76 protein-coding genes and 2 tRNA genes are annotated in these 81,311 nt (G+C 63.0%); 37 read left to right on the top strand and 41 right to left on the bottom strand.

The window, feature by feature from the left end; genetic code table 11:
* Positions 1–106: 106 nt before the first annotated feature.
* Positions 107–2,197 (bottom strand): 4Fe-4S binding protein, encoded by a 2,091-nt coding sequence (locus OEZ49_RS18405; protein WP_263389671.1) that lies wholly within the window; start codon positions 2,195–2,197, stop codon positions 107–109.
* 125 nt (positions 2,198–2,322) lie between these two features.
* Here OEZ49_RS18405 and OEZ49_RS18400 point away from each other — a divergent pair, with 125 nt between their 5' ends.
* Positions 2,323–2,910 carry a PQQ-dependent catabolism-associated CXXCW motif protein gene (locus tag OEZ49_RS18400; RefSeq protein WP_263389670.1) on the top strand — a complete coding sequence of 196 codons (588 nt, stop codon included), beginning with the start codon at positions 2,323–2,325 and terminating at the stop codon, positions 2,908–2,910.
* 6 nt (positions 2,911–2,916) lie between these two features.
* Here OEZ49_RS18400 and OEZ49_RS18395 read toward each other — a convergent pair whose 3' ends face one another.
* The 5 genes from OEZ49_RS18395 to OEZ49_RS18375 all read right to left on the bottom strand — a co-directional run bounded on the left by OEZ49_RS18395 (position 2,917) and on the right by OEZ49_RS18375 (position 10,281).
* Positions 2,917–3,870: a quinoprotein relay system zinc metallohydrolase 1 gene (locus OEZ49_RS18395; RefSeq protein ID WP_263389669.1), complete on the bottom strand. Its 954-nt coding sequence runs from the start codon at positions 3,868–3,870 to the stop codon at positions 2,917–2,919.
* Positions 3,870–4,652 (bottom strand): quinoprotein dehydrogenase-associated SoxYZ-like carrier, encoded by a 783-nt coding sequence (locus OEZ49_RS18390; RefSeq protein WP_263389668.1) that lies wholly within the window; start codon positions 4,650–4,652, stop codon positions 3,870–3,872. The genes OEZ49_RS18395 and OEZ49_RS18390 overlap by 1 nt, the downstream gene beginning before the upstream one ends.
* A 75-nt stretch (positions 4,653–4,727) precedes the next feature.
* Positions 4,728–7,940, bottom strand: a complete 3,213-nt coding sequence (locus OEZ49_RS18385; protein ID WP_263389667.1) for an efflux RND transporter permease subunit — start codon at positions 7,938–7,940, stop codon at positions 4,728–4,730.
* Positions 7,933–8,916: an efflux RND transporter periplasmic adaptor subunit gene (locus tag OEZ49_RS18380; protein WP_263389666.1), complete on the bottom strand. Its 984-nt coding sequence runs from the start codon at positions 8,914–8,916 to the stop codon at positions 7,933–7,935. Before OEZ49_RS18380 ends, OEZ49_RS18385 begins: the two co-directional genes overlap by 8 nt.
* A 348-nt stretch (positions 8,917–9,264) precedes the next feature.
* A complete protein-coding gene (locus tag OEZ49_RS18375) occupies positions 9,265–10,281 on the bottom strand; it encodes a hypothetical protein (RefSeq protein ID WP_263389665.1) in 1,017 nt (338 codons plus the stop codon).
* Between the two features lie 118 nt (positions 10,282–10,399).
* Here OEZ49_RS18375 and OEZ49_RS18370 point away from each other — a divergent pair, with 118 nt between their 5' ends.
* Entirely contained in the window at positions 10,400–10,960 is a 561-nt protein-coding gene (locus OEZ49_RS18370; RefSeq protein ID WP_263389664.1) for a hypothetical protein, read from the top strand.
* Between the two features lie 25 nt (positions 10,961–10,985).
* Here the strand turns inward: OEZ49_RS18370 and OEZ49_RS18365 are convergent, their stop codons facing one another.
* The 4 genes from OEZ49_RS18365 to nbaC form a co-directional block, all read right to left on the bottom strand.
* Entirely contained in the window at positions 10,986–12,245 is a 1,260-nt protein-coding gene (locus OEZ49_RS18365; RefSeq protein WP_263389663.1) for a TRAP transporter large permease, read from the bottom strand.
* Positions 12,242–12,784, bottom strand: a complete 543-nt coding sequence (locus OEZ49_RS18360; protein WP_263389662.1) for a TRAP transporter small permease — start codon at positions 12,782–12,784, stop codon at positions 12,242–12,244. Before OEZ49_RS18360 ends, OEZ49_RS18365 begins: the two co-directional genes overlap by 4 nt.
* 67 nt (positions 12,785–12,851) lie before the next feature.
* A complete protein-coding gene (locus OEZ49_RS18355) occupies positions 12,852–13,835 on the bottom strand; it encodes a TRAP transporter substrate-binding protein (protein ID WP_263389661.1) in 984 nt (327 codons plus the stop codon).
* 48 nt (positions 13,836–13,883) lie between these two features.
* On the bottom strand, positions 13,884–14,426 hold the full coding sequence (gene nbaC / locus OEZ49_RS18350) for a 3-hydroxyanthranilate 3,4-dioxygenase (protein WP_263389660.1): 543 nt from the start codon (positions 14,424–14,426) through the stop codon (positions 13,884–13,886).
* Between the two features lie 316 nt (positions 14,427–14,742).
* Between nbaC and OEZ49_RS18345 the strand changes: the two genes are divergently transcribed.
* The 4 genes from OEZ49_RS18345 (at position 14,743) to OEZ49_RS18330 (ending at position 19,610) form a co-directional block, all read left to right on the top strand.
* Positions 14,743–15,375 carry a cupin domain-containing protein gene (locus OEZ49_RS18345; protein ID WP_263389659.1) on the top strand — a complete coding sequence of 211 codons (633 nt, stop codon included), beginning with the start codon at positions 14,743–14,745 and terminating at the stop codon, positions 15,373–15,375.
* A gap of 177 nt (positions 15,376–15,552) precedes the next feature.
* Positions 15,553–16,887, top strand: a complete 1,335-nt coding sequence (locus OEZ49_RS18340) for an NAD(P)-dependent oxidoreductase (protein WP_263389658.1) — start codon at positions 15,553–15,555, stop codon at positions 16,885–16,887.
* Between the two features lie 42 nt (positions 16,888–16,929).
* Entirely contained in the window at positions 16,930–18,234 is a 1,305-nt protein-coding gene (gene preA / locus OEZ49_RS18335) for an NAD-dependent dihydropyrimidine dehydrogenase subunit PreA (RefSeq protein ID WP_263389657.1), read from the top strand.
* A 98-nt stretch (positions 18,235–18,332) separates the two neighbouring features.
* Positions 18,333–19,610: an MFS transporter gene (locus OEZ49_RS18330; RefSeq protein WP_263389656.1), complete on the top strand. Its 1,278-nt coding sequence runs from the start codon at positions 18,333–18,335 to the stop codon at positions 19,608–19,610.
* Here OEZ49_RS18330 and OEZ49_RS18325 read toward each other — a convergent pair.
* Entirely contained in the window at positions 19,591–20,208 is a 618-nt protein-coding gene (locus tag OEZ49_RS18325; protein ID WP_263389655.1) for a TetR/AcrR family transcriptional regulator, read from the bottom strand. The genes OEZ49_RS18330 and OEZ49_RS18325 overlap by 20 nt on opposite strands.
* Positions 20,209–20,370: 162 nt before the next feature.
* Here OEZ49_RS18325 and OEZ49_RS18320 point away from each other — a divergent pair, with 162 nt between their 5' ends.
* The 3 genes from OEZ49_RS18320 (at position 20,371) to hydA (ending at position 23,473) form a co-directional block, all read left to right on the top strand.
* Positions 20,371–21,621: a Zn-dependent hydrolase gene (locus OEZ49_RS18320; RefSeq protein ID WP_263389654.1), complete on the top strand. Its 1,251-nt coding sequence runs from the start codon at positions 20,371–20,373 to the stop codon at positions 21,619–21,621.
* 76 nt (positions 21,622–21,697) lie between these two features.
* On the top strand, positions 21,698–21,994 hold the full coding sequence (locus OEZ49_RS18315; protein ID WP_164127000.1) for a hypothetical protein: 297 nt from the start codon (positions 21,698–21,700) through the stop codon (positions 21,992–21,994).
* Between the two features lie 24 nt (positions 21,995–22,018).
* A complete protein-coding gene (hydA, locus tag OEZ49_RS18310) occupies positions 22,019–23,473 on the top strand; it encodes a dihydropyrimidinase (protein ID WP_263389653.1) in 1,455 nt (484 codons plus the stop codon).
* 5 nt (positions 23,474–23,478) lie between these two features.
* On the opposite strand, the gene OEZ49_RS18305 is transcribed toward hydA, so the two are convergent.
* Positions 23,479–23,892 (bottom strand): cupin domain-containing protein, encoded by a 414-nt coding sequence (locus OEZ49_RS18305; protein WP_263389652.1) that lies wholly within the window; start codon positions 23,890–23,892, stop codon positions 23,479–23,481.
* 32 nt (positions 23,893–23,924) lie between these two features.
* Here OEZ49_RS18305 and OEZ49_RS18300 point away from each other — a divergent pair, with 32 nt between their 5' ends.
* The 7 genes from OEZ49_RS18300 to OEZ49_RS18270 all read left to right on the top strand — a co-directional run bounded on the left by OEZ49_RS18300 (position 23,925) and on the right by OEZ49_RS18270 (position 30,082).
* The gene (locus tag OEZ49_RS18300; protein ID WP_263389651.1) at positions 23,925–24,728 is read left to right on the top strand and encodes an ABC transporter ATP-binding protein; all 804 of its coding nucleotides are present in this window, start codon (positions 23,925–23,927) and stop codon (positions 24,726–24,728) included.
* A gap of 84 nt (positions 24,729–24,812) precedes the next feature.
* On the top strand, positions 24,813–25,727 hold the full coding sequence (locus tag OEZ49_RS18295) for an ABC transporter permease (protein ID WP_164127004.1): 915 nt from the start codon (positions 24,813–24,815) through the stop codon (positions 25,725–25,727).
* Complete coding sequence (locus OEZ49_RS18290) at positions 25,727–26,572, top strand: ABC transporter permease (protein WP_263389650.1); 846 nt, start codon at positions 25,727–25,729, stop codon at positions 26,570–26,572. The genes OEZ49_RS18295 and OEZ49_RS18290 overlap by 1 nt, the downstream gene beginning before the upstream one ends.
* 72 nt (positions 26,573–26,644) lie before the next feature.
* Entirely contained in the window at positions 26,645–27,631 is a 987-nt protein-coding gene (locus tag OEZ49_RS18285; protein ID WP_263389649.1) for an ABC transporter substrate-binding protein, read from the top strand.
* Positions 27,632–27,800: 169 nt separating this feature from the next.
* The gene (locus OEZ49_RS18280; RefSeq protein WP_263389648.1) at positions 27,801–28,517 is read left to right on the top strand and encodes an ABC transporter permease; all 717 of its coding nucleotides are present in this window, start codon (positions 27,801–27,803) and stop codon (positions 28,515–28,517) included.
* Positions 28,510–29,244: an ATP-binding cassette domain-containing protein gene (locus OEZ49_RS18275; RefSeq protein WP_263389647.1), complete on the top strand. Its 735-nt coding sequence runs from the start codon at positions 28,510–28,512 to the stop codon at positions 29,242–29,244. Before OEZ49_RS18280 ends, OEZ49_RS18275 begins: the two co-directional genes overlap by 8 nt.
* Before the next feature lie 19 nt (positions 29,245–29,263).
* Complete coding sequence (locus OEZ49_RS18270) at positions 29,264–30,082, top strand: substrate-binding domain-containing protein (protein ID WP_263389646.1); 819 nt, start codon at positions 29,264–29,266, stop codon at positions 30,080–30,082.
* An 89-nt stretch (positions 30,083–30,171) separates the two neighbouring features.
* Here the strand turns inward: OEZ49_RS18270 and OEZ49_RS18265 are convergent, their stop codons facing one another.
* From OEZ49_RS18265 to OEZ49_RS18220, 10 genes are all read right to left on the bottom strand, one after another.
* A complete protein-coding gene (locus OEZ49_RS18265) occupies positions 30,172–31,044 on the bottom strand; it encodes a helix-turn-helix transcriptional regulator (RefSeq protein WP_263389645.1) in 873 nt (290 codons plus the stop codon).
* Complete coding sequence (locus OEZ49_RS18260) at positions 31,045–31,170, bottom strand: hypothetical protein (protein ID WP_255455741.1); 126 nt, start codon at positions 31,168–31,170, stop codon at positions 31,045–31,047.
* On the bottom strand, positions 31,167–32,435 hold the full coding sequence (locus OEZ49_RS18255; RefSeq protein ID WP_263389673.1) for a c-type cytochrome: 1,269 nt from the start codon (positions 32,433–32,435) through the stop codon (positions 31,167–31,169). Before OEZ49_RS18255 ends, OEZ49_RS18260 begins: the two co-directional genes overlap by 4 nt.
* Positions 32,435–33,619 (bottom strand): formate dehydrogenase subunit gamma, encoded by a 1,185-nt coding sequence (locus OEZ49_RS18250; RefSeq protein ID WP_263389644.1) that lies wholly within the window; start codon positions 33,617–33,619, stop codon positions 32,435–32,437. The genes OEZ49_RS18255 and OEZ49_RS18250 overlap by 1 nt, the downstream gene beginning before the upstream one ends.
* Before the next feature lie 123 nt (positions 33,620–33,742).
* Positions 33,743–34,336, bottom strand: coding sequence for a formate dehydrogenase FDH3 subunit beta (fdh3B, locus tag OEZ49_RS18245; RefSeq protein WP_164127012.1), 594 nt, complete (start codon positions 34,334–34,336; stop codon positions 33,743–33,745).
* 12 nt (positions 34,337–34,348) lie between these two features.
* Positions 34,349–37,243, bottom strand: coding sequence for a formate dehydrogenase subunit alpha (locus OEZ49_RS18240; protein WP_263389643.1), 2,895 nt, complete (start codon positions 37,241–37,243; stop codon positions 34,349–34,351).
* A gap of 108 nt (positions 37,244–37,351) precedes the next feature.
* A complete protein-coding gene (locus tag OEZ49_RS18235) occupies positions 37,352–37,540 on the bottom strand; it encodes a ubiquinol-cytochrome c reductase iron-sulfur subunit N-terminal domain-containing protein (protein ID WP_164127014.1) in 189 nt (62 codons plus the stop codon).
* Positions 37,541–37,602: 62 nt separating this feature from the next.
* Entirely contained in the window at positions 37,603–38,214 is a 612-nt protein-coding gene (locus OEZ49_RS18230) for a TorD/DmsD family molecular chaperone (RefSeq protein WP_263389642.1), read from the bottom strand.
* A 3-nt stretch (positions 38,215–38,217) separates the two neighbouring features.
* The gene (locus OEZ49_RS18225) at positions 38,218–38,832 is read right to left on the bottom strand and encodes a DUF3306 domain-containing protein (protein WP_263389641.1); all 615 of its coding nucleotides are present in this window, start codon (positions 38,830–38,832) and stop codon (positions 38,218–38,220) included.
* Positions 38,829–39,389: a DUF3305 domain-containing protein gene (locus OEZ49_RS18220; protein ID WP_263389640.1), complete on the bottom strand. Its 561-nt coding sequence runs from the start codon at positions 39,387–39,389 to the stop codon at positions 38,829–38,831. Before OEZ49_RS18220 ends, OEZ49_RS18225 begins: the two co-directional genes overlap by 4 nt.
* Before the next feature lie 294 nt (positions 39,390–39,683).
* On the opposite strand from OEZ49_RS18220, the gene OEZ49_RS18215 reads away from it, so the two are divergent.
* Complete coding sequence (locus OEZ49_RS18215) at positions 39,684–41,633, top strand: 4Fe-4S binding protein (RefSeq protein WP_263389639.1); 1,950 nt, start codon at positions 39,684–39,686, stop codon at positions 41,631–41,633.
* 53 nt (positions 41,634–41,686) lie between these two features.
* On the opposite strand, the gene OEZ49_RS18210 is transcribed toward OEZ49_RS18215, so the two are convergent.
* Positions 41,687–42,415 carry a cytochrome c gene (locus OEZ49_RS18210; protein ID WP_263389638.1) on the bottom strand — a complete coding sequence of 243 codons (729 nt, stop codon included), beginning with the start codon at positions 42,413–42,415 and terminating at the stop codon, positions 41,687–41,689.
* Positions 42,416–42,483: 68 nt separating this feature from the next.
* Here OEZ49_RS18210 and OEZ49_RS18205 point away from each other — a divergent pair, with 68 nt between their 5' ends.
* From OEZ49_RS18205 to OEZ49_RS18190, 4 genes are read left to right on the top strand one after another with little or no spacing between them, the layout of a single operon-like run.
* The gene (locus OEZ49_RS18205; protein WP_164127020.1) at positions 42,484–42,681 is read left to right on the top strand and encodes a DUF6494 family protein; all 198 of its coding nucleotides are present in this window, start codon (positions 42,484–42,486) and stop codon (positions 42,679–42,681) included.
* Positions 42,678–43,739, top strand: coding sequence for an Mrp/NBP35 family ATP-binding protein (locus OEZ49_RS18200; protein ID WP_263389637.1), 1,062 nt, complete (start codon positions 42,678–42,680; stop codon positions 43,737–43,739). The genes OEZ49_RS18205 and OEZ49_RS18200 overlap by 4 nt, the downstream gene beginning before the upstream one ends.
* Positions 43,736–44,443, top strand: a complete 708-nt coding sequence (locus OEZ49_RS18195; RefSeq protein WP_263389636.1) for a biotin/lipoate--protein ligase family protein — start codon at positions 43,736–43,738, stop codon at positions 44,441–44,443. The genes OEZ49_RS18200 and OEZ49_RS18195 overlap by 4 nt, the downstream gene beginning before the upstream one ends.
* Positions 44,440–44,919 carry a DUF6505 family protein gene (locus OEZ49_RS18190; protein ID WP_263389635.1) on the top strand — a complete coding sequence of 160 codons (480 nt, stop codon included), beginning with the start codon at positions 44,440–44,442 and terminating at the stop codon, positions 44,917–44,919. The genes OEZ49_RS18195 and OEZ49_RS18190 overlap by 4 nt, the downstream gene beginning before the upstream one ends.
* Positions 44,920–45,234: 315 nt before the next feature.
* Here the strand turns inward: OEZ49_RS18190 and OEZ49_RS18185 are convergent, their stop codons facing one another.
* The 8 genes from OEZ49_RS18185 to acs all read right to left on the bottom strand — a co-directional run bounded on the left by OEZ49_RS18185 (position 45,235) and on the right by acs (position 54,726).
* On the bottom strand, positions 45,235–45,735 hold the full coding sequence (locus OEZ49_RS18185) for a flavin reductase family protein (protein WP_263389634.1): 501 nt from the start codon (positions 45,733–45,735) through the stop codon (positions 45,235–45,237).
* Positions 45,736–45,919: 184 nt separating this feature from the next.
* Entirely contained in the window at positions 45,920–47,332 is a 1,413-nt protein-coding gene (locus OEZ49_RS18180; RefSeq protein WP_263389633.1) for a 3'-5' exonuclease, read from the bottom strand.
* 1 nt (position 47,333) lies between these two features.
* The gene (locus tag OEZ49_RS18175; protein WP_164127027.1) at positions 47,334–47,852 is read right to left on the bottom strand and encodes a hypothetical protein; all 519 of its coding nucleotides are present in this window, start codon (positions 47,850–47,852) and stop codon (positions 47,334–47,336) included.
* 34 nt (positions 47,853–47,886) lie between these two features.
* A complete protein-coding gene (locus tag OEZ49_RS18170) occupies positions 47,887–49,710 on the bottom strand; it encodes a DUF294 nucleotidyltransferase-like domain-containing protein (RefSeq protein WP_263389632.1) in 1,824 nt (607 codons plus the stop codon).
* Between the two features lie 109 nt (positions 49,711–49,819).
* Positions 49,820–51,604, bottom strand: a complete 1,785-nt coding sequence (locus tag OEZ49_RS18165; protein ID WP_263389631.1) for a sodium:solute symporter family protein — start codon at positions 51,602–51,604, stop codon at positions 49,820–49,822.
* 6 nt (positions 51,605–51,610) lie between these two features.
* On the bottom strand, positions 51,611–51,895 hold the full coding sequence (locus OEZ49_RS18160) for a DUF4212 domain-containing protein (RefSeq protein ID WP_164127030.1): 285 nt from the start codon (positions 51,893–51,895) through the stop codon (positions 51,611–51,613).
* 172 nt (positions 51,896–52,067) lie between these two features.
* Positions 52,068–52,751: an adenylate kinase gene (locus OEZ49_RS18155; RefSeq protein WP_263389630.1), complete on the bottom strand. Its 684-nt coding sequence runs from the start codon at positions 52,749–52,751 to the stop codon at positions 52,068–52,070.
* Positions 52,752–52,761: 10 nt separating this feature from the next.
* Entirely contained in the window at positions 52,762–54,726 is a 1,965-nt protein-coding gene (gene acs / locus OEZ49_RS18150) for an acetate--CoA ligase (RefSeq protein WP_263389629.1), read from the bottom strand.
* Positions 54,727–55,189: 463 nt separating this feature from the next.
* On the opposite strand from acs, the gene dctP reads away from it, so the two are divergent.
* From dctP to OEZ49_RS18120, 6 genes are all read left to right on the top strand, one after another.
* A complete protein-coding gene (dctP, locus tag OEZ49_RS18145; RefSeq protein ID WP_263389628.1) occupies positions 55,190–56,203 on the top strand; it encodes a TRAP transporter substrate-binding protein DctP in 1,014 nt (337 codons plus the stop codon).
* A gap of 72 nt (positions 56,204–56,275) precedes the next feature.
* A complete protein-coding gene (locus OEZ49_RS18140; protein WP_263389627.1) occupies positions 56,276–56,911 on the top strand; it encodes a TRAP transporter small permease subunit in 636 nt (211 codons plus the stop codon).
* Positions 56,904–58,307, top strand: a complete 1,404-nt coding sequence (locus tag OEZ49_RS18135; RefSeq protein WP_263389626.1) for a TRAP transporter large permease — start codon at positions 56,904–56,906, stop codon at positions 58,305–58,307. The genes OEZ49_RS18140 and OEZ49_RS18135 overlap by 8 nt, the downstream gene beginning before the upstream one ends.
* Positions 58,308–58,434: 127 nt before the next feature.
* A complete protein-coding gene (gene comD, locus OEZ49_RS18130; RefSeq protein WP_263389625.1) occupies positions 58,435–58,941 on the top strand; it encodes a sulfopyruvate decarboxylase subunit alpha in 507 nt (168 codons plus the stop codon).
* The gene (gene comE / locus OEZ49_RS18125; RefSeq protein WP_263389624.1) at positions 58,938–59,492 is read left to right on the top strand and encodes a sulfopyruvate decarboxylase subunit beta; all 555 of its coding nucleotides are present in this window, start codon (positions 58,938–58,940) and stop codon (positions 59,490–59,492) included. Before comD ends, comE begins: the two co-directional genes overlap by 4 nt.
* Before the next feature lie 148 nt (positions 59,493–59,640).
* Positions 59,641–61,485, top strand: coding sequence for an adenylate/guanylate cyclase domain-containing protein (locus OEZ49_RS18120; RefSeq protein ID WP_263389623.1), 1,845 nt, complete (start codon positions 59,641–59,643; stop codon positions 61,483–61,485).
* Between the two features lie 41 nt (positions 61,486–61,526).
* Here OEZ49_RS18120 and OEZ49_RS18115 read toward each other — a convergent pair whose 3' ends face one another.
* Together OEZ49_RS18115 and OEZ49_RS18110 are read right to left on the bottom strand one after the other, a co-directional pair.
* Positions 61,527–61,799 (bottom strand): NfeD family protein, encoded by a 273-nt coding sequence (locus OEZ49_RS18115; protein WP_263389622.1) that lies wholly within the window; start codon positions 61,797–61,799, stop codon positions 61,527–61,529.
* Complete coding sequence (locus OEZ49_RS18110; protein WP_164127047.1) at positions 61,799–62,689, bottom strand: SPFH domain-containing protein; 891 nt, start codon at positions 62,687–62,689, stop codon at positions 61,799–61,801. The genes OEZ49_RS18115 and OEZ49_RS18110 overlap by 1 nt, the downstream gene beginning before the upstream one ends.
* Before the next feature lie 176 nt (positions 62,690–62,865).
* Between OEZ49_RS18110 and tgt the strand changes: the two genes are divergently transcribed.
* The 5 genes from tgt to OEZ49_RS18085 all read left to right on the top strand — a co-directional run bounded on the left by tgt (position 62,866) and on the right by OEZ49_RS18085 (position 68,813).
* Positions 62,866–63,996, top strand: a complete 1,131-nt coding sequence (gene tgt, locus OEZ49_RS18105) for a tRNA guanosine(34) transglycosylase Tgt (protein ID WP_263389621.1) — start codon at positions 62,866–62,868, stop codon at positions 63,994–63,996.
* Positions 63,997–64,259: 263 nt separating this feature from the next.
* Positions 64,260–65,336: an alkene reductase gene (locus OEZ49_RS18100; protein WP_317853187.1), complete on the top strand. Its 1,077-nt coding sequence runs from the start codon at positions 64,260–64,262 to the stop codon at positions 65,334–65,336.
* A 308-nt stretch (positions 65,337–65,644) separates the two neighbouring features.
* The gene (gene lon, locus OEZ49_RS18095; protein ID WP_263389620.1) at positions 65,645–68,056 is read left to right on the top strand and encodes an endopeptidase La; all 2,412 of its coding nucleotides are present in this window, start codon (positions 65,645–65,647) and stop codon (positions 68,054–68,056) included.
* 147 nt (positions 68,057–68,203) lie between these two features.
* On the top strand, positions 68,204–68,719 hold the full coding sequence (locus tag OEZ49_RS18090; protein ID WP_263389619.1) for an HU family DNA-binding protein: 516 nt from the start codon (positions 68,204–68,206) through the stop codon (positions 68,717–68,719).
* A gap of 19 nt (positions 68,720–68,738) precedes the next feature.
* Positions 68,739–68,813, top strand: a tRNA-Val gene (locus OEZ49_RS18085).
* Positions 68,814–68,953: 140 nt separating this feature from the next.
* On the opposite strand, the gene OEZ49_RS18080 is transcribed toward OEZ49_RS18085, so the two are convergent.
* Positions 68,954–69,667: a porin gene (locus OEZ49_RS18080; RefSeq protein ID WP_263389618.1), complete on the bottom strand. Its 714-nt coding sequence runs from the start codon at positions 69,665–69,667 to the stop codon at positions 68,954–68,956.
* 271 nt (positions 69,668–69,938) lie between these two features.
* On the opposite strand from OEZ49_RS18080, the gene OEZ49_RS18075 reads away from it, so the two are divergent.
* Complete coding sequence (locus OEZ49_RS18075) at positions 69,939–70,676, top strand: gamma-glutamylcyclotransferase (protein WP_263389617.1); 738 nt, start codon at positions 69,939–69,941, stop codon at positions 70,674–70,676.
* A gap of 108 nt (positions 70,677–70,784) precedes the next feature.
* Here OEZ49_RS18075 and OEZ49_RS18070 read toward each other — a convergent pair whose 3' ends face one another.
* The 7 genes from OEZ49_RS18070 to OEZ49_RS18040 form a co-directional block, all read right to left on the bottom strand.
* Positions 70,785–71,930, bottom strand: a complete 1,146-nt coding sequence (locus OEZ49_RS18070; RefSeq protein WP_263389616.1) for an iron-containing alcohol dehydrogenase — start codon at positions 71,928–71,930, stop codon at positions 70,785–70,787.
* A 5-nt stretch (positions 71,931–71,935) separates the two neighbouring features.
* Positions 71,936–73,312, bottom strand: a complete 1,377-nt coding sequence (locus OEZ49_RS18065) for an aldehyde dehydrogenase family protein (RefSeq protein WP_263389615.1) — start codon at positions 73,310–73,312, stop codon at positions 71,936–71,938.
* Between the two features lie 103 nt (positions 73,313–73,415).
* Entirely contained in the window at positions 73,416–74,771 is a 1,356-nt protein-coding gene (locus tag OEZ49_RS18060) for a glutamine synthetase family protein (RefSeq protein ID WP_263389614.1), read from the bottom strand.
* A 91-nt stretch (positions 74,772–74,862) separates the two neighbouring features.
* A complete protein-coding gene (locus tag OEZ49_RS18055) occupies positions 74,863–75,897 on the bottom strand; it encodes a TRAP transporter substrate-binding protein (RefSeq protein WP_164127104.1) in 1,035 nt (344 codons plus the stop codon).
* A 54-nt stretch (positions 75,898–75,951) separates the two neighbouring features.
* A complete protein-coding gene (locus OEZ49_RS18050) occupies positions 75,952–77,277 on the bottom strand; it encodes a TRAP transporter large permease (protein WP_263389613.1) in 1,326 nt (441 codons plus the stop codon).
* A 1-nt stretch (position 77,278) separates the two neighbouring features.
* Entirely contained in the window at positions 77,279–77,815 is a 537-nt protein-coding gene (locus tag OEZ49_RS18045; RefSeq protein ID WP_263389612.1) for a TRAP transporter small permease subunit, read from the bottom strand.
* A 16-nt stretch (positions 77,816–77,831) separates the two neighbouring features.
* Positions 77,832–78,617: an N-formylglutamate amidohydrolase gene (locus OEZ49_RS18040; protein ID WP_397545685.1), complete on the bottom strand. Its 786-nt coding sequence runs from the start codon at positions 78,615–78,617 to the stop codon at positions 77,832–77,834.
* 104 nt (positions 78,618–78,721) lie between these two features.
* Between OEZ49_RS18040 and OEZ49_RS18035 the strand changes: the two genes are divergently transcribed.
* The 4 genes from OEZ49_RS18035 (at position 78,722) to OEZ49_RS18020 (ending at position 81,310) form a co-directional block, all read left to right on the top strand.
* Positions 78,722–79,594: a MurR/RpiR family transcriptional regulator gene (locus tag OEZ49_RS18035; protein WP_164127111.1), complete on the top strand. Its 873-nt coding sequence runs from the start codon at positions 78,722–78,724 to the stop codon at positions 79,592–79,594.
* 99 nt (positions 79,595–79,693) lie between these two features.
* Positions 79,694–80,632 (top strand): pirin family protein, encoded by a 939-nt coding sequence (locus OEZ49_RS18030; RefSeq protein ID WP_164127113.1) that lies wholly within the window; start codon positions 79,694–79,696, stop codon positions 80,630–80,632.
* Positions 80,633–80,653: 21 nt separating this feature from the next.
* Positions 80,654–81,172, top strand: a complete 519-nt coding sequence (locus OEZ49_RS18025; RefSeq protein ID WP_164127115.1) for a GNAT family N-acetyltransferase — start codon at positions 80,654–80,656, stop codon at positions 81,170–81,172.
* A gap of 64 nt (positions 81,173–81,236) precedes the next feature.
* Positions 81,237–81,310 (top strand) — tRNA-Asp (locus OEZ49_RS18020).
* Position 81,311: the final 1 nt, after the last annotated feature.

Raw genomic sequence — 81,311 nt, 5'->3', positions numbered from 1 at the left:
CACGGCTCAAAACCATACCGCGCACACCTCGTCAACGTCATGACAAAACGCGCCGTAATAGCGGCGGCGTAAAGCGCGTGCACTTTGCAAGCAGCCCTGCCACGGATCATCCCTGGCGGGGCTGACTTGTCTCCAAGGCGGACCTGATGCGGGTGTTTCCGCGCGCCTTGAGGACAAGAGGAACACAGAGTTTAGTCGTGTCATGGATGGTGACGCAATCGAGGCATTGGAAGCATTCGTCAAAGTCGATTTTTCCCGAGGGGCGGATTGCCCCATACTGGCATCGGACGCGGCACAACTGGCAGGGGCTGCCGCATTCCGGGCGTCGTGGTATCCAGTTGCGCAGTCGCAACAGCCCAGCGATAGCCATCAGAGCGCCCAGCGGGCAAAGGTATCGGCAAAAGCTCTTGAAGCTGATCATCCCGATCAGCACCAGCGATACAGCATAAGCCGTGTAGGTCCACTCCCGCAGGAAATAAGAGGTGATCGCGGTCTTGAACGGTTCGATCTCTACTGCGGTGTCGATCTGATCGGGGGCCAGAACCGCAACCAGGACAAGCCCGAGCAGCATGGCATGTTTCAGCCATTTCATCCGTTTGTCCCATTGGTCGGGCAGGTTCCACTGGCGCAGGCCAAGGCGGCGGCCCAGATGGTGTGCAAACTCTTGGAATGCACCGAACGGACACAACCAGCCGCAGAACAAGCCACGTCCCCAGAGAAAGAAACCTAACAGGGCTGCCAACCAGATCACCAGTGAAAATGGATCGTATGCCAGAAAGGTAAGGCTGCCGCCTGTGGTTATCGTGTGCAAGGTCGCAAGGGGGGTTACGATCGACAGCTGCCCTTGTCCCCACCAGCCGATGAAGCCAAGCACAAAGGCGAGGACGCCCAGTCGGATCGGTGTGAACAGACGCAACCCGGCGAGCCAGCTTTGCCGGAACAGGAGGATGGGTAACAGGACTGCCAGAAACAGGAGCAGAACCAGGACATCAGGCAGTCTGTGTTCCAGGGCCGCGCGCCACGCCGGTTTGTTACCGGGGCTTTGCGGTGTGATAAAGAAGCGTCCAGGCGTGCTGTGCTGTGCCGTGAATTCGGCGGACCCGATGACCGGGCGGAAGCTGCCATGCTCACGCAGGACCTTGAGCGACAAGATCCATTCCGAAGCAGGATCAAACCCCAGGCGGCGGTCCGCCCGAAGGATCATGGCGGCCCCCTGCGGCAACTCTGGAGCCAGCTCGACAAAAAGATCCGCATCCCGCAGGGCAACGGGTAGACCGCCCTGTTGGGCGGTCAACAGATCCGGTGCGGTGTTGCGAACAAAATCCTCATCCACCAGACCGTGGCGCGCGGTCTCGATCAAAAGGAGGGGTTCGTCATGTGGTGATAGTGTCAGAAAGTCACCGAGCTCTTGCAACGTCTGAGGAGACAACACGGCGGCGGCGATGGATCGAGGACCTATGTCAATGATCCAGAGGTCGATATAGTGGGCATCCGGTTCTGCCTTTGCCAGCGGATCGTCATCTGCCCAGAGGGTCTCTGAGAAGGCCGCTTGGACCTGTTCATTTGTCACCACGTGATGCGAAGCGATGCCCAGATTGACCAGCGCCACCCAGTCGAGGTCCTCCTGGTGTTCGGGATCGGGCCGCGATGGCTGCCCGATCTTCAGCCCCTGCATCTTGTCCCGCGCAACCGCAAGGGTGGCCGCCAAGATGCTTTCGTGCGCGATCCGGACCGAAGCGGTCGCCTTGGTCACGCCGTCCAGGTAGACGAGTGAAGAGCTTTCGGACCCGCTGTTGCCATAGGGTGTTCCGACGACCATGGGGCTGGCGATGTTCAATCCCTTGTACTGCTCGAGAAAGGCTTTGAACGGCGCAACACCCAGGCCGGAAACGAAAATCGGTTCATTCTGTTCGATCAGGTCGACGTCGATGAAGTTCCCCGCGCGGTCCAGTTGCACCAACAGGTTGATAGGTGCACCCGAGAACCCGGGCAGGGGCGCCAATGGCTCGGTTTCGAAAACATAGCCCGCCTCGGCGCCATAGACATCGACCAGGCGATAGACCTCGGAACTGTCAAACTTTTCGCCCAGCAGCAGCGGAGGTTTGACAAAAGGTTCGATCTGCGCCGGGGACAGCAGATCCGCTCTGGCCGCCACCGAGAGGCAAATCGTGATCAGCCAGAAAAGCAACGCGCGCATGCCTGAAAGCTAGGCAAACCCGCGAACCGGCGACATTGGACAAAGGTCTAATCCGGCGCCTTGCATCTTGACAGGTCGTCCCGTCGGAACGCCAATCTGGGTCGGAAACCCCGGAGGAACTGGCAATGCGCAGGATCGCTGCGGCAACCGGTCTTTTGCTAGCCTGGCTGGCCGAAACCGCCGTGGCGGAGAGTTACGGCAGTATTCGCGAACGGCGGCCCGATCTGTTCCATCCCGAGTCCGGATACAGGATCGCCCGTCACCGGGCGCCTGTGCCGGATGACATTCCACTGCCTGTGCGCCGTGTTTCGGCCCTTTGGGCGAGGACGCTGCTGGACCGTGGGGCGCTGGCGCTGGATGTGTTCGGAGCTTCCCAATCCCGTTTCGACGAACTGGATGGCACCTGGCTGGTGTCCGAGCCGCGCATGAGCCTGCCTGGGGCGGTCTGGCTGCCCGAGGTGGGGCGGGGGGTGCTTGAACCAATGATCGAACGCTACTTGCAACGGGAACTTGAGCGGGCGACCGGCGGCAAGAAGGCCCATGCCGTTGTTGTGTTCTGTGTGGCCGATTGCTGGATGAGCTGGAACGCGGCTCAGAGGATCGCGGCCCTGGGGTACTTGCAGGTTCATTGGTATCCGCACGGAACCGACGGTTGGGCGGACCTCGGCTGGCGGTTAGAGCCGGTTGAGCCGGTTCCTGTCGGGCTGGACTGACGCCGCTCAGTTCGCGCGTGGCAGGATCAATCGTTCAATCTCGGGATACAGATGGCTGACCGAACGGTGAAATTCTTGCGGCTGCGCCCCCATGGAGGCGAACTCGTCGGGGAGGGGCGTTTCCATGATTTCGATCATGTCTAGGCCCATGCCAGCCGCCGCGACCAGCCTGTCATTCAGCCAGGTCAGGTAGGCGCTGGTCTGCCGGATCGCGATGCCGGCGCGGTCGAGCGGACCATGGCCGGGCAAGACCGCCGGTGCCTGTACCGCCGCAAGCGTTGTCAGAGCCTCTTGCCAGCGTGCCAGATCCGCATGTGGTGTTGTGGGCGCGCGGTCGAGAAACACCAGATCGCCCGTGATCAGCAGGCCGGTTTCGGCGTCGATCAAGGCAAGATCGCTGGCGGTATGGCCGCCAAGGGGCAGGGCGGTCAGGCGACGGCCGTCCACGACGATGTCGCCTGTTCCAATCTCGATGCTCGGGGGCACCGGTTCGGTTCCGCGCATCCAGTCGCCCAGCAGCCGATACATGTTGTCCGAAAACCCGTCGCCCTCGGCGCGGGCGGCGGCAATGGTGCCGCCAAGCGCCAGGATCGGTTTATCGGCAAAGACCTGGTTGCCAAAGTAATGGTCCGGATGGTGATGGGTGTTGATCACTGTCGACACGCCGCGCAGGTCCAGTTTGCGAAGCGCCAGGTTCAATGCTTCGCCGTATCGGCGGGATGAACCGCTGTCGATCAGGATCAACCCGCTCTTGCCTTGCAGGATGGCGCAATTGACGATGGCGCCGCCATTGTCGCGGGAAAAATACTCGGTCGCGCCCTCGATCATCCAGACCCCGGAGAGGATGGGAACTGGGCGCAGGTCGTAGCTGTGTCGCGCCTCAGCCCAGAGCGGCGAGGTCTGGGCGACATGCGCCACACCGCCCGCCAACAGTCCAAGCGCCGCCCGGCGGGTGGTCATCAGTTCACTTCCTCGTCGGTCAGGATGCCTTCGATCTCGTTGCCATTGTTGTCGCGGCCGCGCACATGCAGCAGGGACGGCATGGTTTCGGGATCGAAATAGAGGGTAAAGGCAGGATCCTCGTTCACCGGTTCGCTCAACGCGATGCGGGCAACTTCATGGCCATCGTCGGTGCTGAACGTGAGATCGCGGATGATGAAGACTGGAATGCCATCGGCCAGCCCGGTGTCCATCGGGTGATCGACAATCACCCTGGCGCGCCCCGAGGATCTCCACAACCTGCCATGCATCTCGCCCAGCTTCTCCTCCCAATCGTCGGAGGCATAGGCCAGCGCCGGTGCGGTGCACCCGCCGCCTGCCGCATCGATCAACGTGCCGCCGACGTGCCAGCCGTCCGTACGGGTGCGGACCGAGGCCCGGATCGCGGTCGCCTGATCGATCTTGAACCGCAACGCCAGTTTTGGTTCGGCATCGCCGGGGAAAAAGCTGAGGATCTTGGGGATGGGGCCATAGTCGACCGAAATTACGATCTCTTCCACATCGCTCAGCGCGGTAGCATCGACCAGAAGCGGCACGTTGAACGCGTCCTCGGCCGTGTCTGGAGCAATGACCCGAACCCGGTCATCGAACCGGATCTGTGCCGGGTCACCCAAAAGCGCTTCCTGATGATAGTCCCACATACCCGATGAATAAGGGTCGTCCAATTGAACCTGTGGTGCGCTTGCGGCCGATCCGGCCATCAGGCCAATGGCGACGGCAAGTGCACTGCTGCGTGTGAACATCGGCTCCTCCTCCGTGCCGCATTGGGCCATGCGGGGCGGAGGAGGGCAATTGCACTTTGGTCTATGCCCGCGTGCTCAGGTCTTGAATACGCGGTAGATCGCCGGGATCACCAGCACCGTCAGCAAGGTCGAGCTGAGCAGGCCAAAGAGCAGCGACAGCGCCAGACCCTGAAAGATTGGGTCGGTCAGGATGACCGCGGCGCCGATCATCGCGGCAACTGCTGTCAGCAGGATTGGCTTGAACCGGATTGCACCCGCCTCGATCAGAGTCTCGATCTTGTCGAGCGCCGGGTCGGCGTGGCGGATGAAATCCACCAGCAGTATCGAGTTTCGCACGATGATGCCTGCAAGCGCGATGAACCCGATCATCGACGGCGCCGAGAAGGGCGCATTGAACAGCCAGTGCCCGGCGATGATGCCCAGAAAGGTCAGCGGTACCGGGGTCAGTACCACCAGCGGCAAGCGGAACGACCCGAACTGCGCCACCACCAGGATGTAGATGCCCAAAAGCGCCACGGCAAAGGCCGCACCCATGTCGCGGAAGGTGATCCAGGTCACCTCCCATTCGCCGTCCCAAAGAAGGGTGATCTTGCTTTCATCCTCGGGCTGACCGTTCAGGCGGATCTCGGGTTTCTCGCCTTCGGGCCACTCCATCTGCTCCAAGGCGTCGGCCACCGCCAGCATGCCGTAAAGCGGTGCTTCGAACTCGCCCGCAAGCTCGGCCATCACCATTTCGGCTGCGCGGCCGTTGTGACGGAAGACCGGGAAGGAGGCATGTTCTTCACGCATCTCGATCACGTTGCCTAGTTCGACAACACCGCGCGCACCCGGAAGCACATTGGCGGGCACCGGGGTGGAGAGGAAGCGCTCGTCGACGACGCGATCAGCCTGGTCGCGTTCGACGGTGATCGGGATCGGATATCGGCCGTCACCGCGGTGCGAGTATCCCACCGTCTGACCGGCATTCAGGATCGCCAGGGTCGTGAAAACATCCTGTTCCTCGACTCCGAAGAAATCGAGTTGGTCAGTCGACACAGTGGCGCGCAGCCGGCGCGGTTGGGTGCCGAAACTGTCGTCGACATCCACGATATAGGGCACGGATTCGAACGCCTCGCGGATTCTGGTTGCCGCAGCACGGCGGCTGTCGCCATCGGGACCATAGACCTCGGCCAGAAGGGTTGCGATGACCGGCGGACCCGGCGGCGGTTCGACCGTCTTCAGGCTAGTGCCCGAAGGCACGTCCAGCTCTGCGATCCGTTGCCGGATCTCCAGGGCGATGTCGTGGCTGGTGCGGTCGCGCTCTCCCTTTGGTGTCAGGTTGATCTGAACGTCGCCCATTTCCGGCCGCGCGCGCAGATAATAGTGGCGCACAAGGCCGTTGAAATTGAACGGGGCCGCATCGCCCGCGTGGGTCTGGGCCGAGATCACTTCGGGCAGATCCAGAACTGCGACCGCCACAGCCTGCGCCACCGCATCCGTTGCCTCGACCGAGGATCCCTCGGGCAGGTCGATGACCACCGAAAGCTCGGATTTGTTGTCGAACGGCAAGAGCTTGACCGTCACGTCGCGGGTGTAGAGCGCGCCGAGCGAACCAAAGGAGAGCCCCGCCGCCAGGAGCAGGAACAGCCCACTGCCGCCCTTGGTCCTCAACAGCGGACGCGCCACGGCGCGATAGAGCCGCCCCAGCGCCCCGCCGTGTTCGGCATCGTGTCCGCCGCCATGGCCATGGGCCGGAGCGCGACCGGCGATCTTGACCATCAGCCAAGGGGTGATGATCACTGCGACAAAGAAGGAAAAGATCATCGCGGCAGAGGCATTGGCCGGGATCGGGCTCATATAAGGTCCCATCAGCCCCGAGACAAAAAGCATCGGCAATAGCGCTGCCACCACGGTGAGCGTGGCAACGATGGTGGGGTTGCCCACCTCGGCCACGGCGCGGATCGCCTTTTGTGACCGGCTGGCCTCGTCCGGCATTGCCCAGTGGCGGGCGATGTTCTCGATCACAACGATAGCGTCATCGACCAGAATGCCGATGGAGAAGATCAGAGCAAAAAGCGACACCCGGTTCAGCGTATATCCCATGATCCAGGCGGCGAAGAGCGTCAACAGAATGGTGACCGGGATGACAACGGCGACGACGATGCTTTCCCGCCAGCCAATGGAAAACAGGACCAGAACCACGATGGACACCGTGGCAAGGCCGAGGTGAAACAGCAACTCATTGGCCTTTTCATTTGCGGTCTCGCCATAGTCGCGGGTGACCGTAACCTCGACGCTATCGGGGATCAGGCTGTCTTCGAGCGCATGGACCTTGTGCAGGATTTCCTCGGCTACGATCACGGCGTTCGCGCCCGCCCGCTTGGCGATGGCCAGAGTGACCGCAGGGATCCGTTCGATGGTGCCATCTGGTCCACGGGTCACATTGGCGACGATCCGGTCCGAGGTATCGGGCACAAAGCTGACATCCGCGACATCGCGGACATAGACGGGCCGGTTGTCTCGGGTGGTCAGCAAAAGGTTGGCGATCTCAGCGGGCGCTTGCAGGGTTTCGCCAGCGACCAGCGCGATTTGTTCACCGTTGTTGCGGATATAGCCAGTTGTCAGCGCCCGGTTTGCGCCCTGCACCTTGCCTGCCAGTTGTTGCAGGGTCACACCGTAGAGCGCCAGTCGTTCTGGATCGGGCGCTATGCGGATCGCCTCGGGCGCTTCGCCGACCAGATAGGTCAATCCGACATCGGCGATCTTGGCCACCTGCACCTGCAATTCCCGTGCGATCCGTGTAAGGTCGTTGGCGGAAATCCCGCTTGCCGGGTCCTTTGGGCTGAGCGTCAGCGAGACGATCGCCACGTCGTCGATCCCACGTCCGACGATCAGTGGTTCGGGTATGCCGACAGGAATCCGGTCGATATTGGCGCGAACCTTGTCATGCACCCGCAGGATTGCATTGTCGGCGGGGGTGCCAACAAGGAAACGGGCCGTGACCATCGCGTAGTCGTCGCTGGTCTGGGAATAAACATGTTCGACCCCATTGATGCCCTTGACGATGGTTTCCATCGGTTCGGTCACCAGCTTAACCGCGTCCTCAGCCTTGAGCCCCGGGGCCTGAATGTGAATGTCGACCAACGGCACCGAGATCTGCGGTTCTTCCTCGCGTGGCAGGCTAATTAGTGCGACCAACCCCATGGCGAGGGCGGCCAGAATCATCAGCGGTGTCAGGGCCGAGCCTATGAAGGCCCGGGTCAGCCCCCCGGCAATGCCGAGTCCGGTTGGCGTCTTGGGATCACTCATGACCGGTCACCAGCGTTTCGCCGACACGCAAGCCAGACAGGACTTCCACCATTTGGGTCCCTGCGACATTGAACAGTTCACCTATCATCACGACCCTTTCCGATGCTTCTCCACCGGCAGAGGCCACACGGACGAAATCGAGCCCCATTCGAAATTCAACCGCATCCACCGGGACAGCCATTGTTTCGGTTTGACCGACCGGGAGCCGCACCAATACTCGGCGTCCGATGAAATCTGCCGAGAGGTTCGCCACCTCAACATCGGCAATCACCCGTCCGTTTTCGATTTGCGGATAAAGCTTGGCCAGAGTTCCGGTTTCGGCGCCATCAGCGCCACCAATCTGGATTTCGTCTCCTTCGTTGAGGAAATCAGCATGCCTTTCAGGAACCGCCAGACGCAGAAAGAAACCGCCGCCACCAATGGTCGCGATCATCTCGCCAGGAAGTACCACCGAACCGGCGGTTACAGGCACCGATATCACGGTACCGGAGATTGGGGCAAGGATCCGGCCTTCGTCGGTGCGTTGCAACAGGACATCCTTTTGCGCCTCGGTCGCCCCGATCCGGCCTTGGATCACTTCCACCTTGGTGCGCAGACCGTCAACGTTCTGTTCTGTCGTCACCCCACGTTCCAGCAGGTTCAGACCGCGCGCGAGTTCCGCCTGTGCATTGGTCAGTTCCGAGTTCAGAGACATCAGTTGCGCGTCAATGGCGCGCAGCTCTAGCTCAAGTTTTTCGTCAACTGTGGTGCCTATGTGCTGACCTTGTGTGACTTGCGAACCCTCAACGACCGATATCGCTTCAAGCGTCCCACCCAGACGAGAGCGTGCAGGGATGTTGTTCCGTGACTCCACCTTGGCGAACACAGCCTTCCATTCTGTTTTTGTCACCCGCTCCACAGTCGCCTCGGCTGCTGCTGAGAAACCGGCAGTTAACGCGAAGACAAAGGTCGCGGTGGCGAAGACAATACGTTTCATGGGGCACCTTTCGGGTCGCTGTCAAATAGGACCGCGTCTTTTGCGCAGTCTGACAAGATATATATTCAATATTTTGATTGTGTATGCAACGGTCAATCCGCAACTCGGCCCCTTGGCATGCCAATTTGCCACGATATCTCCATCAAACGGATCTTGCGACGCAATGATCAAGTTCACCTTAGGTGGTGCGACCGAGGTTGTGCGTGGGGATACTGCTGATCGGATGCGAACTCTTGCCCGGGGCCCGGCATCAGTTGGCGCATTCGATCAGTCTTTCTTTTTTCCCTGCTGGAGGGGCTCTTTGTCCCTTGGCTGTGCCTGTGAATGGCGGTCTTGGGAAATAAGTTTCTACCTGAGCCAAAGCCCTTTTGATTTTATCCGGTTGCGGATGGCCTGCTCCTTATGCGGCAGATCCGTGCGGTCGAACATCGCGCGGATTTTCTCGCCTTTTCCCTGATAGACGATCTTTCTCAGTGGTTCGTAATTCTTCAGTACCTTCTTGATCGGGTTTGGCGCACAGACCTTTTCCAGAACATTGACCACGTGATCGGCCTCGCGGGCGTAAAGCAGAGGGAAGAGGCGGTAATGGCAGGTGACCGAACCGTCGAGCAGCCCTTCGGGCAGAGCATCTCGACCACCGCCGAAGGAATGGATCACCAGCGGCAGCGCCACCTGGTCAAGCCAGGGATCTAGACTTTGACACGCCAGTTCCCGCAACGGTGTGTCGCGGATCGAGCGGGCGTAGGTCAAGAATCGGTGACCGAATTTGTGTGGGCAGTCATAATAGAAGAAGCCCGCGTTAAAATAGAGATAGCGCTTCCAGTACTCGTCGGGCTGGTTGAAATCCAGCGAGCTTTCGAAATCCAGTCCGAACCGGCTATAGAGCGCCCGCCAGATATCGCTGTAGCCCGGCCCGTAAAGCGTGGGTTGCGGCCAGGTTCCTTCGCGCTTTAGCGAGGCCGTGGGGCGGCTGAAATCGAAGGGCACCGACATCAGGTCGCCGGTGACCAGCGTGTCCGTGTCGAAAAAGACAAAAGGTTCGCCCTCGGGCAGGGCCAGCAGCGCCTCGATCTTGTTACCATGCGGATAGGTCTGGCCGAACACCTTGTTCTCAAACGGCAAAAGCTCGGCCCCCAGCATGTCGAGCGTGGCGCGCACCTCGTCGCTCTGGATGCTCGGGTCCTCGTCCCATTTCCGGCCGGGCTGCGGGTGGGCGATGAACAGGCGGCCATCGAAATCGGGGGTCGAATGGCGCAGCGAGGCGGCGAAGAGCACCGCCTCGTATTGCAGGCGGTTGTTCTGGCCCACCACCACGATGTTAAAGGGCCTGCGCCCCGTCGTTTTCGCGACCTGTCGTTTTGCCATCTCTGCCCGCCGCCGGATTTGCTGATGCGGCGCCCCTGTTTTGACGTAGTATAGGGGCAGGGGTCGGGCGCCAAAAGCCCGGATTTCCCGCCAACTGATTTTGAAAGGCCCGTTCCAGATGCTCGATATTCTGTTGTTCCTCATCGCCGGCGCGGCGCAGTCGTCCCAGGGCGAGGACAAGACGCCCGCGCCAACCGAAAGCGCCGCGGCGGAGGCGCCTGCCGCGCCCGCTTTCCTGACTCAGGCGCCCTCGGCCGAGGCGCCCGCCGCGCCAGTCTTTCTATCGCCCGCGCCGCAACTCGTGGCCGAACCGCAGGTGCCCAGCGGCAAGTTCACCACTGCGACCGAGGTGAAGCCGATCCTGAATGCTACGCGTGGCAACTGGGTGGCGCTGCGCGACTATGACGGGCAGGACCTGCTCTATGTCACGCATTTGTGGTCCTGGCGCTGTGGGCTGGCCCAGATGACTGTCGCGATCAACGGGGCCGCGCCAGAGGTCTGGCCCTTGCCACCTTGCCATGCCGAGACCGCCGCGCCCAATGCGATCATCGAAAGCGACGGGTTGCCTTTCCGCAGCTTCCCTTCGGGCTCTGTCGCGCAGATCGAGGTTGAGCTGATCTATGACGATCTGAGCGCCGACAGTGCCAGTTTCGCGCGTGCGCAGGTGCTGATGCCCTGACGCGTCTGGCCCCTTCTCGGGGCGGTCAGATCAATGCGGTGCTGAGGATCGGGAAGTAACTCAGCAAGATCAGCACCGCCGTGACCGCCAGCAGAAAAGGCCAGAGTGCGGCGAAGATGGTGAAAGGCCGCACGCCTGACATGGCGGACGCGATATAGAGACCGACGCCCACCGGCGGCGTCAGCAGCCCGAGAACAAGGTTCAGGCTGATCACCACGCCGAACTGATAGGGGCTGATGCCATAACTGTTCATCGCGATTGGCAGCAGGATCGGTGTGATCAGGATCAGCGCCGCGATCCCGTCTATCAACATGCCCACGAACAGCAGGCACAGGTTGACGATCAGAAGAAAGGTGAACGGGTCCGAAGTCACGGTGGTCAGGAACGCCGCCAGCTTTTGTGGCAGTTCCTCGTAGATCACCACCCAGCCAAACACATTCGCCGCCGCGATCATGAAAATCACCAGCGAGGAATTGGTGGCGGTGCGGGCGAACATGGCGCCCAGGTCGCGGATATGGATCTCGCGATAGATCAGCCAGCCGACGGCAAAGGCGATGAGCGAGGCCACCGCAGCGCTTTCGGTGGGCGTGGCGATGCCAAAGAGGATACCGCCGACGATGGCCAGCGGGATCAGAAAGGCGGGCAGAGCGTCGCGCAGGGCGCGCACCGCCTGCGGCATTGTCATCCAGTCGCCCTTGGGAAACTCCTGCCACAATCCGATCAGGGCGACGACGACAAAGAACGATCCAGCCATGATCAGGCCGGGGATGATCCCGGCGATGAACAGATCACCAATCGGCAATTGCGCCAGAACGCCATAGATCACAAACAGCATCGACGGCGGAATGACCGGCGCCAGCAACCCGCCAGCAGCGGTGGTGGCGGCGGCGAAACCGGGGTCATAGCCCTCTTCCTTCATTGCGGGCACCATGGCCCGGCTCATCACCGCGATCTGGCTGGCCGCCGATCCGATGATCGCGGCCATGAACATATTGGCCAGCAGGTTGATATAGGCCATCCCGCCCCGAAACCCGCCGACAAAGACGCGCGCGGCGCGCACCAGCCGCTGGGTCATGCCGCCTTCGTTCATCAGTTCTCCGGTCAGGATGAACAGCGGAATGGCAAGCAGCCCGTAATTCTCTACGCCTGCGAACATCTGCTGGGCGAAACTGTCATAAAGCACCAGATTGCCGCTGTCATAGATGTACCACAGTGCAGTCAGCGCCAGCACCAGCGCAATCGGGACCGAACCGAACAGGAGCAGGGCGAAAAGAACGGGGGTCATCTCTGGTTCTCCGGCTGGGTGTCCGGGTCGGGGTGGAACAGGTTCGCAAAGGAATGCAGAAGCAATCCAAAGGTGAAGAGCGGGATCACCAGCCAGACCCAGACCTTCTTCAGGCCGATCGTATTGGTGGGTTCGGCATAGATGAAGTTGAAGGTCTGCCCCTGAAACAGTTTTACATCCCATCCTGCCCGCATGAGTTCCAGCGGCATGAACCAGCGCAGGCAGATCCAGACCATCAGGCAGGCAAAGAGGAACAACACCATGTCGACGGCACGCCCAAGCAGCCGTCGCAGCGGGGCTGTCAGAACCTCGTTCACAATCGTGACGGAAATGGCACTGCGAAAATGCACGGCGGCAGAGGCTGCCAGAAAGGTCATCCAGACCATGGCATAGATCGCCGCCTCGTCGACCCAATAGATCGCGTTACCGGCGGCGCGGGTCGTTACGTTCAGCAGGATCAGCCCGGTCACGGACGCGGCCAGCGTCGCGGCGCAAAAGATCTCGACCCTGGCCCAGAAACGGGATGCTCGATACAGCATGTGCCTGCCTGTTTGTTTGCGCGAAACGGGCCAGTCAGGGACCGGCCCGTTTGCTGTGTCGCTTGGGTTATTGGGTGTCCGCAGCGGTCTTGCGCAGATCAGCCAGGGACGGGGCCTTGGCGGTCCAGGTTGCCTCCCATTGCGCGATTGCCTCGCCAAAGAATTCGGAATCCACGGTCTTGAACATCTTGCCGACCTTGGTCAGGGCGTCGGTCCATTCCGGTTCCTTGGCGATATAGACGTCCAGCGTGCTGTCCACATGCTTGGCCATCAGTTCCGAGATCATCGCCTTGTCGTCATCGCTGAGACCGGCATAGACCCGGGCCGAAATCAGCCCAACCATCGGGAACATCATGTGGTTCGAGATCAGGATTGTGTCGGCATGTTCGTGGTATTTCAGAACGTTGATCAGCTCGACATCCATGTCGATGGCATCGACCTGGCCATTGGCCAGCGCATCATAGACCGCTGGCAGCGGCATCGGCGTGGGCGCGGCGCCCAGTGCGTTGTAGAAATCGAGGATCGGGTCAAAAGGGGTGATACGCAGCTTCAGCCCCTTTAGGTCGGCGGCCGAATTGACCGGGCCGCGGCTCAGGATCTGGCGCATGCCCGCGCTGCCATAGCCTACGCCAACGACGCCGGCCTCTTGCGGTAGGACGTCCAGCATTCCCTTGGCAGTGTCCGACCGCAGGATGGCGGCAGCATGACCGATGTCATTGGCAAGGTAGGGTGCATAGAACGCGCCCATGTTCGGAACCCGGTTCGAGACCTCGGCGATCGTCATGAAGGCCATGTCCAGTGCGCCGGTCTGCAACTGTTGCAGCATCTGCGCCTCGTTGCCCAGCTGCTGCGCCGGGAACACCGAAACGCTGTGTGCACCGCCGGATTTCTCGGCCAGTTCGGCGCCGAACGCCTCGGCCGCCTTGGTCCAGGTATGGGGCGGCGGGGTGATCAGGCCAAGGCGAAACTCCTTGGCGGCGGCGGGTAATGCGCCCAGAACCAGCGCAGCACATGCGATACCCTGGGCCAGACCCTTGAAGCTGATTGTCATTGTTGTCTCCCTGTTAGAATCGTTGTTTTTGGGCAGTCTAATCCGGGTTTATAGTTTCACCCAACCCTCGGGTGGCTCTTTGCCCGGATGGAGTTCTCCGCAATTGGGGCAGGTGCGCGCGGCCGTGTCGGCGTAGAATGTCTGGTAGACCGGCGGCAGGTCTCGCACGATGCTTTCCAGCACAAGCTCAGCCCGGTGGACCAGGCTGCCGCAACCGAAACAATACCACTCAATGGCGTCATGGGCGCCTTCGGGGCGCTTGGGTTCGATCACCAGCCCGACAGAGCCTTCTTGCGGGCGCTGCGGCGAGTGGCGCACATGCGGCGGCAACAGGAAAATGTCGCCCTCGCGGATAGGCACGTCATAGAACTCGCCGCCTTCGTAGAGTTTCAGCACCATGTCGCCCTTGAGCTGGTAGAAGAATTCCTCGACCGGGTCGTCATGGTAATCGGTGCGCTTGTTGGGGCCGCCGACCACGGTCACCATCAGATCCGCGTCTTCCCAGACCTGCTGATTGCCAACGGGCGGTTTCAGCAGATGTTTGTGTTCGTCGATCCATTTCTGGAAATTGAAGGCGCTCAGCCGTGCCATCGGGTGTTCCTCTTCACCGATACTGCCCTTTGCGGGCCTGTTTCGGCGTCGGGTCGGACAAGGCCGCAAGACAAGGAAATTGTCCGAATGCCGCTATCGAAAATCGCGAGAGCAGCGCGGGAACCGGCCTTACGAACCGTGGGGTGTCGTCGAACTTCCTTCATGCATGAAATTTTAAGGTTAAAGGAATGGCTCCTGTCAAGTGTCTTGGCCGCGGTCGAGGGTCGGGGCGGTTGATCACCTATGCGTGAACGTGCTTTCTTGGCCCCCGCAGCGCTCCAGATCGACGGGCGACAGAGCAAGCAGGAAACAACCCATGCGGATCAATGCGGATTTCAGCCAGCGTGCGGCGGTGCATTTCGACCAGACGGACTGGGTGCCGTCGCCCGCGCCCGGGGTCGAACGCAAGATGCTGGACCGGATCGGGGCCGAGGTGGCACGCGCCACCACCATCGTTCGCTTTTCGCCGGGCAGCGCCTTTGCCGCCCATACCCATGAAGGAGGCGAGGAATACCTGGTTCTGGACGGTGTGTTTCAGGATGAGCTGGGCGATTTTCCGACCGGCTCTTATGTGCGCAACCCGCCGACCTCGTCCCATACACCCGCAACCGAGCCGGGGGCGACCATCCTCGTTAAACTCCACCAGTTCGACCCTGCGGACCGTACCGAGGTGCGCCGGTCGATCACCGGAAAGAGCGACGAGACACTCTTTGCCGATGCACATGAAGAGGTGCGGCTGGAAAGCTGGGTGGCAGGCGCGCGGGTGATGCGCGATCTGCCCGGCGGCATCGAGGTCTTCGTGCTGGAGGGCGGGTTTCAGGAAGGTGGCGAGACGTTCTCCCGCTGGGACTGGCTACGCCTGCCGCCGGGTGGCAGGCTGGATCTGACTACGGGGCCTGAAGGCGCGCGCGTCTGGGTGAAATCCGGACATCTGATCGCGATGGTCTGACTTCCACGCGGAGCAAGTAAAGTTTTTTCCGAAAATTCTTGCGCTTTTCCTCTCTGTCCCGGGCGATTTCGCCCGGGTTTTTCATTTTTGACCGAAAGATAAATTTTACCAGTTGATAAAATTTCTGGATGTGGCAATCTCATCCCAATAACAAACATATCTTCAGGGAGAAGAGCGATGGCACAGGGCCAGATGGCTCCCGGCATTGTCGCCGGGCGGCTTTCCAGCGACGAACTTGCCGCGAATTTCGACGATCTGCATCCGGCCTATGCGCCGCATGAGGCGGCGGTGGCAGCGGATCGCTGCTATTTCTGTTACGATGCGCCGTGCCAGACGGCCTGTCCGACCGAGATCGACATTCCTCTGTTCATCCGGCAGATTCAGACCGGCCATCCCGAGGCCGCGGCGCGCACCATTCTGGATCAGAACATCCTAGGCGGCATGTGCGCCCGCGTTTGTCCCACTGAAACGCTCTGCGAAGAGGCCTGCGTGCGTGAGGCGGCCGAGGGCAAGCCGGTCGAGATCGGGCGGCTGCAACGCTATGCCACCGACACGCTGATGGCGCGCGGCGTGCATCCCTTTACTCGCGCGGCGCCCTCGGGCAAGCGGGTGGCGGTTGTCGGGGCTGGGCCTGCGGGTCTTGCCTGCGCGCATCGTCTGGCGATGCTGGGTCATGATGTGGTTATCCACGAGGCGCGGCCCAAGGCCGGCGGGCTGAACGAATTCGGCATTGCCGCCTACAAGGCGACCGGCGGATTTGCCGGGGCCGAGGTGGACTGGCTGCTGCAGATCGGCGGCATCACGGTTGAGCAGGGCTCGGCGCTGGGGCAAGGCCTTACGCTCGATGCGCTGCGCGCCGACTATGACGCGGTTTTCCTGTCGATCGGCCTGGCCGGGGTGAATGCCCTGCGCGCCGCGGGCGAGGACAAGGACGGCGTCCGCGATGCGGTTGATTTCATCGCCGAACTGCGCCAGGCGGGCGATCTGTCGGCACTGCCGGTGGGACGCAACGTGGTGGTGATCGGCGGCGGCATGACCGCGATCGACGCCGCTGTGCAATCAAAACTGCTGGGCGCCGAGAACGTGACCGTTGCCTATCGCCGCTCGCGTGCCGAAATGGGGGCGAGCCACTTCGAACAGGACCTGGCCGCCTCCAAGGGCGTCAGGCTGATGTTCAACGTGATGCCGGTGGCGGTGCATGGTAACGGGTCTGCGGTCGAGATCGAGCTGGAATACACCACCAGCGCGGGCGGCTCGGTGACCGGCACCGGAGAGACCGTGCGCCTGGCCGCCGATCAGGTGTTCAAGGCCATCGGCCAGACGCTGGAAGGCGCACCCGAGGGGCTGGAACTGGACGGGCGTAAGATCAAGGTCGACGGGTCGGGTCGCACCTCGGTTCCCGGGGTCTGGGCCGGCGGCGACTGTGCCAGCGGTGGCGAGGATCTGACGGTGACCGCCGTGGCCGAAGGCCGCGACGCCGCCATGGACATCCACGCCCAGCTGAGCGCGTGACACCGAACAAGGATGCGAAAGCACATCAGGGAGGCCGTACAAATGGCTGATTTGAAGACAAACTTTCTGGGCATCGAAAGCCCGAACCCGTTCTGGCTGGCCTCGGCGCCGCCGACCGACAAGGAATACAACGTTCGCCGCGCCTTCGAGGCCGGTTGGGGCGGTGTCGTCTGGAAGACGCTCGGCTCCGAAGGGCCGCCGGTGGTGAATGTGAATGGCCCGCGCTATGGCGCCATCTATGGTGCCGACCGGCGTCTGTTGGGCCTCAACAATATCGAACTGATCACCGACCGCCCGCTGGAAACAAACTTGGAAGAGATCGCGCGGGTCAAGTCGGATTACCCCGACCGGGCGGTGATCGTGTCGATCATGGTGCCCTGTGAGGAAGCGGAATGGAAAGCGATCCTCCCGCGGGTGGCCGAAACCGGGGCCGATGGCATCGAGCTCAATTTCGGCTGCCCGCATGGGATGAGCGAGCGTGGCATGGGTGCTGCGGTGGGCCAGGTGCCCGAATATATCGAAATGGTCACGCGCTGGTGCAAGACCCATTACGACAAGCCGGTAATCGTGAAACTGACACCCAACATCACCGATATCCGCTATCCGGCCCGGGCTGCGAAAAACGGCGGTGCGGATGCGGTTTCTCTCATTAATACAATCAGTTCCATCACGTCGGTGAACCTGGACAATTTCAGCCCCGAACCCTCGATCGACGGCAAGGGCAGCCATGGCGGCTATTGCGGCCCGGCGGTGAAACCGATCGCGATGAACATGGTGGCCGAGATCGCGCGCGACCAGGAAACGCAGGGACTGCCGATCAGCGGCATCGGCGGGGTGACCACTTGGCGTGACGCGGCCGAGTTCATGAGCCTCGGCTGCGGAACGGTGCAGGTTTGCACCGCGGCGATGACCTATGGTTTCCGCGTGGTCGAGGAGATGAAATCGGGCCTCAGCCAGTGGATGGACGAGAAGGGGTATTCCCGCGTCGAAGATTTCATTGGACGCGCGGTGCCCAATGTGACCGACTGGCAGTATCTGAACCTGAACTATGTGGCCAAGGCCAAGATCGACCAGGATCAGTGCATCAAATGCGGGCGTTGCTATGCGGCCTGCGAGGATACCTCGCACCAGGCGATTTCCATGTCCGAGGACCGGGTGTTCGAGGTGATGGACGACGAATGCGTCGCCTGCAATCTCTGCGTCGATGTCTGTCCGATTGACGGCTGTATCTCGATGGTGCCAATGAAGCCGGGCGAAACCGACCCGCGCACCGGCAAGGTGGTGCAGGCCGATTATGCCAACTGGACCACACATCCGAACAACCCGATGGCGCGCGCAGCGGAGTAATCCGAGAGAAGAGGCGGCTTGTCTCTTCCGGCGCCACTTGATTAAATTGATCTCAGGGGCGGCCCAATCGGCCGCCCTTGGCTTTTGGAGACTTGTTCATGGTGCGTCAGTTGCTGCCAGTCAGCACCCTGTTGCTGGGTTCGGCCCTGCTGCTGTTTGCCGGTGGCATGAACGGTCTGATTCTGCCGATCCGAGGCACACAGGAAGGCTTCAGCGCGGCGTCGCTGGGTCTGCTTGGTACCGGCTGGGCATTGGGCTATGTCGCAGGCTGTTTCTATACACCCAGGTTGGTGGGCAAGGTCGGGCATGTGCGGGCCTTCAGCGTGATGTCTGGATTTGCCGCTGTCGCCGTACTGCTCTCACTGTTGCTCCTTACCCCGTGGACGTGGATTCCCCTGCGCGCGATGTCGGGTTTCTGCTTCGCCGGGGCGGCGATGATTGTCGAAAGTTGGCTGAGCGAGCGGGCCGAGCCGAGCACGCGCGGCCGCATCTTCGGTCTGTACACGATGGTCAACCTCGGCGCCTCGACCGCCGGTCAGTTGGTGCTGACGATGGGCGATACGTCGGGATTTCTATTCTTTGTACTGCCCGCGATTTTCTACTGCCTGGCGCTGATGCCCACGGCGATGTCGTCCAAGGCAGTGCCCAAACCGCTGGTCAGTGTGCGGCTCGATCTGATGGCGCTGTGGCGCAACTCGCCCGTGGCGGTGATCGGTGTGCTCTGTGTGGGCGTGTCGAACAGCGCTTTTGGAACGCTGTCGGCGGTCTATGCAAATGGCATCGGCCTGGCGCTCGCGACCGTGGCGCTGTTCGCCAGCCTGCCGGTGTTGGCGGGTGCAGTGTCGCAGATCCCGATCGGCTGGCTGTCCGACCGGCTGGACCGGCGCGCGGTTCTGATCGGTGTGGCGGCCCTGGCACTGGCGGTCGATATGGTCTTCATCGCGCTGTCGCCCGAGTCGCGGATGCTGAACCTGGTGCTGGCCTCGCTTTTCGGCGCGGCGATCTATGCCATGTATCCTATCATCATAGCCCATGCCAACGACCATGCCGCAACGGATCAGGCGATCCAGGTCAGTGGCGGTTTGTTGATGCTCTACGGGGTCGGCGCGATTCTGGGGCCGTTGTTTGCAGGGTTCGGCATGGAAACACTTGGCAGCGCCGGATTGTTCATGACCTCTGCCGGGGCGCATGTGCTGCTGATCCTGTTCGCGGGCCTGCGCATCCTGCTGCGCGCGCCTGTGGCCGAGGCCGACAAGTCGAGCTTTGTGCCTAGTCCTTCTGCCCGTGCGACTACGCCGGAAACCGCGGCGCTCGCCAGCAGTGAGTCGGATCTGACGGAGACGGACGAAGCAGAGACTACGCCGGGCGCGGACTGAGCAGTTGCCGATAGAGAGTTTCGAGGAACACATCGGCACCATCGAACGGGTCTTCGTCTCCCAAAACGGCGCGCACCTGCACATCGAAATCCGCGTAATGCTGCGTCAGCGACCAGATCGAGAACAGCAGGTGGTAAGGGTGCACACGGGCGATCCGGCCCGCGTTCATCCAGCTTTCGAGAAGTGCCACCTTGTCATCGACCAGCGCCTTTAGATCCTCGCTCAGTGCCTGATAAATGCGTGGCGCACCCTGAACGATTTCATTGGCGAAGAGGCGGCTTTCACGGGGATAGTCGCGGCTCATTTCCAGCTTGCGATGGACATAGGCAAGTAGTTCGGCCAAAGGATCGCCGCTGTCATCAAGTGCGCGCAGCGGATCGAGCCAGGTGTCGAGCAGTTCAGCCAGCAACGCCTCGTGCATCGCTTCTTTCGACGAAAAGTAATAGAGCAGGTTGGGTTTGCTCAACCCGGCCTCTGTCGCGATCTGGTCCACCGTCGCCCCACGGAACCCATGCGCCGAAAAGACGTTCAGCGCGGCCTCCAGAATAGCTGCGCGGTTTTTCTTCTGGATACGGGTCGGCGCGCGGTCTTGCGTCATGATCTGCTGATTTTTCCTTCGCTTGCCCGTCGAAGCGACGGAATCTTGCAGTGGAACTCGGCTATTTCTTGACTGGTGTCAAACCCGTGATAGCGTGAGTTTGACCAGTTGGTCAAATAGCTAGGCCAGCAGTAACGCAAAGCAAGCAACAGGGGAACAGGTATGGCGGCTCCGGCACAGAATCTCAGAATCAACGGTGACCGGTTGTGGGACAGTCTGATGGAGATGGCCAAGATCGGCCCGGGCGTGGCGGGCGGCAACAACCGTCAGACCCTGACCGACGAAGATGGCGAGGGACGCGCACTGTTTCAGCAATGGTGCGAGGAGGCGGGCTGTTCCATGGGGCTGGATCAGATGGGCAACATGTTTGCCATGCGTGCGGGCACCGACCCGGATGCGCTGCCGGTCTATGTGGGCTCGCATCTGGATACCCAGCCCACGGGCGGCAAATATGACGGGGTGCTGGGGGTGCTGGCCGGGCTCGAGGTGATCCGCACCTTGAACGATCTAGGTATCCGCACCAAACATCCCATCGTCGCCACCAACTGGACCAACGAAGAGGGTACGCGGTATGCCCCCGCGATGCTGAGTTCCGGCGTCTTTGCAGGGATGCATACGCAGGACTGGGCCTATGCGCGCACCGACGCCGAGGGAAAGAGCTTTGGTGATGAACTGGCGCGGATCGGCTGGCGCGGCGAGGAAGAGGTGGGTGCGCGCAAGATGCATGCCTTTTTCGAGCTGCATATCGAACAGGGCCCGATTCTTGAGGCCGAGGGCAAGGATATCGGCGTTGTCACCCATGGCCAGGGGCTGAGCTGGACCCAGGTCACGATCACCGGCAAGGACGCGCATACCGGATCGACCCCAATGCCGATGCGGCGCAATGCGGGGCTGGGCATGGCGCGGGTGCTGGAAAAGGTGGACGAGATCGCGCTCAGCCACGCGCCCCACGCGGTGGGGGCGGCGGGCCATATCGACGTCTATCCGAACTCGCGCAACGTGATCCCGGGCAAGGTGGTGTTCACGGTGGATTTCCGCAGTCCCGAACTGTCGGTGATCGAGGATATGGAGGCGCGGTTGCGCGTCGAGGGCCAGAAGATCGCCGATGCGATGGGGCTGGAGATCGCCTTTGAGAAGGTGGGCGGGTTCGACCCGGTGGCCTTTGACGAGGGCTGTGTCTCGGCCATCCGCAACGCGGCCGAGCGGCTGGGGTACCGCCATATGAACATCATCTCGGGTGCGGGACACGATGCCTGCTGGATCAACCGGGTGGCACCGACGGCTATGGTGATGTGTCCCTGCGTGGACGGGCTGAGCCATAACGAGGCCGAAGAGATATCGAAGGAATGGGCTGCGGCCGGTGCCGACGTTTTGTTCCATGCGGTGGTCGAGACGGCGGAAATCGTGGAGTGATTGGGGGCCAGCCCCCAAACCCCCGCAGTATTTGAGGCGAAGTGAAGGACAAGGGATGGTGCCGGACACAGCCACAATGCGCAAACGGATAAGGGCGGCGATCGAGGCCGATCTTTCGGACGCGCCATTGGATGCGGTGGGCCGGGCCACGCTGCGCGATTTCGCGGCCTTGCGGCAAGAGCCGGAGGCGGTGGAGGTGCAGTTCAGCGGCGGCGTGATGGGGCAAGGTTGGGCGGTCACGCGGCCGAATGGCCCCTACCTGGTCGTCTACCTGCCGCAGGCGGGATGTTTCTCGCTCTGTGTCGAGGGGCCGTTCGGGCCGCTCGATATCGGGGTGCATGGCAATGCGATCGGCTGTTTCGGGTCGGTCTGACAAGAAAACAGGGAGTTCAAGAAAATGAGCACAGTCATCAGGAACGGCACCGTTGTGACCGCCGATCTGACTTATAAGGCCGATGTGCTGATCGATGGTGGCGTGATCACCGAAATCGGTGCGGGGTTGAAGGGTGACACCGAGCTGGACGCCACCGGTTGTTACGTGATGCCCGGCGGTATCGACCCGCACGTGCATCTGGAAATGCCCTTCATGGGCACCTACTCCAGCGACGATTTCGAGTCCGGCACCCGTGCCGGGCTGGCGGGCGGCACCACAATGGTGGTGGATTTCTGCCTGCCCAACCAGGGTGAGAGCCTGCTGGACGCGATCAAGCGCTGGGACAACAAATCGACCCGCGCCAATTGCGACTATTCCTTCCACATGGCGGTGACCTGGTGGGGCGAGCAGGTCTTCAACGACATGAAGACCGTGATCGACACCCGAGGCATCAACACGTTCAAGCATTTCCTTGCTTACAAAGGCGCGCTGATGGTGAACGATGACGAGCTGTTTGCCTCGTTCAATCGACTGGCCGAACTGGGCGGGATTGCTATGGTTCATGCCGAAAACGGCGATGTGGTGGCCGAGATGACGGCCAAGCTGCTGGCTGCGGGCAATACCGGCCCCGAAGCACATGCCTATTCGCGCCCCTCTCAGGTCGAGGGCGAGGCGACCAACCGCGCCATCATGATCGCCGATATGGCGGGGGTTCCGCTGTACGTCGTGCATACCTCGTGCGAGGAGGCGCATGAGGCGATCCGGCGCGCGCGCATGCAAGGCAAGCGCGTCTGGGGTGAACCGCTGATCCAGCACCTGACACTGGACGAGAGCGAGTATTTCCACCCCGACTGGGACCATGCCGCCCGCCGCGTGATGTCGCCGCCCTTCCGCAACAAGCAGCATCAGAACAGCCTGTGGGCAGGTCTGCAATCGGGCTCGCTGAGCGTGGTGGCGACCGATCACTGCGCCTTTACCACCGAGCAGAAACGTTATGGCGTGGGTGATTTTTCCAAGATCCCCAACGGCACCGGTGGGCTGGAGGACCGGATGCCGATGCTGTGGACCCATGGGGTGGCGACCGGTCGCCTGACGCCCAACGAGTTTGTGGCGGTCACATCAACAAACATTGCCAAGATATTGAATTGCTATCCAAAAAAGGGAGCGGTTCTGGTGGGCGCCGATGCCGATCTGGTGGTCTGGGATCCGGAAAAGTCCAAGACGATCAGCGCGGGCAGCCAGCAATCGGCGATTGATTACAACGTGTTCGAGGGCAAGGAGGTCAAGGGCCTGCCGCGCTTTACCCTGACGCGTGGCCAGGTGGCGGTGCATGACGGCGAGATCCGCACCCAGGAGGGTCACGGCAAGTTCGTGGCGCGTGAGGCGAATACCCCGGTCAACCGCGCGCTGAGCAACTGGAAAGAGCTGACCGCACCGCGTCCGGTGGAACGGTCGGGCATTCCGGCGACGGGGGTCTGATGCGCCTATTCGGGCACAAGCGCGTCCAGTTCGGGCAGGAGAACGACGCTCTCCTGCTCGTGCGGATCGGTGCGGGCCAGGATGGCGACCGCCTCGGTCTGGCCGGTGTTGATCGGCAGGTGCGGCACACCGGCGGGGATATAGATCAGATCACCCGCATTGGTTTCCATCCGGTGTTCCAGCGCAGGACCCCAATACATGACCGCCGATCCCTCGATCACGTAGATCGCGGTCTCGTGATCGGCGTGCAAATGGGCCTTGGCCCGGCCACCCGGCGGAATGCGCAGCATATGCATGCAAATGGATTGGGCGCCGGTCGTCTCGCGCGCGATCCCTTGAAAATAATTGAACCCCTGCTTGCCGGCATAGGTTTCGCCAAGGCGGAGTTTTTGGCAGGTTTCTGGCATCTGATCGGGCATCGCTCGGGGGTCTCCAACAGGACAATGACACTATGAATGGGACAGGGCAGCAGCCGGAGTTGTCAAGCGTGGTTTCGGCCAAGGGGCTGGATCTGACGTTTCAGACCAATGACGGCCCGGTTCACGCGCTCAAGGACGTGAACCTGGAAATCAACAAGGGCGATTTCGTCAGTTTTATCGGGCCGTCAGGTTGTGGCAAGACAACGTTCCTGCGGTGCATCGCGGCGCTCGAGACACCGACGGGCGGCAGCCTGACGGTGAACGGGATGACGCCCGACGAGGCGCGGCGCAAGCGCGCCTATGGCTATGTGTTCCAGGCGGCGGGGCTGTATCCTTGGCGCACCATCGCCAAGAATATCAAACTGCCGCTCGAAATCATGGGCTACTCCCGGCAAGAGCAGGATCAACGGGTGAGGGAAGTTCTGGAACTTGTTGATCTTGCTGGATTTGGCGGCAAGTTTCCCTGGCAGCTCTCTGGCGGGATGCAACAGCGGGCGAGTATCGCGCGGGCGCTGGCCTTTGACGCTGATATCCTGCTGATGGACGAACCGTTCGGGGCGTTGGACGAGATTGTGCGCGACCACCTAAATGAACAATTGCTGGCGCTTTGGGCGCGGACGGGCAAGACGATCGGCTTTGTCACCCATTCAATTCCCGAGGCGGTTTATCTGAGTACCCGCATCGTGGTGATGAGCCCACGACCGGGCCGGATCACCGATGTAATCGAAAGCCCGCTGCCCAAGGAGCGGCCGCTCGACATTCGCGACAGCGCCGAGTTCATCGAAGTGGCGCATCGGGTGCGCGAGGGGCTCAGGGCAGGACACGCCGATGAGTGAGCGGGGTTCAAGTATCAAGGCGGGGTGGACAAGAAATCCCCATGACTTTTCTCCGCCCGTGACAGGTCGGGCCGGAGGTGCGCCATGAAACAGATAATGGCTGTTTTGACCGTGGTCGCGACGCTGATCGGCCTTTGGTATCTCGCCTGCATTCCGATGAACATGCAAGGCGTTCTGGTCGAGGCCGAACGCGCGGGGGCGGAGGTAGCGCCGCCAGATGCTGCGGCGCGACGCGAGATGGGGGGCGTATCATTGGCATTGCGCAACGGGTTTGCCGTTCCGGCAACTTGGGCGCAGGAACGTCCCCGTCTGCCCGCGCCGCATCAGGTGGCGGTCGAGCTGTGGGACACCACGGTTCTGAAGAAGATCACGTCGAAGCGCAGCCTTGTCTATCACGGCTGGGTAACGCTGAGTGCCACGCTTTTGGGCTTTGGTATCGGCACTGTTTTGGGCGTGTTGCTGGCGGTGGGGATCGTGCACAGCCGTGTCATGGACATGTCGGTGATGCCCTGGGCCATTGTCAGTCAGACCATCCCGATCATCGCGCTGGCGCCGATGATCATCGTGGTGCTCTATTCGGTTGGCGTTCAGGGGATCATCCCCAAGGCGGTGATCTCGGCCTATCTGAGCTTTTTCCCGGTCGTGGTCGGCATGGTCAAGGGGCTGCGCAGCCCCGATGCGATGCAGCTTGACCTGCTCAGGACCTACAGCGCCTCGAAGGGCGAGACCTTTTGGAAGCTGCGCCTGCCTGCGTCGATGCCCTATCTCTTTGCCTCGCTCAAGATCGGTATCGCCGCCTCGCTGGTCGGTGCTATCGTGGGCGAGCTGCCCACTGGTGCGGTTTCCGGTCTCGGCGCGCGCCTGCTGGCAGGCAGTTACTATGGCCAGACCGTGCAGATATGGTCGGCGCTATTTGGCGCCGCGATCCTGGCGGCCTGCCTGGTCGGGCTGTTGGGGCTGATCGAGAAAACGGTGCTGAAACGGATGGGGATGGCCTGATGACGCTGGTTGCCTTTGCTCTTGTCCTCTGGGGATTCGGCTGGTGGCTCAACACTCGGCTTGCCGAAGGGCCGCATTCCGACACCCGGGCCGTTAGGTTGGCCATTCCATTGATCTTTGGTGCAACCGTTCTGATCGTGTGGGAGCTGGTGGTGCGCGGATTGAACGTGCCGCTGGTGATCCTGCCCGCGCCGTCGCTGATTGCGGCCCGGTTTGTAGGGAGCCTCCCGATCCTTTGGGCAGATTTCGTGCAGACATTCGTCAAGGGGGCGCTGAGCGGTTATCTGATCGGCTGCGGTGCAGCCTTTCTGATGGCGGTGGCGGTGGATCGGTCCGATTTCCTGCGGCTGGGCCTGTTGCCGGTGGGCAATTTCGTGGCGGCCCTGCCCATCGTCGGCACCGCGCCGATCCTGGTGATGTGGTTCGGGTTTGACTGGCAGTCGAAGGCCGCCGTGGTAGTGGTGATGGTGTTCTTTCCCATGCTGGTCAATACAGTGGCGGGCCTGCGCGAGACTACGGCCATGCAGCGCGACCTTATGGAGACTTATGCCGCCAGCTATTGGCAGAGTTTCTTCAAGCTGCGTTTACCTGCCGCGATGCCGTTCATCTTCAACGGTTTGAAAATCTCGACCACGTTGGCGCTGATCGGGGCAATCGTGGCCGAATTCTTCGGCTCGCCGACACTGGGCATGGGGTTCCGCATCTCGACCAGTGTCGGGCAACTGGCCCTGGACATGGTCTGGGCCGAAATCGTTGTGGCGGCGCTGGCGGGAACGCTGTTCTATGGGTTGGTGGCATTGATCGAACATCATGTCACCTTTTGGCACCCTTCGCAGAGACGCTAGGCTGACAGATATGCGACAAGATCCCGGACCGAACCGGGGCACAGAATTGAACAACCAACAAGGAGTGAAATCATGAAGAAACTGTTGAATGGCGCGGCGCTTGCCCTGGCCCTGGCCGCTGGCCCGGCTCTGGCGGCCGACGAGGTCAAGCTGCAACTGCAATGGGTGACCCAGGCACAGTTCGCTGGCTATTACGTGGCGCTGGACAAGGGATTCTATGACGAAGAGGGGCTGGATGTGACCATCCTGCCCGGCGGCCCCGATATCGCCCCGCCGCAGGTGCTGGCCGGTGGTGGCGCCGATGCGATGCTGAACTGGATGCCCTCGGCACTGGCGGCGCGGGAAAAGGGCCTGCCGGTGGTGAATATCGCGCAGCCCTTCAAAACTTCGGGCCTGATGCTGACCTGCTGGAAGGATACCGGCATTACCGGACCGCAGGATTTCAAGGGCAAGACCATCGGCGTCTGGTTCTTTGGCAATGAATACCCGTTCCTCAGCTGGATGAGCCAGGAGGGGATCAGCACCGATGGTGGCGCCGACGGGGTGACCGTGCTGAAACAGGGTTTCAACGTCGATCCGCTGCTTCAGCGTCAGGCCGACTGCATCTCGACCATGACCTATAACGAATACGGTCAGGTGCTGGATGCCGGTGTAAGCGAGGACGAGCTGGTCACCTTCAAATACGAGGACATGGGCGTCGCCACGCTGGAGGACGGCATCTATGTGCTCGAGGACAACCTCAAGGATGACGCGTTCAAGGACAAGATGACCCGCTTTGTGCGCGCCTCGATGAAGGGCTGGAAATATGCCGAGGCCAACCCGGACGAGGCCGCGGGCATCGTTCTGGACAATGACGCCACCGGCGCCCAGACCGAGGCGCATCAGGTCCGCATGATGGGCGAGATCGCCAAGCTGACCGCCGGCTCGAACGGCGCGCTGGATCCGGCCGATTTCGACCGTACGGTTGCCACACTGCTGGCTGGCGGCTCTGACCCGGTGATCACCAAGGCGCCCGAGGGCGCCTGGACGCACGAGATCACCGATGCGGCGCTGAAGTAACGCTTGAGGCCCTACGTCGGGGATTTACCCGGTTGGCGCGGTCCCTTTGGGACCGCGCTTTTTCCTGTCCAAATGTCGGTTTTGTTTGAGACGCCGAGGCGAAGCGTGGTACGCATTTAGTTGAAATTCATGCGCCTGAGAACAGTGAGATAGCATATCAGAGAAGATAATGCAGAATTTTGCGCAAGAAATGCAAGCTGCCTTTGCCCTGATTCTGACTGGCGATTCCGAATTGCTAGGCATTGTCGGGTTGTCGCTGCGGGTGTCGCTGCTTGCGGTTCTGTTTGCGGCTCTGATCGGCATGCCGCTGGGCGCTGCGCTGGCGGTGGGTCGGTTTTCGGGCCGCCGTGCGCTGGTGGTATTGGTCAATGCGCTGATGGGGCTGCCGCCGGTGGTGGTGGGGCTGCTTGTCTATCTGATGCTGTCGCGCTCGGGCCCGCTTGGGGTGTTGCAGCTGCTTTACACTCCGACTGCGATGATCGTCGCGCAGGTGGTTTTGGTCACCCCGATCATCGCCGCTCTGACCCGACAGGTGATCGAGATGCTGGATGCCGAATATGCCGAGCAGATGCGCAGTCTGGGCCTTTCGCGGCTGGCCACGGTTCCGGTCCTGTTGTGGGACGGCCGGGTGGCGCTGCTGACCGCGTTGCTGGCCGGTTTTGGGCGTGCCATTGCCGAGGTCGGCGCGGTGATCATCGTCGGCGGCAATATCAACCACGTCACCCGGGTGATGACCACGACAATCGCGCTGGAGACCTCAAAGGGAAACCTGGCGCTGGCTTTGGCGCTGGGGACAGTCTTGATCGCCATTGCAGTCACTGTAAACGCGATGGTCAGCCTGCTCGGGCAGCGGTCCGAAGCGCAGGACGAGGTCCGGCATGCGTGATTTCTGCGGAGGACATGGTGTGCTGATCGAAGCCACGGGCCTGCGCTTGGTACGCGGCGACAAACTCCTTCTGGACATTGCGCATCTGCGGTTGGGCGGACCGGGGCCGACGGTGATCCTGGGGCCGAACGGTGCCGGAAAGAGCCTGCTGTTGCGCTGCTTGCACGGGCTAATCCGCGCGGATACGGGGCAGGTGTGTCAGGACGGGGTGCCGTTGAACAAAATCCAGCGAATGCGGCAGGCGATGGTCTTTCAGCGCCCGGTCCTGTTGCGCCGCTCGGTGGCGGCCAATCTCGACTTTGTGCTGCGAAGAAGGGGTTTGTCGCGCTCCGCGCGGCGAGAGCGGATCGCCGATTTACTGGCAACAGGCGGATTGAGCGGACGGGAGCGGCAATGGGCGCGATCGCTGTCGGGGGGCGAGGCTCAGCGCCTTGCGATCCTCAGGGCGCTGGCGACCGAGCCGGATGTACTGTTCCTGGACGAACCGACCAGTGCGCTCGACCCCGGAGCCACCCAGGCGATCGAGGCCCTGGTGATGCGTGCCAGCGCCCAGGGGGTGCGCATCGTTATGGTGACCCATGACATCGGGCAGGCTAGGCGTCTGGCGCGGGACGTGGTTGTGATGATCGGCGGTCAGGTGGCCGAACACGGGGACGCGGAACGTGTGTTCGGCGATGCAACGCATGGAACGGTCCGACGCTTTCTAGCTGGCGACCTGATTTTCTGAACAAGACGGAGAGAACTCGATGTTCGAAACATGGATCAAGGCCTGCGCTGTTGCGCTGGCCATCGTTGGGGCAGGGACCGCACTAGCGGCCGAAGAGTTCATCGTGGTCCAGTCCACCACGTCGACGCAGAACTCGGGGCTTCTCGACCATATCCTTCCCGCGTTCGAGGCGGAAAGCGGGATCGAGGTGCGGGTCGTCGCCGTTGGGACCGGTCAGGCGATCAAGAATGCGACCAATGGCGATGGAGACGTGTTGTTGGTGCATGCAAAAGCGGCGGAAGAGAAATTCGTGGCCGAAGGCTGGGGCGTTCAACGGTTCGACGTGATGTACAACGATTTCGTGCTGGTGGGCCCGGCAGCGGATCAGGCAGGTATCAAGGGGGGGGCGGATGTGGTCGCTGCGATGACCGTCATCGCCAAGGCGCAGGCGCCCTTTGCCTCGCGCGGCGATGACAGCGGTACGCACAAGGCGGAACTGCGCCACTGGACATCCGCCGGCGTGGATGTCGCCGCCGCTTCGGGCGGCTGGTATCGCGAAACCGGATCGGGGATGGGCGCAACGCTGAACCTGGCCGCCGGCATGGGTGCCTATGCGCTGACCGACCGCGCGACCTGGATCGCCTTTGCCAACAAAGGCGACCTTGAGATCATGGTCGAAGGCGACACGCGACTTTTCAACCAGTATGGCGTGATCCTGGTCAACCCGGAGAAGCACCCGGGCGTAAAGGCAAAAGCCGGTCAAATGTTTATCGACTGGCTGATCGGGTCAGACGGCCAAGCTGCGATCGCATCCTTTACACTGGACGGGCAGCAACTGTTCTTTCCCAACGCCAGGTAAGAAGACCGCGCGGAGCGCGAGTTTTTCGTCAAAAAAATTCTGCCTCCGGCGGGAGTACTTCCGCGAAATGAAAAGGCTGGAGCCGCGCGTCAGCCAGACGCGCTGTTCCGGTGGACTGTCCCAAGCCCGGAGATGTCATACCCGCCAAGTTCGGCGGCCCGCGCTGCAAAATCTGGTGACCGCAAGAACTGCATAAGACGCTGCATCGGCGGATCAAACGCGGCGCGGCGCCAGATCGCCAGATCAAATCGTTCTTCATGGGTAGGGATGAAGATCAGCCCATGCGACGCAGCCAGCGCGCCCAGGCCAAAGCCCACCTCGGCCTTGCCGGTCTGGAGCAGAACGGCAAGGTCTTCTTCGGTGCGGGCGCGGTTCTCAAGTGGGTTGATATCGTCCATCGTCAGGCCGCAAGCCGAGAGTTCGGCACAAAACAAGTGTTGGCTGGCCGCACTGTCCTGGCGCATCGCGACCTTTCGGCCGCGCAAATCGCCGAATCCAGCAACACCTTTGACCTCTGGCGTCAACAACAGGCCACGGCTGCGGCGGGTGATCTCGATCAGGACCACCGGCGCCTCGCCCATGGTTTCGGCAAGGGTTTCGACATTGAAACCGTTTTCCTCGCGAATGTGCAGTGCGGCTGCTTGTGCGTTGCGGGCCTTTAGCCGGTCGAGCCCATCGAAAGACCCATCGTAATAGGTTGCCAGGCCCGATCCGCTTTCGCGCAGCGCCCAGTCGAGCAGCGGGTCGTGACTGCCGGCCAGAATCGGTGGTAGTGGAGGTTCCGCCACCTGCGGTCCGGCGTGGGAAGCGTTCAGCCAAACCAGGATCTCGGCTCGGGGAAACAGCAGTTTGCCCATGGCGCGCACATGCGGAATCTCACCCGAAGAGGCAAGGTCGTAAGCCTTTCGCTCGCCGATCCGAAGCAGATCGGCAAGCTCGCGGGTGGTCAGGTACTCGGGCATTCAGTCGAGGCGTACGTCGTTGCCAGTGGCCCGGTCGGCCGCGGAAAAGCCGAACTGGTTCAGCGCATAGGGGGCGGCCACGGTCACGACGATCATCATGACAACAGCGCTCAGAAAGGCTTTCATTTCTGGTTCTCCACTTGAGTGGCCCGATGCAGGTAGGTGACCAGATCGGCGCGGTCCTGCGCTTCGGTGATCCTCTGCATCGGCATCTTTGATCCCGGAATGTAATGGTCCGGGCCGAGGTCGAAAAGCAAATTGATCGTTTCGTCGGTCCAGACGATATCCGATTCTTTCAGCGTATCCGAATACAGGTAGCCGGGCAGGGTGCCGGCAGGGCGACCAAATATACCAAAAAGCGTTGGGCCGGCCTTGCGCCCGCCTTCGGGCGTCAATGCATGGCAGATCGAGCATTTGCGCGCGAACTGACGTTCGCCATTCTCCATCTGGTCCGGGTCTTTCAGGAAACTACGGTCCGTTTCCGCCATCTTGCCATGTTCGTCCAGTGAATCGATGGGCCAGCTGTACATGGTGTCGGCAATACCGCCTGCGTGGATGTTCTTGCCATCAGCGGAGAAGGCCAGCGCCCAGACCGGTCCGTTCAGCGTGGCGCGGAAGTCCCGAGCGATACGCCATGCTGACGTGTCGATCACCATGATGTAACCTTCTCCATCTCCGACGGCGAGGTGACGGCGGTCTGGGCTCAGCGCCAGGGCCAGGATGGGGCGGCGATCCAGGGTGAAGTCACGTTCCGCCCCGGTTTCGAGATCCAGAATGCGGGTCACACCGTCTACTGCGCCATAGGCTAGCCAGCCGTCGCTTTCATTCAGCACGATCTCGTTGATTCCAAAGCCGTGGCGGATAACCTGGCGGATTTCCTGTCCGCTGCTCACATCCCATAGCCGCAGCACGCCGTCCATGCCGGCAGAATAGAGGTGGGAACCGTCAGCGCTGAAGGCGACCGCGTTCACTCCTGCCCCGGTCGGACCCAGCAAGTGGCTCGTTGTACCGTCTTGCGGCCAGAGGCCGATGGTTCCGTCCCAACTGGCGGTAGCCACGTGGGTTTCGGACAGCGCCACGCCTACGATCTTGCCCTTGTGCTGGCCGGCAATGCCGCCACCCGGCCAGCGGCGCAGGGTAAAGTCGTCACTGACCGAATAGAGCGCGGTGCCATTGAACGCGACCGCGTTGACCGCTGCCTCATGCCCCTCCAGCCAGTTGGCCTGTGTCCCGGTCCACAGACCCACGGAATTGTCGAAACTGGCGGTGGCGATGCGCCCGTCAGGGGCGGTAGCGATGCCCATGATCGGGCCGCCGTGCCCCTTGAGGGTAAAGAACTCTGCCGCCGCGGTTGCGGGCAGCAGGATCATCGCCAGCGCCAGCGCCCGCATCATTCGGCCGGTGTGGGCTTTCCCTGGGTGGCTTCGGCCGATTTGACCTCGTCCAGCCACAGCGAATGGTGTTCACGGGCCCATTGTTCTTCGACTTCGCCGGTCCCCATCGCGTCAAAGGCGCCTTCCATACCCACCGAACCAAGATAAATATGGGCAATGATGATGGTGATGAAGGCAAAGGCCACGATGATGTGCCAGAGCTGGGCGAACTGCATCTCTTGATGCGGGCCCATTGTTTCAGAGAGCGTCAGGCCCATCATCTGCGGCAGACCGGTAGCGTTGGCCAGCGCAAAGGTCTTGGCGAACATCGGCATTTCAAACGGGAAGAGCAGCGAGAGACCCGAAAGAGAGATGGACACGCCCAGCAGGATGCAGAGCCAGAAGATGATCTTCTGCCCGGCATTGAACTTCTTGGCCGGTGGGTGGCTGCCCTTGCTGAACAGCCCGCCGCCGACGGCGAGCCATTTGAGGTCGTGCCGGTTGGGGATGTTATGGGCGATCCAGTTGAGAGTGACGATCACCAATCCCAGCATGAAGGCCCAGGCGATATTATTGTGCAGCCACTTGCAGGCCAGCGCGACGGTCGCAAAGGCCTCCTTGCCAATCAGGGGGATCAGGAAGTCACGACCATAAAGGGTGATCAAGCCCGATACCGCCAGCACAAGAAAGGATCCGGCGAACAGCCAGTGGCCAAAGCGCTCGAAATCCGTGAAGCGTGTGACTGTCCGACCGGTCTTTTCGCCGTCGATGCGGATCTTGCCGCGAAGCAGGTAGAACAGCACCAGAACGACAACCATACCACCCAGGGCATAGGTCCCATACTCGCGCAGCAGACCCGCACGGAAAGTCACCCACCACATGCCGCTGTCTTGGATGATGACGTCCGCCGCAGGCCCTCGGGCCGAGACGGTCACGTCGGCCGAACCATAGCGCAGGGCGCGGTAGATGTCGCTGTCCGAGGCGCCTCCACGAATGCCGAGCTGGGCCTCATAGGGCGACTCCTGGCTTCCGGTTTCACTGGAGCGATAGGTCGGATCGACCTTTTCCCCACGCTGACGGGCCAGAATATCCTCCAGCGTGGTGGCGCCACCGGTGGCAGATCGGTCGGGGGTTGCTTGCTCTTGTGCCCAGGCAGGCAGGGCGAGGCAGATAAGACAGAGGAGGAGTCGCAGAACCGGCATTTTACCCTCTTCGGCGGATCGCAGAAATCTTGCCCGCCGCAAGGCGGAGCGGAGCGCTTTCAATGAAAACTCAAGCGGGGGACTGGCGCGGCAGGGCCGCGCCAGTCTGGTGTTCAGGCGAGATCATCCGCCTTTCTGGTCATAGGCCGTGCCCCAGCCCCAGGCGCCCGAACCGAAGCCACGGGCCACCACGCGTTCGCGGTAGATGGCCGAGACCACATCGCCATCGCCCGCCAGAAGTGCCTTGGTCGAGCACATTTCGGCGCAGATGGGCAGCTTGCCCTCGGCGATCCGGTTACGCCCGTACTTGGCAAATTCGGCGGTGGAGTGGGTTTCCTCGGGGCCGCCGGCGCAGAAGGTGCACTTGTCCATCTTGCCGCGCGATCCGAAGTTGCCCGCCTGCGGATATTGCGGCGCGCCAAAGGGGCACGCGTAGAAGCAATAGCCGCAGCCGATGCACAGGTCCTTGGAATGCAGCACCACGCCGTCTTCGGTCTGGTAGAAGCAGTCCACCGGGCAGACCGCCATACAGGGGGCATCCGAACAATGCATGCACGCCACCGAGATCGAGCGCTCGCCCGGCTTGCCGTCATTGATAGTCACCACCCGGCGGCGGTTGATGCCCCAGGGCACCTCGTGCTCGTTCTTGCACGCGGTGACGCAGGCGTTGCACTCGATGCAGCGTTCAGCGTCGCAGAGAAACTTTGCTCTTGCCATGATCGGTCCTCCTTACGCTGCCCAGATCTTGCAGAGAGTTGCTTTGGTCTCCTGCATCTGGGTCACTGAATCGTAGCCATAGGTCTGGGCGGTATTGGACGCTTCGCCCAGGACATAGGGGTCGGCCCCGGCCGGATATTTCGACCTGAGATCGTCGCCCTGGAAATGCCCGCCAAAGTGGAAGGGCATGAAGGCCACGCCGGCGCCGACCCTTTCGGTCAGCATCGCCATCACCTTGACCTTGCCGCCCTCGGGACCTTCGACCCAGACCTGTTGCCCGTCGCGAATGCCCAGATTGTTGGCATCGCGGGGGTTGATCTCGACGAACATGTCCTGCTGCAACTCGGCCAGCCAGGGGTTCGAACGCGTCTCGTCGCCGCCGCCCTCGTATTCGACCAATCGGCCCGAGGTCAGGATGATCGGATAATCCTTCGAGAAGTCGTTCTTCTGGATCGACGCATAAAGCGTCGGCAGACGATAGAACTTGCGGTCCTCGTAGGTTGGATAATCCGCCACCAGATCGCGCCGGTTGGTATAGAGCGGTTCACGGTGTACAGGGATCGGATCCGGGAAGGTCCAGACCACGGCACGAGCCTTGGCATTGCCGAAGGGCGCGCAGCCATGCTTGATCGCCACCCGCTGGATGCCGCCTGAAAGGTCGGTCTTCCAGTTGGTCTTTTCGGCCGCTACAGCATCGATCGCCGCACGTTCCTCAGGCGTCAGGTCGCCGTCCCAGCCCAGGTCCATCAGCATCTGCATGGTGAACTCAGGATATCCGTCCTGGATCTCCGCACCCGGGTTCGACACGCCTTCGGCCAGAAGGTTGTCGCCATCCCGCTCGACCCCGAAACGTGCCCGGAAGCACAGACCGCCTTCGGCAACCGGCTTGGACATGTCATAGAGGTTGGGCGTACCCGGATGGCCCATCTCGGCGGTGCCCCAGCAGGGCCAGGGCAGGCCATAGTACTCGCCGTCGTTGGGACCGCCCACCGCTTGCAGCGTCGTCCTGTCGAACGTGTGCTGGTTGGCCATGTGGCTCTTGATCCGCTCGGGCGACTGGCCGGTATAGCCGATAGTCCAAAGGCCCGAGTTGAACTCCCGTGTGATGCTCTCGACGTTGGGCGTTTCCGGGTCATCCATTTCGATGTTCCGGAACAGCCGGTCGGCCCAGCCGAACTTGTTGGCGAACTTGGCCATGATGACCTCGTCCGGCAGCGATTCGAACAGCGGATCGACAACCTTGTCGCGCCACTGGAGCGAACGGTTCGACGCCGTGACCGAGCCGCGGGTTTCGAACTGTGTACAGGCCGGCAGCAGGTAAACCCCGTCGGTCCGGTCATGCATGACAGCCGAGACGGTCGGATAGGGGTCGATCACGACAAGCATGTCGAGCTTTTCCATCGCCGTCTTCATTTCCGTGCCACGGGTCTGGCTGTTGGGCGCGTGCCCCCACAGTACCATGGCGCGGACGTTGTTGGGCTGGTCCATGTTCTCCGGGTTTTCCAGCACGCCGTCGATCCAACGGCTGACCGGAATACCGGTTTCCAGCATCAGCGACTTGTCCTTGCCGTCCTTGTCCTTGACGGTGGCGAACTGCGCCTTGAGCCAGTCCATGTCCTCGCCCCAGACCCGGCCCCAATGGCCCCAGGCACCAGCTGTCAGGCCATAGTAGCCCGGCAGGGTATGGCTGAGCACGCCAAGGTCGGTTGCCCCTTGCACGTTGTCATGGCCGCGGAAGATGTTCGTGCCACCTCCGCTCGTGCCCATGTTGCCCAGCGCCAGCTGGAGCACGCAATAGGCGCGGGTATTGTTGTTGCCATTGGTATGCTGAGTGCCGCCCATGCACCAGATCACGGTGCCGGGGCGGTTGTTGGCCATCTGCATCGCCACTCGGCGCAACTGGCTTCCGGGCACGCCAGTGACGCGCTCGGTCTCTTCGGGGGTCCATTTCGCGACTTCGGCACGGATCTGGTCCATGCCCCAGACGCGGGTGCGGATGAATTCCTTGTCTTCCCATCCGTTTTCAAAGATGTGCCACAGGATGCCCCAGACCAGCGCCACGTCGGTGCCGGGCCGGAAGCGCACGTATTCATCGGCATGCGCGGCCGTGCGGGTGAAGCGCGGGTCGCAGACGATGAGCGGTGCGTTGTTCTGCTCCTTGGCCTTCAGAACGTGCAACAGCGAGACGGGATGCGCCTCGGCCGGGTTGCCGCCGATGATGAAGATGGCCTTGGAATTATGGATGTCGTTGTAGCTGTTCGTCATCGCGCCGTAGCCCCAGGTGTTGGCAACACCTGCAACGGTCGTCGAGTGACAGATACGCGCCTGATGATCCACGTTGTTCGTGCCCCAATAGGCGGCGAACTTGCGGAACAGATAGGCCTGTTCGTTGTTGTGCTTGGCGCTGCCCAGCCAATAGACGCTGTCAGGTCCGCTTTCATAACGGATCTTCATCATGCCGTCGCCGATCTCGTTGATCGCCTGTTCCCAGCTGATGCGCTTCCACTCGCCGCCCTCTTTCTTCATCGGGTACTTGAGGCGGCGTTCGCCATGGGCATGTTCGCGGACCGAGGCCCCCTTGGCGCAGTGGGCGCCCAGGTTGAACGGGCTGTCCCAGCCGGGCTCCTGCCCGACCCAGACGCCGCTCTTGACTTCGGCGATGACGGTACAGCCCACCGAACAATGGGTGCAGACCGATTTCACGGTCTCAACGGCGGATCCGGCTGCCGTCTGGGCGCTGGCCTGCGTCACGGTACCGCCCGTGGCGCTGATCGCGGCAAGGCCGCCGATCGCCAGACCCGAACCGCGCAGGAACGCGCGGCGGTCGACATGGGTGTCGCCGACCTGAGACAGGATCGAAGTCCGCTGGGGGCGTCGCGCAACCCCGTTGGTCTTTTTCCTTAGCATCTTTTTCCTCCCGTGCTGGCCACGACCATCGTGGCTGGCTTGGTACTCTCCGAAACCGGTGTCAGGGCCTCACGCAACCGTCGACCGGGGGTTGACGGCGTCCGGTTTTCAGAACCGGGCGCTGTCGAGATAGGCGCGGGTATGCGCGGTGTCCTGAAGACGGGTTTCGTCCACGGGCAGGTCGGCGGCCTGAGCCTCGCCCCCGATGGCGGCTGCGGCCACCGCGGCGGGCGCGGCGGTGCCGGCCAGTTTCAGGAAGTCGCGGCGGGTTGCGCCTTCTTCCCTGGTCTTGCTCATGGGATCCTCCTTTCCCATTTGCGTTTCTGGTATCCCTTTCGGGACACCGGCGAAAGGCGGCCTCAGGCCGCCGTCATCCGGAAGGCTTCGCGTTCGATCTCCATGAACACCCGGCCGGCAGAGCCGACCGAGGCATAGAGCACCGAATTTTCGGCGCCTTCCAAATCCGTAAAGAAATGACCGGCCCAGGGGCCGACATGTCGTGACCAGAAGGTTTTCTGGTCGTCCAGCGTAGCCGGTTTCCCGAACCGCCCCACGATCGTGCCTGCCATCATTTCCATCAGCGAGGCGATATTGTCCTCGGGCTCATAGACATTCTGGGCGCGGGTAATGCCGCGAGCGGCCATGTCCTGACGCAGCTGCGCCAGCGGTTTTTCGTTCAGGAACCCGGTGAGGTAGTAACTGGCGTAAGGCAGCAGCTCACCCCGTCCGAGACCGATGAACAGCGCGTTGAACTCGCGTTCCGCCGCGGCGGGTTTCGTCACGCGGGCTACGCGCGCCATGGCGCCGATCGCCTGACCCAGGTCCGACTCGTCGCCCGATAGCCCTGCCACCTGGTTGAGCAGCATCTGATCAGGTGGCGCGGCCAGGATCAGCCCCAGGAAATTGTAGAAATCCGCGCGCAGCCGGTCCTCTTCGCCGATTGTGGGATTTGCTGTGCTGGTCTGGGCCATTCTTTATCCTTCGAACGAAAAACGCATGCGGCGCGGAGCGGGGAGGGCGGGCGCCTCGGGGTCCCGCAAGGGGACCGCCTCGTTGCCCGCGTCGGCTGCGGATGCAGCCTCCATCTCGAACGGTGAGGTCTCGGCAAGAGCCAGCGGGACCTCTTCCACCTTGTCTGGTGCGGCGGCGGGCAGATCTTCCTCTTCGGGATCCTCTTCACCGTTGGCCTGGGCGGCCAGAGCCTCGATATGAGCGAGCATGCCCTTGCCGACCTGATAGGCGGTTTGCAGGTTCTCCACCACAAGCGCGGCATCCGTATAGTCCTCGCCATAGTCGACCAAACCGTCAACATTCGCCAATACCGGGTTCAGTCGCCAAAGGCGGCGCAAGGCTCGGCGGCGGAGCCGGTCGGGTACCAGATCCGACATGAACCGTGCAACGTCATCGCCGGGTTGCAGCGTATCCGGATCGGGCAGTTCAAGCCGTTCAAGAATTTCGTCGTCGCTCTCCTGCTCCAGCGCCGCTTGCGCCTGTGCGCGTGCCTCGGCGCTCTGCGCTGCGGCTTCGGCGTGCTCTTCGGCGACAACCGCCGCGCGCCGCCTTGTCCAGAAATCGCCGCTTGCGCTCATTGCACAACCCTCCGGCCCGGCGCGCGGTAGACGTCGCTTTCCTGGCGGATTCGTGCATCGCCGCGCCCGTCTTCGACCAGATCGACCCGCTTGCGATCCCGCTTGCGTTTGACAAAGCCCTCGGCCTCGAAATGAGCCAGCGCGAAGTCCCGTACCCAGGCAATCAGGCCCGGGGTCATCGCAATCTTTTCGACGATGTCATCGGATGTGTCGGCATAGTCCTGGCCTTCATACGGTGACGCCGTCACCAGAACGGCGTCCAGCGGTCGGTCGGCCGCCTCACTCTCGCGCAGAACCAGGTAGATGGAAGGTGTCCCGTCGGCCAGATTGATCATGTACGCTTCGGCGTCCGAGGACCACAGCACCAGGGGCAGAGTGGCCGCATGGTATTCGACCGCCTCACCTTCGCGCCGCAATTCCGTCCAGTCGGCTGGTCCCGCCCCCGGAAGAACAGCGACGGCGCGCCAGTTCCAGCGCGCCCAGCGGGTCACGCCCGGCGATTTGCGGACAACCACGCCCAGCGGCATTTCGATGCAATTGTTTGCGGCCTTCGCCAAACGGTCCTCCCCGGAAAGCTCTCCCCTTCTTTCCGTCCGTCAAACTATGCGAGGTAAAAACACGTCTGCCAAGGCTTTTGACGTGATTGGCCCTGTTTTCTTACCACAAAAGATATAGTGAAGATGTATCTTTGTTTGGCCATCTTTGACCAGCTAGCGCGTTTGGTTTGTTGGCAAAGGGAAGATGTACAAATTTTTACCGTTGGCCATGCGGCCTTTACCGAGCGCTCTGGCTGGGCCACATTCCACGACGGGAGAAGGAAGGTCCGCAGTACCGGATCGGATGGAGAGAGAATGTCCAAGACTTTGATTCTGTGCGATTGTGCCGGGTCCCAGAGCATTGATGCCGAGCGGATCTCTACGGCTTGCAGGGCCGGGTATTCGCGTGTCTACCGGGCGCTTTGCACAACGGAACTGGAAAAGGCGGCGGATCTGCTTCAGTCCGGCGAGGCCATTATCGCCTGCGGACAGGAACAGGACGCGTTCACGGCCCTGGCTGAAGACCTGGGCGTCGAAACGCCCGGATTTGTCGATCTGCGGGACCGTGCGGGCTGGTCCGACCAGGGGGCACAGGCCGCCCCCAAGATGGCGGCGCTGGTGGCCGAGGCATTGATGCCGGTTCCGGTGACCCCGGCGGTGGATGTGCTCAGCGAGGGGGTATGCCTGATCGCCGGTCCTGCCCACGCTGTCTGCGATCTGGCGGAGCGCCTGTCAGGGGCACTGGCGGTGACAGCCCTGATCACCGAAGGCGACCTGCCGATGACACGCGCCTATGACGTGGTGACCGGAAAACTGGTTCGGGTGCAAGGCGCCCTGGGCGGTTTCCGGTTGCGGATCGACGGGTTCCGTCAGATCCAACCCGGGGGGCGTGGGGCCTTTGAACTGACCGTGCCAAAGGATCGCGCCGTGTCAGAGTGTGATATCGTGATCGACCTTACCGGCGGCACGCCCATGGTTCCGGCCTGGGAGAAACGCGAAGGGTATCTGCGCGCCGATCCGCGCGACAGGCTGGCGGTCGAACGCCTGGCGTTTGAGGCCGCGCAACTGACCGGGACATTCGAAAAACCGCTCTATATCCGGCTGAACGAAAGCCTGTGCGCCCATTCGCGGGCCGAACAGACCGGCTGTTCGAATTGCCTCGATATCTGTCCGACCGGGGCGATCACACCGGCGGGCGATCACGTGTCCATCGATCCGATGGTGTGTGCAGGTTGCGGCGCCTGTGCGGCGCTGTGCCCCTCGACCGCGATCACCTATGAAGACCCCGCGCTTGCCACCCTCCTGGCGCGCATGCAGATCCTGGCGCGGACCTATCGCAAGGCGGGCGGCGCCGCGCCACGCCTGTTGGTTCATGACGCGCACGGGGCCGAGATGATCCGCCTCGCCGCTCGCTTCGGCCGGGGTTTGCCTGCGGATGTCATCCCGTTGGAACTGAACGTTGTTTCCGGTTTCGGCCATGCCGAGATGCTGGCCGGTCTGGCGCATGGGTTTGCTTCGGTATCGGTCCTGTGCGGTCCGAGGACCGAGCGCGAGGCTCTGGAGCGGGAACTGGCGCTGGCCGTGGCGATTGCAGGGCCGGGGCGGGTGAGCCTGCTTGATATGACCGACCCTGACGCCTTGTCCGAACATCTGTACATGGCGGAGGTCAAAGCACCGCTGGCGGATCCGGTGCTGCCGATGGGCAATCGCAGGCAGGTCACGCGGCTGGCGGCGCAGGCCCTGAACCCCGGCGGGCCGGTTCTGCCGCTGCCCGAGGCAGCACCCTATGGCGCGGTGGTGGTGAACACGGATGCCTGTACCCTGTGCCTCAGCTGCGTGTCGCTCTGCCCTTCGGGGGCGTTGATCGACAATCCGGACATGCCTCAGTTGAACTTTCAGGAGGACGCCTGCCTGCAATGCGGCATCTGCCGCAACATCTGCCCGGAACAGGCGATCACGCTCGAACCGCGGCTCGACCTGTCCGAAGCGGCGCTTGGCCAGCGCGTGCTGAACGAGGAAGAGCCGTTTGCCTGTATCGAATGCGGCGCGCTCTTCGGCGTCCGCTCGACCGTCGAACGGATCATGGAGAAGCTCGCGGGCAAACACCCGATGTTTGCCGAAAGCGCGCAGGCGCGGATGATCCAGATGTGCGACAATTGCCGGGTGGGTGCCCAGTTCCAGGCGACGGACAACCCGTTTGCCGCCAAGGAACGGCCGCGCACGGTCACCACCGAGGACTATTTCAGCAGGCGCAAGGATCATTGACCCACGTCCTGTCTTCATTTCGTTGCAAATATTCCGGGATGTATCGTGAGGCGCTATTTCATGATCAGCGGCGCGCCCAGGTCTGCCGCACCGGTTGCCGCGACAAAGGCAAGGATGGCCTCCAGCTCCTCTGGCGTCAGCGTCACCGGGTGGATCGGCGATGGGCGTTCGGCGTCAAAAGGCGCCGTGATGCCTTCGACCTGGGTAAAGGCGGGATGCGGGCGCAGAGCGTAGAAAGACTGAAACCGGCTGTCCCAATCGGACAGGGCGCGCAGCACGCCAAAGGACGGGGTAGAACCGATCCCTTTCATCCGGTTCTGCTCGCCAACCACATGACATCGCCCGCATTTTTCCAGCGACAATTTCGCGCCAAGGGCCGCGTTGCCGTTAAACTGCGGCGCGGCTTCGGCTTCTTCCGTCTCGAAACTGGCGGAGTAAGCGGGGCCGTCCTGTGGCACGAAAGCTTCGATCGTCCGCTTGCCGACGTCGCTTTGCAACCAGTCCCGGAACCGTTCCTGCCGTTCCGACCCGTCGGTGTGAAGGAAGTAAACCACATCGCCGCGCCGGAAAACCGGCGCGTTGTCGGTTACGGTCGTCAGTTCCATCGGGCCTTCGGGGTCGGCGATAACGCGAATTCCGGTCTTGAGCGAGAAGCGCGGCAGAATATGTTGCAGAAGACCCGAGCGTGCCACGGCCTCGGGGCTGGCCAGACCGATTGCCTCCTGCGCGGCACAGGGGCTGGCGGAGGCGAGTAAGGTGAGGCACAAGAGGGCGTGTCGCATGTTTCGCAGCGTAATGGCGGTGTGGGCGATGCGTCAATTGATGCGTGGAATACAGGAGAGACCGGCCAATGAGCGGCGATTACAACATGTCGATGCGCAAATTCCTCAAGCAGGTGGGCGTCACCAGCCAGCAGGCCATCGAGGAAGGCCTGCGCAAGGCCGGAACGCCCAAGGGCAAGGAATTCAAGGCAAAAATTGTCCTGACGGTCGAGGGGCTGGACGTTTCCCACGAGGTCACGGGCGTGATCCGGGACGGTGACGCATGAGCCCGCGTGACGCCGTTCTGGCCAACCTCAAGAAGATCACCGATCCGGCCTCGGGGCAGGATATCGTCAGCGCCGGAATCGTCCGGGCACTGAACGTGGACGGCGAAAATGTCCGTTTTGTACTCGAGATCGACCCCAAATTGGCCGAAATGTACAAGCCCGTACAAAGCGCCGCCGAGCAGGCCGCGCAGATGGTCGAAGGGGTCGCCAAGGTCTCGGCGCTGATGACGGCGCATTCGGAAAAGGCGCCGCCCGATCTGAAACCGCGTCCCAAGGCAGCACCGCAGGGGCCGCAGCCGGTTGCCGGTGTGGACCGGATCGTTGCCGTCGCCTCGGGCAAGGGCGGGGTGGGCAAATCCACCGTGTCGGCCAACCTCGCCTGTGCGCTGGCCGCCGAAGGGCGGCGCGTGGGCCTCTTGGATGCCGATGTCTACGGCCCGTCGCAGCCGCGCATGCTGGGCGTGTCGGGCCGGCCCGCCAGCCCGGATGGCAAGACCATCCTGCCGCTGAGGAACCATGGCGTGACCATGATGTCGATGGGGCTGATGACCAACGAGGGGCAGGCGGTGGTCTGGCGCGGTCCGATGCTTATGGGCGCGCTGCAACAGATGATGAACCAGGTGCAATGGGGCGGTCTGGATGTGCTGATCGTCGACCTGCCGCCGGGCACCGGCGATGTGCAACTGACACTGAGCCAGAAATTCGCGGTGGATGGGGCCATCGTCGTCTCGACCCCGCAGGATGTGGCGCTGATCGACGCCCGCAAGGGGATCGACATGTTCCGCCAGCTCAAGACGCCGATCCTGGGCATGATCGAGAACATGTCGACCCATATCTGCTCCAATTGCGGACATGAGGAACATGTGTTCGGTCATGGCGGTGTCGCCGCCGAGGCCGAAAAGCTGGGCGTGCCGCTGTTGGGTGAGATCCCGCTGCATCTCGACATCCGGGTCGCCGCCGATGTTGGCGCGCCGATCGTTGTCAGCAAGCCCGACAGCCCACAGGCCGAGGCGTTCCGCCGGATCGCGCGTGAGATGATCGCCAAGGGGCAAGCATGAGCACACCCACCTTTCCGCCGCTGATGCAGGGCGTTGCCGTGTCGGGGGGCGAGGCGCCGTTTGACCGCGCCCGCGCCATGGCGGCGATGGGCTGTGACGGCGGGACGGTGGTGCATAACGTGCAGGCCGACCGGCTGCGGGCGGCGCTGGTCTTTGCCCCCGAGGTGGCGCTGGCCGAGGCGATGGCGATGCTGCCGCTCTGCGGCGTGGGGTTCCAGAACGCGCTGGGCGCGCTGGCCCCGCCCGAGGTGGCGGTCCACCTGACCTGGGAGGGCGGCATTCGGGTGAACGGCGCGCTATGCGGGCAGTTGCAGGTGGCGGCGGATACGTCTGACCCGGCGCTGGTGCCCGACTGGCTGGTGGTCGGTCTGGACCTGGTGCTGTTGCAGACGACTGAGGACCCCGGCGAGACACCGGACCGCACCGCGCTTTATGAAGAGGGCTGTGCCGATGTGCCCGCCGAGCAACTGCTGGAAAGCTGGGCCCGGCATGTGATGACCTGGATCAACCGCTGGGAAAGCGATGGCAACGGGCCGCTGCATGCGGAATGGATGGGGCTGGTGCCGGGTGTCGGCGAAGCGGTGACGCGGGCGGGGATATCCGGCATCTTTCTGGGGGTCGACGAGCGGTTTGGCATGCTGATCCGCGATGACGCCACGACCCATCTGGTGCCGCTGACCGATGTTCTGGAGGATGAGGCATGAACCTGGCCCGGGCGATTCATTTTGACGAGAGCGACACGCGCGTGTTCCATTCGCCCGCGCGCACCGGGGAATGGTGCATCTCGGGTGGGTTCGAGTTCTCCAACTGGGGCGAGGCGGATCTGGAGGGCAAGGCGCGGCAGGCTTTTGCCAATGGCTGGCTGGGCTTGGAAACCTTTGGCCGGGTGACATTTGTCGCGGTGACACGGGCCGAGCCGCATGAGGTCGAGGCCTTGACCGAGAACCTGGCCCGGCATTTCGTGGCTTTTTATGGCGCGCCCTCGGTCGAGGCGGCCATGGGCGTGGCGCGGGCCGAGATCGACCATATGGCGGAGCTGTGCGACGGGCATGATCCCAACACGCTGCTGACCGTGGCGCGCGAGCTGACCGAAGCGGGCGTGCGTGAAAGCTTTCGCACCATCGCCCCGCAAGAGGCGGAACTGGACCTGCTGGCGGTGCATGCCACGCCCGACGAATAGGTCGCCCGCGCGTTCTCTGTTGTCAAAAGGAGCGCCTGCGGCGCGCTCTATTGGTGCCGCGCCTTGCGGCGCGGGATGCGAGGCGCTGCCTCGCGCTCCGGGATATTTTTGGCAAGAGGAAAGGGGCGGGCGCGGCGCGTCGGCGACAGGCTGTGTTCCGTCAGTCAGGCTGACACGAGAGGGCCGAGGGCGCGTTGGCGCGGACAGGCGCGTCTTTGCCGCCGCGTTTTGTGCCACGGGATGCGAGGCGCTGCCTCGCGCTCCTGGGTGGCTTTGGCGAGCGGAACGGGGCGGGCGCGGCGTGCCAGGGAGCGGTTAGAGCAGGTCGGTGAAGCCGCCGAACTGTCCGCGCTTGAACATCAGCCCTTTGCCGGGCCGGTGGGTGGCGCTGAGCACTTCGCCCACCAGTATCTGGTGATCACCGGCCGGGTAGCGCGCATCGAGCCGACAGTCGAAGCGGGCTAGCGCATTTCTGAGGTTGGGGACGCCGTTGAGGCCGGGCTGCCAGTCCACATGGGCAAAAGCCAGCCCGTCGCGCGCGAAACTCTGCGCCAGATCATGCTGATCCTCGGCCATGACATGGATGGCGAAATAGGGCGCATTGGCAAAAGTGTCGTAGCGCGCGGATGTGTTGGCCAGGCACCAGAGCACGAGCGCCGGGTCGAGCGAGACCGAGGCGAAGGAATTGGCGGTGATCCCGGCGGGCCCATGCTTGGTCATGGCGGTGACCACGGTCACCCCGGTGCCGAAGCAGCCAAGCGCGTCGCGAAAAGCGCGCGCGGTCTCGGGGCCAGGAGTGAAGGTGGTTTCGGTCATCTCTTTCTCTTGGGCGGGGTTTGCCCCCACGTGCCATGGCAGGCGACCTTTGTCCATGGCGGGCACGGCGGATCCGGTGAGGCGGGCGGGGGCTATTTGGTAGCCATTTTCGCAGGAAACCATGAAAAGACGCTTTTTAGATGTCGGAAAAGCGTCCAAGCGGGGCACGGATGCGGCCCGGAGCTCAGTTCAGGTCTTCGAGCAGGCGGCCGTGTTTGCGGGTCTCGGCGATGACCTCGCCGAAACGGGTGATTCCCCGGGCGCGCAGCATCGGCAGCATGCGGCAGAGTACCTCGGCGGTTGCCTGGGCGTCGCCTAGGGCGGTGTGGCGCAGCTCGGCCGGGATGGTGACGCCGAGCCGGTCGCAGAGCGCGTCGAGCGTGTGGGTCTCGCTGGCGCCGAAGAGGACGGCCGACAGGAGCACGGTGTCGAGGATCGGGTGATCCCAGTCGAGGCCGCAGCGTTGCCCGTGGCGGCGCAGGAAGGCCATGTCGAAAGGCGCGTTATGGGCCACGATCACGGCGTCGCGGGCGAAGTGGTGAAATTGCCGTGCGGCTGTGACGATGTCGGGGGCGTCAGTCACCATCGCGTCGGACACGCCATGCACCTTGGTCGAGGCGGGTGGAATTGGGCGGCCGGGGTTGACCAGTTGGTCGATGCGCTCGCCCGGCACGATGCGGCCCTTGACCACCCTGACGGCGCCGATCTGCACGATCTCGTCCTTGTGCGGCAAAAGCCCGGTGGTTTCGGTGTCGAAGACGGCGAAGCTGAGCGCGGTCAGGTCCATATCCTCGAGCGCGGCGTCGGTGAACTGGCTCAGAAGGTCGAAATCGTAGACCAGCGGCCGGGCATCCTCGGGGGCGATGCGGGCGTTGGCCTCGTCGAGGATGAGCATGTAGCCGGGCGCGTCGCCCAAGGGCTTCATGCGGGCCTGATAGGTCTGCGCACCGTCGGCGCCGGAAAGGGTGCAGGGAACTTCCAACCCAGATCTGGTCAGCCGGGCATAAGCCTGTTCGAGGCTGTCGCGCTGGAAATAGTCGAACAGCGAGGCGTTGAGGCGCGGGTGGGCGATCTGGGCCAGCACTCCGGCGGCCTGACCGTCATAGAGCACGATCTGGTGGCGCGGATTGGCCAGCAGCATGGCAACCGGGATTTCGGTCAGAAGCGCGGTCAGGCGCTCTTTCTCGGCCGACAGATGCGCGGTCTCGGCGGCGATGGCGGCGGCGGTGTCGAGGGTCGAGCTGCTCAGTTGCCCGGCGAGGCCCGCGGCGGCGGGGGCCAGATCGCCCAGATAGCGGGCAGCGTGCAGGTCGACCTCGCCCTCGACCCCAGCATGGGCGCGGGCGCGCATCTGGGCGGACAGGCGCTCGATCGGTTTGGCGATGTTTTCATCGAACAGCAGCCAGACGCCGACACAGAGTGCGGCGAGGCCGAAGGCGGAGATCATGCCCGCCAGCACGAAAGCGTTCATCAGATCGGTGGCCGTGGCCCGCGCATAGGCGATCCAGAGCGCAGCCAGCACCACCGCGATTCCGCCGACAGCCAGCAGGCAGAAGAAGAGAAAGACGCGCAGGCGCAGACTGAGACCGGTCAGCATGTCAAACCTCGCAGGTGGCCACGATCAGAGGATCGCCAGCCGGAGGCTGGCGCCAGTCGGCATTGAGCACCGCACCGTCGGCGCCGAACTCGGCCCCGTCGGCCAGATTGGCGCGGCGGAACCCGTCGCAATCGACCAGAACGGGTAGTTTCGACACCGGCGCCCAGCGGCCGAAGAGATAGAGATCGACAAGGCGCTGGCCGGGTTGGGCGGGGTTCGTGCGGACCGAGCCCGCGTCGATGGCGGCGAACCGGTTGACGAAGGGCACGACATAGGTCCAGGGACGGTAGAGCGCCCGGCTTTCCACCGTTTCGATGATCTGCATCGCGTCGGGAAGGGGGGCACGGGTGCGGGCGTACCAGCCGTATTCGCTGGCGATGGTGACGCCGATCATGCCGCAACCGGCGGCGACGGGCGCCAGCCAGCGCGGCAGACGTCCGCCCAGGAGCCGGTTCAGCGCCATGACCACACCGGCCAGGGCAAGCCCCGCCACCAGCGTTCCGATCAGTTCCAGAAACATTGTCTCTCTCCTCCAGCCTTCCGATCCCCTCCGGTCAGCTCAACATGCCTTTGCCATGGCCCACGGCCGATTGCATTGTCTTTACCACCACGAAGGCGTCGCGCAGATGACTTCGCTCAAAGTCCGAGAGCGATGTGGGGGCCAGATAGTTGTCCGGCGCCTCGCCGCGCCGGACCAGCGCGGCCTGATGCTCCAGCCGGGTCTCGGCGATCAGGTCATAGGCGTCCTTGAGATCGCGCGCGCCGGACGGGCTGAGCACGCCCGCCGCCTCGGCGGCTTCGAGCCGGGCACGGGTGCCGACCTCGGTCAACTCGCCTTGCAGCGCATAGATGCGGCCCAGATCGACCACCGGCACCACGCCATTGTGTTTCAGATCGAGCGTGTTGCGGTGCTCGCCCGAACGGATGGTGGCGAAACCGCGCAACAGGCCCAGAGGCGGGGTGTGTTTCAGCGAGTTCGAGATCATATGGGCGACAAAGATAGAATTGGCGCGCGCAGCGCGCAGGGTTTCGGCCTGAAGATCGGTGAACAGCGCCTGATGCCCGCCGATCGGGCGCAGGTCGAACATCACGCTGGCCAGCATCTGTGCCTCGGGGTTCGGCCTGGCGATCCAGCCGCGGAAATAGTCGCGCCAGATCCGCACCGGCTGGCACCAGCGCGGGTTGGTGGCCATCATGTCGCCGGGGCAATAGACATAGCCGCAAGTATTCAGCCCGTCGCAGACGAACCGCGCCAGGTCCTGGAAGTAGGGCATCTGCGCCTCTGTCACCGCATCGTCCAGAAGCAGGCAGTTGTCTTGATCCGAGACGCCGGTCTGTTCCTGCCGGCCCTGGCTGCCGCAGGCAAGCCAGAGATAGGGCACCGGCGGCGGTCCCAGCTTCTCCTCGGCCAGCGCCAGCAGGCGGCGGGTTGCGGTGTCGGCGATATCGGTGATCAGGCGGGTGACCACTTCGTGCCGGTTGCCGCCGGCGACCAGTTGCACCAGCAGGCGCGGGATCTCGGCGGTGACCTCGGCCATCTCACCGGCGCTGGTGGCGCGGGCGAGGCGGCTGACCAGTTCGGCGGAACTGACCGCCTGGAACCGGGTCAGGTCGGTCTGGGTGACCATGCCCACCAAGCGCCCGGCCTCGACAATCGGGATATGGCCGATATGGCGCTCCATCATCGCATGCAGCACGTCCGAGCCGATGGCCGAGGGGGCCAGCGTCAGGGGGGCAGGGGTCATCACCTGGGCCACGGGCGTGTCGGGGCTGCGCGCCTCGGCCACCACCTTGCCCGAGAGATCGCGCTGGGTGAGAATGCCGACCAGCGCGTCCCCTTCGCAAACGCAAAGCGAGGAGATGCCGCGCGTGCGCATATCCTGCGCGGCGGCCTGCACCGTGGTGCTCGGTGCACAGGTGGCCGGATCGCGGGTCATCAGGGTTTCGACCCGGCTGGTGGCGAGGCTCTGCACTTGCGGGCGGGGCGCGCGGGCGCGGTTGAAGAATTTCGCCACCACCGGATGGGCGGCCATGAGTTCGGAGAACAGTTCGGGCGGCAGCACCAGCAGAACCGAATGGGCATCGGCCCGGGCCGAGGTGACGGCGTGCCCGTCCCGCATCAGGCCGCGTTCGCCGAAGGAGTTGCGCAGGCCGAGGTGCGAGACCACCGCGTCGTTTTCATCGCGGATCTCGACCTGGCCCTCGTAGACGATGAAGAGGCCCGGCAGTTTCTCGCCCAGATCGTAGACGGCGAAATCGCGCTCCACCTCCCAGGCGTCGATGCGGGGGGCGATGCGTTCAAGCTCGGCCAGCGGCAGCGCGTCATAGGGGTGGACGGATTTCAGGAACCGGGTGATCTGTTCGGGCGAAAGGGGCATGGGGCACCAGTGAAGCGGAATGAAAAAGTCCCGCCAGGACAAGGCCTGGCGGGACCGTGGTCAGTAAGGGCGGCCCAAAAGAGGGAGGGAAGCAGGACCGCCCGTCAACTCAGTGATCCTGAGCTGCGCCTGCGCCTCGGGGGATGCGCACGCTTTCGACCAGGTCTTTGATCTCCTGCGGGGTCTCCTTGGTCATGCCGGCGACCAGATAGGCGACGCCGAAGTTGACCAGGGCACCGATTGCGCCGAACGAGGTCGACTTGACCGTGCCCAGGAGCGGGTCGGCATCGGTGAAGGAGTTGGTGCCGGGGATGAAGAACCAGCCCTTGTGCAGGAAGATGTAGACCAGCGTCACGACCAGACCGGCAACCATGCCTGCCACGGCACCGCTGTTGTTGATCTTCTTCGAGAAAATCCCCATCATCAACGCCGGGAAGATCGAGGCCGCTGCCAGGCCAAAAGCGAGTGCCACTGTCTGCGCGGCAAAGCCCGGCGGGTTCAGGCCCAGATAGGTTGCCACACCGATAGCCACGGCCATCGCGATCCGCGCGGACAGCAGCTCACCCTTTTCCGAGATGCCCGGATTGATCGAGCCTTTGATCAGGTCGTGGCTGACGGCCGAGGAGATTGCCAGCAACAGACCGGCGGCGGTGGACAGCGCGGCGGCCAGACCACCGGCGGCGACCAGACCAATCACCCAGCCCGGCAGGTTGGCGATTTCCGGGTTGGCGAGGACCAGGATGTCGCGGTTGAAGTTGGTCAGTTCGTTACCGGCCCAGCCCTTTTCGGCAGCCTTGGCCTGCATGGCCTCGGATTTGTCGTTGTAGTACTGGATCTTGCCGTCGCCGTTCTTGTCTTCCCAACCCAACATCCCGGTCTTTTGCCAGGTTGCCATCCAGTCATAGCGCGGATCGGTTTCGATCTGCTCCAGCGAGACAGCTTCGGCGTCGGTGCCATTGGGCCACATCATGTCGGTGATGTTGAGCCGTGCCATGGCGCCCACGGCGGGGGCGGTCAGGTACAGAAGCGCGATGAACACCAGCGCCCAGCCCGCCGACCAGCGTGCGTCCGACACCTTGGGAACGGTGAAGAAGCGCATGATGACGTGGGGCAGACCGGCGGTGCCGATCATCAGCGACAGGGTGAAGAGCACCATGTTGAAGGTGTCGCCGTTATGGGTGGTGTATTCGGCAAAGCCTAGCTCGCGCAGGATCGCGTCCAGCTTGGCCAGCAGAGGCTCGCCCGAAGCGGCATGGTCGCCGAACAGGCCCAGGCCCGGGATCGGGTTGCCGGTCAGTTGCAGCGAGATGAACACGGCCGGGATGGTATAGGCCATGATCAGCACGACATACTGGGCAACCTGGGTATAGGTCACGCCCTTCATGCCGCCGAACACCGCATAGGCGAACACGACCACGGCGCCGATCAAGAGGCCGGTGGTGTTCGACACTTCGAGGAAGCGGCCGAAGGCCACGCCCACACCGGTCATCTGGCCAATCACATACGTCACCGAGGCGACGATCAGACAGATCACGGCCACCAGGCGCGCGGTCGGGCTGTAGAAGCGGTCGCCGATGAACTCGGACACGGTGAACTTGCCGAACTTGCGCAGGTAGGGAGCAAGCAGCAGCGCCAGCAGCACATAACCGCCGGTCCAGCCCATCAGGAAGGTCGAGTTGTCATAGCCGACAAAGGCGATGAGGCCCGCCATCGAGATGAACGAGGCCGCCGACATCCAGTCGGCCGCCGTGGCCATGCCGTTCATGACCGGGTGCACGCCGCGACCGGCGGCGTAGAATTCCGATGTGGAACCCGCGCGGGCCCAGATCGCGATGCCGATGTAAAGCGCGAACGAGGCGCCCACGAACAGCAGGTTGATGGTAAACTGATCCATGGGTGATTACTCCTCTTCCACGCCAAATTCGGCGTCGAGCTTGTTCATGCGCCAGGCGTAGAAAAAGATCAGTGCCAGGAACACCAGGATCGAACCTTGCTGGGCGAACCAGAAGCCCAGATCGGTGCCGCCCACAGCGATACCGCTGAGCATGGGGCGCAGCACGATGCCGAACCCGAAAGACACCAGCGCCCAGATGACGAGGCTGATGAGAATGATCCGCACATTGGCCTGCCAGTACCCTTTTTGGGCATCGCTGACCTGTGCGGAGGTTGTGGTATGGTCCGCCATCGCGGGTCCTCCTTGTTTCCTCCTGAGGCGCCCGGCTGCGGTCCGGGCGGTCTCACTCCTGAACCCCGCCGGTGGGCGGCGGGCATGACTCCTCCGTTCCGCCAGGGCGGTCCGTCGGCATTCCATTTCGGGGGCAGGGGCGGCGCGGGCCGCGCGCCCCGGTCTTTCCCGCCTAGTCCATCGCCCCCTTGACGATGGTGGCGAGGCCCTGGGCGATCTCGTCGATCCCGCCCATGGCGTCGATCCGTTGTAGCACGCCATGGCCTTCGTAATAGGCGATCAGCGGCGCGGTCTGCGCGTGATAGGCCTCGAGCCGGCTGGCCACGGTTTCGGCATTGTCATCGGCGCGGCGCTTCATCTCGGTGCCGCCGCACTTGTCGCATTTGCCCGCCTGGACGGGCTGCTTGAACGTGTCGTGATAGCCCTCGCCGCAGTTACCACAGGTGTAGCGGCCCGAAATGCGGGTCACCATCTCGGCATCCTCGACCTCGAGGCTGACGGCGGCGTTGATGCGCTGGCCGCTCTCGGCCAGCAGCGTGTCCAGCGCCTGTGCCTGCACGGTGGTGCGGGGAAAGCCGTCGAGGATCACGCCCTTGGCACAGTCAGGCTCAGCCAGCCGGTCGCGCAGGATGGCGATGACGATCTCGTCGCTGACCAGGTCGCCCGCCTCCATCACTGCCTTGGCCTGTTTGCCGGCGGGGGTTCCGGCGGCCACGGCGGCGCGCAACAGATCGCCGGTCGAAAGCTGCACCAGCCCGAACTTTTCTTCCAGCATGCGGGCCTGGGTGCCCTTCCCGGCGCCCGGAGGGCCGAGAAGGATCAGAACGGCGGGGGTGGTCATCGTGGCAGCGTCCATGTCCATCCTCTTACTTGCTGGCGCGATTGGCGATCAGGTCGTCGACGACCGAGGGGTCGGCCAGGGTCGAGGTGTCGCCCAGCGAGCCGAAGTCGTTCTCGGCGATCTTGCGCAGGATGCGGCGCATGATCTTGCCCGAGCGGGTCTTGGGCAGGCCCGGCGCCCACTGGATCACGTCCGGGCTGGCGATCGGGCCGATTTCGGTGCGCACCCAGGTGCGCAGCTCCTTCATCAGCTCGTCCGAAGGCTCGCGGTCGTTCATCAGGGTGACGTAGCAATAGATGCCCTGGCCCTTGATCTCGTGCGGGTAACCCACCACGGCGGCCTCGGCCACGGCGGCATGCGCCACCAGAGCACTTTCGACCTCGGCGGTGCCCATGCGGTGACCCGAGACGTTGATCACGTCATCGACGCGGCCGGTGATCCAATAGTCGCCATCGGCATCGCGGCGGCAGCCGTCACCGGTGAAGTAATAGCCCTTGTAATCGGCGAAATAGGTCTTCTGGAACCGCTCGTGATCGCCCCAGACGGTGCGCATCTGGCCCGGCCAGCTGTCCTTGATGCAGAGCACGCCCTCGACCCCATTGCCATTGATCTCGACACCCGATTGCGGGTCGAGCACCACCGGCTGGATGCCGAAGAAGGGTTTCATCGCCGAGCCCGGCTTGGTCGCGTGCGCCCCCGGCAGCGGCGTCATCAGGTGGCCGCCGGTCTCGGTCTGCCACCAGGTGTCGACGATCGGGCATTTGCCCTTGCCCACCACCTCGTTGTACCAGTTCCAGGCCTCGGGGTTGATCGGTTCGCCCACGGTACCCAGCAGGCGCAGGTCGCTCAGGTCGTGTTTTTCGACAAAGCCGGTGCCCTGACCCATCAGCGCGCGGATGGCGGTGGGGGCGGTGTAGAACTGGTTGACCTTGTGCTTGGCGCAGACCTCCCAGAAGCGGCCGGCATCGGGATAGGTCGGCACGCCCTCGAACATCAGCGTGGTGGCGCCATTGGCCAGCGGGCCATAGACGATGTAGCTGTGACCGGTGACCCAGCCCACATCGGCAGTGCACCAGTAGATGTCGCCGTCGTGATAGTCGAAGGTGATCTCATGCGTCATCGCGGCATAGACCAGATAGCCGCCGGTGGTATGTACCACGCCCTTGGGCTGGCCGGTCGAGCCGGAGGTGTAGAGGATGAAGAGCGGATCCTCGGCGCCCATTTCGGCGGGGGCGCAGTAATCCGACGCCTCGAGCGCCATCTCGTTATAGTCATAGTCGCGGTCGGCGATCCAGGTGGTCTGGCCGCCGGTGCGCTTGACAACCAGGCATTTGACGCTGTCCTTGCAGTGCAGCAGCGCGGCGTCGGCATTGGATTTCAGCGGGGTCTTGCGGCCACCGCGCGGTGCCTCGTCGGCGGTGATCACCACCTTGGCGTCGCAGCCGTTGACCCGGGCCGCCAGCGCGTCAGGCGAGAAACCGGCGAAGACGATGGAATGGATGGCGCCGATGCGGGCGCAGGCCAGCATGGCATAGGCCGCTTCGGGGATCATCGGCAGGTAGATGACGACGCGGTCGCCCTTGCGCACGCCCAGGCTCTCCAGGATGTTGGCCATCCGGCAGACCGAGCCGTGCAGCTCTTCATAGGTGATGTGCTTGGCGGGTTCAGTGGGAGAGTCCGGCTCCCAAATGATCGCGGTCTGGTCGCCCCGGGTGGCCAGGTGACGGTCGATACAGTTGGCCGCGACGTTCAGCGTGCCGTCGGCATACCAGTTGATCGAGACCTCGCCGAAGTTGTAGTTGACGTCCTTGACCTGGGTAAAGGGCTTGATCCAGTCGACCCGCTTGCCCTGCTCGGCCCAGAACCCCTCGGGATCGGCCAGAGAGGCCGCATACATCCGGTCATAGGTTTCCGCGTTCACATGCGCACGGGCCACCGTGTCGGCGGATGGCGCAAAGCGCTTGGTCTCGGTCTGAGCTGCTGGTGACATGGATGAGGCTCCTCCCTCTCACTGATTTCATTGCGACCGTTTTCACCCATCCCCATGGGTGTTGTCGATCCGCTTCCAACCCTGGGCGGATCATAGCTTAAACTGAAAATAAATAAATAAATTACTGGATTTCAAAGGATTGCTTGTAAAGATTTTTTTTTACGACGGAAATCTTGTAAATGTTTGCGCCAAAACTACAGAAAAAATGCAATAAAAACGCGGAGGATAGAGTCAACGAATTTTGCGCAGATTGCCTTTACTTAGATCTGCCGACAGGCGAGTTTGCGCGCGCAGCCGGTCGAAACTGGTGTGACATAATGTTTCGGCAACTGGCTGGATCGCGAAATCTTGCTGCGCTGCGGTAGCGAGCGACTCGCGGCTTGTGGGGTTGGCAGGGCCGGATGTTGGCGCTAGCTTGTCGGCAAGCGGCCGAAGACGGGTCGCCACAAAGGGAGAGACATTCATGAACAAGATGTTGAGTGGAGCGGTCGCGGCCGCCCTGACCGTTTCTTTTGCCGCCGAAGCCGGGGCCACCGAATGGAACGTGTCGGTCTGGGGCAAGCGGCGCGCGTTCACCGAACATATCGAGAAGCTGGCCGAGTTGGTCAGCGAAAAGACCGGTGGCAGTTTCACCATGAACGTCAGCTATGGCGGCCTGTCGAAGCCGAAGGAGAATCTGGACGGTATCTCGATCGGCGCCTTTGAAATGGCGCAGTTCTGCGCCGGCTATCACGCCGACAAGAACCGGGCCATCACCGTGCTGGAACTGCCCTTCCTGGGGGTCAACACTCTGGAGGAGGAAGTGGCGGTTTCGAACGCGGTCTATGCCCATCCGGCGGTGGCCGCGGAGATGGCGCAGTGGAACGCAAAGCTGCTGATGACCTCGCCGATGCCGCAGTACAACCTGGTGGGCACCGGCGACCCGCGGGATACGCTGGCCGAATACGAGGGCATGCGGGTGCGTGCGACTGGCGGTCTGGGCGATGCGTTCAAGGCGGTCGGCGGCGTGCCGACCTCGGTCCCGGCGACCGAAGCCTATAATGCGATGGAATCCGGCGTGGTCGACACAGTGGCCTTTGCGCAGCATGCACATCTGAGCTTTGGCACCATCAACAAGGCCGACTGGTGGACCGCGAACCTGAACCCGGGCACGGTGAACTGTCCTGTGGTGGTGAATGTCGATGCCTATGAGGCGCTGAGCGATGACGAGCGCGCAGCGCTGGACAGCTCGATCGAGGAATCGATCGCACATTATCTGACGAACTATGGCGAGCTGCTCAAGAAATGGGACGACGTGCTGGCCGAGAAGGGCGTTGAAAAGGTGATGATCTCTGAGGAGGTGCTGGCCGAGTTCCGCGACAAGGTGGCCGGGCCGATCAGTGCCAAATGGGTCGAGGACATGAGCGCCCAGGGCCTGCCCGCGCAGGAACTGCTGGATCTGGTGCATGCGACGCTGAAACAGTCGCAAGGCAGCTGATCGCCATTTGGGTCGGGCGCTGGTGCGCCTGGCCCGCTGTTGCCCCCGAACCGACTTGAGAGGAGTTCTGCGATGGCAGGACATGCATCCGTATTGGAGGATGACAGCCCGCTGAGCCGGGCGGACCGGGCCCTGTTAAGGCTGGAGCGGTTTCTGGCCCTGCTGAGCGGTCTGGCGGTGTTTTCCCTGATGGTGCTGGCGGTGGTTTCGGTCGGCGGGCGCAATGCGTTCAATACGCCGCTGCCGGGATATGTCGACTGGATCGAGCAGGCGATGCCGTTGATCGCCTTTATGGGTATCGCCTATGTGCAGCGCGACGGCACCCATATCCGGATGGATCTGCTGGTGTCGCGGCTGTCGGGCCGGACGCTGTGGCTGTTTGAACTGATTTCCGTGCTGCTGATCCTGTTGTTGATGGTGCTGCTGGTCTGGGGCAGTTGGGCGCATTTCCTGCGCGCCTTCGACATGAGCGCGCCGCTGTGGAGCCGGGACAGCTCGATCGACATCGGGCTGCCGCTGTGGCCCGCGAAGCTTTTGGCGCCGGTGGCCTTTTCGGTGCTGTGTCTGCGCCTCTTGATCCAGGTCTGGGGCTATGGCCGGGCGCTGGTTCTGGGGCTGGAGACGCCGGTGGCGGTGCCGCTGATCCAGGATGTCGCCGCCCAGGCGGCGGCCGAGGCCGAGCAGCTGGCGGGGCATGACAATGGATAGTATCGAGATCGGTCTCTGGGTCACTGGCGGGCTGCTGGTGACGGTGCTGCTGGGCATGCGGGTGGCCTTTGCCGCAGCCTTTGCCGGGCTTGTGGGCCTGATCTGGATCTTCTGGGCGAAGAAGGGCTATGACGCGCAGGATTTCGGCTGGGCGCTGACCGTGGCGGTCAAGACGGCGGGGCAGGTGCCCCATTCCAAGGTGGCCAGCCAGGCGCTGAGCCTGATCCCGACCTTCATCCTGATCGGCTATCTGGCCTATTACGCGGGCCTGACGCGGGCGCTGTTCGAGGCAGCCAAGCGCTGGATGGCCTGGGTGCCGGGCGGGTTGGCGGTGTCGACCGTGTTCGCCACCGCGGGCTTTGCGGCGGTGTCCGGCGCCTCGGTCGCGACCTCGGCGGTGTTTGCCCGCATCGCCATTCCCGAGATGTTGGCAATCGGCTATAACAAGCGCTTTGCCGCAGGCGTGGTGGCGGCGGCGGGGACGCTGGCTTCGCTGATCCCGCCTTCGGCGATCCTGGTGATCTATGCCATCATCGTGGAACAGGACGTGGGCAAGCTGTTGCTGGCGGGCTTTGTGCCCGGCGCCTTCAGCGCGGTGATCTATGTGGCGCTGATCGTGGGCATCGCGGTGGTGTTCAAATCGGTGGGCCCGCCGGTTACCGGCTTCACCTGGCGGCAGCGGTTTGCCGCGCTGCCGGGCGCGCTGCCCATCGTGTTTGTCGTCGTGATCATCATCTTCTTTGTCTACAACCCCTTTGGCGGCGACGCCTGGGGCACACCGACCGAGGGCGGCGCGCTGGGAGCCTTCGTGGTGTTCTGCATGGCCGTGCTGCGCGGCATGAAATGGGCCGAGTTCAAGAGCGCGCTGCTGGAGACCGCCAAGCTGACGGTGATGATCTTCACCATCATCTGGGGGGTGCTGATCTATGTGCGCTTCCTGGGCTTTGCCGATCTGCCGGGGGCGTTTTCCGACTGGATCACCTCGCTTGCGATGTCGCCGATGCTGATCCTGATCTGTATCCTTCTGGCCTATGCGGTGCTGGGCATGTTCATGGATGCCATCGGCATGCTGCTGTTGACCCTGCCGGTGGTCTATCCGGCGGTGATGGCATTGAATGGCGGCGAGGCGGTCAGCGCCGCCGACAGCGCCTTTGGCATGTCGGGGCCGATGTGCGCGATCTGGTTCGGTATCCTGGTGGTGAAAATGGCCGAGTTCTGCCTGATCACGCCGCCCATCGGGCTCAACTGCTTTGTGGTGGCGGGGGTGCGCCCGGATCTGAGCGTGCAGGATGTGTTCCGCGGTGTGACGCCGTTCTTTATCGCCGATGCGGTGACGATCGGGCTGCTGGTGGCCTTTCCCGGTATCGTTTTGTGGCTGCCGTCGCTGGCGGGTTAGGCCAGTTGTCGGAAAGCCAAACACGCGGATTGCGGGTTTGAAATCGGATCGAAACCGGGCGGGGGGCGCTTGTGCCGCCCGCCCGTTTCGTTAGCTTCGCCGCCACATGCCTGAAGGGGAGAAGCCAGTGTCGATAGACGCGAGGATAGTTGACGATCTTGTGGCCAACGGGATCGAGTTTGTCACCACCGTTCCATGCAAGCAGCTGGCCGGTGTGATTGACGAGGTGGATCGGCGCGACGGGATATTTCACATCCCGTCCAACAAGGAAGACGAGGGCATGGGGCTTTGCGCCGGTGCCTGGATGGGTGGCAAGCGCCCGGCCATCATCATGCAGAATACGGCCATCGGCGTGACGATCAACACGCTGGCCACGCTGATCCAGTACTACCGGATGCCCTTGCCGATGCTGATCTCGTACCGGGGCGAGCTGCGCGAGCCGGTGGCCTGCCAGGTCGAGATGGCGGTGCATACCAAGGCGCTGCTGGCGCAGCTGAACATCCCCACCTACCATTTCCACCGGCAAAGCGATGTCGAGGAGCTCGACATGATCCTGAAGTACACCTTCATGTGCTCGAAGCCCGTGGCGATCCTTACCGACGCCAACTTCTGGGGAGGCTATGGCGACCAATGATCCGTTCCGAAATCCTGCGCGAGATCGCGCCCATCCTGCGGGACCAGCTTGTGGTCTGCAACATCGGCATTCCCAGCCAGGAGCTGCATGCGATCGACGACCAGCCCAGCAATTTCTACATGCTGGGGACGATGGGGCTGGCCTCATCCATCGGGTTGGGGCTGGCGCTGGCGCAGCCCAAGACGGTGATCGTGATTGATGGGGATGGCTCGGTGCTGACCAACCTGGGCACCCTGCCGACGATCGGCAACAATGCGCCTGGCAACTATATCCTGATGATCATCGACAACGGGTCCTATGGCTCGACCGGGGACCAGCCGACCTATACCGGCAAGAAGACCGACCTGGCCGGGATGGCGCGGGCGGCGGGCTGCGATAATGTCGTTGTCGTTCAGGACGTTGACACCGGCCCGGCGCTGCAAGCGGCGATCGAGGGCGGGCGGGCCACCGTGCTGGTGGTGAAATGCGACAGCGGCAATGCCAAGATGCCGGTCATCACCATGGACCCCGTCATCATCCGCGACCGCTTCATGAAGGCGGTCCGCGCCTGACAGGTGAGGATCGCGGCGCGACGCGCCGCGTTCCTCCCGAATTGACCGTTTTGTACAGCTCTGGCAGCGGCGATTGACCGTTTTGTACCCTGCGATCCGGGTCGATTGCGGCTGTTTGGTCTGCTAGGATCAGGCAAGAGAGGGGCGCATGGAACGACGGATCGCTGCCATTCTTGCTGCTGACATGGTCGGGTTCAGCCGCCTCGTCGAGGCTGACGAGATCGGCACGCTTGAGCGGCAGAAAGCCTATCGGCATGACCTGATCGACCCGCTGATCGGGCAGTTCCAGGGACAGGTTGTCAAACTGACCGGCGATGGGTTGATTGCCGAATTCTCCTCGGTCGTGGCTGCCGTGCAATTTGCGCTGACCCTACAGCGTCAGGTCACGGCGCGGGAGCAGGGCCAACCGGAGGATCGCCGGATCAGGTACCGCTTGGCGGTCAACCTGGGTGATGTGATCTTTGACGAGGGCGATGTCTATGGCGACGGGGTGAACATCGCGGCCCGGATGGAGGAGATGGCCGAACCCGGTGGGATTGTCGTTTCCGGCACCGTCTTTGATCTGCTGAAATCGAATGTCGATGCACATTATGAACCGCTGGGAGAGAAGCGGCTCAAGAACATTGCGACCCCGGTCCGGGTTTACCGGGTGGTTCCGGGTCTGGCGCAAGGCGGCGCACGACCCGAGAAGGCGAGGCGGCGCTGGCCGCTGCTGGCGGTTTTTTGCGGCGCGGCCACGGCGATGGCGATCTCACTCTGGGTGATCTATGCCGCGCTGGCCGGAAAGCCGGCAGACCTTGCCCCCGGCAAACCGTCTCTGGCGGTTCTGCCGCTGGACAACCTGAGCGGCGACCCCTCGCAGGATTGGTTTGCCGACGGGCTGAGCGAAGATCTGACCACCGACCTGTCACGGCATCCGGGGCTGTTCGTCATCGCCCGCAACTCGGCCTTTGCTTCGGCGGAAACCGCGCGTGACCCGGTCGAGGTAGCGCGCATGCTGAAGGTGGCCTATGTGATCGAGGGCAGCGTTCGCCGGGTGGGCGAGACGCTGCGGATCAATGTGCAACTGGTCGATGCCGGTACCGGCGGGCATGTCTGGGCCGAAAGGTACGACGGCACGCCCGAGGATGTTCTGGCATTCATAGACGGTGTGTCCGACGCCGTTCTGGGGGCGTTGGATCTGGCCGATCCTCAGAATGGCAAGACCGTGTCCACCGGCGAAACCGGCAATGCCCGGGCATTCGATGCGTTTCTGGAGGGCTGGGGGCGTTACAAACAATTCACACCTGAGGATCTGCTGGCTGCGGTTCCATTGTTCGAGCGAGCGGTGGAACTCGACCCCGGCTATGGTCGGGCCTATGCCGCGCTGGCGGCGACCTACTTCGAAGCCTGGGAGAAATTTTGGTTTCGTGAATTCGGATATGGTCCGACGGAACGGCGGTTCCTGATGGCCAAGGCCGAGCGGTATCTGGACTTGGCCTTGCAGCATCCGACCGGGTTGGCGCATCAGGTCGCAGCGAACATTCACCGGCTGAATGGCCGACGGGAAGATATGTTGCGTTCGGCGACTGCTGCGGTCGAGGCCGAACCGGGCGATCCGGATGGATATGCGGAACTGTCGTTTGCGCTGGTTCTTGAAGGTCGCGCGAAGGACGCGCTGGAAGCTATTGAAACTGCAATGAAGCTGGAGCCCTTGTACCCGGCGCACTATTTGTTGCGCCGGGGCGTCGCACTGTTCCACCTGAGGCGGTATGATGAGGCTGTGGAAATGTTGGAACGGGCCAAGGCGCGAGATCCTGGCAATAAGGAGTTTCCACTATACTGGCTGGCTGCAACCTACGGCCGGATGGGCGAGCTTGAAAAAGCCGATGCCGCGAGAATGGCGAACAAAAATCGAACCACGGTCGATGCGTTGAAGCTCTATCTTCCGTACAAGAACCCAGAAGACTGGGAATTCTTCGCGGAGGGGATGCGCAAGGCCGGATTCAGATAGGCGCGTTCGCAGGCCGGACCTGTGACCGTTCCAGTCCGGGCTCAGCCGTTGATGTCGTCCTTAAAGCGTTTCACCTGGCCATGGGGCAGGGCGAATGTCCGGCGCAGGATCAGCCAGGCGACGAGCGACAGGGCAGAGAAGATCAGCAGAAGCACCGGCAGCGACGGGGTCACCGCCAGCAGCATCAGCCCGGTCACCGCCGCGCCGATGGCGAAGCCCAGGAAGATGAAGCCGGGCAGCAGCATCTCGACCACCCCCAGCACCAGCGCACCGGCAAGCCAGAGCCACCAGACGGACCAGAGCGTGTCAGCCATCATTTGCCCCCTTTCAGCAGCTTGAAGGCGTCGCCAAAGGCTTCGAGCGCGTTGGCGGGCAGGATGATGGTCTGTTTCCCGGCGCCATTGCCCAGGGCATTGAGCGCCTCGACCTGTTTCAGTGCCACCTGGTATTGCGCCGCCTCAAGCCCGTGGGCGGCGATGGCGCGGGCCACGACCTCGGTCGCATAGGCCTCGGCCTCGGCCTGGATTCGGCGGGCCTTGGCGGTCTGTTCGGCGGCATACAGCTCGGCATCTGCGTTAAGCTCGACCGCGCGCTTGGCGCCTTCGGCCTTGGTCACCTGGGCGCGGCGTTCGCGTTCGGCATTCAGCTGTTGCAGCATGGCGTCGCGGGTGGCCTGATCGAGGTTCACATCCAGGATCTCGGCCCGGGTGACCTCAATCCCCCAATCGTCCACCGCGTCCTCGACCGAGGATTTGATGGTGGAGATCAGCTGCGCCCGGTTCGATTGCACCTCGTCCAGGTCCATCTTGCCGATCTCGGCCCGCACGATGCCGGCCACGGTGGTGGAGATGGCGCCGTCGACATCGCGGATGCGATAGACGGTCTTTTCCGGTTCGGTGATGCGGTAGAAGACGGATGTGTCCACCTGCACCAGCACGTTGTCCTTGGTGATCGCGTCCTGGCTGGCGGTGGGGAGTTGGCGTTCGAGGATCGAGATCTTGTGCCGGACCACATCGAGGAAAGGCACGATGAAGTTGATGCCCGGCCCGAGCACCGCATGCAGCCGTCCGAAGCGTTCGACCACGAATTTCTCGGATTGGGGCACGATGCGGATGCCCTTGAGAATGACCACGACGATGAAGATCGCGGCAGCGAGATAGAAGATGTTCTGGGTGACGAGTCCGATGATCTGGTCTTCGGTCATGCTGTGCCCTCGTGTTTTGTGTACTATGGTATACATATGGGGCGTGTCTTGCCGCCGTTCAATACAGGTATGGGCTGTATCGCCCGCCGCGCAAAGGGGGAATTAGGGCGCGCGGCTTGCATTGCGGGCGCGCTTGGGGCAAAGCCTGCCCGGTTGACCCGAGCCGCGAGGATGAGATGAGCGAGCGTTTCTCTTTTGACCTGCATGCCCGTGATGGCAAGGCGCGGACCGGTGTGATCCAGACGCCGCGCGGCGCGGTGCGCACACCGGCCTTCATGCCGGTGGGGACGGCGGCGACGGTCAAGGCGATGATGCCCGAAAGCGTGCGCGCCACCGGCGCCGATATCCTGTTGGGCAATACCTATCACCTGATGCTGCGGCCGACGGCCGAGCGGATCGACCGGCTGGGCGGGCTGCACAAGTTCATGAACTGGGAGCGGCCGATCCTGACCGACAGCGGCGGGTTCCAGGTGATGTCGCTGGCGGGGCTCAGGAAGCTGACCGAGAAGGGCGTGACGTTCAAATCCCATATCGACGGGTCCAAGCACGAGCTGACGCCGGAACGGTCGATGGAGATCCAGCGGCTGCTGGGCAGCGACATCGTGATGTGTTTCGACGAATGTCCGGCGCTGCCTGCCGACCGCGACCGGATCGCGGAGTCGATGCGGCTTTCGATGCGGTGGGCCGAACGCTCGCGCGCGGCCTTTGGCGACCGGCCGGGGCATGCGCTCTTTGGGATCATGCAGGGCGGGCTGGAGCAGGATCTGCGCGAGGAGAGCGCCGAGGCGCTGAAGGCCATCGGGTTTGAGGGTTATGCCGTGGGCGGCCTGGCGGTGGGTGAGGGGCAAGAGGCGATGTTCGACTGTCTCGACTATGCGCCCGGTTTCCTGCCCGAGGACAAGCCGCGCTACCTGATGGGGGTGGGCAAGCCCGACGATATCGTCGGCGCCGTCAAGCGTGGCATCGACATGATGGATTGTGTGCTGCCGTCCCGCTCGGGCCGCACCGGGCAGGTGTTTACCCGCCACGGGGTTCTGAACATCAAGAACGCCCGGCACATAGACGACCCGCGCCCGCTGGACGAGGCCTGCACCTGTCCGGCCTGCCGCAATTTCAGCCGCGCCTATCTGCACCACGTTTTCCGCAGTCAAGAGATCATCAGTTCGATGCTGCTGACATGGCACAACCTGCATTATTTCCAGGAGATCATGGCGGGGATGCGCGAGGCCATTGCGGCGGGTACCTTTGCCGCCTGGGAGGCGGATTTCCACGCGGGCCGGGCGCAGGGCGATATCGAACCGCTCTGACGGCGCGGGCCATGCCCGGGGGGGCATGGCGGGGTTGCGCTAAGAACCCGGTTCTGCTGGCCGGGGGCTCTGGCGGGAGGATTTCCCTGCATGGGCAGAGATGGAACAAAGATGCGGTGATCGTGGCAATGGGGTGATGTCTTCCCTGACGTCCTGTGCCGGTATGGTCCGGCCGGGGTTGCGCATCGCCTGACAGGGCTTAGCTCTGGCTGAACCGGTTGCGGTGCCGATGCGTGCGGCCGGACGATGACAGGAGACCTATCGTGACCGAGACACTGTTTACCCCCCTGAAGGCTGGCGAAATCGCGCTGAAGAACCGGATCGTGATGGCGCCGCTGACGCGGAACCGGGCGGATGACACCACTGGCGTCGTGTTCGACCGTCATGCGGAATATTACGCCCAACGCGCCAGCGCCGGGTTGCTGATCACCGAGGGCGCGCAGATCAGCGACGAGGGCAAGGGCTATATCCAGACGCCGGGTATCCATACGCCCGAGCAGGTGGCCGCCTGGCGCAAGGTGACCGATGCGGTCCATGCAAGGGGCGGCAAGATCGTGATCCAGCTGTGGCATGTGGGGCGGATTTCGCACAGCTCGCTGTTGCCGGGCGGGCAGGCGCCGGTCTCGGCCTCGGCGATTGCCGCGAAGGCCAAGACCTTTACCCATAACGGGTTCGAGCACACGTCGGAGCCGCGCGCGCTGGAGACGGATGAGATTGCCCGTGTCGTGGCCGATTACGCCCATGCCACCCGCTCTGCGCGCGAGGCCGGGTTCGATGGTGTCGAGATCCATGCCGCCAACGGCTATTTGATCGAGCAGTTCCTGAAGGATGGCAGCAACCGGCGCGCAGATGAATATGGCGGATCGGTGGAGAACCGGGCCCGGTTCCTGTTCGAGGTGCTGGATGCCGTCGTAGGCGCCTGGGATGCCGCCCATGTCGGTATCCGGCTGTCGCCGTTTACCACGGTGAACGGGATTTCCGAGAGCGATCCGGTGGCCACCTATACGCCGGTCATCGAAAGGCTGGATCGCTATGGGCTGGCCTATCTGCACATGATCGAGGGCCAGACCGGCGGCGCGCGCGAAGGCGCGTTTGACGATCTGCGCAAGCTCTGGACCGGGACCTATATGGGCAACAATGGCTATGACCGGGCCAGCGCGATTGCGCGGGTGCGCTCGGGCGCGGTGGATCTGGTGGCCTTTGGCAGACCCTATATTGCCAATCCCGATCTGGTCGAGCGGCTGGCCGCCGACGCGCCGCTGAACGCGGGGGATACCGCCACTTATTACGGCGGTGGCGACGCAGGCTATACCGATTACCCGGTGTTGCAGACGGCCTGATCTGGTCGTCTCGTGCCCGGCTGGGCCTTGTTCCGGGCTTATGGGGCGGGGCGGCGATACGGCGCTCCTGCGCGGGGGCGCAGATCGCCCCGCCCGCCGTCCCGCAGGAATTTGCCGCCGGAATTCTTCGAGTCGGGTTTTGCGCTCTTGCGGTCGCCGGATACTCGCGTCATGCTGCGCGACACCAATCCGTTTGAGCGGTTGAAAAAGGGGGGCGGGCGCCCCACCTTTACACCCCGAGACAGGAGATGGCTGGGGGTCGCCTATGACAGGGACCAGTGCCATCTTGCCAATGATAAGGATAGAGCATGCAAGAGCCTCTGAACGCCTCTTACCCCGTCCTGCCGCTGCGCGACATCGTCGTGTTTCCGCATATGATCGTGCCGCTGTTCGTGGGCCGCGAGAAATCGGTGCGGGCGCTGGAAGAGGTGATGCAGGACGACAAGCAGATCCTGCTGTCGAGCCAGATCGACCCGGGCGTCGACGACCCCACCATCGACGGCATATATCGCGCCGGTGTGCTGGCCAATGTGTTGCAGTTGCTGAAGCTGCCCGATGGCACGGTCAAGGTTCTGGTCGAGGGCCAGGCGCGGGTGAAGATCACCGAATTCCTTGAGAACGAAGACTTTTTCGAGGCGCGCGCCGAGTATGTGACCGAGATTCCGGGCGATGTGACCACGACCCAGGCGCTGATCCGCACAGTGGGTGATGAGTTCGAACGCTATGCCAAGGTGCGCAAGAACATCCCCGAGGAGGCGCTGTCGGCGGTGGGTGAGACCACCGAGCCCGCCAAGCTGGCCGATCTGGTCGCCGGGCATCTGGGCATTGAAGTGGGCCAGAAACAGGACCTGCTCGAGACCCTGTCGATCAGCGAGCGGCTGGAGAAGGTCTATGGCCTGATGCAGGGCGAGTTGAGCGTTCTTCAGGTCGAGAAGAAGATCAAGACCCGCGTCAAGTCGCAGATGGAGAAGACCCAGCGCGAGTATTACCTGAACGAACAGATGAAGGCGATCCAGCGCGAGCTGGGCGATGGCGAAGAGGGTGCCGGCGAGATTGCCGAGCTGGAAGAGAAGATCGGCGCCACGAAGCTGTCGAAAGAGGCGCGCGAGAAGGCCGAGGCCGAGCTGAAGAAGCTCAAGAACATGTCGCCCATGTCCGCCGAGGCCACGGTTGTGCGCAACTATCTCGACTGGCTGCTGTCGATCCCGTGGGGCGTGAAAAGCCGGGTCAAGAAGGACCTGGGCCGCGCCGAAGAGGTGCTGGACGCCGATCACTATGGTCTGGAGAAGGTCAAGGAACGGATCGTCGAATATCTGGCGGTGCAGCAGCGCAGCCAGAAGCTGAAAGGCCCGATCCTGTGCCTTGTCGGCCCGCCGGGCGTGGGCAAGACCAGCCTGGGCAAGTCGGTGGCCAAGGCCACGGGGCGCGAGTTCATCCGCATCTCGTTGGGCGGGGTTCGCGACGAGAGCGAGATCCGTGGCCATCGCCGGACCTATATCGGCTCGATGCCGGGCAAGATCATCCAGTCGCTGAAGAAGGCCAAGACCACCAATCCGCTGATCCTGCTCGATGAGATCGACAAGATGGGGCAGGATTTCAGGGGCGACCCGGCCAGCGCGATGCTGGAGGTTCTGGATCCGGAACAGAACAGCACCTTTGTCGACCACTACATGGAAGTGGAATACGACCTGTCGAACGTGATGTTCCTGACCACGTCCAACAGCTACAACATGCCCGGGCCGCTTCTGGACCGGATGGAGATCATTCCGCTGGCCGGTTACACCGAGGACGAAAAGCGCGAGATCGCGCATCGACACCTGCTGCCGAAGCAGACCAAGAACCATGGTCTGAAGGCGAAGGAGTTCGAACTGACCGAGGCGGCGCTGACCGACATCATCCGCTATTACACCCGCGAGGCCGGGGTGCGGAACCTGGAGCGCGAGATTGCCAAGATCTGCCGCAAGGCGCTGACCAAAATCCTCAAGAAATCCGCCGAACGGGTCGAGGTGACCCCGGCGAACCTGGAGGATTTCCTGGGTGTGCGGCGGTTCAAGTTCGGGCTGGCAGAAAAGGACGACCAGGTCGGTGTGGTGACCGGGCTGGCCTGGACCAGTGTCGGCGGCGATCTGTTGTCGATCGAGGCGCTGCGTCTGCCGGGCAAGGGCCGGATGAAGACCACCGGCAAGCTGGGCGACGTGATGAAGGAATCGATCGACGCGGCGGCGTCGTACGTGCACTCGATCGCGCCGTCGATCGGGGTGAAACCGCCGCGGCTGAACCGTTGGGACATTCACGTGCACGTGCCCGAGGGTGCCACGCCCAAGGACGGCCCGAGCGCGGGTATCGCGATGGTGACCTCGATCGTGTCGGTCCTGACCCAGATTCCGGTGCGCAAGGATATCGCGATGACCGGTGAGGTCACCCTGCGTGGTAATGTGCTGGCCATCGGCGGGCTCAAGGAGAAGCTGCTGGCGGCGCTCAGGGGCGGCGTCAAGACGGTGCTGATCCCGGCCGAGAACGAAAAGGACCTGCCGGAGATTCCGGACAATGTGAAGGAAGGGCTGGAGATCATACCGGTCGCCCATGTCTCCGAGGTTCTGAAACTGGCGCTGGTGCGGCAGCCCGAGCCGGTGGAATGGGACGAGGTGGCCGAGGAAGAGGCCGCCGCCGCGAAGAGCGTTGTCTCGGGCGGCGAGGGGGCATCGGCCACCGCGCATTGATCAGCGGCACAGACGATGGGAAAGGCGGGCGCAAATGCCCGCCTTTCTTGTATTCTGGGAACAGGTTTCAACTAATTGTTCGGACACTGTAGCCACATTGGCAACAGTTGAGTAATTTGGCGCAAAACGGAACCAAGAGGCGAGATCATGGCAAAACGCACGACCCGGACGCCGAGCACGACCCGGAAAACCACCGCCCGCAGCCCGCGCAAGGCGCCGGTTGCGTCGAAAGAGACCGACACACAGGACCCCTCCGAACAACTGGCAACACCGCTGCCCGAAGTCATCCGGAGCCTTGCCGAAAGCGATGTGGAGGAGGCCGAGTCGGTCGATGCCGATGCCGATGCCGATGCCGAGGACGTTGATGTCGGAGACGACGGCAACGAGTTGCGCAAACGCGAGCTGATCGACCTGGTTGTTGCCCGTTCGGAGGTGAAGAAGAAGTTCGCCAAACCGGCGGTCGAGGCGATGCTGGCCATTCTTGGCGAGGCAATCTCGGACGGGCGCAGTCTGAACCTGTCGCCGATGGGCAAGCTGAAGGTGAACAGGTCCACCGACAAGGGCACGGGACAGGTGATTATCTGCAAGCTGCGGCGCAGCACGCAAGACAGCGCGCCGGTGGAAAAACTTGACCAGGACCCCCTTGCAGAGCCTGCCGAGTAACGCTAATAACCGGCCTCACGGGTGATTAGCTCAGTGGTAGAGCGCTTCGTTCACATCGAAGATGTCAGGAGTTCAAATCTCTTATCACCCACCAGATTTCAGGGCCGCCAGGTGAAAACCTGGCGGTTTTTCTTTGTGCCGCCGGCGGTTGCGTCGGGTAGTTGATGTGGCCTGGCAAAGGAATTGGCCCCCGCTGAATTGTTCAGAAGGGGCCATGTGCAGGGGGGTGCCGGATCAGAGGCCGGGCAGGCGGTCGAGCAGGGCGCGGCGGCCGAATGTCGTGCCGGGTCGGTCGCCAAGGTCGAACCGCAGGCCGACGCCGACAAAGGCATCGTTGCTCTTGAAATTCGCCACGCGGGCATTGCCGGTGCCCAATTCGCCATACAGGTTGACGCCGCTGCCCAGGCCATAGTCGGCGCCGATGGCCATGCGGGTCATGTCCGAGCCGACCTTGTTGTCCATGTAATCGACGCTGGCGTTCAGGCTGAGGGGGCCGTTGCCGACATCGCTGCTGATCTTGGCTCCGAGCAGGGTGGCGTTGCTGCCCTGGACCCGGCCACGGGAGAAGTAGCCTTCGAGCCGGATGGTGGTGAAGTCATAAGCGCCTTCGAGGCCATAGAAGTTGCGGTCGATGCCGCCACCATCCTCGGTGCCCCAGAACCCGCCCACTGCGCCGCCATAGCCGAACTGGTAGATGCCGTGCAGCGTGGCGCTGCGGCCGCTGCCGCCGATCTGGTCGAACTTGTAGTAGCCAAGGTCCAACTGGGTCGAGACCGAGGTGCCGAGCGCCAGCTCGAACGAGCCTTGCAGCGCCTGGCGGGCGCCCTTGGACTTGCTGGTGAACTGGTAGTGGTTGACGTCGATATTCGCGCCGACCAACCCTTGTGCCGACAGGCTAGCGGGCATCAGGCCAATGGCCAGTGCCGCCGCAACCGCGCGGAGTTTCATGTTCCTGCTCCTTTGCCTGATGCGCGTGACCGCGCGGGCGCTTTTCGCGCTCTCTGGTCCGCAGAATAGCTGAGCCGTGGAATCAGGTAAAGGCTCTTGATTCAAAAGACGGAATCTTGTGTGGACCCGACATCGGAACAGCGTGGCGGATACGGGGCCACGGTGGCATCATCGGCCGGAGGGAGGCGGCCCGTCGCATCTGCAAGCGGGAAATCGGATTTCGGTCAGATCCCCTCTGTTCCCCCGGCCGAAAACATGGCTAACTCCGGCCATGCCCTTTCCGCACCATGTCTTCCGCCATACTCCGGCGCTTCGAGGTCTGATCACGCCGCCAGACGAATCCGAATTGCGCTTTGGCCTGGATCGTTTTGCCGAGTTGGATATCCAGGCGGAAAAGGAGGGCTGGCCGCCCGGTTGGCGGATGGAACATGACGCAAGGGAAGCGAACCGGCTTGGCGTTCTAGAGGGCCGCATGGTGCAGGATCTCTGGGTCTTTGCCTATGGCTCGCTCATCTGGGACCCGGCGGTTCAGGTGGAGGAATACAGGTACGGCACCTTGCCGGGGTGGCGTCGGAGTTTCTGTATGCGGCTCGAAGGCGGGCGCGGCAGTTTTGCGCGGCCCGGATTGATGGCGGCCCTGGACGAAGGCGGGCATTGCGACGGCGTCGCGATGCGCATTTCCGGGCCGCTGGTCGATCAGGAAACGCAGTTCATGTGGCGTCGCGAGATGTTTTCGGGCGCCTATCGACCATTGTTTCTGGAGGTGGCCACGCCGCAGGGCCCGGTCGAGGCGCTGACCTTTGTAATGGATCGGGACAATCGTCGATATATGCCGGATCTGCCCGAGGACGACGCCGCGCGGATGATCGCTGTGGCGGAGGGCAATCTTGGTCCCAATTTTGCCTACCTGGATTCGCTGGTTCGGCATCTCGACGAGCTTGGTATCGCGGATGACGACATGCATCGGCTGCACGCGCGCGCGCAAAACTACCGCTTGGGAGCAATGTAATCGCGGCGCAGAGGCGTATGTCCCTTGGGGCAGGCCGGTGGTGTCGTGAATTCGGGTGTCAGTGGGTTGACCTGTGCCCGGCGCGATGGAACGCGCCGGGCAGTCGGGTTAGAGCAGCGCTTCGAACAGTTTGCGGGTGTTCTCGGCGGTCATCTGGACCGGGTTGCCACCGGTCGAGGGGTCGTTCAGCGCGTCGCGCACCAGGATGTCGAGGTTCGGATCCTTGACGCCCAGGTCTGTCAGGGTTTTCGGGATGCCGAGCGACGTGTTCAGATCATCGACATAGGCCGCAAACCCGTCGAACCCGCCCGCGATGCCCAGATAGGCGGCGGCCTCGGCCAGCACGCCCTCGGCCGCGGGGCGGTTGAATTGCAGCACGGCGGGCATGCAGACCGCGTTGGTGGTGCCGTGATGGGTGTGGTGATGCGCGCCGATGGGGTGGGACAGCGCATGGATGGCGCCCAGCCCCTTCTGGAAGGCGGTGGCGCCCATGGCGGCGGCCGACATCATATGCGCGCGCGCCTCAAGGTCCGACCCGTCGGCATAGGCGCGGGGCAGGTATTCCTTGACCAGCCGCATGCCTTCCAGCGCGATGCCCTGGCTCATCGGGTGGTAATGGGGCGAGCAATAGGCCTCGACACAATGGGCAAAGGCATCCAGGCCGGTGCCGGCGGTGATGAATTTCGGCATGCCCATGGTCAGTTCCGGGTCGCAGATCACCACCTTGGGCAGCATCAGCGGGTGGAAGATGATCTTTTTCTCATGGGTGTCCGAATTGGTGATCACGCCTGCACGGCCGACCTCGGACCCGGTACCGGCGGTGGTGGGCACGGCCACGATCGGGTGAATGCCTGCCGGGTCGGCGCGGGTCCACCAGTCGCCGATATCCTCGAAATCCCAGAGCGGGCGGGTCTGGCCCGCCATGAAGGCCAGCGTCTTGCCCAGGTCCAGCCCCGAGCCGCCGCCAAAGGCGACGACGCCGTCGTACCCGCCCTCGCGATAGACCTTGAGCCCCGCCTCGACATTGCGGTCGGAGGGGTTGGGGTCGACATCCGAGAACATCGCCCGGCCAAGGCCCGCGGCCTCCATCAGGTCGAGCGTGCGGGTGGTGATCTCCATCGCGGCCAGCCCCTTGTCGGTGACCAGCAGCGGCTTGGAGATACCAGCGGCCTTGCAGGCCTCGGCGATCTCGGCGATCCGCCCCGCGCCAAAGCGGATGGCGGTGGGATAGGACCAGTTTCCAACAAGTTTCATGGGCCTCAAGCCTTTTTCAGGTGGTAGGATTTGGGACGGGTCAGGGCGTGGAAGCCCAGCACGGACAGGCCCGCGCCGCGGCCGGTATCCTTGCAGCCGGTCCAGCAGAGCGCCGGGTCAAGATAATCGCAGCGGTTCATGAACACGGTGCCGGTTTCCAGCCGCTTGCCGATCTCGTCGGCGCGGGCGGTGTCGCGGGTCCAGATCGAGGCGGTCAGCCCGAACTGGCAGTCGTTCATCAGCGCAATCGCCTCTTCGTCATCGGCGACGGGCATGATGCCCACGACGGGCCCGAAGGTCTCTTCGCGCATGATCTCCATGTCATGGGTGACATTGGTCAGGATCTGCGGCGTCAGATAGGCGCCGCCGTCATCCTGCGGGAACCGTTCGATATGGGCGGTCGCGCCCTTGGCGATGGCATCCTCGATCTGGTCGCGGGCGACCCGGGCAAAGCGGACATTGGCCATCGGCCCGATGGTGGTCTCGGAATCCAGCGGGTTGCCCAGCTTGTAGCTGTTCACCAGCGCCACCGCCTTGTCGACAAAGGCGTTGAACAGGCTCGCATGTACATAGATCCGCTCGATCCCGCAACAGCACTGGCCCGAGTTGAACATGGCCCCGTCGATCAGCGTCTCGACGGCGGCTTCCAGATCTGCGTCGGCGCGGACATAGCCCGGATCCTTGCCGCCCAGCTCGGTCGAGACGGGGATGAAGGTACCGGCGGCGGCGCGTTCCATCGCCTGGCCGCCCCGGACCGAACCGGTGAAGTTGACGAAGTTCACCTTGCGGCCGGAAATCAGCTCGGCGGTGGTGTCGTGGTCCAGCACGATGTTTTGGAACACGTCCTCGGGGATGCCCGCGGCATGAAACGCCTCGGCCATCCGCTCGCCCACCTGCAAGGTCTGGGCGGCATGTTTCAGGATCACCGTATTGCCCGCCATCAGCGCGGGCGCCACCGTGTTGATCGCGGTCATATAGGGATAGTTCCAGGGCGCCACCACCAGCACCACGCCAAAGGGCTCGCGCTCGATCTTGCGCAGAAAGGCATCGCTGTCCTCGACCACCAGCGGCGCCAGCGCGCTTTCGGCGATTCCGGCCATATAGGTGGCACGCTCGTTGAAGCCGCCGAACTCGCCGCCATAGCGGACAGGGCGGCCCATCTGATAGGCCAGTTCCACCGCCATGCGGTCGGTGGTCTTGCCCACCTCGGCCACCGCCGCCAGCACAAGTGTCACGCGCTCGGCCAGGGGGCGTGCCGCCCATGCGGCTTGCGCGGCGCGCGCGCGGTCGGCGGCGCCCATGGCCGCCTCTCGCGTGGCCACCGGCCGCTCCAGATAAACCGATCCGTCGATCGGCGAGATGCATTTGACTGTCTGAGCCATCACGATCCTCTTGGCGCCCTTGCGCCCTTCCTCTTGCCCGAAATATCCCGGGGGTGAATGCCGCGCCAGCGGCAGAGGGGGCTGGCCCCCTCCTTGTCTGGCCTTAAGCCTTTTCGAAACCGCGGGCGATTTCCCAATCGGTCACCACGCGGTCAAACTCCTCCTGCTCCCATTCGGCGCAGCGGGTATAGTGGTCGACCACCCAATCCCCCATCGCGGCGCGCAGCATGGCCGAGTTGCGCAGCGTCTCGGTCGCGGCGCGCAGGGTGCGGGGGATCTCGCCGGCATCGGCATTGTCATAGACATCGCCGCTTGTCGCAGGCGCCAGTTCGAGCTTTTCCTCCAGTCCCCGGATACCGGCGGCCAGCAGCGCGGCCTGGGCCAGATAGGGGTTCAGGTCGGCGCCGCCGATGCGGCATTCCATCCGCACACCCTTGCTGCCTTCGCCGCACAGGCGGAAGCCGGCGGTGCGGTTGTCCACCGACCAGACGGTCTTGGTGGGGGCAAACGTGCCCTTCATGAAGCGTTTGTAGCTGTTCACGTAGGGCGCAAGGAAGAACGTGTAATCGGGAGCATACTTGATCATCCCGGCGCAGAACTGGCGCATCAGTTCGGACATGCCGTGCGGCGCGTCCTTGTCATAGAAGGCCGGTTCCGATCCGCGCCAGAGCGACAGGTGCACGTGGCTCGACGAGCCGACGCGGGTATGGTGCCATTTCGGCAGGAAGCTGGCGGCATGGCCGTGCTGGTCGGCGATGTCCTTGGTGGCCATCTTGGCGATCGAGTGGTGATCGGCGTTTGCCAGCGCATCGGCATAACGGACGTTCAGCTCGCCCTGGCCGGCCTCGGCCTCGCCCTTGGTGCATTCGACCTGGATGCCGGCGGCATAGAGATGGTTGCGCAGCGGGCGCATCACATGCTCTTCACGGGTGGTGGCGAGGATGTGGTAATCCTGGTTGTAGCCGCCAAAGGTGGCGAGATCGCTGAAGCCCGACTTGCGGATCTCGGCAAAGCTCTTCTCGAACATGAAGAATTCAAGCTCGGTCGCCATCATGGGCGTCAGGCCCATCTCGGCCAGACGCGCGATCTGGGCCTTGAGAACCTGGCGGGGCGAATGCGGCACCGGTTCGTGGGTGTGGTGGTCGAGCAGGTCGCAGAGCACCATCACCGTGCCTTCGAGCCAGGGCATCGGACGCAGGGTCGAGAGGTCGGGCTTCATCACATAGTCGCCATAGCCCGCCTGCCAGCTGGTCGCCTGGTAACCGTCGGGTGTGGCCATTTCCAGATCGGTGGCCAGTAGGTAATTGCAGCAATGGGTTTCCTGCCAGGCGCTGTCGAGGAAGTTCTGCGCATGGAAGCGCTTGCCCATCAGGCGGCCCTGCATGTCGACGGCACAGACCAGAACCGTATCCACCGAGCCGTCGGCAACCTGAGCCTTGAGTGTTTCGAACGTGAGCATGTGCGACCTTTGAGTTGGAGAGAGAATTTTCGGCGAAAATTCCCGGGCATGTGGAGGCCGGTCCGCGACTGTCGCGGACCGGCGGTTTGGATCAGCCGTAGCGGTAGGGGCGTCCGGCCTTGGCCATGTCGGCGTTGTACTTCTTGAAGATCTCGACGACCTTTGCCTTGGTTTCCGACTCGGCCGCGATCTCGTCCCAGAACTTGATGGCGGCGGCTTCGACCTGGTTCCATTCGCTGTCGGGGATGGAGGTCAGCTGCATCTTGGTGCCGTTGACGCGCAAGGATGCCTCGCCGCCCCAATACCACCACTGACGGTAGTAGTGCGACTGCTCGCAGCAGAGCGTGAACAGCGCCTTGAGGTCTTCGGGCAGTTCGTTCCAGCGGTCCATGTTGGCAAAGAAATGGCCGATCCAGGCGCCCGAGATGTTGTTGGTCAGGAAGTAGTTGGTCACATCGGCCCAGCCGACGGTGTAATCCTCGGTGATGCCCGACCAGGCGATACCGTCGAGCTCGCCGGTCTGTACCGCGACCTCGATATCCTCCCACGGGAGCGTCACCGGCACCACGCCGAACTGCGACAGGAAGCGGCCCGCGGTGGGGAAGGTGAAGACGCGCTTGCCGTTCAGGTCGGCCAAGCTGTTGATCGGGTCCTTGGTGGCGAAATGGCAGGGATCCCAGGATCCGGCCGAGACGTGCTTGACGCCGACCTTGGAATATTCGGCATCCCAGATCTCGTTCAGGCCATACTGGTTGAACAGCACCGGCACGTCGAGGGAGTAGCGCGAGGCGAAGGGGAAATAGCCGCCGAACACGGTGACCTCGGTGGGCGAGGCCATGGAGTCGTCATCGGACTGCACCGCGTCGATGGTGCCGCGCTGCATGGCGCGGAACAGCTCTCCGGTTGGCACCAGCTGATCGGCAAAGAAGAGCTCGATCTGCATGCGGTCACCGGCGATCTGGTTGAACATGTTGATGGCGGGCACCACGACATGTTCGGCCAGGGCGGCACCGGCATAGGTCTGCATCCGCCACTTGATGGTCGATTGCGCCAGTGCGGGGGTGGCCAGCGGCGCGGCCGCCGCACCGACAGCGGCGGTGGTCAGAAACTTGCGTCTTGTGGTCATCGGTTGTCTCCCAGTTGCAAAAAGGTGGATTGAAAGCCCCGGTTCACTCCGGGATCACTTGTTGTAGACATATTCGGGCAGCCACAGCGCGATCTGTGGAAAGACCATGATGATCGTCAGGGCCAGCACCATCACCAGCACGAAAGGCAGGATCGAGCCGTAGATGTCGCGCAGGGTGATCTCGGGCGGAGCCATGGCCCGCATCAGGAACAGGTTATAGCCGAATGGCGGTGTCATATAGGCGATTTGTGTCGTGATGGTATAAAGCACACCATACCAGATCAGGTCGAAGCCAAGCGCGCCCACCAGCGGCACGTAAAGCGGCGCCACGATCACCAGCATCGCGGTGTCGTCCAGGAAGGTGCCCATGACGATGAAGCTGAGCTGCATCAGGATCAGGATCATCCAGGGGTTGAGGCCCAGTCTCTCGGTGAAAAGGTTCTCGATCGCCTTGACCGCGCCCAGCCCGTCGAACACCGCGCCAAAGGCCAGTGCGGCCAGGATGATCCACATGAACATGCAGGAGATGCCCAGGGTGGAGCGGACCGAAACCTCGAACACCTGGCGGGTCATCCGACCCTTGAGCACGGCGGCCAGAAAGGCCGTGAGCGCGCCGATGGCCGAGCTTTCGACGAGCGAGGTCCAGCCGTTGACAAAGGGCACCATCATCGCCGCGAAGATGCCCAGCGGCAGCAGGCCCGCGCGCAGGAGACGCAGTTTCTCACCCATGGGCACGTCACGCTCCTCGGGCGAGAGGGCGGGGCCGAGGGAGGGGTTCAGCTTGCAGCGGATGGCGATGTAGAGAATGAACATGGCAGCCATCATCAGGCCCGGCAAAACGCCCGCCAGCCAGAGCTGGCCCACCGGTTGGCGCGCGATCATGGCATAGAGCACCAGTACCACCGACGGCGGCACCAGAATCCCCAGGCTGGACCCGGCCTGAATGACGCCTGTCACCATCTTCTTGTCATAGCCGCGTTTGAGGAGTTCCGGCAGCGCGATGGTGGCACCAATGGCCATGCCCGCGACAGAAAGCCCGTTCATCGCCGAGATCAGCACCATCAACCCGATGGTGCCGATGGCCAGCCCGCCGTTCAGGCCGCCCATCCAGACATGGAACATCTTGTAGAGGTCGTCGGCGATCTTGGATTCCGACAGCACGTAACCCATGAAGATGAACATCGGCAGCGTCAGCAGCGGATACCATTTCATCAGCTTCATCGCCGCCGAAAAGCCGATGTCATAGCCGCCCCGGTCGCCCCAGAGGAGCAGCGAGGCCAGCACCGCGACAAAGCCGATGGCGCCGAACACCCGCTGGCCGGTCATCAGCATGATCATCATCGTGCTGAACATCAAAATGGCGATCAGTTCATAGGACATGTCAGATCACCTCGCGCGGGATGTCTTCGCCGCGGATACGCAGGATGTCCTTGGCCAGTTCGGAAAGGGCCTGCAACAGCATCAGGAGGATGCCCAGACACATGATCACCTTGATCGGCCAGAGGACCGGGCGCCAGGCGGTGGGGCTGCGCTCGCCATATTGGAAGGAATAGCTGAGGCTGTCATAGCCGCCATAGAGCAGCACACCGAGATAGAAGATCAGGAACAGGACAGAGAAGGCATCGGTCCATGCCTTGCGCTTTTCCGACCACTCGCCATAGAGCAGGTCCATCCGCACGTTCGAGCCCATCTGGATCGAATAAGGGCCCCCGAGGATGTAATAGGCGACCATGGCAAATTGCGCCATTTCCAGCGTCCAGAGCGAGGGGTTGATGTCAAAACCCAGATCGCTGCCGACCTTGGAGAAGCTGGACCAGAGCAGGATGCCCATCATCGCGAAGATGCCATACATCACGACCCGGCCGATCCGGCGGTTCATCCGGTCGACCGTCCGGACATATGCGCGTAGCGCGTTCATGCCTTTACCTCTGTTGTCATGACCGGCCTCCCGCAGGGGCCAGTTCGTTTATGGTGGCGGCCAGCATCGGCGCCAGTAGCCCGGCCAGGCGGTTGACGCCGGCGGGCGTGTCGATGAGGTCATTCTTGACCTCGATCATCACGTTGGGAAGGCCGCGCGCGATGGCATGTTCCCGCAAGGTATGGGTGACGCCGTCGGTGGCGGAGTAAGGCTCGTTCAGCGCAGCCCGCAGGCCCGAGCCCTCGGCCGCGCGCAGCAGGAGCTGTGCGGCGCGGTCGTCGCTGTCATGCAGGATGCCCAGTTCGACGTCGCGGGTCTTGCCCTGGTAGATTGGGGTGAAGCTGTGGATGGTGATCAGAACGGTTGGGCCCGGGCGGGCCTCCAGCGTATCGGCCAGAAGCTGGCGGAACGGGTGGTAGACGTCGCGGGCGCGCCGGTTGCGGTCGGCCTCGCTCAGGCCTGTGTTTCCGGGAATGGCAAAGACCTCGCTTTGCGCGGGCATCGCGTCGGGGCGGTGCGGCGGGCGGTTGCAGTCATAGACCAGACGGCTGACGCGGGAATAGACCAGCGGCGCATCGAGCGCGCCCGAGAGTTCCACCGAAAGCTCCATCGCGCCGATGTCCCAGGCCGCGTGAGAGCGGGCGGCGGCGGCGTCCAGTCCCAGACCGCCAAGCGCGGCGGGAATGAACCGGCTGGCATGTTCGCACACCAAGAGTGCGGCCGCAGCCCCGCGCGGGTTCAGCACACGTGCGGCGGGCCCTTCGATTTGGGACAGCACAGGGGAATCGGGTTTAGTGATCATGTGTAGCATTGGTTACATATCGGACAGGGCTGTCAAGAAAGTTTCTGTAGACATGATTACAGAAAGGGGTACGCTGAAACAAATGCTAGAGAAAAGGCCCGCGCGTGCCCCAGACAACGAAACTGGTCAAACAGCGAATTCAGGACGAGACGGAGCAACTGACCCGTTCGGAACGGCAGCTCGCATCGGTTCTGTTACAGGATTACCCGATGGGTGGGCTGCAATCGATCACCAAGCTGGCCGCTGCCGCCGGTGTGTCGACACCGACGGTGATCCGGATGGCGCGCAAGCTGGGGTTCGACGGGTTTCCCGACTTGCAGGACGCGCTGCGCGACGAGGTGGCGGCCCAGATCAAGAAACCGATCTCGAAACGCGATGGATGGGTGGTGGACGAAGGGGCGGAACACCCGCTGATGCGGTTTGCACAGGTGGTCTGGGCCAATATGCGCCACACGCTGGAGCGGATCGACACCGCGATGTTCGACAAGGTGGCGGCGATCCTGGCCGATACCGGGCGGCATCTCTATGTGGTGGGCGGGCGGATCACGCGATCGAACGCGGATTACCTGTTCAACCACATGCAGATCATCCGGCCCAATGTCACCATGCTGGGCAATTCCGCCAACGTCTGGCCGCAATACCTGCTGGATATGGACGAAGGCTCGGTCCTGGTGATCTTTGACATCCGCCGTTACGAGGCGCATCTGGAGAAGCTGGCGCAGATCGCCAGCGAGCGGGGGGTTACGGTGATCCTGTTCACCGATCAATGGGGTTCTCCCATCGGGCGGGTGGCGAACCTGACCTTTAACGGGCTGGTCGAGGCGCCGTCGAGCTGGGACAGCACCATTGCGCTGCAACTGATCGTCGAGGCGCTGATCGCCGAGGTGCAGGGCGCCCGCTGGGAGGAGAGCAAGGAGCGGATCGAGGAACTGGAGGCGATGTTCTCTTCGACCCGGCTGTTCCGCAGTCCGACCTAACATTGTGCGTTTGCGCACATTAAATCGCAATTTCTTTCCAATTGTGCGATTTCATGTGGGTGCTACCTTTGTCTCGTCACACGCGAACGGAGGACTGAGATGAGCTGGAACCCCTTGTTGGATACCCATGTGCCGATTGGCGATGCCGTGGATGCCATCGAAACGGTGATCGTGCCGCGCGCCCGCGATCTGGGCGGCTTCGAGGTGCGCCGCGCCCTGCCGGCGCCGCGCCGCCAGATGGTGGGGCCGTTCATCTTTTTCGACCAGATGGGGCCAGCCGAGTTCCTGACCGGGCAGGGGATAGACGTGCGGCCGCATCCCCATATCGGGCTGGCCACGGTGACCTATCTCTACAAGGGTCGGCTGCACCATCGTGACAGCCTGGGCACCGATCAGTGGATCGAGCCCGGCGCGGTCAACTGGATGGTTGCGGGCAACGGGGTCACCCATTCCGAACGCACCGACGACGAGGCGCGCAAGGCCCCCTTGCAGATGTTCGGAATCCAGACCTGGGTCGCGCTGCCGGAGCATCTGGAGGAGACCGGGGCAAGCTTCGAGCACACCCCGGCCGAGGCATTGCCGGAGCTGGAAGGTGAGGGCAAGCGCGTGCGGCTGATTCTAGGCGATGCCTGGGGCGCGGCGGCGCCTGTCTCCACCACCTCCGAGATGTTCTATGCGGACGCGGTTCTGCAACCGGGCGCGGCGCTGCCGCTGCCGGACAATCACGAGGACCGGGGCGTCTATGTCGTGGGCGGCTCGGTCGAGGTGGCCGGGCAGGTCTTTGACACCGGGCGCATGATGGTGTTCCGCCCCGGCGACCGGCTGAGCCTGAAGGCGGGGCCGCAGGGGGCGCGGCTGATGCTGCTGGGCGGCGCCACGATGGGTGGTCCGCGTCATATCTGGTGGAACTTCGTGGCCACCAGCAAGGACCGGATCGAGGCCGCCAAGGAAGCCTGGCGCGCGGGCGACTGGATGCATGGCCGGTTCCGTCTGCCGCCGGGAGACGATCAGGAGTTCACGCCCTTGCCTGCGCGGTGAGAAACTGGCAGGGGACGGGCCATGACCATACGACCTGCTACAGCCCGCGACCTGCCCGCGATCCGCGACCTGCATCTTGCCAACTGGCGTGCCTCATATGCCGGTGCCTTGCCGGAGGCGTTTCTGGGCGCGCCGGTGGCGCAGGAGATGGCCGCGCGCTGGGCGGCGCTGCCGCCGGTGGGCGATATCCTGCTGGTGGCGGGCGCGGGTGAGGGATTCGTCCTGGTGCGCCCGGGCCACCCGGAGGGGCCGCTGATCGAAAGCCTGCATGTCGCGGCCGAGGCGCGCGGCAGCGGTCTGGGAGAGGCGCTGTTGCGTGCGGCGGCGGCAGAACTGGATCGGCGCGGGCACCGCGCCATGTGGTTGGAAGTCTTGGACGAAAACACCGCCGCGCGCCGGTTCTACAAGCGTATGAGTGGCGTCGAAGGGCCTGTTTTTGCGGACGAAATCTGTGGCAACCCGGTACCGGCGCGCAAGATCCACTGGGCGCGGTTGGACAATTTTCCGGGTGCGGGCGAAAAAAATGCGAAACCTGCTTGACGATGCCGGAGCGGGGCCATAATACACCCAAACGTTCCGCAGGGAACGCCATATCACGCAGCGCGCGGTTGTAGCTCAGTCGGTTAGAGTACCGGCCTGTCACGCCGGGGGTCGCGGGTTCGAGCCCCGTCAACCGCGC

Source organism: Ruegeria marisflavi, assembly GCF_025673445.1.
GTDB classification, from domain to species: domain Bacteria; phylum Pseudomonadota; class Alphaproteobacteria; order Rhodobacterales; family Rhodobacteraceae; genus Ruegeria_B; species Ruegeria_B marisflavi.
This window is presented reverse-complemented; position numbering and strand designations above follow the sequence as displayed.

Bases quoted from the DNA above. Each gene is read 5' to 3' on its own strand.
- OEZ49_RS18405 (WP_263389671.1), bottom strand. From the start codon at position 2,197: ATGCGCGCGTTGCTTTTCTGGCTGATCACGATTTGCCTCTCGGTGGCG.
- OEZ49_RS18400 (WP_263389670.1), top strand. From the start codon at position 2,323: ATGCGCAGGATCGCTGCGGCAACCGGTCTTTTGCTAGCCTGGCTGGCC.
- OEZ49_RS18395 (WP_263389669.1), bottom strand. From the start codon at position 3,870: ATGACCACCCGCCGGGCGGCGCTTGGACTGTTGGCGGGCGGTGTGGCG.
- OEZ49_RS18390 (WP_263389668.1), bottom strand. From the start codon at position 4,652: ATGTTCACACGCAGCAGTGCACTTGCCGTCGCCATTGGCCTGATGGCC.
- OEZ49_RS18385 (WP_263389667.1), bottom strand. From the start codon at position 7,940: ATGAGTGATCCCAAGACGCCAACCGGACTCGGCATTGCCGGGGGGCTG.
- OEZ49_RS18380 (WP_263389666.1), bottom strand. From the start codon at position 8,916: ATGAAACGTATTGTCTTCGCCACCGCGACCTTTGTCTTCGCGTTAACT.
- OEZ49_RS18375 (WP_263389665.1), bottom strand. From the start codon at position 10,281: ATGGCAAAACGACAGGTCGCGAAAACGACGGGGCGCAGGCCCTTTAAC.
- OEZ49_RS18370 (WP_263389664.1), top strand. From the start codon at position 10,400: ATGCTCGATATTCTGTTGTTCCTCATCGCCGGCGCGGCGCAGTCGTCC.
- OEZ49_RS18365 (WP_263389663.1), bottom strand. From the start codon at position 12,245: ATGACCCCCGTTCTTTTCGCCCTGCTCCTGTTCGGTTCGGTCCCGATT.
- OEZ49_RS18360 (WP_263389662.1), bottom strand. From the start codon at position 12,784: ATGCTGTATCGAGCATCCCGTTTCTGGGCCAGGGTCGAGATCTTTTGC.
- OEZ49_RS18355 (WP_263389661.1), bottom strand. From the start codon at position 13,835: ATGACAATCAGCTTCAAGGGTCTGGCCCAGGGTATCGCATGTGCTGCG.
- nbaC (WP_263389660.1), bottom strand. From the start codon at position 14,426: ATGGCACGGCTGAGCGCCTTCAATTTCCAGAAATGGATCGACGAACAC.
- OEZ49_RS18345 (WP_263389659.1), top strand. From the start codon at position 14,743: ATGCGGATCAATGCGGATTTCAGCCAGCGTGCGGCGGTGCATTTCGAC.
- OEZ49_RS18340 (WP_263389658.1), top strand. From the start codon at position 15,553: ATGGCACAGGGCCAGATGGCTCCCGGCATTGTCGCCGGGCGGCTTTCC.
- preA (WP_263389657.1), top strand. From the start codon at position 16,930: ATGGCTGATTTGAAGACAAACTTTCTGGGCATCGAAAGCCCGAACCCG.
- OEZ49_RS18330 (WP_263389656.1), top strand. From the start codon at position 18,333: ATGGTGCGTCAGTTGCTGCCAGTCAGCACCCTGTTGCTGGGTTCGGCC.
- OEZ49_RS18325 (WP_263389655.1), bottom strand. From the start codon at position 20,208: ATGACGCAAGACCGCGCGCCGACCCGTATCCAGAAGAAAAACCGCGCA.
- OEZ49_RS18320 (WP_263389654.1), top strand. From the start codon at position 20,371: ATGGCGGCTCCGGCACAGAATCTCAGAATCAACGGTGACCGGTTGTGG.
- OEZ49_RS18315 (WP_164127000.1), top strand. From the start codon at position 21,698: ATGCGCAAACGGATAAGGGCGGCGATCGAGGCCGATCTTTCGGACGCG.
- hydA (WP_263389653.1), top strand. From the start codon at position 22,019: ATGAGCACAGTCATCAGGAACGGCACCGTTGTGACCGCCGATCTGACT.
- OEZ49_RS18305 (WP_263389652.1), bottom strand. From the start codon at position 23,892: ATGCCCGATCAGATGCCAGAAACCTGCCAAAAACTCCGCCTTGGCGAA.
- OEZ49_RS18300 (WP_263389651.1), top strand. From the start codon at position 23,925: ATGAATGGGACAGGGCAGCAGCCGGAGTTGTCAAGCGTGGTTTCGGCC.
- OEZ49_RS18295 (WP_164127004.1), top strand. From the start codon at position 24,813: ATGAAACAGATAATGGCTGTTTTGACCGTGGTCGCGACGCTGATCGGC.
- OEZ49_RS18290 (WP_263389650.1), top strand. From the start codon at position 25,727: ATGACGCTGGTTGCCTTTGCTCTTGTCCTCTGGGGATTCGGCTGGTGG.
- OEZ49_RS18285 (WP_263389649.1), top strand. From the start codon at position 26,645: ATGAAGAAACTGTTGAATGGCGCGGCGCTTGCCCTGGCCCTGGCCGCT.
- OEZ49_RS18280 (WP_263389648.1), top strand. From the start codon at position 27,801: ATGCAGAATTTTGCGCAAGAAATGCAAGCTGCCTTTGCCCTGATTCTG.
- OEZ49_RS18275 (WP_263389647.1), top strand. From the start codon at position 28,510: ATGCGTGATTTCTGCGGAGGACATGGTGTGCTGATCGAAGCCACGGGC.
- OEZ49_RS18270 (WP_263389646.1), top strand. From the start codon at position 29,264: ATGTTCGAAACATGGATCAAGGCCTGCGCTGTTGCGCTGGCCATCGTT.
- OEZ49_RS18265 (WP_263389645.1), bottom strand. From the start codon at position 31,044: ATGCCCGAGTACCTGACCACCCGCGAGCTTGCCGATCTGCTTCGGATC.
- OEZ49_RS18260 (WP_255455741.1), bottom strand. From the start codon at position 31,170: ATGAAAGCCTTTCTGAGCGCTGTTGTCATGATGATCGTCGTGACCGTG.
- OEZ49_RS18255 (WP_263389673.1), bottom strand. From the start codon at position 32,435: ATGCGGGCGCTGGCGCTGGCGATGATCCTGCTGCCCGCAACCGCGGCG.
- OEZ49_RS18250 (WP_263389644.1), bottom strand. From the start codon at position 33,619: ATGCCGGTTCTGCGACTCCTCCTCTGTCTTATCTGCCTCGCCCTGCCT.
- fdh3B (WP_164127012.1), bottom strand. From the start codon at position 34,336: ATGGCAAGAGCAAAGTTTCTCTGCGACGCTGAACGCTGCATCGAGTGC.
- OEZ49_RS18240 (WP_263389643.1), bottom strand. From the start codon at position 37,243: ATGCTAAGGAAAAAGACCAACGGGGTTGCGCGACGCCCCCAGCGGACT.
- OEZ49_RS18235 (WP_164127014.1), bottom strand. From the start codon at position 37,540: ATGAGCAAGACCAGGGAAGAAGGCGCAACCCGCCGCGACTTCCTGAAA.
- OEZ49_RS18230 (WP_263389642.1), bottom strand. From the start codon at position 38,214: ATGGCCCAGACCAGCACAGCAAATCCCACAATCGGCGAAGAGGACCGG.
- OEZ49_RS18225 (WP_263389641.1), bottom strand. From the start codon at position 38,832: ATGAGCGCAAGCGGCGATTTCTGGACAAGGCGGCGCGCGGCGGTTGTC.
- OEZ49_RS18215 (WP_263389639.1), top strand. From the start codon at position 39,684: ATGTCCAAGACTTTGATTCTGTGCGATTGTGCCGGGTCCCAGAGCATT.
- OEZ49_RS18210 (WP_263389638.1), bottom strand. From the start codon at position 42,415: ATGCGACACGCCCTCTTGTGCCTCACCTTACTCGCCTCCGCCAGCCCC.
- OEZ49_RS18205 (WP_164127020.1), top strand. From the start codon at position 42,484: ATGAGCGGCGATTACAACATGTCGATGCGCAAATTCCTCAAGCAGGTG.
- OEZ49_RS18200 (WP_263389637.1), top strand. From the start codon at position 42,678: ATGAGCCCGCGTGACGCCGTTCTGGCCAACCTCAAGAAGATCACCGAT.
- OEZ49_RS18195 (WP_263389636.1), top strand. From the start codon at position 43,736: ATGAGCACACCCACCTTTCCGCCGCTGATGCAGGGCGTTGCCGTGTCG.
- OEZ49_RS18190 (WP_263389635.1), top strand. From the start codon at position 44,440: ATGAACCTGGCCCGGGCGATTCATTTTGACGAGAGCGACACGCGCGTG.
- OEZ49_RS18185 (WP_263389634.1), bottom strand. From the start codon at position 45,735: ATGACCGAAACCACCTTCACTCCTGGCCCCGAGACCGCGCGCGCTTTT.
- OEZ49_RS18180 (WP_263389633.1), bottom strand. From the start codon at position 47,332: ATGCTGACCGGTCTCAGTCTGCGCCTGCGCGTCTTTCTCTTCTTCTGC.
- OEZ49_RS18175 (WP_164127027.1), bottom strand. From the start codon at position 47,852: ATGTTTCTGGAACTGATCGGAACGCTGGTGGCGGGGCTTGCCCTGGCC.
- OEZ49_RS18170 (WP_263389632.1), bottom strand. From the start codon at position 49,710: ATGCCCCTTTCGCCCGAACAGATCACCCGGTTCCTGAAATCCGTCCAC.
- OEZ49_RS18165 (WP_263389631.1), bottom strand. From the start codon at position 51,604: ATGGATCAGTTTACCATCAACCTGCTGTTCGTGGGCGCCTCGTTCGCG.
- OEZ49_RS18160 (WP_164127030.1), bottom strand. From the start codon at position 51,895: ATGGCGGACCATACCACAACCTCCGCACAGGTCAGCGATGCCCAAAAA.
- OEZ49_RS18155 (WP_263389630.1), bottom strand. From the start codon at position 52,751: ATGGACGCTGCCACGATGACCACCCCCGCCGTTCTGATCCTTCTCGGC.
- acs (WP_263389629.1), bottom strand. From the start codon at position 54,726: ATGTCACCAGCAGCTCAGACCGAGACCAAGCGCTTTGCGCCATCCGCC.
- dctP (WP_263389628.1), top strand. From the start codon at position 55,190: ATGAACAAGATGTTGAGTGGAGCGGTCGCGGCCGCCCTGACCGTTTCT.
- OEZ49_RS18140 (WP_263389627.1), top strand. From the start codon at position 56,276: ATGGCAGGACATGCATCCGTATTGGAGGATGACAGCCCGCTGAGCCGG.
- OEZ49_RS18135 (WP_263389626.1), top strand. From the start codon at position 56,904: ATGGATAGTATCGAGATCGGTCTCTGGGTCACTGGCGGGCTGCTGGTG.
- comE (WP_263389624.1), top strand. From the start codon at position 58,938: ATGATCCGTTCCGAAATCCTGCGCGAGATCGCGCCCATCCTGCGGGAC.
- OEZ49_RS18120 (WP_263389623.1), top strand. From the start codon at position 59,641: ATGGAACGACGGATCGCTGCCATTCTTGCTGCTGACATGGTCGGGTTC.
- OEZ49_RS18115 (WP_263389622.1), bottom strand. From the start codon at position 61,799: ATGGCTGACACGCTCTGGTCCGTCTGGTGGCTCTGGCTTGCCGGTGCG.
- OEZ49_RS18110 (WP_164127047.1), bottom strand. From the start codon at position 62,689: ATGACCGAAGACCAGATCATCGGACTCGTCACCCAGAACATCTTCTAT.
- tgt (WP_263389621.1), top strand. From the start codon at position 62,866: ATGAGCGAGCGTTTCTCTTTTGACCTGCATGCCCGTGATGGCAAGGCG.
- lon (WP_263389620.1), top strand. From the start codon at position 65,645: ATGCAAGAGCCTCTGAACGCCTCTTACCCCGTCCTGCCGCTGCGCGAC.
- OEZ49_RS18090 (WP_263389619.1), top strand. From the start codon at position 68,204: ATGGCAAAACGCACGACCCGGACGCCGAGCACGACCCGGAAAACCACC.
- OEZ49_RS18080 (WP_263389618.1), bottom strand. From the start codon at position 69,667: ATGAAACTCCGCGCGGTTGCGGCGGCACTGGCCATTGGCCTGATGCCC.
- OEZ49_RS18075 (WP_263389617.1), top strand. From the start codon at position 69,939: ATGCCCTTTCCGCACCATGTCTTCCGCCATACTCCGGCGCTTCGAGGT.
- OEZ49_RS18070 (WP_263389616.1), bottom strand. From the start codon at position 71,930: ATGAAACTTGTTGGAAACTGGTCCTATCCCACCGCCATCCGCTTTGGC.
- OEZ49_RS18065 (WP_263389615.1), bottom strand. From the start codon at position 73,312: ATGGCTCAGACAGTCAAATGCATCTCGCCGATCGACGGATCGGTTTAT.
- OEZ49_RS18060 (WP_263389614.1), bottom strand. From the start codon at position 74,771: ATGCTCACGTTCGAAACACTCAAGGCTCAGGTTGCCGACGGCTCGGTG.
- OEZ49_RS18055 (WP_164127104.1), bottom strand. From the start codon at position 75,897: ATGACCACAAGACGCAAGTTTCTGACCACCGCCGCTGTCGGTGCGGCG.
- OEZ49_RS18050 (WP_263389613.1), bottom strand. From the start codon at position 77,277: ATGTCCTATGAACTGATCGCCATTTTGATGTTCAGCACGATGATGATC.
- OEZ49_RS18045 (WP_263389612.1), bottom strand. From the start codon at position 77,815: ATGAACGCGCTACGCGCATATGTCCGGACGGTCGACCGGATGAACCGC.
- OEZ49_RS18040 (WP_397545685.1), bottom strand. From the start codon at position 78,617: ATGATCACTAAACCCGATTCCCCTGTGCTGTCCCAAATCGAAGGGCCC.
- OEZ49_RS18030 (WP_164127113.1), top strand. From the start codon at position 79,694: ATGAGCTGGAACCCCTTGTTGGATACCCATGTGCCGATTGGCGATGCC.
- OEZ49_RS18025 (WP_164127115.1), top strand. From the start codon at position 80,654: ATGACCATACGACCTGCTACAGCCCGCGACCTGCCCGCGATCCGCGAC.